The sequence below is a fragment of the Alsobacter metallidurans genome (assembly GCF_014636935.1).
Taxonomy (GTDB): domain Bacteria; phylum Pseudomonadota; class Alphaproteobacteria; order Rhizobiales; family Beijerinckiaceae; genus Alsobacter; species Alsobacter metallidurans.
Map to the genome: position 1 here is coordinate 787421 of NZ_BMES01000002.1, position 111780 is coordinate 899200.

The 111780-nt window shown below is 68.1% G+C and carries 103 protein-coding genes and 1 tRNA gene; 55 read left to right on the forward strand and 49 right to left on the reverse strand.

The window, feature by feature from the left end; translation table 11 throughout:
* The coding region (locus IEV99_RS23765) for a HAMP domain-containing protein (RefSeq protein WP_244643864.1) at window positions 1-2109 on the reverse strand (2109 nt) is incomplete at its 3' end.
* Window positions 2110-2479: 370 nt separating this feature from the next.
* Here IEV99_RS23765 and IEV99_RS13945 point away from each other — a divergent pair.
* Window positions 2480-3418 carry a glutaminase gene (locus IEV99_RS13945; protein WP_188518373.1) on the forward strand — a complete coding sequence of 313 codons (939 nt, stop codon included), beginning with the start codon at window positions 2480-2482 and terminating at the stop codon, window positions 3416-3418.
* 55 nt (window positions 3419-3473) lie between these two features.
* Here IEV99_RS13945 and IEV99_RS23975 read toward each other — a convergent pair whose 3' ends face one another.
* The gene (locus tag IEV99_RS23975) at window positions 3474-3671 is read right to left on the reverse strand and encodes a DUF2735 domain-containing protein (protein ID WP_371875792.1); all 198 of its coding nucleotides are present in this window, start codon (window positions 3669-3671) and stop codon (window positions 3474-3476) included.
* A gap of 309 nt (window positions 3672-3980) precedes the next feature.
* Between IEV99_RS23975 and IEV99_RS13955 the strand changes: the two genes are divergently transcribed.
* Window positions 3981-5012 carry a glutamine synthetase beta-grasp domain-containing protein gene (locus IEV99_RS13955; RefSeq protein WP_188518375.1) on the forward strand — a complete coding sequence of 344 codons (1032 nt, stop codon included), beginning with the start codon at window positions 3981-3983 and terminating at the stop codon, window positions 5010-5012.
* Window positions 5013-5085: 73 nt separating this feature from the next.
* Here IEV99_RS13955 and IEV99_RS13960 read toward each other — a convergent pair whose 3' ends face one another.
* Window positions 5086-5949 (reverse strand): IclR family transcriptional regulator, encoded by an 864-nt coding sequence (locus IEV99_RS13960; RefSeq protein WP_188518376.1) that lies wholly within the window; start codon window positions 5947-5949, stop codon window positions 5086-5088.
* A 163-nt stretch (window positions 5950-6112) separates the two neighbouring features.
* On the opposite strand from IEV99_RS13960, the gene gcl reads away from it, so the two are divergent.
* Genes gcl through IEV99_RS13975 form a run of 3 tightly spaced genes read left to right on the forward strand, consistent with a single transcriptional unit; the run spans window position 6113 to window position 9640 of the window.
* Window positions 6113-7858, forward strand: a complete 1746-nt coding sequence (gene gcl / locus IEV99_RS13965) for a glyoxylate carboligase (RefSeq protein WP_188518377.1) — start codon at window positions 6113-6115, stop codon at window positions 7856-7858.
* A 26-nt stretch (window positions 7859-7884) separates the two neighbouring features.
* On the forward strand, window positions 7885-8859 hold the full coding sequence (locus tag IEV99_RS13970; RefSeq protein WP_188518378.1) for a 2-dehydropantoate 2-reductase: 975 nt from the start codon (window positions 7885-7887) through the stop codon (window positions 8857-8859).
* A gap of 10 nt (window positions 8860-8869) precedes the next feature.
* Window positions 8870-9640, forward strand: coding sequence for a fumarylacetoacetate hydrolase family protein (locus IEV99_RS13975; protein WP_188518379.1), 771 nt, complete (start codon window positions 8870-8872; stop codon window positions 9638-9640).
* A 50-nt stretch (window positions 9641-9690) separates the two neighbouring features.
* On the opposite strand, the gene rpiB is transcribed toward IEV99_RS13975, so the two are convergent.
* The 8 genes from rpiB to IEV99_RS14015 form a co-directional block, all read right to left on the reverse strand.
* Window positions 9691-10137, reverse strand: coding sequence for a ribose 5-phosphate isomerase B (gene rpiB / locus IEV99_RS13980; protein WP_188518380.1), 447 nt, complete (start codon window positions 10135-10137; stop codon window positions 9691-9693).
* 68 nt (window positions 10138-10205) lie between these two features.
* Entirely contained in the window at window positions 10206-10997 is a 792-nt protein-coding gene (locus IEV99_RS13985; protein ID WP_188518381.1) for a transporter substrate-binding domain-containing protein, read from the reverse strand.
* A 34-nt stretch (window positions 10998-11031) separates the two neighbouring features.
* Window positions 11032-11787, reverse strand: coding sequence for an amino acid ABC transporter ATP-binding protein (locus IEV99_RS13990; RefSeq protein ID WP_188518382.1), 756 nt, complete (start codon window positions 11785-11787; stop codon window positions 11032-11034).
* On the reverse strand, window positions 11787-12455 hold the full coding sequence (locus tag IEV99_RS13995; RefSeq protein WP_188518383.1) for an amino acid ABC transporter permease: 669 nt from the start codon (window positions 12453-12455) through the stop codon (window positions 11787-11789). The genes IEV99_RS13990 and IEV99_RS13995 overlap by 1 nt, the downstream gene beginning before the upstream one ends.
* 10 nt (window positions 12456-12465) lie before the next feature.
* On the reverse strand, window positions 12466-13149 hold the full coding sequence (locus tag IEV99_RS14000) for an amino acid ABC transporter permease (RefSeq protein ID WP_188518384.1): 684 nt from the start codon (window positions 13147-13149) through the stop codon (window positions 12466-12468).
* Window positions 13146-14051, reverse strand: a complete 906-nt coding sequence (locus IEV99_RS14005) for an NAD(P)-dependent oxidoreductase (protein ID WP_244643865.1) — start codon at window positions 14049-14051, stop codon at window positions 13146-13148. Before IEV99_RS14005 ends, IEV99_RS14000 begins: the two co-directional genes overlap by 4 nt.
* Complete coding sequence (locus IEV99_RS14010; protein ID WP_188518385.1) at window positions 14051-14824, reverse strand: FadR/GntR family transcriptional regulator; 774 nt, start codon at window positions 14822-14824, stop codon at window positions 14051-14053. The genes IEV99_RS14005 and IEV99_RS14010 overlap by 1 nt, the downstream gene beginning before the upstream one ends.
* A gap of 102 nt (window positions 14825-14926) precedes the next feature.
* The gene (locus IEV99_RS14015; RefSeq protein WP_244643866.1) at window positions 14927-15667 is read right to left on the reverse strand and encodes a FadR/GntR family transcriptional regulator; all 741 of its coding nucleotides are present in this window, start codon (window positions 15665-15667) and stop codon (window positions 14927-14929) included.
* A gap of 136 nt (window positions 15668-15803) precedes the next feature.
* Between IEV99_RS14015 and IEV99_RS14020 the strand changes: the two genes are divergently transcribed.
* From IEV99_RS14020 to IEV99_RS14040, 5 genes are all read left to right on the forward strand, one after another.
* Entirely contained in the window at window positions 15804-16832 is a 1029-nt protein-coding gene (locus IEV99_RS14020; protein WP_188518387.1) for a TRAP transporter substrate-binding protein, read from the forward strand.
* Window positions 16833-16841: 9 nt separating this feature from the next.
* A complete protein-coding gene (locus tag IEV99_RS14025; protein ID WP_188518388.1) occupies window positions 16842-18692 on the forward strand; it encodes a TRAP transporter large permease in 1851 nt (616 codons plus the stop codon).
* A gap of 1 nt (window position 18693) precedes the next feature.
* Complete coding sequence (locus IEV99_RS14030) at window positions 18694-19674, forward strand: NAD(P)-dependent oxidoreductase (RefSeq protein WP_188518389.1); 981 nt, start codon at window positions 18694-18696, stop codon at window positions 19672-19674.
* 12 nt (window positions 19675-19686) lie between these two features.
* The gene (locus IEV99_RS14035) at window positions 19687-20514 is read left to right on the forward strand and encodes an amidohydrolase family protein (RefSeq protein ID WP_188518390.1); all 828 of its coding nucleotides are present in this window, start codon (window positions 19687-19689) and stop codon (window positions 20512-20514) included.
* Between the two features lie 95 nt (window positions 20515-20609).
* Complete coding sequence (locus tag IEV99_RS14040; RefSeq protein WP_188518391.1) at window positions 20610-22232, forward strand: ABC-F family ATP-binding cassette domain-containing protein; 1623 nt, start codon at window positions 20610-20612, stop codon at window positions 22230-22232.
* 18 nt (window positions 22233-22250) lie between these two features.
* Here IEV99_RS14040 and IEV99_RS14045 read toward each other — a convergent pair whose 3' ends face one another.
* From IEV99_RS14045 to kduI, 4 genes are all read right to left on the reverse strand, one after another.
* The gene (locus IEV99_RS14045; protein ID WP_188518392.1) at window positions 22251-23036 is read right to left on the reverse strand and encodes a class I SAM-dependent methyltransferase; all 786 of its coding nucleotides are present in this window, start codon (window positions 23034-23036) and stop codon (window positions 22251-22253) included.
* 137 nt (window positions 23037-23173) lie between these two features.
* Window positions 23174-23461: a DUF6356 family protein gene (locus IEV99_RS14050; protein WP_188518393.1), complete on the reverse strand. Its 288-nt coding sequence runs from the start codon at window positions 23459-23461 to the stop codon at window positions 23174-23176.
* Window positions 23462-23591: 130 nt separating this feature from the next.
* Window positions 23592-24350, reverse strand: coding sequence for a 2-dehydro-3-deoxy-D-gluconate 5-dehydrogenase KduD (gene kduD, locus IEV99_RS14055; RefSeq protein WP_188518394.1), 759 nt, complete (start codon window positions 24348-24350; stop codon window positions 23592-23594).
* A gap of 8 nt (window positions 24351-24358) precedes the next feature.
* Window positions 24359-25198, reverse strand: coding sequence for a 5-dehydro-4-deoxy-D-glucuronate isomerase (gene kduI, locus IEV99_RS14060; RefSeq protein ID WP_188518395.1), 840 nt, complete (start codon window positions 25196-25198; stop codon window positions 24359-24361).
* Between the two features lie 392 nt (window positions 25199-25590).
* Here kduI and IEV99_RS14065 point away from each other — a divergent pair, with 392 nt between their 5' ends.
* The 6 genes from IEV99_RS14065 (at window position 25591) to IEV99_RS14090 (ending at window position 31905) form a co-directional block, all read left to right on the forward strand.
* Window positions 25591-26475, forward strand: coding sequence for a polysaccharide deacetylase family protein (locus IEV99_RS14065; RefSeq protein WP_308469372.1), 885 nt, complete (start codon window positions 25591-25593; stop codon window positions 26473-26475).
* Window positions 26476-26689: 214 nt separating this feature from the next.
* The gene (locus IEV99_RS14070; protein ID WP_188518396.1) at window positions 26690-27748 is read left to right on the forward strand and encodes a TRAP transporter substrate-binding protein; all 1059 of its coding nucleotides are present in this window, start codon (window positions 26690-26692) and stop codon (window positions 27746-27748) included.
* Window positions 27749-27775: 27 nt separating this feature from the next.
* Window positions 27776-28378 carry a TRAP transporter small permease subunit gene (locus IEV99_RS14075; RefSeq protein ID WP_188518397.1) on the forward strand — a complete coding sequence of 201 codons (603 nt, stop codon included), beginning with the start codon at window positions 27776-27778 and terminating at the stop codon, window positions 28376-28378.
* Window positions 28371-29675, forward strand: coding sequence for a TRAP transporter large permease (locus IEV99_RS14080; protein ID WP_244643867.1), 1305 nt, complete (start codon window positions 28371-28373; stop codon window positions 29673-29675). The genes IEV99_RS14075 and IEV99_RS14080 overlap by 8 nt, the downstream gene beginning before the upstream one ends.
* Before the next feature lie 5 nt (window positions 29676-29680).
* Window positions 29681-30400: an aspartate/glutamate racemase family protein gene (locus IEV99_RS14085; protein ID WP_188518399.1), complete on the forward strand. Its 720-nt coding sequence runs from the start codon at window positions 29681-29683 to the stop codon at window positions 30398-30400.
* Complete coding sequence (locus IEV99_RS14090) at window positions 30400-31905, forward strand: amidohydrolase family protein (RefSeq protein WP_244643868.1); 1506 nt, start codon at window positions 30400-30402, stop codon at window positions 31903-31905. The genes IEV99_RS14085 and IEV99_RS14090 overlap by 1 nt, the downstream gene beginning before the upstream one ends.
* 17 nt (window positions 31906-31922) lie before the next feature.
* Here the strand turns inward: IEV99_RS14090 and IEV99_RS14095 are convergent, their stop codons facing one another.
* Both IEV99_RS14095 and IEV99_RS14100 read right to left on the reverse strand, forming a co-directional pair.
* Window positions 31923-32645, reverse strand: coding sequence for a maleate cis-trans isomerase family protein (locus IEV99_RS14095; protein ID WP_188518400.1), 723 nt, complete (start codon window positions 32643-32645; stop codon window positions 31923-31925).
* 26 nt (window positions 32646-32671) lie between these two features.
* Window positions 32672-33409, reverse strand: a complete 738-nt coding sequence (locus IEV99_RS14100; protein WP_188518401.1) for a maleate cis-trans isomerase family protein — start codon at window positions 33407-33409, stop codon at window positions 32672-32674.
* A 233-nt stretch (window positions 33410-33642) separates the two neighbouring features.
* Between IEV99_RS14100 and IEV99_RS14105 the strand changes: the two genes are divergently transcribed.
* From IEV99_RS14105 to IEV99_RS14125, 5 genes are all read left to right on the forward strand, one after another.
* Complete coding sequence (locus IEV99_RS14105) at window positions 33643-34692, forward strand: ABC transporter substrate-binding protein (RefSeq protein ID WP_188518402.1); 1050 nt, start codon at window positions 33643-33645, stop codon at window positions 34690-34692.
* A 26-nt stretch (window positions 34693-34718) separates the two neighbouring features.
* Entirely contained in the window at window positions 34719-35798 is a 1080-nt protein-coding gene (locus tag IEV99_RS14110; protein ID WP_244643869.1) for an ABC transporter ATP-binding protein, read from the forward strand.
* Entirely contained in the window at window positions 35795-36631 is an 837-nt protein-coding gene (locus IEV99_RS14115; protein WP_188518403.1) for an ABC transporter permease, read from the forward strand. The genes IEV99_RS14110 and IEV99_RS14115 overlap by 4 nt, the downstream gene beginning before the upstream one ends.
* Window positions 36628-37428, forward strand: coding sequence for an ABC transporter permease (locus IEV99_RS14120; protein ID WP_188518404.1), 801 nt, complete (start codon window positions 36628-36630; stop codon window positions 37426-37428). The genes IEV99_RS14115 and IEV99_RS14120 overlap by 4 nt, the downstream gene beginning before the upstream one ends.
* Window positions 37429-37614: 186 nt before the next feature.
* The gene (locus IEV99_RS14125) at window positions 37615-38748 is read left to right on the forward strand and encodes a hypothetical protein (RefSeq protein WP_244643870.1); all 1134 of its coding nucleotides are present in this window, start codon (window positions 37615-37617) and stop codon (window positions 38746-38748) included.
* A 236-nt stretch (window positions 38749-38984) separates the two neighbouring features.
* Here the strand turns inward: IEV99_RS14125 and IEV99_RS14130 are convergent.
* Both IEV99_RS14130 and IEV99_RS14135 read right to left on the reverse strand, forming a co-directional pair.
* Window positions 38985-39061 (reverse strand) — tRNA-Met (locus tag IEV99_RS14130).
* A 126-nt stretch (window positions 39062-39187) separates the two neighbouring features.
* On the reverse strand, window positions 39188-39766 hold the full coding sequence (locus IEV99_RS14135; RefSeq protein ID WP_188518405.1) for a metallophosphoesterase family protein: 579 nt from the start codon (window positions 39764-39766) through the stop codon (window positions 39188-39190).
* Window positions 39767-39861: 95 nt separating this feature from the next.
* Here IEV99_RS14135 and IEV99_RS14140 point away from each other — a divergent pair, with 95 nt between their 5' ends.
* Complete coding sequence (locus IEV99_RS14140) at window positions 39862-40077, forward strand: hypothetical protein (protein WP_188518406.1); 216 nt, start codon at window positions 39862-39864, stop codon at window positions 40075-40077.
* Window positions 40078-40079: 2 nt separating this feature from the next.
* Here IEV99_RS14140 and IEV99_RS14145 read toward each other — a convergent pair whose 3' ends face one another.
* Window positions 40080-40406: a hypothetical protein gene (locus IEV99_RS14145; protein ID WP_188518407.1), complete on the reverse strand. Its 327-nt coding sequence runs from the start codon at window positions 40404-40406 to the stop codon at window positions 40080-40082.
* 254 nt (window positions 40407-40660) lie between these two features.
* Between IEV99_RS14145 and trhA the strand changes: the two genes are divergently transcribed.
* Window positions 40661-41329, forward strand: a complete 669-nt coding sequence (gene trhA, locus IEV99_RS14150) for a PAQR family membrane homeostasis protein TrhA (protein ID WP_188518408.1) — start codon at window positions 40661-40663, stop codon at window positions 41327-41329.
* Window positions 41330-41333: 4 nt separating this feature from the next.
* Here trhA and IEV99_RS14155 read toward each other — a convergent pair whose 3' ends face one another.
* Both IEV99_RS14155 and glgA read right to left on the reverse strand, forming a co-directional pair.
* On the reverse strand, window positions 41334-41645 hold the full coding sequence (locus IEV99_RS14155; protein ID WP_188518409.1) for a transporter substrate-binding domain-containing protein: 312 nt from the start codon (window positions 41643-41645) through the stop codon (window positions 41334-41336).
* A gap of 697 nt (window positions 41646-42342) precedes the next feature.
* The gene (gene glgA, locus IEV99_RS14160; RefSeq protein WP_188518410.1) at window positions 42343-43782 is read right to left on the reverse strand and encodes a glycogen synthase GlgA; all 1440 of its coding nucleotides are present in this window, start codon (window positions 43780-43782) and stop codon (window positions 42343-42345) included.
* A gap of 282 nt (window positions 43783-44064) precedes the next feature.
* Between glgA and msrB the strand changes: the two genes are divergently transcribed.
* The 3 genes from msrB (at window position 44065) to IEV99_RS14175 (ending at window position 45419) form a co-directional block, all read left to right on the forward strand.
* Window positions 44065-44475, forward strand: coding sequence for a peptide-methionine (R)-S-oxide reductase MsrB (msrB, locus tag IEV99_RS14165; RefSeq protein WP_188518411.1), 411 nt, complete (start codon window positions 44065-44067; stop codon window positions 44473-44475).
* A gap of 37 nt (window positions 44476-44512) precedes the next feature.
* A complete protein-coding gene (locus IEV99_RS14170; RefSeq protein ID WP_210318663.1) occupies window positions 44513-45067 on the forward strand; it encodes a 2'-5' RNA ligase family protein in 555 nt (184 codons plus the stop codon).
* Between the two features lie 109 nt (window positions 45068-45176).
* Window positions 45177-45419: a hypothetical protein gene (locus tag IEV99_RS14175; RefSeq protein ID WP_188518413.1), complete on the forward strand. Its 243-nt coding sequence runs from the start codon at window positions 45177-45179 to the stop codon at window positions 45417-45419.
* Window positions 45420-45470: 51 nt separating this feature from the next.
* Here IEV99_RS14175 and IEV99_RS14180 read toward each other — a convergent pair whose 3' ends face one another.
* Window positions 45471-47357 (reverse strand): methyl-accepting chemotaxis protein, encoded by a 1887-nt coding sequence (locus IEV99_RS14180; protein WP_188518414.1) that lies wholly within the window; start codon window positions 47355-47357, stop codon window positions 45471-45473.
* Between the two features lie 1548 nt (window positions 47358-48905).
* On the opposite strand from IEV99_RS14180, the gene IEV99_RS23770 reads away from it, so the two are divergent.
* The 3 genes from IEV99_RS23770 to IEV99_RS14195 all read left to right on the forward strand — a co-directional run bounded on the left by IEV99_RS23770 (window position 48906) and on the right by IEV99_RS14195 (window position 50750).
* Window positions 48906-49880, forward strand: a complete 975-nt coding sequence (locus IEV99_RS23770) for an OmpA family protein (protein WP_244643967.1) — start codon at window positions 48906-48908, stop codon at window positions 49878-49880.
* Between the two features lie 129 nt (window positions 49881-50009).
* The gene (locus IEV99_RS14190) at window positions 50010-50207 is read left to right on the forward strand and encodes a hypothetical protein (protein WP_188518416.1); all 198 of its coding nucleotides are present in this window, start codon (window positions 50010-50012) and stop codon (window positions 50205-50207) included.
* A 93-nt stretch (window positions 50208-50300) separates the two neighbouring features.
* Entirely contained in the window at window positions 50301-50750 is a 450-nt protein-coding gene (locus tag IEV99_RS14195; RefSeq protein ID WP_188518417.1) for a deoxycytidylate deaminase, read from the forward strand.
* On the opposite strand, the gene acpS is transcribed toward IEV99_RS14195, so the two are convergent.
* From acpS to rpoZ, 5 genes are all read right to left on the reverse strand, one after another.
* Window positions 50751-51155: a holo-ACP synthase gene (gene acpS, locus IEV99_RS14200; RefSeq protein ID WP_188518418.1), complete on the reverse strand. Its 405-nt coding sequence runs from the start codon at window positions 51153-51155 to the stop codon at window positions 50751-50753.
* Window positions 51152-51904, reverse strand: a complete 753-nt coding sequence (locus tag IEV99_RS14205; protein ID WP_188518419.1) for a pyridoxine 5'-phosphate synthase — start codon at window positions 51902-51904, stop codon at window positions 51152-51154. Before IEV99_RS14205 ends, acpS begins: the two co-directional genes overlap by 4 nt.
* Before the next feature lie 4 nt (window positions 51905-51908).
* A complete protein-coding gene (gene pyrE / locus IEV99_RS14210) occupies window positions 51909-52493 on the reverse strand; it encodes an orotate phosphoribosyltransferase (protein WP_188519671.1) in 585 nt (194 codons plus the stop codon).
* Window positions 52494-52634: 141 nt separating this feature from the next.
* Window positions 52635-54842 carry a RelA/SpoT family protein gene (locus IEV99_RS14215; protein ID WP_188518420.1) on the reverse strand — a complete coding sequence of 736 codons (2208 nt, stop codon included), beginning with the start codon at window positions 54840-54842 and terminating at the stop codon, window positions 52635-52637.
* A gap of 183 nt (window positions 54843-55025) precedes the next feature.
* Window positions 55026-55421, reverse strand: a complete 396-nt coding sequence (rpoZ, locus tag IEV99_RS14220; RefSeq protein ID WP_188518421.1) for a DNA-directed RNA polymerase subunit omega — start codon at window positions 55419-55421, stop codon at window positions 55026-55028.
* Window positions 55422-55766: 345 nt separating this feature from the next.
* Between rpoZ and IEV99_RS14225 the strand changes: the two genes are divergently transcribed.
* On the forward strand, window positions 55767-56375 hold the full coding sequence (locus IEV99_RS14225) for a LabA-like NYN domain-containing protein (protein ID WP_188518422.1): 609 nt from the start codon (window positions 55767-55769) through the stop codon (window positions 56373-56375).
* Between the two features lie 10 nt (window positions 56376-56385).
* Entirely contained in the window at window positions 56386-57090 is a 705-nt protein-coding gene (locus tag IEV99_RS14230; protein ID WP_188518423.1) for a uracil-DNA glycosylase, read from the forward strand.
* Window positions 57091-57100: 10 nt separating this feature from the next.
* Here the strand turns inward: IEV99_RS14230 and IEV99_RS14235 are convergent, their stop codons facing one another.
* The 3 genes from IEV99_RS14235 to mdoH are packed head-to-tail and all read right to left on the reverse strand — an operon-like array spanning window position 57101 to window position 60683.
* Entirely contained in the window at window positions 57101-58090 is a 990-nt protein-coding gene (locus IEV99_RS14235) for a hypothetical protein (protein WP_244643871.1), read from the reverse strand.
* On the reverse strand, window positions 58087-58905 hold the full coding sequence (locus tag IEV99_RS14240) for an FkbM family methyltransferase (protein WP_188518424.1): 819 nt from the start codon (window positions 58903-58905) through the stop codon (window positions 58087-58089). The genes IEV99_RS14235 and IEV99_RS14240 overlap by 4 nt, the downstream gene beginning before the upstream one ends.
* On the reverse strand, window positions 58902-60683 hold the full coding sequence (gene mdoH / locus IEV99_RS14245; protein WP_188518425.1) for a glucans biosynthesis glucosyltransferase MdoH: 1782 nt from the start codon (window positions 60681-60683) through the stop codon (window positions 58902-58904). The genes IEV99_RS14240 and mdoH overlap by 4 nt, the downstream gene beginning before the upstream one ends.
* A gap of 297 nt (window positions 60684-60980) precedes the next feature.
* On the opposite strand from mdoH, the gene IEV99_RS14250 reads away from it, so the two are divergent.
* The 4 genes from IEV99_RS14250 to IEV99_RS14265 are packed head-to-tail and all read left to right on the forward strand — an operon-like array spanning window position 60981 to window position 64085.
* Window positions 60981-61772 (forward strand): zinc-dependent alcohol dehydrogenase, encoded by a 792-nt coding sequence (locus tag IEV99_RS14250; RefSeq protein WP_308469373.1) that lies wholly within the window; start codon window positions 60981-60983, stop codon window positions 61770-61772.
* A 15-nt stretch (window positions 61773-61787) separates the two neighbouring features.
* Window positions 61788-62195 carry a 6-pyruvoyl trahydropterin synthase family protein gene (locus tag IEV99_RS14255; RefSeq protein ID WP_188518426.1) on the forward strand — a complete coding sequence of 136 codons (408 nt, stop codon included), beginning with the start codon at window positions 61788-61790 and terminating at the stop codon, window positions 62193-62195.
* Entirely contained in the window at window positions 62185-63237 is a 1053-nt protein-coding gene (locus tag IEV99_RS14260; protein WP_244643872.1) for a glycosyltransferase family 4 protein, read from the forward strand. The genes IEV99_RS14255 and IEV99_RS14260 overlap by 11 nt, the downstream gene beginning before the upstream one ends.
* On the forward strand, window positions 63234-64085 hold the full coding sequence (locus tag IEV99_RS14265) for a class I SAM-dependent methyltransferase (RefSeq protein ID WP_188518427.1): 852 nt from the start codon (window positions 63234-63236) through the stop codon (window positions 64083-64085). The genes IEV99_RS14260 and IEV99_RS14265 overlap by 4 nt, the downstream gene beginning before the upstream one ends.
* Before the next feature lie 9 nt (window positions 64086-64094).
* On the opposite strand, the gene IEV99_RS14270 is transcribed toward IEV99_RS14265, so the two are convergent.
* A complete protein-coding gene (locus IEV99_RS14270; protein WP_188518428.1) occupies window positions 64095-64637 on the reverse strand; it encodes a cytochrome b in 543 nt (180 codons plus the stop codon).
* On the reverse strand, window positions 64597-65373 hold the full coding sequence (locus IEV99_RS14275) for a RibD family protein (RefSeq protein WP_188518429.1): 777 nt from the start codon (window positions 65371-65373) through the stop codon (window positions 64597-64599). Before IEV99_RS14275 ends, IEV99_RS14270 begins: the two co-directional genes overlap by 41 nt.
* 137 nt (window positions 65374-65510) lie before the next feature.
* Here IEV99_RS14275 and ribA point away from each other — a divergent pair, with 137 nt between their 5' ends.
* Together ribA and IEV99_RS14285 are read left to right on the forward strand one after the other, a co-directional pair.
* Entirely contained in the window at window positions 65511-66611 is a 1101-nt protein-coding gene (gene ribA, locus IEV99_RS14280) for a GTP cyclohydrolase II RibA (protein WP_244643873.1), read from the forward strand.
* The gene (locus IEV99_RS14285) at window positions 66608-68947 is read left to right on the forward strand and encodes a glycosyltransferase family protein (RefSeq protein WP_244643874.1); all 2340 of its coding nucleotides are present in this window, start codon (window positions 66608-66610) and stop codon (window positions 68945-68947) included. The genes ribA and IEV99_RS14285 overlap by 4 nt, the downstream gene beginning before the upstream one ends.
* Window positions 68948-69026: 79 nt before the next feature.
* Here IEV99_RS14285 and smpB read toward each other — a convergent pair whose 3' ends face one another.
* Both smpB and dapA read right to left on the reverse strand, forming a co-directional pair.
* Entirely contained in the window at window positions 69027-69503 is a 477-nt protein-coding gene (gene smpB / locus IEV99_RS14290; protein WP_188518431.1) for an SsrA-binding protein SmpB, read from the reverse strand.
* 12 nt (window positions 69504-69515) lie between these two features.
* Window positions 69516-70409 carry a 4-hydroxy-tetrahydrodipicolinate synthase gene (gene dapA / locus IEV99_RS14295; protein WP_244643875.1) on the reverse strand — a complete coding sequence of 298 codons (894 nt, stop codon included), beginning with the start codon at window positions 70407-70409 and terminating at the stop codon, window positions 69516-69518.
* Window positions 70410-70655: 246 nt separating this feature from the next.
* Between dapA and IEV99_RS14300 the strand changes: the two genes are divergently transcribed.
* Both IEV99_RS14300 and IEV99_RS14305 read left to right on the forward strand, forming a co-directional pair.
* Window positions 70656-72809, forward strand: a complete 2154-nt coding sequence (locus tag IEV99_RS14300) for a lytic transglycosylase domain-containing protein (protein WP_188518432.1) — start codon at window positions 70656-70658, stop codon at window positions 72807-72809.
* Between the two features lie 74 nt (window positions 72810-72883).
* Window positions 72884-73816, forward strand: a complete 933-nt coding sequence (locus tag IEV99_RS14305; RefSeq protein WP_188518433.1) for an alpha/beta fold hydrolase — start codon at window positions 72884-72886, stop codon at window positions 73814-73816.
* Between the two features lie 64 nt (window positions 73817-73880).
* Here IEV99_RS14305 and IEV99_RS14310 read toward each other — a convergent pair whose 3' ends face one another.
* From IEV99_RS14310 to IEV99_RS14330, 5 genes are all read right to left on the reverse strand, one after another.
* Entirely contained in the window at window positions 73881-75272 is a 1392-nt protein-coding gene (locus IEV99_RS14310; protein ID WP_188518434.1) for a porin, read from the reverse strand.
* 286 nt (window positions 75273-75558) lie between these two features.
* A complete protein-coding gene (locus tag IEV99_RS14315; RefSeq protein WP_188518435.1) occupies window positions 75559-76830 on the reverse strand; it encodes a porin in 1272 nt (423 codons plus the stop codon).
* Between the two features lie 206 nt (window positions 76831-77036).
* A complete protein-coding gene (locus IEV99_RS14320) occupies window positions 77037-78431 on the reverse strand; it encodes a porin (RefSeq protein ID WP_188518436.1) in 1395 nt (464 codons plus the stop codon).
* A gap of 237 nt (window positions 78432-78668) precedes the next feature.
* Window positions 78669-79868, reverse strand: coding sequence for a porin (locus IEV99_RS14325; RefSeq protein WP_188518437.1), 1200 nt, complete (start codon window positions 79866-79868; stop codon window positions 78669-78671).
* A gap of 107 nt (window positions 79869-79975) precedes the next feature.
* A complete protein-coding gene (locus IEV99_RS14330) occupies window positions 79976-80461 on the reverse strand; it encodes a hypothetical protein (protein WP_244643876.1) in 486 nt (161 codons plus the stop codon).
* Window positions 80462-80609: 148 nt separating this feature from the next.
* On the opposite strand from IEV99_RS14330, the gene IEV99_RS14335 reads away from it, so the two are divergent.
* Window positions 80610-81809 (forward strand): lytic murein transglycosylase, encoded by a 1200-nt coding sequence (locus IEV99_RS14335; RefSeq protein ID WP_188518439.1) that lies wholly within the window; start codon window positions 80610-80612, stop codon window positions 81807-81809.
* Window positions 81810-81862: 53 nt separating this feature from the next.
* Here the strand turns inward: IEV99_RS14335 and IEV99_RS14340 are convergent, their stop codons facing one another.
* Together IEV99_RS14340 and IEV99_RS14345 are read right to left on the reverse strand one after the other, a co-directional pair.
* Window positions 81863-82348, reverse strand: a complete 486-nt coding sequence (locus tag IEV99_RS14340; protein ID WP_188518440.1) for a hypothetical protein — start codon at window positions 82346-82348, stop codon at window positions 81863-81865.
* Window positions 82349-82411: 63 nt separating this feature from the next.
* A complete protein-coding gene (locus IEV99_RS14345; RefSeq protein ID WP_308469374.1) occupies window positions 82412-83440 on the reverse strand; it encodes a histone deacetylase family protein in 1029 nt (342 codons plus the stop codon).
* 26 nt (window positions 83441-83466) lie between these two features.
* Between IEV99_RS14345 and IEV99_RS14350 the strand changes: the two genes are divergently transcribed.
* Complete coding sequence (locus IEV99_RS14350; protein WP_244643877.1) at window positions 83467-84711, forward strand: multidrug effflux MFS transporter; 1245 nt, start codon at window positions 83467-83469, stop codon at window positions 84709-84711.
* 86 nt (window positions 84712-84797) lie between these two features.
* Here IEV99_RS14350 and IEV99_RS14355 read toward each other — a convergent pair whose 3' ends face one another.
* The 5 genes from IEV99_RS14355 to IEV99_RS14375 form a co-directional block, all read right to left on the reverse strand.
* Window positions 84798-85253 (reverse strand): Ros/MucR family transcriptional regulator, encoded by a 456-nt coding sequence (locus tag IEV99_RS14355; RefSeq protein WP_188518441.1) that lies wholly within the window; start codon window positions 85251-85253, stop codon window positions 84798-84800.
* A gap of 173 nt (window positions 85254-85426) precedes the next feature.
* The gene (locus IEV99_RS14360) at window positions 85427-86578 is read right to left on the reverse strand and encodes a helix-turn-helix domain-containing protein (protein WP_188518442.1); all 1152 of its coding nucleotides are present in this window, start codon (window positions 86576-86578) and stop codon (window positions 85427-85429) included.
* Window positions 86579-86798: 220 nt separating this feature from the next.
* Window positions 86799-89951 (reverse strand): efflux RND transporter permease subunit, encoded by a 3153-nt coding sequence (locus IEV99_RS14365; RefSeq protein WP_188518443.1) that lies wholly within the window; start codon window positions 89949-89951, stop codon window positions 86799-86801.
* Window positions 89948-91087, reverse strand: coding sequence for an efflux RND transporter periplasmic adaptor subunit (locus IEV99_RS14370; protein ID WP_244643878.1), 1140 nt, complete (start codon window positions 91085-91087; stop codon window positions 89948-89950). The genes IEV99_RS14365 and IEV99_RS14370 overlap by 4 nt, the downstream gene beginning before the upstream one ends.
* Before the next feature lie 100 nt (window positions 91088-91187).
* Window positions 91188-91619, reverse strand: a complete 432-nt coding sequence (locus IEV99_RS14375; RefSeq protein WP_188518444.1) for a hypothetical protein — start codon at window positions 91617-91619, stop codon at window positions 91188-91190.
* A 270-nt stretch (window positions 91620-91889) separates the two neighbouring features.
* On the opposite strand from IEV99_RS14375, the gene IEV99_RS14380 reads away from it, so the two are divergent.
* From IEV99_RS14380 to IEV99_RS14400, 5 genes are all read left to right on the forward strand, one after another.
* Window positions 91890-92075: a hypothetical protein gene (locus IEV99_RS14380; protein ID WP_188518445.1), complete on the forward strand. Its 186-nt coding sequence runs from the start codon at window positions 91890-91892 to the stop codon at window positions 92073-92075.
* A 94-nt stretch (window positions 92076-92169) separates the two neighbouring features.
* The gene (locus tag IEV99_RS14385; protein ID WP_188518446.1) at window positions 92170-93546 is read left to right on the forward strand and encodes an AmpG family muropeptide MFS transporter; all 1377 of its coding nucleotides are present in this window, start codon (window positions 92170-92172) and stop codon (window positions 93544-93546) included.
* Window positions 93547-93583: 37 nt separating this feature from the next.
* Window positions 93584-94768: an NAD(P)/FAD-dependent oxidoreductase gene (locus IEV99_RS14390; RefSeq protein WP_244643879.1), complete on the forward strand. Its 1185-nt coding sequence runs from the start codon at window positions 93584-93586 to the stop codon at window positions 94766-94768.
* 108 nt (window positions 94769-94876) lie between these two features.
* Window positions 94877-96106: an exonuclease SbcCD subunit D C-terminal domain-containing protein gene (locus tag IEV99_RS14395; protein WP_188518447.1), complete on the forward strand. Its 1230-nt coding sequence runs from the start codon at window positions 94877-94879 to the stop codon at window positions 96104-96106.
* Window positions 96107-96109: 3 nt separating this feature from the next.
* A complete protein-coding gene (locus IEV99_RS14400; RefSeq protein ID WP_188518448.1) occupies window positions 96110-99907 on the forward strand; it encodes an AAA family ATPase in 3798 nt (1265 codons plus the stop codon).
* 251 nt (window positions 99908-100158) lie between these two features.
* Here the strand turns inward: IEV99_RS14400 and IEV99_RS14405 are convergent, their stop codons facing one another.
* On the reverse strand, window positions 100159-100674 hold the full coding sequence (locus tag IEV99_RS14405) for a cupin domain-containing protein (RefSeq protein WP_188518449.1): 516 nt from the start codon (window positions 100672-100674) through the stop codon (window positions 100159-100161).
* Window positions 100675-100852: 178 nt separating this feature from the next.
* Between IEV99_RS14405 and IEV99_RS14410 the strand changes: the two genes are divergently transcribed.
* The 5 genes from IEV99_RS14410 (at window position 100853) to IEV99_RS14430 (ending at window position 105486) form a co-directional block, all read left to right on the forward strand.
* On the forward strand, window positions 100853-101836 hold the full coding sequence (locus IEV99_RS14410; RefSeq protein WP_188518450.1) for a sialic acid TRAP transporter substrate-binding protein SiaP: 984 nt from the start codon (window positions 100853-100855) through the stop codon (window positions 101834-101836).
* Between the two features lie 13 nt (window positions 101837-101849).
* Window positions 101850-102362, forward strand: coding sequence for a TRAP transporter small permease (locus tag IEV99_RS14415; RefSeq protein WP_188518451.1), 513 nt, complete (start codon window positions 101850-101852; stop codon window positions 102360-102362).
* The gene (locus tag IEV99_RS14420; RefSeq protein ID WP_188518452.1) at window positions 102359-103642 is read left to right on the forward strand and encodes a TRAP transporter large permease; all 1284 of its coding nucleotides are present in this window, start codon (window positions 102359-102361) and stop codon (window positions 103640-103642) included. Before IEV99_RS14415 ends, IEV99_RS14420 begins: the two co-directional genes overlap by 4 nt.
* A 214-nt stretch (window positions 103643-103856) precedes the next feature.
* On the forward strand, window positions 103857-104786 hold the full coding sequence (locus tag IEV99_RS14425; protein WP_188518453.1) for a ring-cleaving dioxygenase: 930 nt from the start codon (window positions 103857-103859) through the stop codon (window positions 104784-104786).
* A gap of 76 nt (window positions 104787-104862) precedes the next feature.
* Entirely contained in the window at window positions 104863-105486 is a 624-nt protein-coding gene (locus IEV99_RS14430) for an alpha/beta hydrolase (RefSeq protein ID WP_188518454.1), read from the forward strand.
* Window positions 105487-105617: 131 nt separating this feature from the next.
* Here IEV99_RS14430 and IEV99_RS14435 read toward each other — a convergent pair whose 3' ends face one another.
* Window positions 105618-106205 carry a TetR/AcrR family transcriptional regulator gene (locus tag IEV99_RS14435; RefSeq protein WP_188518455.1) on the reverse strand — a complete coding sequence of 196 codons (588 nt, stop codon included), beginning with the start codon at window positions 106203-106205 and terminating at the stop codon, window positions 105618-105620.
* Between the two features lie 205 nt (window positions 106206-106410).
* Between IEV99_RS14435 and IEV99_RS14440 the strand changes: the two genes are divergently transcribed.
* The 4 genes from IEV99_RS14440 (at window position 106411) to IEV99_RS14455 (ending at window position 111725) form a co-directional block, all read left to right on the forward strand.
* Window positions 106411-106710, forward strand: a complete 300-nt coding sequence (locus IEV99_RS14440) for a hypothetical protein (protein WP_188518456.1) — start codon at window positions 106411-106413, stop codon at window positions 106708-106710.
* Window positions 106704-109862 (forward strand): efflux RND transporter permease subunit, encoded by a 3159-nt coding sequence (locus tag IEV99_RS14445; RefSeq protein WP_188518457.1) that lies wholly within the window; start codon window positions 106704-106706, stop codon window positions 109860-109862. The genes IEV99_RS14440 and IEV99_RS14445 overlap by 7 nt, the downstream gene beginning before the upstream one ends.
* Before the next feature lie 17 nt (window positions 109863-109879).
* Entirely contained in the window at window positions 109880-111034 is a 1155-nt protein-coding gene (locus tag IEV99_RS14450; RefSeq protein WP_188518458.1) for an efflux RND transporter periplasmic adaptor subunit, read from the forward strand.
* A gap of 319 nt (window positions 111035-111353) precedes the next feature.
* Window positions 111354-111725, forward strand: coding sequence for a hypothetical protein (locus tag IEV99_RS14455; RefSeq protein ID WP_188518459.1), 372 nt, complete (start codon window positions 111354-111356; stop codon window positions 111723-111725).
* The last annotated feature ends 55 nt before the right edge of the window (window positions 111726-111780 follow it).

The following is a 111780-nucleotide window of genomic DNA, read 5'->3' on the forward strand; positions in this document are numbered from 1 at the left end:
TTTCACGTCCACGGTGATCTTGCGGGAGAGATCACCGCGCGCGACGGCTGTCGTCACCTCCGCGATGTTGCGCACCTGGGTGGTGAGATTCGCGGCCAGCAGGTTGACGTTGTCGGTGAGGTCCTTCCACGTGCCGGCGACGCCCGGCACCACGGCCTGACCGCCGAGCCGCCCCTCGGTGCCGACCTCGCGCGCCACGCGCGTCACCTCGCCCGCGAAGGAGCGCAGCTGGTCCACCATCGTGTTGATGGTTTCCTTGAGCTGCATGATCTCGCCGCGCACGTCCACGGTGATCTTGCGCGACAGGTCGCCATTCGCGATTGCGGTCGCAACCTCGGCGATGTTGCGCACCTGGCCGGTGAGGTTGCCCGCCATGGAGTTCACCGAGTCGGTGAGATCCTTCCAGGTGCCGGCGACGCCGGGCACCTGCGCCTGGCCGCCGAGCTTGCCCTCGGTGCCCACCTCGCGCGCCACGCGCGTCACCTCGCCCGCAAAGGCGTTGAGCTGGTCCACCATCGTGTTGATGGTGTTCTTCAGCTCCAGGATCTCGCCCTTCACGTCCACGGTGATCTTGCGGCTGAGGTCGCCGCGCGCGACGGCTGTCGTCACCTCCGCGATGTTGCGCACCTGTCCGGTGAGGTTGGACGCCATCGAGTTGACGTTCTCGGTGAGGTCCTTCCAGGTTCCGGCGACTCCCGGGACCTGCGCCTGCCCGCCGAGCTTGCCTTCCGTGCCCACCTCACGGGCGACGCGCGTCACCTCCGAGGCGAAGCGGTTGAGCTGGTCCACCATGGTGTTCAGCGTTTCCTTCAGCTGAAGGATCTCGCCGCGCACGTCCACGGTGATCTTGCGGCTGAGGTCGCCATTGGCGATGGCGGTCGACACCTCCGCGATGTTGCGGACCTGCGCGGTGAGGTTGCCCGCCATGGAGTTCACCGAGTCGGTGAGGTCCTTCCAGGTGCCGGCGACGCCCGGCACCTGCGCCTGCCCGCCGAGGCGCCCTTCGGTGCCCACCTCGCGCGCCACGCGGGTGACTTCGCCCGCGAAGGCGTTGAGCTGGTCCACCATGGTGTTGATGGTGTTCTTGAGCTCCAGGATTTCGCCCGAGACCGGCACGGTGATCTTGCGCGACAGGTCGCCGCGCGCCACCGCGGTGGTGACCTCGGCGATGTTGCGGACCTGGGTGGTCAGGTTGGCGGCCAACAGGTTGACGTTGTCGGTGAGATCCTTCCAGGTCCCGGCCACGCCGGGCACGATCGCCTGGCCGCCGAGCTTGCCTTCGGTGCCGACCTCCTTGGCGACGCGCGTGACCTCGGACGCGAAGGAGCGCAGCTGATCCACCATCGTGTTGATGGCGTCCTTCAGCAGCAGGATCTCGCCGCGCACGTCCACGGTGATCTTCTTGGACAAGTCGCCATTCGCGACCGCGATCGTCACCTCGGCGATGTTGCGCACCTGCGCGGTGAGGTTCGACGCCATGGAGTTCACGGATTCGGTGAGGTCGCGCCAGACGCCCGTCACCTCTTTCACCTGCGCCTGCCCGCCGAGCTTGCCGTCGGTGCCCACTTCACGCGCCACGCGCGTCACCTCGGAGGTGAACACGCTGAGCTGCTTGATCATGGCGTTGACGATGTTGGCCGATCGCAGGAACTCGCCCTTCAGCGGCCGGCCGTCCACGTCGAGCGGCATGGGCTGCAGCAGGTCGCCTTTCGCCACCGCCGTGATCGTGCGGGTCACCTCGGTGGTCGGCCACAGCAGGTCGTCGATCAGCGTGTTGACCGAGGTCTCCATGTCGACCCAGGAGCCGGTCGACAGCCCGAACTTGACGCGCGTCCGGATGCGGCCCTCGCGGCCGACGCTCTGCCCGACCTTTTCGAGCTGCGACGCCATGCGTTCGTTCGCCGAAACGATTTCGTTGAACGTGTCCGCGATCTTGCCGGTCAGCCCGGTGCGATTGGCAGGCAGGCGAACCGAGAAGTCGCCCGTGCGCATGGATTGCAGGGCTTCCAGCAACTCCCGCAGCACCTGCGATTCGTCGCCCTCTCCGGCTGAACGCGTTGCATCGGCGATTTCTTCAGCCCGCACGACCGCGCTCGATCCCGCTGTCATTGGCGACCTCCACGTCCTGGATTATTGTTGATTCAGATTTCAGGGAAGAACGTATCCCGCCGAGTTATAAATGCCGAGCTTTAGCCGTTCGTTCCGCTTAAGCCAGAACAATATTCGCGCTCACATCTGGCAATAGCAACTAGCTGCGTATCGTCAATGCGCGGATACGAACGTTCTGATTATTTCTTGATTGTTGTCGAAAGCGAGATGACGGACTTACGTCGCCAATTACGAAAGCCACGATCTTGATGTCACGTGCGCGAAAGCCGTGCCGCGTCCGCTGAGGGCATTGCCGCCAACCACGGCTTTGTGCTCTCAGCCGGATGGCCCGCGGCCTGCATCCCCGCCGATGGACCCTGTCGAGGTTTTCATGACCAGCACCGCCGCCGTTCTTCATGATGTCGTCGCCGACATTGCGGCGCAGATGAAAGCGCGCCCCGATCGCGGCGAGGTCGCGACCTACATCCCGGAACTCGCCCGGGTGGACCCTGCCGGCTTCGGCATCTGCGTCGTGGGCGCGGATGGCGCAGTTGCGAGCGCGGGCGACAGCGATGCGCCGTTCTCGATCCAGAGCGTGTCCAAGGTCTTCACGCTGACGTTGGCGCTTGGCATGGCGGGCGACCGACTCTGGCGTCGGGTCGGACGCGAGCCGTCCGGCAGTCCGTTCAACTCCGTGGTGCAGCTTGAATACGAACGCGGCGTCCCGCGAAACCCGTTCATCAACGCCGGCGCGATCGCGGTGACGGACGTGATCCTGTCGGGTCACCAACCCAAGGAGGCGCTGGGCGAGATCCTGCGCTTCATCCGCTTCATCTCGGACGACGACGGGATCACGATCGACAAAGCCGTTGCCGCATCGGAGCAGCGCACCGGCTTTCGCAATGTCGCGCTCGCCAATTACATGAAATCGTTCGGCGTGCTGGAAAACCCCGTCGACTACACGCTCGGAGTTTACTTCCACCACTGCGCGATCGCGATGTCGTGCAGGCAACTCGCGATGGCGGGCCGCTTCCTCGCCCATGGCGGGCGCAATCCGTCCACCGGCTTGTCAGTCGTCAGCCAGGAGCGCGCGAGACGCATTAACGCCCTGATGCTGACCTGCGGGCACTATGATGGATCGGGAGAGTTCGCCTACCGGGTAGGCCTGCCGGGCAAAAGCGGCGTCGGCGGCGGCATCCTGGCGATCGTCCCCGGCGTCGCCTCCATCGCGGTGTGGTCGCCCGGGCTCGACGCCTCCGGCAACTCGCATCTGGGGCGCATCGCGCTGGAGCAGTTGTCCAAGCGGATGGGCTGGTCGATTTTTGGCTAGTCGGCGCACAAAAGCTGCGCAAACTGCCTAACAAGAAGGCACGCAAGGATTCTGCTCAGCCCTTGCGGTCGGGGTCCGCTTCCCGAATGGCCGCGTCATGGTACCAGCCGGCGCCAAACGTCATGGCAGGCGCCGCCGGTGACGCGGGCGCGCGTTCGGCGTGCTTTCGCCCGTCCAGGCGACCGAGCCGAGCACGGCCCGTAAAAGGAAGGATCGTCGCCGTCTGGCGCGTACGATTGGCGCTCATGTGCATCCCCCTGCGTTCACTGCGTCGGGACTAACGGGCCGCATTGCCCAGCGTTCCATCGATTGCCCAATACTAGGGCTCAAGCTCGTTAATTAATAGGCGCCACGCACAACTTCAGATCGGCAGAGGCCCGAGCCTCAACGCCAGGGCTGCCATGTGGTTGCTTCGATCAGCTTCGGACGGGGATGGCGGCCGCGCCAAGCCGGGGCTGGCACGCTTAATGCTTTTTAGGAAACAGCCACCGGCTACCACGCGGTCTACCCGCGGACTTGGCTTGTCACCTTGTTCGCGAAACTCGTTTGAGTGGGAAACATCATGACGAAGTACAAGCTGGAATACGTCTGGCTCGACGGCTACACGCCGACGCCGAACCTCCGCGGCAAGACGCAGATCAAGGAATTCGACAGCTTCCCGACGCTCGAGCAGCTTCCGCTGTGGGGCTTCGACGGCAGCTCGACCCAGCAGGCCGAGGGCCACAGCTCCGACTGCGTGCTGAAGCCCGTCCGCGTCGTACCCGACATCACGCGCACCAACGGCGCCGTGGTGCTCTGCGAAGTTCTGATGCCGGACCTCACCCCGCATCCGTCCAATAAGCGAGCCACCATCCTGGACGACGAGGGCGCCTGGTTCGGCTTCGAGCAGGAATACTTCTTCTACAAGGACGGGCGCCCGCTCGGCTTCCCGGCCTCCGGCTACCCGGCTCCGCAGGGCCCCTACTACACGGGCGTCGGTTACAAGAACGTCGGCGACGTGGCCCGCAAGATCGTCGAGGAGCATCTCGACATCTGCCTCGCGGCCGGCCTCAACCATGAGGGCATCAACGCCGAAGTGGCCAAGGGCCAGTGGGAATTCCAGATCTTCGGCAAGGGCTCCAAGCGCGCCGCCGACGAGATGTGGCTCGCCCGCTACTTCCTCGAGCGTCTGACCGAGTCCTACGGCATCGACATCGAGTACCACTGCAAGCCGCTCGGCGACACCGACTGGAACGGCTCGGGCATGCACTGCAACTTCTCCACCTCCTTCATGCGTGAAGTGGGCGGCAAGGAGTACTTCGAGCAGCTCATGGCGGCTTTCGCGGACGCCCGCGCCGACCACATCGCGGTCTACGGCCCAGACAACCACATGCGCCTTACGGGCAAGCACGAGACGGCTTCGATCCACACCTTCAGCTACGGCGTGGCCGATCGCGGTTGCTCGATCCGCGTGCCTCACAGCTTCGTCAACAACGGCTACAAGGGCTATCTCGAGGATCGCCGCCCGAACTCCATGGGCGACCCCTACCAGATCGCCTCGCAGGTGCTGAAGACGATCTCGACCGTGCCGACCGCCAAGAAGGCGGCCGCCTGATCCAGGCCCAACGGCGCGGCCTCCAGGCCTGCGCCGCCCTTTCCGGAAAGCCGGCCCTCGTGGCCGGCTTCTCCTATTTCTGGAGGCGTGGCAGGGCGGCCGGCGCCCGGCCCCGGCCGGAGTAGCGACGAGTGAGCAGCCGCGCGGTTTCGACCGCGTGCTCGCCCAGTTCCGGCAGGATCTCCAGCGGCATTCGCACGGATGGCGCCGAGATCGAGACGGCGCCGACGGGCTCGTCGTTCTCGTCGCGAATGGCTGCGGACACGCAGCGCATCCCCACCGTGTGCTCCTCGTCATCGATCCCGTAGCCGCGCTCGCGGGTCCGCGTCACCTCCGCCTCGAGAGCCGCGCGATCGATGATCGTGTTGAACGTAAAGCCTTCGAGCGTCAGGCCGTCGAGCCGACGCACGCGTTGCGCCTCGTCCAGCGCCGCGAGGATCGCCTTGCCAGCCGCCGACGCATGGATCGGCAGCCGTCGGCCGAGGCGAAAGAAGGCCCTCACGGGCGCGTGGCTCTCGGCCTGCGCCACGCAGACCAGCTCGTCGCCGTCCAGCATCGAGAGATTCACGGTTTCCTTCACCCTGCCCTGCAGTTCGCGGATCACCGGCCGGCCGATGTCGGGCAATTTGCGGATCCGCAGATAGGCCGAACCAACCCGGAAGAGGCCGACGCCGACAGTCCAGAGCCCTGTCTCGGCGTCGTGCGCCACGAGCTCGCGCCGTTGCAGCGTCATCAGCATGCGGTGGGCGGTCGAGGTCGGCAGCTCGGCAAAGCGCGCCACGTCGCTGAGCGAAAGGCCATCCACGGAGGACAGCACCTCCAGGATGCCGATCGCGCGATCGAGCGACTGGATCTCGCCGCCCGCTTCCGCCTGGACACTGGGCGGCCGCCCGCGTTTGCGCGGCGGGGTGGCGTTGGGCGTGGTGAGGTCGACCATGCAGGCTCCTTTCCGACCTCCCTAGCATGCCGGATTGGCGCTGTAACGATTTTCCGCAGCGCAAGAACGATTTCCAATTGCGCCCCGAAATCTGGCATGCCAGTCTTCTCGCATCGTGAGAATGATTTTCGGCCGAAAGCAATCCGGTGACAGGGAGGCCACAATGGCGCGTATGACCGCAATGCAGGCCGCGATGCGGGTGCTTGAAAGCGAAGGCGTGGACACCGTTTTCGGGGTTCCGGGAGCCGCGATCCTGCCCTTCTACGAGGCCATGAAGGACAGCTCTGTCCGCCACATCTTGGTGCGCCACGAGGAAGGCGGCACACACGCCGCCGAGGGCTACACCCGCGCCCGCTCGGGCAAGATCGGCGTCTGCGTCGGCACGTCAGGCCCCGCGGGCACCAACATGGTCACGGGACTCTACTCGGCCATCGCGGACTCGGTCCCGATCCTGTGCATCACCGGCCAGGCGCCCCGAGCCAAGCTCCACAAGGAGGATTTCCAGGCCGTCGACATCGCCGCGATCACGCGGCCTGTCACCAAATGGTCCGTCACCGTGATGGAAGGCGCGCAGGTCCCCTGGGCGTTCCGTGAAGCGTTCCGGATCATGCGGTCGGGCCGCCCCGGCCCGGTTCACATCGACCTGCCCATCGACGTGCAGAAGGAGATCATCGAGTACGATCCGGCCTATGACGCGCCGCTGCCGGTCACCCGTCCCGCCCCGAACCCGAAGGCGATCGCCCGGGCGGTCGACATGCTGCTGGGCGCCGAGCGGCCGCTGATCATCGCGGGTGGCGGGGTCATCAACGCGGACGCGTCCGACCTCCTGGTGGAACTCGCCGAGCTCACCGACACGCCCGTCGTGCCGACCCTGATGGGCTGGGGCTCCATCCCGGACGACCACCCGCTCAACGCCGGCATGGTGGGCCTGCAGACGCAGCACCGCTACGGCAACGCCACCTTCCTGCAAAGCGACGTGGTGCTGGGCGTGGGCAACCGCTGGGCCAACCGCCACACGGGCGGCGCGGATGTCTACTGCCAGGGGCGCCAGTTCATCCACATCGACATCGAGCCGACCCAGATCGGCCGCGTCTTCTGCCCCGACCTCGGCATCGTCGCCGACGCGCGGCTTGCGCTCGTGGCGCTCGTCGCCGAGGCCCGCAGCCGGAAGAGGCCGCAGCGGTCATGGCCGGCGGAGTGCCGCGCCCGCAAGCAGACCATGCTGCGGCGCACGGACTTCCCCGACAAGCCGATCAAGCCGCAGCGGGTGTTCCATGAGATCAATCAGGCTTTCGACAGAAACACCCAGTTCGTCACCGCGATCGGCCTCTACCAGATCGCGTCCGGGCAGTTTCAGCGCATCTTCAATCCGCGCGACTACATCATCTGCGGACAGGCCGGCCCGCTCGGCTGGGAGATCTCGGCCTGCACGGGCGCCAAGCTCGCCAACCCGGACAAGGAGGTCGTCGGGATCGTCGGCGACTACTCTTTCCAGTTCCTGATCGAGGAGCTGGCCGTCGCCGCGCAATACCGCATCCCGTTCGTGATGGTGGTGCTGAACAACGCCTATCTGGGCCTCATCCGCCAGGCCGAGCGCGGATACAAGATGGACTACGAGGTCCAGCTCGCCTTCGAGAACATCAACGCGCCCGAGATCGGCGACTATGGCGTCGACCACGTGAAAGCCGTCGAGGCTTTCGGCTGCATCGCGGCGCGCGTTTTCGACCCTGCCGACCTCGGCCAGACGCTCCAATGGGCCCGCGAGGAAGCGCGCACGCAACGCGTGCCGGTGGTGGTCGAGGTGATCACCGAGCGCGTCACCAACATCGCAATGGGGCCGGAGATCAACCAGGTCACCGAGTTCGAGGAGGTCCTCGACCTTGCGCCTGCGTCCCAAGGGGCGTCCTGACCATGTCCGCACGGAGGAAAAACGCCATGAAAATCACTGTCTACGGCGCCGGCGCGATCGGCGGCTACATGGGTGCGCTGCTCTCGCAGGCCGGCGCGGAGGTGAGTTTCGTCGCCCGCGGCGCGCATCTCGACGCCATGCGGCGAAAGGGCGTGCGGGTCATCCGCGAGAACGACGAGATCGTCGCCCATCCGTTCTGTACGGACGATCCTGCCGAGCTCGGCCCGCAGGACTACGTGATCCTGGCCCTCAAGGCCCATTCGGTGCCGGGCGTGGTGGACGCCATGCAGCCGCTTCTCGGCAACGAGACCGGCATCGTCACCGCGGTGAACGGCATTCCGTACTGGTACTTTCACCGCCACGGCGGCGCGCTGGAAGGCACGACCCTCGAGAGCGTCGACCCGGGCGGAGCCCAGTGGCGCAAGCTTGGGCCCGAGCGCGCCATCGGCTGCGTGGTTTATCCGGCGACCGAGGTGGTGGAGCCGGGCGTCATCCAGCACGTCTATGGCGACAAATTCCCCATCGGCGAACCCACCGGCGAGCACACCGAACGCGTGGAGAGGTTCTCGGCCATGATGGGCTACGCCGGCCTGCGAGCGCCGGTGCTGGACAATATCCGGGACGAGATCTGGCTCAAGCTCTGGGGCAACCTGTGCTTCAACCCCATCAGCGCCCTCACGCACGCCACCCTGGACGTGATCTGCGACGACCCCGGCACGCGGGCGGTCGCAAAGGCGATGATGCTGGAGGCGAAAGCGATCGGCGACGCCGTCGGCGTGAACTTCCGCGTCGACGTTGAGCGCCGCATCAACGGGGCCGGCGCGGTCGGGGCGCACAAGACCTCGATGCTTCAGGACCTCGAGCGCGGGCGGCCCATGGAGATCGATCCGCTCGTGTCCGTGGTGCAGGAAATGGGACGTCTGGTCGGCGTGCCGACACCCACCCTCGACGTCGTTCTCGCGCTCGTCCGGCAGCGCGCTCAGACGGCCGTCAGGCATTGAGGACGGGGCCATGACCCACTGGATCCGCTACGCCCATGAGGGGCGCACAGCCTACGGAACGCTGGAGGGCGACGTCGTCCAGCCCCACCGGGGCGACCCTTTCACCGCCGCAGAGCCCGTCGGGGCGCCGATGCCGCTGGCCCGCGTCGACGTGCTGGCCCCGTCGCAGCCGACCAAGATCATTGCGCTGTGGAACAACTATCGCGCCCTCGCGGCAAAGCTCGGGCAGCCCGCGCCGCAAGAGCCGCTCTATCTGCTGAAGGCTCCCACCACCGTGGCGCGCCCGGGCGCCGAGATCCGGCGGCCGCGCTTCTACGAGGGCCGCATCGTGTTCGAGGGCGAACTCGGCATCGTGATCGGCCGGGCGTGCAAGGACGCCGACGAGGACGAGGCCGGCCGCGCCATCCTGGGCTACACCTGCGTGAACGACATCACGGCCGCGGACTTGCTGAACAAGGACCCAAGCTTTCCGCAATGGGCGCGGGCCAAGAGCTTTGACGGGTTCTGCCCGTTCGGACCCGCGATCGCGACGGATCTCGACCTCGACCAGGTCGTTATCCGGACAAGGCTGGACGGCGAGGAGCGGCAGAACTACCCGCTCGCCGACGCCGTGTTCCAGCCGGCCCGCCTCGTCAGCCTGCTGTCGCGCGACATGACGCTGCTGCCGGGCGACCTGATCTGCATGGGCACGTCGCTGGGGGTCGGCGCGATGAAAGGGCCAGTGAACCGCGTCGAAGTCTCGATCGACGGGATCGGGACGCTCAGCAACGTCCTCGCCTGAGCGGCCAGGAGAGCGATGCCGAGGAGGCGGCGCGCGGCCGCCGCCGCCCGTCAGCCCTCGGCGTCCATGGCGTGCAGCATCTCGACCCGCCGCCGGCAATCCTCGTCCGTGGAGAACTCGGCCTGCAGGTAGGAGGCGACGAGATCCTTCGCGAGCCACGGCCCGATGATCTGCGCGCCGATGCACATCACGTTGACGTCGTCATGCTCCACGGACTGGTGGGCCGAGTGGACGTCATGGCAGACCGCCGCCCGGATGCCCTTCACCTTGTTGGCCGCGATGGACGCGCCGACGCCTGTGCCGCACACCATGATGCCGCGCTCGGCTTCGCCCGCCTTGAGCTTGCCGGTGAGTTCGCGCGCGATCACCGGGAAGTCCACCGGCTTGTCGTCGTGCGAACCCACGTCCGTGACCTCGTGGCCGAGCGCGCGAACCTGCTCCATGACGGTCTGCTTGAGGATCCAGCCCGCGTGATCCGAACCGATGACGACTCGCATAGTGGTGTCCTGCCTTACAATTGGGGGAATGGGCCGGCGCACCGCTGCGCGCCGGCCCGCTTGTCGCGTCAGCCGCGCATCTCGGGCGGCAGCTCGCTGCCGTGGAATTTCTTGTAGATCTCGTTGAGCTTGCCGTTCTTCAGGTTCGCGGCGATCCACTCGTTCAGCTTCTCGATCATCTTGGGCTCGCCCTGGCGCACCCCGATCGCGAGGTCAAAATTGCGGATCGGCACCTTGGGCTCGAACACCCGGCCGGGGTTCTTGACGCCGATCTGGTTCACGATCGTGGCCGATGACGCGACGCAGTCGGCCTGGCCCGACACGGCGGCCGTCACCATGGTGGCGTCGTCGTCGAAGCGCGCGAGCTTCAGGTTGCGGTCCTTCATGTTGCTGAGTTCGGTGTCCTGCGTGGTGCCGCGCGACACCGCGATGGTCTTGTCCTTCAGGTCCGCCCAGTCCTTCACGGTGGCGGTCTTCAGGCAGCCCACCACCGATTGGAGCGCCGCGTATGGCTTGGTGAAGTCGATGACCTTGGCGCGCTCGGGCGTGACCGACAGGGTCGAGACGATGATGTCGGCCTTGTTGGTCTGCACATTCGGGATGCGGGTGGCGCCGGTGGTCTGGATCCACTCGATCTCGAGGCCCCAGTCCTTGGCCAGCAACTGCGCGGTCTCCACGTCGGAGCCGGTCGGCTTCATGGCGGAGTCCATCATGCCGGACGGCGGGATCGCCATGTCGGTCGCAATGCGGATCTTCTTGGCCTTCATGACGTCGTCGAGCAGGTCGGCCCGGGCCGCGCCCGAGGCGATCACAGTCATGCAGGCGGCCGCAACGGCGGCCATCAGGGTTGTCTTGAGCATTGTTTCTCTCCCTCTCGTGGTTCTTGTCAGGCCGTCACAGGCCCGTTCCGAGGAACTGGGCCAGCTCCGGAGTCGTGGGGGTCGTCAGCACCGCGGCGGTCCCGTGTTCGTGGACCTTGCCGCGATGCATGAAGACGACCCGGTCGGCGATGCTGCGGGCGAAGCCCATCTCGTGGGTCACCATCACCATCGTCATGCCGTCGGCCGCGAGGCCTTCGATCACCTTCAGCACTTCGCCGGTGAGTTCCGGGTCGAGCGCGGACGTCACCTCGTCGAACAGCATCACCTTCGGGCGCATGGCGAGCGACCGCGCGATGGCGGCGCGCTGTTGCTGGCCGCCGGACAACTGCTCGGGGTAGTGCTGGATTTTGTCCGAGAGCCCCACCTGCGCGAGCGCGGCGCGGGCCTGCTCGCGCGCCTCGGCCTTCGAGGTTCCCTTCACGCAGGTCGGCGCCAGCGTGATGTTTTCCTCGATGGTGAGGTGCGGGAACAAATTGTAGCTCTGGAACACGATCCCGACGTCCTGCCGCAGCGCGCGGAGGTCCAGGGCCGGGTCGTGGACCTTGCGGCCGCACACCACGATCTCGCCGCTGTCGATCGTCTCGAACCGGTCGATGCAGCGCAGCGCCGTGCTCTTGCCCGACCCGCTTCGGCCGATGATGCACAGCACGTCGCCCCGGGCGACGTCGAAGGTGACGCCGTCGAGCACCTTCAACGGCCCGAAGCTCTTGTGCACGTTCGTGAGCGCGACCACGGTGGCGCCCGTTGCGACGTTTGCGATGTCTGACATCAGGCGGTCTCGACGGAAAGGCGGGGCCGGCCCTGGCTGGCCTCGAGCCGTCGGCTGAGCCGCGACACGGGATAGCAGAGCGCGAAGTAGACCACCGCGATGATGAGGTAGATCAGGAAGGGCTCGAACAGGGCGTTGTTGATGATCTGCCCTGCCCTCGCGAGCTCGACGAATCCGACCACCGACGCCAGCGACGTGTTCTTGATGATCTGCACCATGAACCCGACGGTGGGCGGCGTCGCGATGCGCACCGCCTGGGGCAGGATCACCCGCATCATGCGCTGCGTGCGCGACAGGGCCAGGCCCTCGGCCGCCTCCCACTGCTGCTTCGGCACGGATTCGATGCAGCCACGCCAGATCTCGCCCAGATAGGCCCCGACATAGACGGTGAGCGACACGGAGGCCGCCGTCAGCGGCGACACCGTGATCCCCAGCGGCGGCAGGCCGAAATAGGTCAGGAACATAATGACCAGCAGCGGCGTGCCCTGGATCAGCTGCACATAGCCGGCCGCCAGGATGCGCACCGCCCGCAAGGGCGAGATGCGCGCCAGCGCGACCACGAAACCTGCGAGCCCGCCGCCGACCAGCGCGATCAGCGAGAGGCCAATCGTCCACAGCGCTCCGTTGGCCAGGAAGGCCAGGTGATTGACGTTCAGGGAACCGCCCATGCCGCTCCCCTCACAACGGTGTGCCGAGGCGGCGGCGCCGCGGGAACATCACGAGGCCCAGCCCATAGAAGCCGGCCCGCATCACCAGCGACAGCGCCACATACGCGATCGCGACAAGGATGTAGGTTTCGAAGGCCCGGTAGGTGTCGGACTGGATGTAGTTGGCGACGGCCGTCAGCTCCTCGGCCGAGATCTGCGACGTGACCGAGGAGGCCAGCATGAGCAGCACGAACTGGCTCGTCAGCGCTGGGTAGACCTTCTCGATCGCGGGCAGCATGACGACGTGCCAGTAGATTTGCGGCTTGGAGAGGGCCAGCCCTTCGGCCGCCTCGATCTGCGCCTTCGGGATGGCGTCGAAGCCGGCGCGGATGATCTCCGTCGTGTAGGCGCCGACATTGATGGTCAGCGCCGCCGCCGCCACCGTGAAGGCCGGGAACTTCACTCCAAGGCTCGCCAGCCCGAAATAAACGAGAAAGATCTGCACCAGCAGCGGCGTGTTGCGGATGCTCTCGACATAGAACGCCGCCACTCGGGTCGCCACCGGGTGGCCGCTGCGCCGCGCGATGGCGCCGAGCACCCCGATCGCAGTGCCCAGCACGGTTGCGATCACGGCCAGCTCCAGCGTCATGATCGCGCCCGAGACGAAGCTCGGCCAACGTTCCAGAATCGCGCCGAAGTCGAGATTGATCTTCATGCGCCAGGCGTCCGGTTGCTCATCCGGTCATAGACCCGAAACAGCGCCTGGTTGCCGTTCGCGCCTTCGCCATGCGCCTTCGCCTCCACATACTGGCTCGTCACCAGAGCGGTCCCTGGCAGCGGCACGGCGAGGGCCTGCGCCTGCTCCTGCACGAGGCGCAGGTCCTTGAGCATCAGGTCGATGCGGAAGCCCGCCGAGGCGTCGCCCGCGATCATGGCTGGGCCCAGCCGATCCAGCATCCAGGACGACGCCGAACCGCCGAGCAAAACGGTGCGCAACTGGTCGAGGTCGACGCCCGATGCGCGCCCAAGCGCCAGCGCCTCGCAGATGGCCTGCAGGTTAATCGCGCAGACGAGCTGGTTGCAGAGCTTCACGGCTTGCCCGGCTCCGGAAGCGCCCACATGCGTGATGGTGGTCCCCATCGCGCGAAAGAACGGCTCGGCCCGCGCGAAAGCCTCCGCGTCGCCGCCCGCCATGATGGACAAAGCCGCGTTCTTGGCCCCCACGGGACCGCCCGACACAGGCGCGTCGATCAGCGCGACGCCGTTCTTTGCGAGATCGGCGTGCATGCGCCGCACCGCGACCGGCGAGATGGTGCTCATGTCGACCACGAGGCGGCCATCCGGCGGCGAGCCGAGGAGCCCGTTCTCGCCATACACCACCGCCTCCACGTGCGGCGTGTCCGGCAACATCGTGATCGCGATGTCGGCGTCGCGGGCCGCCTCGGCCGGGCTGGCGCACGCGACGACGCCCCGCTCCGCGAGGCTCGCGACCGCAGCCGCGTCGACGTCGTAGCCGCGCACCGAGAAGCCGCCGGCGAGGAGGTTGATCGCCATCTCGCGGCCCATCGTGCCGAGGCCGATAAAGGCCACGCAGCCGTTCTGCACACCGTCGCTCATCAGGCTTTCCGCTCTCTCATGGGTTGTCCGGCCGCGTCGTCGCGCTCGCCCAGCGCGGCGCGGCGGCGATAGTCGTCGCCGATCGCGAAATGCTCGCGCAGCACCCGCTCGGCCGCGTCTGCGTCGCGCGCCGCGACGGCGTCGAAGATTCGCCCGTGATCCTCGATCAGGTAGGTCTTCATGGAGGCGAAGCTGCGCAAAAGGTCGCGGCGCTTGCGGTGCGAGATCATCAGGATCCCGGATAGCGAGTTGTGCAGAACAACCAGCGTCTCGGACTTCCCGGCGTCCACCAGCGTCCGGTGGAACTCGTAATCGGCCAGGCCGCCCAGGTCGGGATCGTCGATTGTCTCGATGATGCGGCCGAGCGCGGTGCGCAGCCGCTCCAGATCCAGCACGGTGGCGCGCTGTGTCGCCAGGCGCACGGCCTGGCACTCGATCGCGATGCGCGCCTGCATGACGTCGTCGATGAGCTCGGCGCGCTGCGCGAACGCAAAGGTGAAGAAGTCGTTCAGCACCGACAGGTCCGGCCGGCGCACGACCGTGCCGACCCGGTCGCGGATCTCCACCACGCCCAGCACCGTCAGGGCGCGCAGCGCTTCGCGCAGAATCGGACGGCTCACGTCCAATTGAGCAGCGAGTTCGCGCTCGGGGATCAGGCGGTCGCCCGGACGGAGTGACCCGTCCAGCAGGCGCTCGCGCAGAAACGCGAACACCTTTTCGAACCCCTTGCCGTTGGCCTCCCCGAGCCGCGTGATTTCGAGATCAGCAGCCATGTGTTTTTACCGTGGTCAGACCAATTAACGAAACCGCGGGCCGGACGTCAAGCCGCAACCTGAGGTGGCGCCCTTCCGGTTGAAGGCTTTGGGCTGACGTTGCTAGGCCGGCGTTCGCGCAGTTGTCCGCGCCGGCGCGGGCGCGCGCAGCTTTTCCAGATCGCCGGCGGAGCTGTCGAGCAGCACCAAGGCCGCGGCCCGCGCCGCCTCGGGCTGCCGCGCCTCGATGGCCGTGAACACGGCCCGGTGTTCCGCCAGCGCGCGCTTGCGGTGGTCGCCCTCCGCCGCGATCGTGAAGCTCTGGCGAGACGAAATCTCGAGCATCTGCGCGATGGGCCAGAACAGCTCGTTGCGGGTGGCGAGATAGATCGCCTTGTGGAACGCGATGTCGGCCTCCACGAAGGCGGCGTTGTCGGCGGCGTTGTCCATGCCGGCCAGCGCGGCGCCGATGGCGGCGCAATCCTCCGCCGTGGCCGCCTCGGCTGCGATGGCGGCGGCGGCCGGCTCGACCGCATAACGCAGCGCGAACAGTTTTTGCAGGTAGGTGTCGACGTCCGTGGACGCGAGCCGCCAGCGCAGCACGTCGGGGTCGAGATGGCTCCACGCTTCCGGCGGGCGCACCCGCGTCCCGCTCTTGGCGCGCGATTCGATCAGCCCCTTGCCGGCCAGCACGCGGATCGCCTCGCGCACCACCGGCCGGCTCACCTCCAGCATTTCACAGATGCGCATCTCGGACGGCAGCACCTCGCCGGGCGCGATCTCGCCCCGGATGATGCTCATGCCGATGCGGTCGGCGATCTGGGAATGGACGTTTCGGACGAGGCCCGTTGAGGTCTTGAACATGGTCCCGCATTGCGTGTGTGGTCGCCACAACCAGGGTTGCGGCGCTCTGAAATCTAGTCTTACATTAAGCGCAGATGAAGTCGAAACGGACTCATCGTCGAGAGCGGGCGCGAGACCCGCCTCCGGAGGAAATATCATGACCGGACATCTCACGCGCCGCTCGCTGCTGCGCGCCTCGGCGCCCGTCGCCGCCAGCCTCGTCTTCGCCCCCGCCCTGATCGGCCGCGCGTCGGCGGCCACGATGAAGATGAAGCTCTCGTCCTCGCAGGCCAACGACCCGAAATACGCCAACGGCCGCGTGTTCTACGAGAACCTCATCAAGCACGTGAAGGGCAACGGCCTCGGCGAGCAGCTCGAGATCGCGTTCTTTCCGGACAACCAGCTCGGCCAGGAAATCGACGTCATCAACTCGGTGAAGCTCGGCGTCATCGACATGATGGTGTCGGGATCCTCGATCTCTGCCAACCTCGTCCCGCTCGTCGGCACCTTCGACCTCGGCTACCTCTTCTCCAGCTTCGAGCAGCAGACCAAGGCGTTCGACGCCGGCGCGGCCAAGCCGATCGAGGCGGCGCTGCTGAAGGGCGCCAACCTGCGCGTCATCGCGTGGGCCTATAATTTCGGCGCGCGCAGCGTCCTGGCCAAGAAGGCCGTGAAGACGCCCGAGGACCTTGCCGGCCTGAAGATCCGCACCTTGCCGAACCCGGTGATCACCGAGTGCCTGCGCCTGATGGGCGCGGCCGCCACGCCGCTCGCCTTCGGCGAGATCTACACCGGCCTGCAGGCCGGCGTCCTGGACGGCCTGGAGCATGATCCGCCGACCATCGTGGCGAGCAAGTTCTTCGAGACCGCCAAGTTCTACAGCCTGACCCAGCACAACTTCTCGCCGCTGGCGGTCTATTTCAGCGAGGCCACCTACGGCCGCATGGAGCCCAAGCTTCGCGACGGCTTCCTGGACGCGGCTCAAAAGGCCGCCGCCGACACCCGCACGCACGGCCTCGCGGTCGAGAAGGAAGCCCTCAAGGTGCTGGCCGACAAGGGCGTGACGGTGATCGACTGCGACCGCGAAGCCTTCCGCAAGCGCGTGGCGCCGCAGACCGAGAACTTCGTCAAGGCGCGGCCCGAGGCCAAGCCCATCGTGGACGCGATCAAGTCCACCCAGAGCTAAGGACCCACCATGGAAGCCGCCATCGCGGGCCGCGTTGCGCGGCCCGGCGCGCGCAGCCTGCTGATGGCCACCGACGCGCTCGCGGCGGCCCTGCTGGCCGCCGACCTCATCGTCGTCATCGGCTCCGTTCTGGCCCGGTCGTTGTTCAACGCGCCGGTGGAATGGGCCGACGACGTGGCCCGCGGGCTCATGGTGGGATCCAGCTTCTTCGGCGCCGCGAGCGCCGTGGCGCGCGGCGAGAACCCGGGCGTCGCGTTCTTTGTGGACAAGCTCCCCGAGGCGGCGCGGCGCGTGGCGGACTCGGCCGGCGCCATCCTGGTCACGATCATCGCCGCCTATGCGGCCTGGAACGCCCTGCGGCTCGGCTGGCTCACCACGGGCCAGACCACCGGCTCGGGCCTGCCGCTGGAATGGACCTTCTATCCCATGGGCGCCGGCGCGGCCTGCATGGCCGTATTCGCCGCCGAGATCGCGCTGCGGCGACCGGCCAAGCACATCGCGGCCGGGCTGATCGTGATCCTGGCGACCGCCTGCGCGTATCTTGCGTGGGATGCGCTGTCGCCCGCCACCGTCCCGGAGCCGCGCACCTTCATGCTGCTCGGCTTCGTGCTCACCCTCATGGGCGGCCTGCCGATCGGCTTCGCGCTGGCGCTCGCGGCGCTGATCTACATCTGGGTGGAAGGCGCGCTGCCGGGCGTCATCTTCGCCCAGCAGATGGCGCGCGGCATCGACAACTTCGTGCTGCTGGCCATCCCGTTCTTCATCCTGGTCGGCTACCTCATGGAGGCGAACGGCATGTCCGTGCGCCTCATCGAGCTGCTGCAGCGTCTCGTCGGGCGCATGCGCGGCGGCCTCAATGTCGTGATGGTCGCCTCGATGGTGCTGTTTTCCGGCATCTCGGGCTCCAAGATGGCGGATGTCGCAGCCGTCGGCTCGGTGTTGATCCCGGCCGCCCGCAAGTCGCGCCAGAACCCCGGACAGGCCGTGGCGCTGCTGGCCGCCTCGGCCGTGATGGCGGAGACCATCCCGCCCTGCATAAATCTCATCATTCTGGGCTTCGTGGCCAACCTCTCCATCGGCGGGCTGTTCATGGCCGGCCTCCTGCCTGCGGGCCTCATGGCGGCGGCGCTGATCGCGGTCTCGATCCTGTTCGGGACCAAGGCGGCGGACGCGGCCGAGATCCTGCCCAAGGGCGACGCCCGGCGCATGTGGCTCGGCGCGATCGTGTCTTTCGGGCTGATCGCGATGATCTTCGTAGGCTTCAAGACAGGCTTCGCCACCGCCACCGAGATCTCGGCCTTCGCAGCGCTCTACGCAATCGTGGTGGGGGCGGCGGTGTTCCGCGAACTCTCCTTCGCGCAGGCGGCGCGCTGCTTCGTCTATGCGGCGAACCGCTCAGGCCTCGTGCTGTTCATAGTGGCCGCCGCCCAGTCGCTCGCCTTCGTGCTGACGCTGCAGCAGGTGCCCCACATGGTGGCCGAGGCCATGGTGACGCTGTCGCACTCCACCGGCGTGTGGCTGTTCATGCTGCTCTCCATCGGCATCCTGATCGTCATGGGGTCGGTGCTGGAAGGCGCGGCCGCGCTGATCATCTTCGGGCCCCTGCTGATGCCGGTCGCCACGCAACTCGGCATCGCGCCGCTGCATTTCGGCGTTGTGCTGGTGATCGCGATGGGCATCGGTCTCTTCGCGCCGCCGCTCGGGCTGGGGCTCTATGGCGCGTGCCTCATCGGCAACGTGCCCATCGAGCAGACCATCAAGCCGATCATGGGCTATCTGGCGTTGCTGTTCGTCTGCCTGCTGCTGATCGCCTTCATCCCGGGGATCAGCCTGTGGCTCCCCCACGCGTTCGGGTACTGACATGCGCATCCTGCTCACGCACACGCCGCAGGCCCGCGCGCAGTATTATGGCGACCGCGCCCTGGCGGCGCTGCGCGCCCAGGCCGACGTGACGCTGCACGAGGGGGACGAGCCGCTGGATTCGGACGGGTTGATCCGCGCCGCCCGGGATGTTGACCTCATCGTCGCCGACCGCATGACCGAGGGCCGCGGCGAAATCTTCGCCGCCCTGCCCCGGCTCCGCGCCATGCTCCGAGTCGCGGTGGACATCCGCAACATCGACGTGGCGGCCGCCACCGCCGCCGGCGTGCTGGTCACGCGCGCCAAGCCCGGCTTCATGGCGGCCGTGTCCGAAATGGCGCTGGGCTACTTGGTGGATTGCGCCCGCGGGGTGTCGCGGACGACGGCGGACTTCCACGCCGGACGCACGCCCGAGATCCGCATGGGACGGCAACTCAGCGGCGCGACGGCCGGCATTGTCGGCTATGGCGCGATCTCGCGCCACCTCGCCCCCATCCTGGCCACCATCGGCATGACCGTGCTGGTGCACGACCCCTACGCGGCCGTCGACGACGCCCGCTTTGCGCAGGTGAGCCGCGAGGAGCAGCTCAGCCGCTCCGACTTCGTGATCTGCCTCGCGGTCGCGACGCCCGAGACCGAGAACCTCTTCGACGCCGCCGCCTTCGCGGCCATGCGTCGGGACGCGTTCTTCATCAACCTGTCGCGCGGCAATCTCGTCGACGAAGCCGCGCTCGCGCACGCGTTGCGGACGGGCGTCATCGCGGGCGCGGCCATGGACGTGGGCCGTGCGCCGGACCAGATGCCCTCGCCCGAGCTCGCGCGCCTGCCCAACGTGATCGCGACGCCCCACACAGGCGGCCTCGTCCCGCAAGCCATCGAGTCGCAGGCCTTCGACACGGTCCGGCAGGTGGAGGCCATTCTGGCCGGGGCCATCCCGGAGGGCGCCGTCAACGCCGACGCCTGGACCCGCAAGCCCGCCTGAACTGGACGCCCGATGACCCATGCTCCGAAGCTCCTGGCGCCCGCCGGGGCCTGCGACTGCCACCTCCATATCTACGACGCCGCTTATCCGACGGCGCCCACGGCCGTGTCGCCCGGCCCGGCATGGGCGAACGCGGCGGCCTACAAAGCCCTCCAGCAGCGCCTCGGCCTCGAACGCAGCGTCGTGGTGCAGCCCACCGCCTACGGCTTCGACAACAGCTGCACGGTGGACGCCATCGCGGCGCTCGGCCTGGAGCGGACGCGAGGAGTCGCGGTAATCGGGGCCGATATCGAAGAGGCCGAGCTGCGCCGGCTCACCCAGGCGGGCATCCGCGGCGCGCGGTTCCAGATGCTGCCCGGCGGCGTAGTCCCGTGGGACGACCTCGAGCCCGTCGCGGCCAAGATCGCCTCCCATGGCTGGCACATCCAGCTGCAAATGGACGGTCGCCTCCTGCCCGACCGCGAGGCCATGCTGCGCGGGCTGCCCTGCCCGCTGGTGATCGACCATGTCGGCAAGTTCCTGGAGCCGCCCGGGCTCGACCATCCTGGGGTCGCGGCCTTGCTCCGGCTGCTGGACGCGGGCCGCACTTGGTTGAAGCTCAGCGGACCCTACGAGGTGTCGCGCGTCGGCGCGCCCGGATACGACGACGTCGCAGCCATCGCCAAAGCCTGCGTCCGAGCCGCGCCCGAGCGCATGCTTTGGGCGAGCAACTGGCCGCACGTCTCGGTGCAGCAGGGGCCGGACGACGCCGCGATGCTCGACCTGCTGCTCGATTGGGCGACGCCCGAGCAGCGCGAACTGATCCTGGTGCGAAATCCGGCGGCCGTTTACGGCTTCTGAGCGCGCGAAACGCAGCGATGTTGCACTGCGGCCCTGCCGCCGCCGCTTTTCCTGTGGCATAGGACGCGCGACCTTATCGGAACCCGCGCCCGCCCATGATCCGCCTCGAGAACATCAGCAAGCAGAACGGCCACCAGATCCTCTTCATCGAGGCCTCGGCGGCGCTCCAGAAGGGCGAGAAGATCGGCCTCGTCGGTCCCAACGGCGCGGGCAAGACCACTCTGTTTCGCATGATCAACGGCCAGGAGCGCCCGGACGAGGGCCAGGTGGCGGTGGATAAGGGCGTCACCATCGGCTACTTCAGCCAGGACGTCGGCGAGATGGCGGGCCGCAGCGCGGTCGCCGAGGTGATGGACGGCGCCGGCCCGGTGAGCGAGGTCGCGGCCGAGCTGCGCGCGCTGGAGGTCGCCATGGGCGACCCCGACCAGGCCGACCAGCTCGACGACATCATCGCCCGCTATGGCGACGCGCAGGCCCGCTTCGAGGAGCTCGACGGCTACGCGCTGGACGGCCGCGCCCGCGAGGTGCTGGCGGGCCTCAGCTTCACCGAGCAGATGATGGACGGCGACGTCGGCGCCCTGTCGGGCGGCTGGAAGATGCGCGTTGCGCTCGCCCGGATCCTGCTGATGCGCCCCGATGTGATGCTGCTCGACGAGCCGAGCAACCATCTCGACCTCGAAAGCCTGATCTGGCTCGAAACCTTCCTGAAGGGCTTCGACGGCGCGCTGCTGATGACCTCGCACGATCGCGAGTTCATGAACCGGATCGTCAACAAGATCGTTGAGATCGACGGCGGCTCGCTCACCAGCTTTTCGGGCGACTACGCGTTCTACGAGCAGCAGCGCGCGCTGAATGAAAAGCAGCAGCAGGCGCAGTTCGAGCGCCAGCAGGCGATGCTGGCCAAGGAGATCAAGTTCATCGAGCGCTTCAAGGCCCGCGCCTCGCACGCCGCGCAGGTGCAGAGCCGCGTCAAGAAGCTGGACAAGATCGAGCGCGTCGAGCCGCCGCGCCGGCGCCAGACCATCTCGTTCGACTTCCCGCCCGCGCCCCGCTCGGGCGAGGACGTGGTCAGCCTCAAGAAGGTCGCCAAGCGCTACGGCGACCGCAGCATCTATGACAGCCTCGATTTCCAGATCCGCCGGCGCGAGCGGTGGTGCGTGATGGGCGTGAACGGCGCCGGCAAGTCGACGCTGCTGAAGCTCATCACCGGCAGCACCGAGCCGGACGACGGCGCGGTGACGATCGGCGGCGCGGTGAAGCTCGGCTACTTCGCCCAGCACGCCATGGAGGTGCTGGACGGCGAACGCACCGTGTTCCAGACGCTGGAAGACGCCTTCCCGCAGGCGGGCCAGGGCTCTCTTCGCGCGCTCGCGGGCTGTTTCGGCTTCTCGGGCGACGATGTCGAGAAGCGCTGTCGCGTGCTTTCGGGCGGCGAGAAGGCTCGGCTCGTGATGGCCAAGATGCTTTACGACCCGCCGAACTTCCTGGTTCTGGACGAGCCCACCAACCATCTCGACATCGCCACCAAGGAGATGCTGATCACGGCTCTCTCCGAGTACGAAGGCACCATGCTGTTCGTGTCGCATGACCGCCATTTCCTGGCGGCGCTCTCCAACCGCGTGCTGGAGCTGACGCCGGAAGGCATCCACCAGTATGGCGGCGGCTACACCGAATACGTCGCCCGCACCGGCCAGGAAGCGCCGGGGCTGCGCAGCTAGCGACGCCCCGGGTTTGCGTCACGCGGGCTTGGACGCCTTGATCGCGTTGGCCCGGGCCGTGCGCATCACAGGCCCGGCCGGCTCGCCCGGGAAATGCGCGCGGACGCGCTCCTTCACGGCGCTCATGACTTCGGGGCCGACCTGTTCGGCCACGATGGTCAGGCTGGAGCCGAGCAGGCTCGTCGCGAACCAGTCGTCGAAACTGTCGAAGCGACGCTGCGCGGTGATCTCCGTGGTTTCGATCCCGCTCAGCCCGGCGTCGGCGAACAGCTGGCGCAGCGGCTCCATCGCCGAGATGGGCGCGCTTGGCGGCAGCGGCGGGGCGATGCCGCTGGCGCGCAACTCCTGCCCGATAGCGGCGTGCGGCAGCCCTCCCCCCGGAATGTCCCACAAATAGGCGCAAACGAGCCCGCCCGGCTTGGTGACGCGCACCATCTCGGCCAAGCCTTTCGCTGGATCAGGAATAAAGAACAGCACCAGCGCCGCCACTGCGGCGTCGAACGCGTCGTCTGGAAAGGGGAGCGCCATCGCGTCGCCGGAATGGAATGTGGCCCCGGCCGCGCCCGGGCGGTCCCGCGCATAAGCGAGCTGCTCGGGCGACGGATCGACGCCATGCACCTGCGCGGGCGCGCAGCGCCGCATCAGGAGTTCCGTAGACGCGCCGTTGCCGCAGCCGACGTCTGCCCACCGCAGCCCGGGCTGCGGCTTAACCCAATCGATGAACTGCTCGCCGACGATGCGGCTCCAGGTCCCCATCATGCGCTCATAGGCGGCGCCATCGTCAAAGCGGATCTGGCTGGACATGAAGCCCTCCCGGGCGGCTCGGCCGGGCGCTGCGCGATGGCGCAACCCCGGCCTTTGGCAAGCATCCGCCTTTGCGGTTCGGCTGTCCACTTGGGCGGATCGCCCATGCGGAACAGCCGAATGAACGGGCGCGACCGCTAGATCGCGGGGTCCCAGCCGAGCATCGCAGAACGCTCAAACAGTTCGGGATGGTGCAGGCGTCCTGCCGGGCAAGCCACGCAGCGGCGGGTCATGCGCTCGTGCAGGCTCTTCACGGTTCGGCTGGCCGTCGTGACAAACAGCCAGGGCAGAAAGGCGTGCACGAAGGCTGCTCCCGCCGCGATCGCGAGCGGACGCGCGAAGCTCAGCGCCGTCCGCATATGCTGGCCATAGGTTTCGCCGACAGCGGCGGGATGATCTGCGAAGCATTTCGGAAGCATGGGCATGGCGGCTCCTTGAGGCGATACAATGCGCCTTCAGCCCGCGTGACGGCGTGCGGTCGCGCACTCCGCGCAGACCTGCACCTGCCGAACGGGCGCGCTCTTGACCAGCGCGCCCAGCCCTTCACGGAGCCGCCTAGCGGGCCAGCCAGCCGCCGTCCACCGGCAGCACGACGCCATGGACGTAAGCCGCAGCCCTGGACGCCAGGAATACCGCGGCCCCGCCGATGTCGGAAGGCTCGCCCCAGCGCCCGGCCGGGATGCGGGCGAGGATCTGCTCGCTGCGAACAGGATCCTCGCGCAGCGCTTCGGTGTTGTTGGTTACAAAGTAGCCCGGCGCGATCGCGTTCACGTTGACGCCCTTGCCGGCCCACTCGCAGGCCAGCAGGCGCGTGAGGCCCGCCAGCCCGCTCTTGGACGCCGTATAGGACGGGATGCGGATGCCGCCCTGGAAGGACAACAGCGATGCGATGTTGATGATCCGCCCTCCGCCCGCGCGGCCCAGCATGTGCCGGGCGACCGCCTGGGACAAAAAGAAGCCAGACTTCAGGTTGACGTTCATGACGTCGTCCCAGTCCTGCTCGGTGAAGTCGAGCGAGTCCGCGCGCCGGATGATGCCGGCGTTGTTGACCAGCACGTCGATGCGCCCGCGCCAGGCGAGCGTCTCGGCGACAATGCGGGCCACCGGCTCCGTGGAGCCGAGATCGGCGGTGATCTCCAGAAACGGCGCGCCCGCCGCCTCCACCATGGCCTGCGTCTGCGCCATCGACGAGCGGCCGACCGCCGCGATAGCCGCGCCGGCTTGAGCGAGCGCCACCGCAATTCCTTGGCCGATGCCCGTGTTGGCCCCGGTCACGATGGCGGTCTGGCCCGAAAGGTCGAACAGGTCCTGCATGGCGCCGCTCACCGCAGCTCGGACATGGGCACCATGTCCATGTCGGTGAAGTCCTGGTTGTCTCCCGCCATCGCCCAGATGAAGCCATAGCTCGCGGTGCCGACGCCCGCATGGATCGACCAGCCCGGCGACAGGATCGCCTGCTCGTTCGCGACCACGATGTGGCGCGTCTCGGTGGGCTCGCCCATCATGTGGAACACGCGCTGGTCCTCAGGCACGTCGAAGTAGAGATACACCTCCGAGCGCCGGTCATGCGTGTGACACGGCATGGTGTTCCAGACGCTCCCGGGCGTGAACAGGGTCATTCCGGCGACAAGCTGGCAGGTGGGCAGCACGTCCGGGTGGATGATCTGGTGGATCACCCGCTTGTTCGCCGATGTCTCGGCGCCCAGCGGCACCATGCGGGCCTCCGACAGCGCGACCTTGCGGGTTGGATAGGTGGCGTGCGCGGGAGCGCTCAGCAGATAGAACTTGGCGGGAGCCGCCGCATCGGCGCTCTCGAAGCGCACGTCGTCGGCTCCCATGCCGACATAGAGGCTGTCGCGCGGGCCAATCTCGTACACGGTCCCGTCCACGGTGATGCGCCCGGCGCCGCCGATGTTGATCGCCGCCAGCTCGCGCTTGGCCAGAAACGTCTTCTGGCCGATGGGCTTGGACGTCTCGAGCTTCAGCGCCCCGGTGGTCGGCATCGCGCCACCCAGCACGAAGCGATCGATGTGGCTGTAGGTCAGCGCGATCTCGCCCGGAACGAACACCCTCTCGATTAGGAAATGGTGGCGGAGTTCGTCGGTGTCGAAGTAGCGAACCGCCTCGGGGTGGCAGACCTGGCGCACGTCGATTTCGGTCATGGAGCAGCTTTCTCTGAGGGGGCGAACCGGTTTAGGCGCGGCGTAAACCGGTCCGTCGTCGTTACACGCGACCGCTTTATCATGGGGGCGGCGGGCTGCGCGAGGCAATCGGCGGGAGAAACGCCGGGGCGTCGTGAGCCCGCACAGCCGCGCGGGGCGGCGCGTCCCGATCGGGCACGGCTTCGTTAATGCGCGGCCCGTCGGGAGGCCGACTTGGGGCCGAGCGGGAAGCTCGGACCTGAGGCTGGGCGGTGCGGCTCAGTGATTCGTGCGTCCTTCGTTCCTCCTCCAGCCCAATCCTTAACAGCGAACCGGCCCGGCGAGGCACGCGCGCGGCGCGCCGTCTGGCCCTGATCCTGCAACGCGGCGGAGCCCCCTGGAGGAGATCCCGCGTGAAGATCCTGCGCAGCCATGACCGCTACCCATTCTGGCCCGTCACGGAGGCGCCGCCCTTTCGCTGGCCGCGCGGCGAGGGGCTCGCGTTTTACGCGGCCCTCAACCTCGAGCATTACGCGTGGGGCGAAGGCATGCTCGACGAGCTGGTGCCGCAAAGCCCGGCGCCGGACGTCCTTAACCACTCCTGGCTGGAATGGGGAAACCGCGTGGGCGCCTGGCGGCTCCTGGAAATGTTCCGGGAGCTCGGGCTGCCGCTGACCGTGCTGGTGAACGCCGCCGTCTACCAGGGGGCGCCCGGCCTCGTGGAGGCGTTCCGCGCCGCCGGTTGCGAGATCGCCGCGCATGGCCGCACCAATGCCGAGCGTCAGGCCGATCTCGGGCCGGCCGGCGAAGCCGCCCTGATTGCCGAGGCCACGGCCGAGATCGCCCAACAGGAAGGCGCCCCGCCCCGCGGCTGGCTGGGTCCGTGGATCTCGGAAAGCGAGCACACGCCCGACCTGCTCAAGGAAGTCGGCTACCGCTACGTGCTGGACTGGTGCGCGGACGACCGCCCGATCCCGCTCGCCACCAGGGCCGGCCCGCTGCTCGCGGTCCCCTACCCTCAGGAAGCCAACGACGCCAACGCGATCGTGGTGCGCCGCATGACCGCGGACGCCTTCGCGGATGTGATCGTCGACCAGTTCGACGAGATGCTCAGGCAAGCGCCCGGCAACGCGCTGGTCTGCCCCGTCTCGCTGCACCCCCACGTCACAGGCCAGGCCCACAGGCTAAAGCATCTGCGGCGCGCGCTGTCGCATGTCGCCGCACAGCGCGATCGGATCTGGGCGACGCGCGCCGGCGACATCGCCGAGGTCGCGATCGCGGGCTACGGCATCGGCTGATCGTGGGCGCTTTTCTTCACCAGTCGCCCCAATGAGGGCGCCCTGCATACGATTAGAGCAGAAATCGCACACAATGGGCCGCCGCGATCGTATCCGGGGGCGTTCCGGCCAAGCGCCCGCAGCCAACCGCAACCGGTTCGGGCCGGGCTGAACCTTGGCACGAACCGTGCGTAGCCCCGGCCATAACCCGTCGCGCCAAGCCGGAGCCCAGCCCATGACCCCTGCCCGCTTCATCCGCCCCGCGGCGCTCGCCGCACTCCTGCTGGCGGGCAGCCTGTCCGCGGCCTCCGCCCAGGCGCCGACGACGATGCGGATCGCCGGCAACTTCTCGTCCAGCGTGGCGCATTCGGAAGGCATCGAGCGGCCGTTCTTCGCCGGCCTGCCCGCCGCGACCGGCCTGCCGCTGACCATCAACTTCAACCCCATGGACGTTGTGAATGTGAAGGCTGACGACGCCTTGCGCCTGCTGCGCTCGGGGGCCTTCGACGTGATGTCGGTGCAGATCGGCCAGGCCTCGCGCGACGACCCCTTCTTCGAGGGCATCGACCTCGCGGGCGTGTCCACCAACTTTCCGGACTTGCGCAAGGCGATCGACGCCTACCGCCAGGTCTTCGACGAGCGGCTGCAGAAGAAGTTCAACGCCAAGGTGCTGACGCTCTGGCCGTTCGGCCCGCAGGTCTTCTATTGCCGCAAGCCCGTCGCCTCGGTGGCCGACTTCAACGGCCTGAAGATCCGCAGCTTTACGCCCACCATGTCGGCCATGCTGCAGAAGCTCGGCGCGACGCCGGTGACGCTGTCCTTCAGCGAGGTCTACACCTCGCTCGGCAGCGGCGTGGTGGATTGCGGCGTCACCTCGCCGAACTCCGGCAACACCGGCAAATGGCCGGAGGTGACCACCCACTACATCCCGCTCGCGGTGTCGGGCTCCGTCCAGGGCCACTTCATCAACCTGGCCTACTGGAACAAGTTCAGCCCCGCCGAGCAAGCCAAGATCGAGGCGGCTTTCAAGACGCTCGAGCAGAAGATGTGGGACTACGCGGTCACCGGCACCGAGGATTCGCAGAGCTGCAACACCGGCGGCCCGTGCAAGAACGGCCAGCCCTTCAAGATGACGCTCGTGACGCCCACCGCCGATGACGCCGCCAAGATCGCGGCCGCCTCCGCGGCGAGCGCTCTCCCCCTCTGGCGCGACGCCTGCAACAAGATTGATCCGCAATGCTCGGCGACCTGGAACGCCACCGTCGGCGCCGCGCGCGGCCTGAAGATCGACTGACGCTCCAGACCCGAGCAGGAGCGAAACATGCCCCCCGCCAATCCCATCAGCCGCGTCGTCGAGCCGGTCGCACGCGTCGTCGCGATCGTGTTCGGCTACACGATCCTGCTCTATTCGGTGGCGCTCTCGGTGGAGATCGTCGGGCGCAAGCTGTTCAACACCTCGTTCAAGGGCATCGATGAGGTCGGCGGCTTCGTGCTGGCGATCTCGGCCGCCGTCGGCGCCTCCTACACGATGGCGATGCGCGGCCACACGCGCGTCGACGTCTTCCTGGTGCGCATGCCGAAAGCCGCGCAGCGCGTGCTGAACACGCTCGCGATGGTCAGCATGGCGGCGTTTGCGGCCTTTGCAGGCATCCGCAGCATCGCGGTGCTGCAGGAAACGCTGGAGTTCGGCTCCACGTCGTCGAACCTGCAACAGCCGCTGTGGATTCCGCAGGCTATGTGGGTGGTCGGCCTCGGCCTGTTCGGCGTGATCGCGACCGCCTACGCGGCCCATGCGGTCTGGCTGCTGGCGACGAGCGATCCCCGGTTGAACGCGTTCTACGGCCCGCTGACGGTAGATGACGAGCTTGAAAGCGAGCTCGCGTCGCTCGAAGCCCGCCAGGCCGAGGAGGTCGTCCGTGGCTGATCTGTGGGCCGCGGGCGTCGGCTTCCTTCTCCTGATCGTCCTGATGGGCCTTGGCCTGCACGTCGCGTTCGTGATGTTCGCGCTCAGCATCGCGGGCGCGGCCTTCTACCTCGGCGCGCCGATCGTGATGGAGTACGGCACCCAGAACTGGAGCTCGACCAACAACTTCGTGCTCGTCGCCGTGCCGCTTTTCGTGCTGCTCGGCGAGCTGCTGGTGCGGGGCGGCTTCACAGACCGGATGTACCGCTCCCTGTCGGACTGGCTGGCGCCGCTGCCGGGCGGGCTCCTGCACAGCAACATCGGCGCATCGGCGTTGTTCGCCGCCGTATCGGGATCGTCGGTCGCGACCGCCGCCACCATCGGCACGGTGGCGCTGCCGGCCTTCGACAAACGCGGCTACGACCAGCGCATGGTGCTCGGCTCGATCGCGGCCGGCGCCACGCTGGGCATCCTGATCCCGCCCTCCATCAACATGATCATCTATGGGGCTATGACCAATACGTCGGTCGGACGCCTGTATGCAGCCGGCGTGCTGCCTGGGCTGGTGCTCACGGCCCTGTTCATGGGCGTCATTGTGGTCGCATGCCGCCTGAAGCCGGCGCTCGCAGGCCCGCCCGAGCCCTCGGCGCCCCTCGCCGACAAGCTGCGCCGCTTGGTGGACCTCGCTCCGCCGCTGGTGGTGTTCGGCTTCGTGATGGGGTCGATCTACGCCGGCTGGGCGACGCCCACCGAGTCCGCCGCACTCGGCATCGTCGTGTCGCTGGCGCTGTGCGCCGGATACGGCAGGCTCAACCTGCGCATGCTGCACGAGAGCTTCCTGTCGACGCTGTCGATCACCGCGATGATCATGCTGATCGCCGCGGCGGCGTTCTACCTAAACTTTGTGATCGGCATCATGGGCATCCCCACGCTGCTGACGGCATTCGTGAGCAGCCTGCAGGCCTCGCCCGGGCAGATGATCCTCATCCTGCTGGTATTCTACCTGATCCTCGGCTGCTTCCTGGACGCGCTCGCGATGGTGGTGGGCACCATCCCGATCGTGTTTCCGCTGATCGTGGCGCTGAAGATCGACCCGGTCTGGTTCGGCATCTTTCTGGTGATCATGGCCGAGCTGGCGCTGATCACCCCGCCTGTGGGCATGAACCTCTATGTGGTGCAGGGCATCCGCAAGTCCGGCTCCATCACGGACGTGATCGTCGGCGTGCTGCCGTTCCTGTTCATGATGCTGCTGCTCGTGCTGCTGATCTGGATTTGGCCGGCGCTGGCGCTCTGGCTGCCGACGCGCGCGATGGGCTGACCCCCATGCGCCTGCTGCTGGTCAACGGCAACACCACCCAGGCGGTCACGGAGGCCGTGTGCGCGGAGGCCCGGAGCATTTGCGCGCCCGGCACCGCCATCGAGGGGGCGACCGCACGGTTCGGCGCCGAGATCGTCACGACCCATGCGGGCAACGCCATCGCGGCGCATGCGGTTCTAGATCTCCTGGCCGAACGGGCCGGGAGCTACGACGCCGCCATCTTGGCGATCTCGTTCGACAGCGGCCTAAAGGCGGCGCGCGAACTGTTTCGCGCGCCGATCATCGGCATGACGGAGGCCGCATTGCTCGCCGCCTGCGCGGCGGCGCCGCGGGTGCGGATGATCACCTTCGGCGAAACCGCGCTGCCGCTCTACGAGGACCTGCTGCGGCTCTACGACCTGCGCAACCGGGTGGCGGACGTGCGCTGCATCGACGTCAATCCGGCGACCTACCTGGGCGGGGCCGGCCGCGACGACGCCATCATGGCCGAGCTCGCCGCCATGCCCCCCGACGGCGCGCCCGTGGTGCTGTGCGGCGCTGCGCTCGCCGGCACGGCCGCGCGGCTGCAGCCGCGATCCGCCTTTCGCCTATTTGACGGGATCGTGTGCGCCGTGAAGGCGGCGGAGCAGCCTGGCGTGGCCGCGGCTCTCGCGCATCAACACACGCCCATCGCCACGATCGGACTTTCGCCGGCGCTGGCTGAAGCCTTCGGAGGCGGCGGGTGATGGACGTCGCACTGCCAGCGCTCATCCGCGGCGCCGAGGTCTTCCGGCTCGAAAACGGTGTGGTCGGGTCCCAGCGCGCCGACATTCTCGTGGAAGGCGGCCGCATCGCGGGCATCGGGCCCGATCTGCCCGCCCCGGACGGCGCTGCTATCGTGGAGGGACGCGGGCGCCTCGCCATGCCGGGGCTGATCAACGCCCATTTCCATTCGCCCGGAAACCTGATGCGCGGGGCCGTTGCGGGCCTGCCGCTCGAAGTATTCATGCTCTACGAGGTGCCGCCGCTCGCCGCCGTTGGCGACCAGAAGCGCCTCGCTTATCTGCGCACGATGCTGGGCGCGATCGAGATGGTGAAGACCGGTGTCACGGCCGTGATGGACGACGCCTTCCATGTCCCGATCGCCACCGCGGAAGGCGTGGACGCCATCTGCGAAGCCTATCGCGACATCGGCATGCGCGCGCGCGTCGCGATCGACCAGCCGAACGTGGTCGAATACGCCAAGTACCCCTTTCTGGAAGAAATCCTGCCCGCCGACATCAAGCGCCGCATGGACGAGGCCCCGCGCCAGAGCGACGCCGAGTTGCTGGATCTCTACGCGCACCTGATCGGCGCCTGCGACGGCGCCGCCGACGGGCGCATCGGCGCCGCGCTGTCCTGCTCGGCCCCACAGCGGGTCACGAAGCCCTATCTGCATGCCCTGGCGGGGCTCGCCGACAAGCACGCCCTGCCGTTCAACATGCACATTCTTGAAACCAAGCTGCAGCGCGTGTTCGGCGAGGAGAAGTACGGCCGTTCGCTCGTGCGCTACGCCGCCGACGAGGGCGCGCTTGGCCGCCACGCCGTGGTGATCCACGGCGTCTGGATCGACGACGCCGAAATGCGGCTGATCGCGGACGCCGGCGCGACCATCGCGCATAATCCGGTCTGCAATCTGCGCCTCGGCAGCGGCGTCGCGCCGTTCCGGGCCTGGCGCGACGCGGGCTGCCATGTCTGCATCGGCACCGACGAGATCATCGCGGACGACCGCGCCAATATCTGGGACGCCATCAAGGCCGCCGGCCTCGTCCATACGCTGGCGGACGCCGACTGGCACACCTGGCCGACGGCGCCCGAGGTGCTGGAGGTCGCGCTCGCCGGCGGCGCCCGCGCGCTGGGATGGAGCGAAATCGGCGCGCTGCGGGTGGGCGCCGCCGCCGACATCGTGCTGGTCGACATGGAGACCACCGCTTTCACGCCGCTCAACGATCTCGGCCGCCAGCTGGTATATGCGGAGAACGGCTCCTCGGTGCGCGACGTGATGGTGGCCGGATCATGGATCCTGCGCGACGGCCGGCTGACCACCGTGGACGAGCGCGCCCTGCTGGCCGAAATTCGCGACCTGTCCCGCGCCTTCGGCCCCCAGCGCGAAGCCGCTAACGCCGCGGCGCGCGAACTCGAGCCTTATTACCGCGAGATGGTTTTGCGCGCGCATGGCCGGGACGTCGGGATGCGGCGTCGGCTCGACTGAAATCCGTGCGCCCCGGTTCAGCCGCAAGGCTGATCGAAAAGCCATCCCCTGCCGCGCAGCCCCGCACGGTCCATCCCGCAGGCGTCGAGCGCGCCGACCAGGCTGAGCGCCACCGAATCGAGCACCGGAACGCGCAGCCGCGCCTCCCACCCGGCGACATGGGCCGCGCCCGCGAGATTGGTGCACAGCACCACGATAGCGTCCGGCCGCTCGGCCGCGACGGCGTCCACCATGCCGTCCAGAGCGGCGCGATCCACCAGGCCGAAGCTGAAATTGTCACGGATTCCGAGATGGCGTTCGGCCACGACCGTGACGCCCTCCCCGGCCAGCGTCGACCCGATACGGGCCTGCACGTCGGCCGTGTATGGCGTCACAAGGCCGATCCGCGTCATCCCGTGGCGGCGCAGCGTGTTCATCAACGTCAGCACGCAGGTAGTGGCCTTGATGGCGGTTCGCGCTTCGATGGCCAGCACCAGCGCCCGGTCGCCGTCGAGCCCGGTCCAGCTCGCGCTCGTGCCGTTCCAGGTGATGCAATCAACCTTGGCGTGCGACAGCAACTCCGCCGCCGCGAGCATGGGCTCCGGATCAAACTGCCCCAGAGCCGCCCGGTCGAGCGCGATCTCGGTCACCCGGAACCGGGCGAAATGCAGCGACACGCCCTGGACGCCCGCCAGCAACGCAGCGCTCACCGGCTCCAGCACCGTGTTGGACGACGGCGTCAGCATGCCAAGGCGGATCATTCCGGTCTCCAGATCGTCAGGTCGCGTCACAGCGCGAAAATGCGCCCAAACCGCGCGAGCGGCTCCGTCGAGACGCCGGCGGCGCGCAGCAAGGCCCAGGCTCCCGCCGCGGTCGAGTCGATCACCGGCAGGCCTGTCTCTTGCTCCAGCAGCGGGACTGCCTGCGCCCCGTGCAGGTTGGTGCAGAAAAACACGACGGCGTCGGCCCGGCTTCCCGCCAGCGCGCGTCGGGCGAGCGCCGCAATCTCGTCCGCCGCAAGCGCCCCGTAGGCGAGGTTGTCGGTGATCCCCGCGCAGGCTTCTCCGGCGATCGTGAAGCCTTTTCCGGCGAAGCCGGCCGCCGCCCTGGCGTGCACGGCGGGCACATAGGGCGTCACCAGCGCCAGCCGGGATGCGTCCAGGCGGCGCAGCAGGTCGAGCGTCGCGAGCGCGGAGGTCACGGCCGGTAGGCCCGTGCAGGCCGTGATGCGTGCGCAAAGTTCGTGGTCGACGTCAAAGCCGTAGTCGCCGCCCTTGGAGCCGTTCCAGCACAGGGCCGCGGGCGCGGCATGCGCGAGCAGGGTCGCGGCGGCCTCCATGGTGGGCCAGGAATATGGACCAGACGGCGAAGCCTCGGCGGCCGTTGCGCCGTGCACCGGGATGCGCGTGAACAGCGGCACGACGCCGTCGAGCGAGGCGCAGAGTCCCTGCAGAACCTTCTCGACCGTGCGGTTGCCCGACGGCGTGATGGTGCCGACGGCGATCTCTCTCGTGCTCTGGGCCATGGCGCGGAACCTGACGCGCGCAGCAGCGCAGTTCAAGCCTGTTGTTCGGGCAGGCTGGGCAATCCGCAGGCAGCCGCGCGGGCCGAAAGGCTGAACGGCGCCATAACGGGCCGGCATTGAAGGCCTCGGCTGCCGCACCGCCATGGCACGTGAGTTGCAAAGTCGCATGGGCGTGGGTCCCGGTCGCCGGTGTCTCCCGCAGCGCCGCCACCTCGTCACGACCGGAGACCCTCATGGCCGACCTGCTCTTGCCGCACATGAACCGCCGCGCCTTTCTCGCCGGTTCGGCCGCTCTTTCGGCCGGCCTCGCGGCGCCGGCGATCTTGCGGGCGCAAACCAAGGAATTGGTCGTCGGCGCGGCCTCGAGCCAGAAGACCTGGTCCGAGGAGATCATGATTCCGGCCTTCGAAAAGAAGCACGGCGTGAAGGTGATCTTCGAGGGCACCCGCTCGCTGGTGAATCTCGAGAAGATGCAGAAGAACAAGGGCAGCCAGTATCTGTCCGTCGTCCAGATGGACGACCCCGTGATGATCATTGCGGTGGCCGAAGGCCTCCTGGATCCGATCACGGCGGCTCGCGTGCCCAGTTCGGCCTCGCTCAAGCCCGGCGTGACCCACATGGACGGCATGTGGGTGAACTACCTCCAGCCCTGGGTCGGCATTGCCTACAACAAGGAGAAGGTGCCTACGGCGCCCACCAGCTGGACCGAGATCTTCGATCCCAAATACAAGGGCCGGATCATCCTGCCGTCGCTGCAGAACACCGAGGGCGTGCTGAACCTTTTCACGGCCGCCCATCTGAAAACCGGCAAGCCGATGGCGGACGCGCAGCTCGACCTCGACGCGGGCTTCGCCAAGATGGCCGAGCTCAAGCCGAACGTGCTGATGTCTTACACGCAGGAGGGCCAGGCCTACAACCTGCTCGAGCAGGGCGAGGCCTACATGGTGATGGGCGCTATCTCGTCCGTCGCGCTGGCGCGCAAATCGAAGGGCGCGCCCATCGAGCTCGCAGCGCCCCGCGAGGGCACCTTCTCGATGCCATCCGGCATCGCGCTCGTGAAGGGCGGCCCGCAGCCGGAGCTGGCCGCCGCCTATATCGACATGCTGCTGAGCCCGGAAATCCAGCAGAAAGTCGCGCAGGCCACCTTCTCGCTGCCGACAAACGGAACTGTAGCAGCGCCCGCCGGCCTGGCCGACCTCAAGATCCACCCGGTGAACTGGGCGGAAGTCTCCAAAAACCGCGCCGCCTGGGTATCCCGCTGGGATCGCGAACTGTCGCTTTGAAGGCATCCGGCGGGAGGGCTCCGACCGTGAGCAAACAGATGCTGCTCGACGTGCGCGGCGCCGAGAAGGCGTTCGGGGGACAAGCGGTGCTGGACGGCGTCGACCTCGCCGTGCGCAAGGGCGAGTTCGTTTCGCTGCTGGGACCCTCCGGCTGCGGCAAGACCACCCTCCTGCGCATCGTTGCGGGCCTTCTGGGGGCCGACCGTGGCCAGGTCTTGCTCGACGGGGCCGACATCACCGGAATGCCCACGCACAAGCGCGGCGTCGGAGTGGTGTTCCAGAGCTATGCTCTGTTTCCGCACCTTTCGGTGAGCGACAACGTGGCGTTTGGCCTGCGCGCGCAGGGCCAACCGGCCGGCAGCATCCGCCAGACGGTGGCGCGGTTCCTCGATCTTGTTCACCTCGGCGGCATGGCGTCCCGGTCCGTGCGTGGATTGTCGGGCGGGCAGCAGCAGCGTGTCGCCGTCGCGCGCGCGCTGGCAGTCGCCCCGAAGCTGCTGCTTCTCGACGAGCCGTTCTCGGCCCTGGATCGCAAGCTGCGCGAGACTATGCAGATTGAGTTGAAGCACCTTCTGCGCGAGATCGGCATCACCACCATCCTGGTGACGCACGACCAGGAAGAAGCGCTCGTGATGTCCGACCGCATCGCGGTGATGAACAAGGGCGCAATCGAGCAGTTCGCCGCGCCCGACGACATCTATCATCGGCCCCGGACCCCCTTCGCGCTCGGTTTCGTCGGCCATTCCACCCGCCTCGACGGCTCCGCGCGCGACACCGACCAGGGCGTGCTGGCCGTCGACACCGCGGCCGGGCCGGTGCGCGCGCCGGGCAGCTTCGTGCCGGGCTCGCCGGTGCTGCTGGCCGTACGTCCGGAGCGGATTTCAATCGGCGCCGGGCTGGCGAACCCCGCCGTCAACAGCATCCGGGCGACGCTGTCGGACATCGTCTTCCAGGGATCCAAGGTCCACCTTCATCTGGCCGCCCGGGGCGGCGGGCCCGTTCTGGTGGAAACGAACCGCGTTCCCGACGGCCTCGCGATCGGCGACGAAACGGCGCTGAACTGGCCCGTCGCCGACACGCTGCTCTTCCCGCGGGAAACCGCATGAAGGCGCGCCGCGCCTTCGACCCCGTGCTGCTGCTGGCCGCGCCCGCGCTCGCCTACATGGCGCTCGTCTTCGCCCTGCCGGTGCTCATCCTCATCATCGGCAGCTTCAAGGGCCCGGGCGGCCCGACGACGGCCGCCTACACGGCGTTCCTGTCCGACGCGTTCAACTGGCGCGTCATCGGCAACACCCTGCGTGTCGCCGCCCTCACCTCCCTTGTCTGCCTCGTGCTCGGCTACCCCACCGCGGTCGCGCTGGCGCGTTCAAGAGGCGCCGTGCAGGCCGGGCTGCTGATCGCCATCATCCTGCCGCTCTCGGTCGGCGTCATCGTCAAGGCCTTCGCGTGGCAGATCGTCCTGCGGCGCGACGGGATCGTCTCAGCCGTGCTGGTCGCCACGGGCGTGTGGGATGCGCCGCAGCTCATGCTCTTCACCGAGCCCGGCCTCGTGATCGGCGCCGCGAACGTCTTCCTGCCCTTCATGATCCTGCCGATCTATTCGGTGCTGAAGCTGATCGACCCGAACCTCCAGGCGTCGGCGGCGACGCTGGGCGCGCCGCCGCTCTACCGCTTCTTCAAGCTCGCCCTGCCCATGGCGATGCCGGGGATCATCTCGGGCGCGGCGATCGTGTTCTCGCTCTCGGCCGCCATGTACGTCATCCCGACGCTGTTGATCGGCGATCGCTTCCAGACGCTCGCGACCCTCACGGCCCGGGCCTTTCTGTTGATGCGCAACGAACAGCTCGGCTCCACCACGGCCACCATCCTGCTGGTGCTGGCCGTCAGCATCGTCATGCTCAGCGCCCGCCTGGTGCGCGCTGCCGGAGACAGCCGATGACCGCGACGGAGAGGCTGGCCAACATCCTCGTCTGGCTGATCGCCGGCGCGACCGCGATCTTCCTGCTCACCCCCCTGGTCGTGACCGTGCTGGTGTCCTTCGGCTCCAGCGCGATCTTCACGCTGCCTCCGCCGAGCTGGTCCCTGCGCTGGTACCAGCGGCTTCTCGTGATCCGCGACCTCTTGCCGGCGCTCCTCACCTCGGTGCAGATCGCCGCGATCTCGACCGCCACGTCCCTGACGCTCGGCGGGCTCGCAGCCATCGCCCTGGCGCGAACGCGTTTTCCGGGGCGGGATGGCGTCGTCGCCTACCTCACCTCCCCGCTCATGCTGCCAGGCCTCGTGATCGGCATCGCGCTGCTGCAGGGCTTCCGGGCCATCGGGCTGAAGGACGTGTGGGGCAGCCTGGTGCTGGCCCATATCGTCGTCACCATGCCGTATGCGGTGCGCACGCTTTATTCGGCCCTCGGCCTGTTCGATTTCACGCTGATCGACGCGGCCCGCACGCTCGGCTGCTCGCCCGTCACCGCGATCCTCCGCGTACTCCTCCCAAACCTCGCGCCGGCTTTCATTACCTCCGCGATCTTCGCGTTTCTGGCGTCCATGGATAACTACGCGGTGTCGATCTTCTTCACCAACGCTTGGACCAAGACGCTCCCGATCCAGATGTTGAACCTCGCCGAAGAGCAGCCCGATCCCACCATCGCGGCGATCTCGACCCTTCTGATCGCGCTCGTTCTGGCGTTGCTGGTGTTCCTCGAGCGCATCATCGGCCTGCGCCGCATCACCGAAATCTGAGACGCACGGACACGCCGCCGCCAGGGTCCGTAAGGACACGGACTGCCTTATCTACGGATGCCGTCTGGGAAATAAGGGCCTAGTCCTTGGTCGCCGGGCGATCGTGGCGTCCCTTCATCCACTCCATTCGCTCCGGTCCTGCCAATCCCCCCAATTGCGCCGGCAGGGCGCAGCATGGAGGCCGAAATGGCCAAGACCGTAGGCCGCGCCATCGCGGCCGCAACGGCGATGTTCGCCGCACCCGCAATCGCCGAAGCTCACGTCAAGTGGTTCGCGCCCTACATCGTCGGGGCTGCGCCGCGCCCGGTGTCGGCGACCCTGCAGGATGTCTGGTTCTGGACCGCAATCGTTCTCGTCACCGTGTTCTTCGCCGCCACCCGCGCGATTGAACGCACGCAATTCGGCGCCGCCATCCTGGCTGGCCTCGACCGGGTGTTCGACCCGCTCTGGGCGCGCGCCGACGACTTCATGCGCGTAACCACGGGAGCATTTTTCGTAGCGATCTTCGCGGTTGGCGGCGTTTACCTCACGCCGGACCTCAAGACGCCCGCCGAATGGGTGTCGTGGGCGCAACTCCTGATCGCCGCCGGCATCTTCTCCCGCAAGACCATGCCGATCTCGGCCGCCGGCATTGTTGGCCTTTGGGCATTGGCGCTGCGGGACTACGATCTGTTTCACCTGCTGGACTACCTGGCGCTGGGCCTTGCCGTCGCGGCCTACCTTGTGCTGAACGCTTCGGACCGCGAAGAGTGGCGCAAGCATCGCTTCGAGGTGCTGCGCTGGGGCGTCGCCATCGCGCTGATGTGGTCGAGCCTCGAGAAGTTCGCCTACCCGGAGTGGTTCTACCCCCTTGTGGCCGAGAAGCCGTTCCTCACTTTCGGCATCCCGCGCGACGCCTTCATCCCCATGGCGGGCGTCGCCGAGTTCACGCTGGGCTTCGCGTTTCTCTGGACGCCGCTGGTGCGCCGGCTATCGGCCATCTCGCTGTTCGTGATCTTCAACGCGGCCGTCTACCCCTTCGGCCGCATCGATATGGTCGGCCACGCGCTCATCATGGCGATCATCGTCCTGATCGCCGCCGACCATACCAAGGAGGTGCATTTCGCACCCGCGTTGAAACGCCGTGTCGCCGCCATCCCGGCGACGCTGGCGGCCGCCCTCGTGCTGTTCGTGGCCGGCTATTGGGGCTTCCACATCGCTCTGTATGGATCCGCCGGTCGGACCGGGACCCCCGCGATGACGACGACGCACACGCATGATCCCGAGCGTCCCCATATGGGGCCCGGAGCCCTGATGGAGAGCGGCGTGAAGCTGCAATAAGCGCCGCGCGCGAAGGGCGGCGGCTCAGGCCCCGCCCGGCAGCCGCCTTGCATCGTCGCGCATCATCGCCAAGCTATTCACGGCGATCATCATGGCGGGCGAATTGGTGTCGCCCGACGTGATGCCCGGCGCCTTTCAGGCACAGGTCCACACAAGCCTAAAGCAACGCTGACGAATGAAATGCTAAAAGGGCCGGAGCGCCTGACGATCGGCGAAAAGCCAAGAGGCAAATGGGATGGTAGCGGAGGAGGGACTCGAACCCCCGACACAAGGATTATGATTCCTCTGCTCTAACCAGCTGAGCTACTCCGCCCCGGCGCCGTTTGGCGTGCGGGGTTCGGTCGATTCGCCCCCGCAAGGCGAGGCGGGTAATAGGATGCGGGGGCGGGGGTGTCAAGCGCTTGCGGGCGGTGTTGGGCCGTATTGAGCGCGTAGTCGCTCAAGGCGAATCGGCGTTTGTCGGCAAGCGCTTCCGCCGCGCTGCCTTGGCGCCTGCGGGGGCAGCCGCGCGCCCTCCCCGGCTGCGGCGCGACGCTTTGATTTCGGCCAGCGTGACGGGCCGGAAATCCTGGGGATCGACGCCCACGTCGTACTGGCGCGGCATCGGGGTCAGCTTGCCATGGCTGTGGCCGTGCAGGTCCACAACGCCCCGGCCCATGTGGTTCCACGTGCGGAACGGATAGTGGCAGAGCACGAGCTCGACGCCGTCGACGGTCATCTCGGCGTAGTGCTGGACGCTCGCCCACCCGGTCGCCCGCACGGTGTCTGGGCCGTCATTGTTGCCGATGATGAGGTGCTTCTCGCCGGCGAGACGCGCCAGCATGGCTTGCGCCCGGCCCGGCGGCTTGGCGAAGGCGAAGTCGCCGAGATGCCAGATCGTGTCCCCTGGTCCCACCACGGCGTTCCATCGTGCGACGAGCGCCTCGTCATGCTCGTCGACCGATCCGTATGGCCGGCGGTCGATCCGAAGCACGCGTGGGTCGCCGAAATGCGTGTCGCTGGTGAAGAAGATGGTCATAACCCGGGAAGCCGCGCGATGAGCTTTCGTTCCGCCAGCGCAACCCGTCGCGCCGCATTGCATTACCTGTGCGCGGCGGCGAGGCGGACCAACCCATGTCACTCTATCTTTTCACGAACCAGGAATTTTCCTTGGCGGTGTGCCGGGACCCACGCGCGGCCACGCTGCCGGCGGGCGAATGGCGTCTCGTGAAAGAGGTGCAGGAAACCGAGATCGACCCTGCCATCGTGGCCCGGATCGAGACGGAGGGGCACTGGTTCTATCGTCCTGGGCGCGCCAGCCAGGCCAGGCCGGCCGAGAGCGAGATTTGAGCTCAGGCTGCGGGCGCGGCGGCCTTGCGGCGGGGCGCACGCTTGAGCAGGCTTAGGCGGAAGACCTGCTCGAGCCCGGCCGAACTCTTCTTTTCCAGCAGACTGACCTTCGGAAACCGCAAGCTGCCATCGTTGGCGCGGTGCATCATCTTGAGCCGGAGATGGCGCTGCGCCGCCTCCGTCATGCAACGTTCCGCGTCCCAGGCGTCCAGAGGCGCGACGTAGCACAGGACGTCACCGTTGATTTCCACCGCCACCGAGTCGTCCGGCCGCAACTCCGCAGCCTCGTAGACTTCGACCCGCTTGGTCCCGATCAGATACGCTCGCACTTTCGATCCTGTTGTTTTTCTGTGAATTGAAGCGCGCTTCACTGCCGGGAGTATAGACTTTCTGAAAAGCCTGAGTCGAATCGGCTCTGAGCGCCAGCGCTCAGCGGCGTCAGCCTTCAGTCGTATAAGCTTTCTGCTTTGTGACTGCGCTCGATCCCATTTGATCATCTCGAATGCGCGTCATGCTGGATCCACAATCTCGTCCGAGCGTTGGATCATCGTTCAACTGCGAACGACTTCGCGAAGGGGGCGGCATGGACGGCAGACCTGCGCATATGACGCGCGTGTACGACTCCGCCGAACTGGTGGCGGACGGGTGCGTGCACGTCCTGGGCGTCGCGGCGGGGGTTATCGCGGCCGTGTTCCTGGTGGTTCTCGCCATTGGGCCGGCAGAGCCGCTGGAGATCACCTCCGTGGCGGTCTACGCGACCGCCCTCGTCGCCATGTTGGCCTGTTCGGCCGCCTACAACATGACGCCGCCATCCCGCCTGAAATGGCTGTTGAGGCGCGCCGACCATTCCACGATCTACCTGATGATCGCCGGCACCTACACGCCTTTCATGGCGGCCCTCAAGGCGAGCCCTTGGGCGGCGGCGCTCTCGGCGATCGTCTGGACCGGCGCGCTCGGCGGCGCCGCCCTGAAGGTGTTTTATCCCGGGCGTTTCGACCGCCTGTCGATCTTGCTGTACCTGGCGCTAGGCTGGAGCATCGTGCTCGCATTCGAGCCGCTCGCCATGGCGCTCCCGAGCACGAGCCTCTGGCTGCTCAGCGCAGGCGGGCTGCTCTACACGTTCGGGGTGATTTTCCACGTTTGGGAAAGCCTGCGGTTCCAGAACGCGATCTGGCACGCCTTCGTGCTGGCCGCCGCGGCCTGTCATTATGGCGCGGTGCTGGACTGCATGGTGCTGTCCCGCGCGGCGTGAGCCGCTACAGCCCGGGCGCAAAGATCGGGATCATCCGATACCGCTCCACCGGCAGGTCGCTGAGGCCGTCCGGCGGCCGGTCGATATCGACCACCACGGCTTCCAGGTCGCCGCCGATCAGCCGCTTCATCGCGTCGGCATCGCTCACAGGCTGGGTCATGCCTTCCAGGTGCGCGCTGCGCAGGGCCGCATCGGCATGCTGGGCGGCCCGATCGCCCAGCGGCGTCACCCCGATGCGACGGCCCTGCAGCTGCGCCAACCCGGCCACATCGGACCGCACCAGAACGTAGGCCGCCAGCGGACCGCCCGCTTCCACGCCGGTCTCAGCGGGCGTGACTTTGGGATGGGTGGATGAAGTGATCGTGGGCGGAGCTGGAACAGCGGCCGGGGCGCGCGGCGGTTCTGGCGGACGCGGGGGCTCGGCCACACGCCGCGGCGCGGGGGCTTTCGGCGGCGCTGGCTGGAGGCGCGGGCGCGATGGCGCGAGAGGCTGAGCGGGAATCCGCGGCTCTTGGGCGATGGGAGCGGCATCCTCGAAGACCGGGTCTGGCGCAACCTGCTCGGCCGCTTTCGAAGGATCGATCGGGCGAGACTGTCGCGGACGCGCCTCGCGGGCGGCCACCGGTTTGCGGCGGGGAGCCGGCTTTTGCTTCGTGCCGGTCGGCGTGGGAGGCGGGGGCGCGACGCCCAATCCGCCGGACCCGTCGGGATCCGGCGCGGCCGCAGGGTCGAGACCGAGCCCTGCGCGGCAGGCAGCATCGCAGACGCCGCCCTGAGGCGGAGGAAAAACGGTCTGGGCGAAGGTTGGGTATGAGGCCAGGGCAAGCGCCGCGGTCGCGCACAGAAAGATGGCGTTTGCTTTCATTCGCTTCCCTGGAACGGCGGCTGGCGCCCGCTCCCGCCCTTCTCCACCCGGTCTTTTTGTTGGCGCACGATCTTCGCGGACGCCCTCGCGATCAAGGGCGCATACGGGTTAACCCTCCGGGCCTAGGCCCGCGACATGCGCGGCGCCTTCAGGCGGCGGCTTCCTTGGAGAGGTTGAGCGCCTGCCCGAACAGCCGGGCGTACCCCTGGGCGGGGTTCGCCCAGCTCCGGTCGCACGCCATGGCGGCGCGGCGCATCTCCGCCAGCCTTGCGCGAGACCGGTACGCGTCGAAGGCGCGGTAGACAGCGCCCAGGAAGCTGCCCAGGCTCGATGTCTCGAACAGGAATCCGGTCTCGCCATCCTCGATCGTTTCGGCCAGACCACCCGTCGCCCGCGCGACCGGCAGCGAGCCGAACCGCTGGGCGTACATTTGGCTCAAGCCGCACGGCTCGAAGCGCGATGGCATCAGCAGGAAGTCGCTTCCCGCATAGATGCGCCGGGCCAGCTTCTCCTCGAAACCGATGGAGATCCCGACATGGCCGGGATGCCGGGCGGACAAGGCCGTCAACGCTTTTTCGAAATGCGCTTCGCCCCGGCCCGTTACGACGATCTGACCGCCATGACGAACGATGGACTCCGCGGCCTCGATGGTGAGGTCGACGCCTTTCTGCGGCACAAGCCGGGACACCACGGCAAACAGCGGACCGCGCGACACCGCGAGGCCGAACGCCTTGCGGACGCTGTCGGCGTTCTTGGCTTTGCCGCGCCAGCGCCCGGCCGCGAACGGAGCTGCAAGATGCGGATCCGTGTAGGGGTCCCAGCTCTCGTCGATGCCGTTCAGGATGCCGGTGAGGCGTCCCTCGCGCGAGCGGTCGCGGAGCAGCCCTTCCAGTCCGCAGCCATGCTCGCGCGTCGTGATCTCGTGCGCGTATGTCTCGCTGACCGTGGTGATGTGGTTGGCGTAATACAAGCCGGCCTTCAGGAACGAGACCTTGCCGTGAAACTCGACGCCGTCGATCGAATAGGCCTGGGACGGAATCCCGAGCCGATCCATGCGCTCGGCCGGGAACAATCCCTGATGCGCGAGATTGTGAACCGTGAGGATGCACGGCGTCGCGCTCTTGTTCCACGCGAGGTAGGCGGGCGCCAGCGCGGCCGGCCAGTCGTGAACGTGAAGAAGATCGGGCCGCCAACCCTCCACCGGATAGGCGCCGGCAATCTCGGCGGCTGCAAGGCTGAGCCGGGCGAAGCGGATATCGTTGTCGACCCAGTCGACGCCGTGCTGGTCGCCATAGGGCGAGCCCGCGCGGTCGTAAAGTTCGGGGCAAAGAAGGACGTAGACTGGCAGCCCATCGGCCGTCTGGGTCTTCCCGATCGAACAGGCCGGGATCGCGCCCCGGGACGGCAAGTGGCTCACGACGGCCATGGGCCCCGCGGCTTCGACGAGCTCGCGATAGCCCGGGATCAGAATACGCACGTCCACGTGGCGTCGTAGCGCGCGCGGCAAGGCAGCCGAAATCTCGCCCAGTCCGCCAGCCTTGGCAAACCCAGCGAACTCCGGCGTGACGAACAATATACGTTCACGCATTCTTCACATCTGGAATGGGCGAGCCCAAATTGCGGCGCGCGGACTGAGATGATGGCACAACTCGCAGTAAGACACGTTTGTTCCACCTTGCCGATATCTTTTTTCGCAAGTGCGAAAAGGTTCTTTCTACGCTGCACAGACGCTAGGCGGGATGCCTTTGTTGTCATCTCACTGCTGAAAAACAGCGCTAGTCTTAGCGGCTTAGCTTGAGCTTGGACCCCCTGTCGGTCGCCTGTTCAGCGCCTATATTCGTCCTCAACCAGTTCAAACAAGGAGGCATCTATGGCTGCTGCCACGACGCACGCCTATCCGATCACCAAAACGGACGAAGAGTGGCGGCGCATCCTGAGCCCGGAGCAGTACGCGGTGTTACGCGGGCACGGGACCGAACGGCCCGGCAGCTGCGCGCTACTCACTGAAAAGCGCCGCGGCACGTTCTCCTGCGCGGGATGCGGAACCCCGCTGTTCAAAAACGACACCAAGTTCGAGAGCGGCACCGGCTGGCCGAGCTTCAACACGCCCTTGCCAGGCGCCGTCGAGACCACGGAAGATCGCAGCTACGGAATGTTGCGCACCGAAGTGCATTGCAGCCAGTGCGGCGGACATCTCGGCCATGTCTTTCCTGACGGCCCGCCGCCGAGCGGCCTGCGGTATTGCATGAACGGCGTCGCGCTGGATTTTCAGCCGGATTAAGGGCTACCCTTCGGGAGCAGATCTGCGATCAGCCAACATGCAGGAGCAGACCACCAGCACGGAGGCGGCCCGGAAAGGCCCGCCTCCCTTGATCCTGACGGCGCGGATGTCGGGCGGTGCGCAGCAATGGTTCGAAGCGCGCCGGCGGGCCTACTTCCCGCCTGACCGGAACCAGGTGCCGGCCCACCTCACGTTGTTTCATCATCTGCCGGGCGACCAGGTCGCCGACATTGAGGATGAGCTTGCAGAAGAGAGTTGGCGCCTCGACCCGATGCCGGCGAGCGCCACGCATCTGCGTTTCACCGGCCAAGGCGTTCAGGTCGCCATCGTGACGCCGGCTTTGTCGGACTTGCGCGAGCGCCTTGCCGCGCGATGGCGCACCGTGCTGACGCCGCAGGACATGCGCGCCCATCGCCCGCACGTCACGTTGCAAAACAAGGCCCAGGCCGAGAAGGCCCGCAAAACCTTTGACGCCCTGTGCGCGACCTTCCAGCCCTTCGAGTTCGAAATTGAAGGACTACAACTCTGGCGGTATCTCGGAGGGCCATGGGAGTCCGTGGGCGACTACGGATTCGGAATGGCGCCGGCTTGATCGCCGTCCTGCGGCAAATTCTCACACTACGGCTGAGTCATGTAAAAGACCGGAACTGCCCCTCATCCGGCGCATTGAAGCGCGTTGAAGTCGTTTGAGGGAGATACTCGTGATCAAAGCAGCGCTTCTCGCCGTCGGCATGCTCGCCGCTCTTCCCGCACTGGCGCAGGCCCAGTCCGCTACATCGTCGACCCCCGGCCAGCCGGGCTCACGCAGCATGATGCAAGGCAGCGCCGGCGCCATGAATCATACCGGCATGAACATGCAGACCGGCGCGCGCCGGCCGATGATGAATTCGCGCAGCAAGATGAAGCACAAGAGAATGCACCGGAAGATGCATCGCTCGATGTGATGAGACACGCCCGACGCACGAACCCGCGTCGGGCGGTTCTTGGATCAACCCTTACCCTTGGCTTTGTTGCCTCTGTGCTCTGAGAAGCCCCATCGAAACGGTTTCGCTCTGCGCCGTCAGCGTGCTGGCGTGCAACCGCAGTGAGCTCGCCAATTCCACCACGTCGGCGACCACGGCTTCGGCTTCGGCGGTCGCGCCGTTCAGCCGCTCGGCCGCGAGCGCCAGCCCTTCGTTCTCGCCCTGCACCTTCGCGATCGACCGTTCGATTGCGGCCGAGTATTTGGCCTGCTCGCCCGTGGCCGATGCGACCGTGCGGCTGATGGCGGCGACATCGTGGATGCTCTGCGCGATGTCGCGCACCACATGCGCGGTGCGCCCGCCGGCTTCCTTGATGGCCTGGGTCTGAACGGCGATTTTCTGCGCCGCCTGACCGGTCTGCTCCGCGAGCGCCTTCACTTCGCTGGCCACCACCGCAAACCCGCGGCCGCGTTCGCCGGCCCGCGCCGCCTCGATGGTGGCGTTCAGCGCGAGCAGGTTCGTCTGCCGCGCCACGCCGGCGATGAAGCTCGCCACGAAATCGATCTCGGCCGCCGCCGCATCCAGCGCCTGAACGACGGTGTCGGTTTCCCGCGCTCCTTCCACCGAGCGATCCGCGAGCCCCGACGTTGCGGCGGCGCTGTCGTTGATCCGCTCGCTCAGGGCGACGAGTTCGCTCGCCATCTCCACCACCTGCTCGGTGCGCGACAACGCCCGTTCGGCGACGCCGAGCACGTCAGCCGCATGCTGCCGCGTTTCGCCAGCGCGGTTCGAAAGGGCCGCAGAGGCGCCGCCAAGTTGATCGATGGACGCTGAAATCTGCATGGCGGTGATGTGCACTGTGTTCTCGAAAGCTTCCAGGCCGCGGGCGAGGTCGAGCTCGCGCCGGAGGCGGCTTTCTTCGATTTGAAGTGCGCTGAGCTCGGCGTCCTTGGCCTGGTTGGAGGCGGACGCCTGTTCGAGCAGCGCTTGGTTGCGATCCAGACGCCTTCGGCTGCGCGCGAAGGCGGCCCCCAGACCAATCACGATCGCGCCGCTCGCCAACGCGCCGACCACGCCGAGGCCGGCCTGACGTTCTGCGGCGCCGAACGCGCGCTCATGCGAGAGGCCAACAGCGAGCATGAGCCCCGACGTACCCAGCGCCCGATAGGCTGTAAGCCGCCGCTTGCCGTCGATTTCATCAACTCCGTCGAGCAGGCCGAGCGGTTTCGAGCGCGCGAGCGCGAGCAGATGCGAGCCGGCCATGGACTTGCCGATGGTATCCTTGGTCAGCCCACGCCGCGACACCACCGCGCCGTACTCGGAGATCATCGTCAGAGCGCCATCTTCGCCGATGTCGATTTCGTCGAACGCCTTGGCGAAGTAATAGGGATCCAGCGTCGCCACGATCACGCCGCCGAAGCTGCCGTCCGGGTTGGTGATCCGGCGGCTCACCGGGATGAACCACGCCCCGTTCCAGACGTCCCGACGGCCCGCAACCGGCGAGCCGACAAACAGCACGTCGTCGGAGAGGTTGGCGTGGAACTGGAAATATGAGCGATCGCTCAGGTCCGTCGGGCTTTTCACGGCCGACATGGACGAAAACACCAGCATGCCGCTGCGGTCGAGAACGGCGATCTGGATCGTGTGGCGCTCAGGATGGACGTATCGCGAGAACTTATACGCAAAGGCGTCGAGGTCGCGGATTTCGGTGAGGATATTCCGGGTGACCTTGATGTTGCTGTCGACGTTGCTGAAAATCTGCTCGATGCCGGCCGAGGCCGCCGTCGCCACGTTGGTCGCATAAGCCTCGGCGTCGCTGACAGCCAGACGCGAGAACTCGAATACGTGCGCGGCGATCGACGCACAGATCAGGACCAGGAGGCCCAGGCAAGTCAGCCAGATGTGATGAGGACGCGACATTGCCAACCCGGGAGGCAGGCCCGACGCCTAAGCCTCCGGTTCACGCTAGCGATGATCCCTTAATGCAACCTTCGCGAGTATCGTGGGAGAGCCCTAGTCCTGTGTCTCTCTGGAGAATTCGTCGTTCCGGGCTACGACCGTTGCGCTGCACTAGTCATCGCGGACGAGTGTGACGGCGCGCACGCGGATTTCGCCCGAAGCGGACTATCATCAAAATGGGTAGGGGGATCGGTCACTGCAAAGCCCAGGAGGCTCGCATGACGGAACTTACCGCGATGCGCCTGCGTAGACTCGTGAGGCGTACGATCGAAGTCTCCATTCTGATGTACCTCGCCAGCGGAGTGGCTGCGGCCATGCTCACCGTCGGCGTCTGAAGAACAGGCTGGCCCGTCGCCTCATCGAAGCCGCAGAGCGGCCACACGCGCGTCTCGCTGTTTGAAAAGACTGCGGGCCCGCCAACGAAAAATCGAGAGCATGACAAAGACAAGAGACCTTCTGCTCGCCGGCGTCATGGCGCCCGCCCTTCTCGCCGGCCAGCCTGTCCTCGTCCACGCTCAAACAGAGCCGCGGATGGTCGTAGCCCAAGCCGAGCCGGCGACGCCGGACCCGCGCAAGCCCCCACCCGGAAGGCCGCCCGGCCGTTCCGAGGAGGCGCCCGGGCGTCCTTCGGCGCCCCCGCCGTCTCCGCCGCGCGCGGCTCCTTCCCCGGCAGCGCCCCGTCCGCCGGCCGCCGAAGCGCCCCGCGCTGCTCCACCTCCGGCCGCCCCGCGGCCTCCCGCCGTGGAAGCGCCGCGTCCGGTTGCGCCCCGCTCCGAACCGCAACGCGCGCCCGAGCCGTCCGCGCCCCGCGCCGCTCCTCGGCCGGAGCCCGGGCGCGCAGCGCCGGAACGCGTTCCGAACGTTCGTCCGGCTGCGCCCGCGGAAGCGCCGCGCGCGGCCCCGCCTGTGCCCCGCGCCGAACCGCAGCCGCCGCGGCCGGAACCGACGGCTCCCAAGGCCGAGCCGCCGCGCCCGGGCGCGATCCCGCCGGCCCCCACGGCCCAACCGCGCACGCCGCCCCCGCCCGCTCCTGGCGCCATCCCGCAGGGTCAGCGCCCGACGCCGGGTGCCGACGCGCCCGCGCCCGGCGTGCGCCCGGCGACCCCTCCCCCGCCGCCCGCATCGGCGACGCCCGGAACGCCGCCCGCGCCGCGGCAGGCCGAACCGCCTCGCCAGCCCGGCGTACCGCCGCTCCCGCCGGGGCTGCGACAGCCGGCTCCTCCCGCAGGCCAACCTGTACCGCCCACGGGCCAAGCCACGCCGCCGGCCGGACAGGTCGCGCCTCCGGCCGCGCAGCCGGGCGTTCCTCCGGCTCCGCAGGGCTTGCGCCCCACGGCTCCGGGCGCCGCGCCCGCCACGGCTGTTCCGCCTACGCCTCAACCCGGCGCGCCGCGTGCGCCCGGCGCGCAGGCCCCAGCAGGGCAGCCGCCGCAGCCGCTTGCCGCGCCCGGCGCTCCACCCGCGCCCCAGCCCGGACAGGCGGCCGCCCCGCAGCGGGAGCGCCGCGGCATGAGCCCCGCGGCAGCGGCCGCGGTCGGCGCAGCCGCGGGCTTCGCGGGCGGCTACATGGCCTCCGAAGGAGCGCGCTCCTTCGAGGACGTTCGCCAGCGCCGTCGCGAAACCGTGCAGGACGGCGTCACCGTCATCCAGGAGCCCGGTCGGCAGATCATCCGCGACGAGGACAACCGCGTCTTCCTGCGGCATGACGAAACCGAGCGCTTCCGCGAGCTTGGCGGGCGCGACGTCCGCACCGAACGACGCGGCGGCGAGCAGGTGACCATCTACGAGCGCGACGGCGAGCAGATCGTCACCGTCACGGATGACAGCGGTCGCCTGATCCGGCGCAGCCGCCGGGACCGGGGCGGCCGTGAGGTGGTGATCATCGACAACGGCTGGCGCGCCGCGCCGCGCTCCTTCGAGGAGGACGTTGTCGTGCTGCCTCCGCCGCCACTGCGCATCCCGCGCGAGCGCTACATCGTGGACGCCGACAACGCCGACGAGAGCCTCATCTACGAGACGATCGCGGCCCCGCCGGTCGCCCCCATCCCGCGTCGCTACACGCTGGACGAGGTGCGCTACAGCCCGGACCTGCGGGCCCGCATGCGCAGCGTGGACGTCAACACGATCAACTTCGAGACGGGCTCATGGGAGGTCCCGCCGGACCAGACCGGGCGTCTCCGCGCATTGGCGCAGGCCGTGAAGCAGGCCATCCAGCAGAACCCCGCCGAGGTGTTCCTGCTCGAAGGCCACACGGACGCGGTCGGGTCGGACGTCGACAACCTCTCGCTGTCGGATCGCCGCGCCCAGTCGATCGCCGCGATCCTGACGCGGGACTTCGCGGTGCCGCCCGAGAACCTGACCACGCAGGGTTATGGCGAGCAGTACCTGAAGGTGCAGACCGAAGCGCCTTCGCGCGAGAACCGGCGCGTGACGCTGCGGCGCATCACGCCGCTGCTGAACGGGCAGAACGCGCCAGCGCAATGACCAGTGCGCAATGATCGCCAGAGGCGCCCCGCATCGTGGGGCGCCTCTGGAACCTCAACCGCGACAGCGGGATTGAGAGGGCGAACGTCGGTCTTGCGAGACCGTCATCCCTCGAAGGAGCCTTTGGCGATGCGTACGCTGATTGGAATGATCTTCGGTTTTATGCTCGCCGTCGGCGTGGCCTATGTGCACGACAACGGCGCCCAGCCCGGCCAGAACATGGTGAACTGGGACGTCGCCCATCGCAGCTTCCAGTCCGCCACCGCACAGGTCCAGGATGGCTGGCGCCGCCTCACCTCGAAAGTCGAGGAGAAGTCCACAATCTGAGCCGCCCACCTGGCTCGGATGAGCTCCGAACCCTGAGCGCTTCCGCGTCACGCCCGGCCTGCTAATCTGGCCGGGCGCATTTTGGGAGGCGACATGCAGGTCGGAGCGAACTGGGCTAAGGCGATCGCGGCCGCGGCGGGAAGTCCCAATCGCGTCCGCAAGGTCGGCGCGATCGTGGTGGCCGCGGACGGCACGGAAATCGCCGGCTGCAACGACTTTCCGCCCGGCGTGCGCGACCTCCCCGAGCGCCACGATGGAGACGGCCGCTTTGTCTGGATGGAGCATGCGGAGCGCAGCGCCATTCTGGAAGCCGCCCGCCGGGGCGTCGCCCTGCAGGGCGCTCACATCACCTCGACGTTCTTTCCCTGCATCGATTGCGCCCGCGCGATCGTGATGTCCGGTTTCCGCTGCCTGGACACGCTGGCTCCCGCCTACGACGATCCCGTGTGGGGCGTCGCCTTCGAGCGCTCGCGCGTCATCCTGGAGGAAGGCGGCGTCGAGCTGCGCTTTCTGGATCCCGCCGTATTCCCGGGCGGCGGCTGACTAGACCCGAAGAGGCCGGGCCTCGATCACCACGAAAGCCTGCGCCATCGGATGCTCATCCGTCATCGTGAGATGGACGACCGCCTCGTGCCCGGCCGGCGTAATGGCTTTCAGCCGCTCGGCCGCCCCGCCCGTGAGATGCAGGGTCGGCGCGCCTGAGGGCAGGTTCACGACGCCCATGTCGCGCATGAAAACCCCGCGGTTGAAGCCCGTCCCCAGCGCCTTGGAGCAGGCCTCCTTGGCGGCGAAGCGCTTGGCGTAGGTGCCCGCCCTGTCGGCGCGCCGGTCGGCCTTGCGCTGCTCGATAGGCGTGAAGCATCGCTGGACGAAGCGGTCCTTGAAGCGCTCGAGCGACTGCTCGATCCGCCGGATGTCGCAGAGGTCCGAGCCGATGCCTATGATCATGCCCGCGCGCGTCCCGCCGCCATGGCGCTCCGCATTCGCGCGATCGCGGCGTCGAGACCAACGAACACGGCTTCGCCGATCAGGAAGTGGCCGATGTTGAATTCGAAGAACTCAGGCACCGAAGCGAGCCGCTCGGCAGTGTCGAAGTCGAGCCCGTGGCCGGCATGCATCTCCAACCCCAACGACGCGCCAAGGGCGGCGCCCCGCGCCAGGCGCTCGAACTCGCCTTCGGCCCGGTCCAGTTCGCCATGCTCGATTGCGTCGCACCACGAGCCTGTGTGCAACTCGACCACAGGCGCGCCAAGCCGGACGGCCGTGCGGATCGCCGCCTCGTCGGCCTCGATGAACAGGCTGACCCTGCAGCCCGCTTCGCCAAGCCGGCGCACGATGGGAGCAAGCTCGTTGTAGCCTTTGACGATGTCGAGGCCGCCCTCGGTGGTGCGCTCGGTCCGCTTTTCGGGCACGAGGCAGACGGCATGCGGCTTCACGGCCAGCGCGATTGAAACCATCTCGTCCGTAGCCGCCATTTCGAAGTTGAGCGGCTTCGAGATCTCGGCGCGCAACCGGCGGATATCCTCGTCGCGGATGTGGCGCCGATCTTCGCGCAGATGCGCCGTGATGCCATCCGCACCCGCTGCAATGGCTTGCAGAGCCGCCCGCACCGGGTCCGGCCGAAGTCCCCCCCGGGCGTTGCGGAGCGTCGCCACATGGTCAATGTTGACGCCCAGGCGGAGCGGAGGAAGCGCCATGGCGTCAGGCTCCCAGGCCGCGGCTGCCGGGCTTCACCGGCGGCAGGGCGGCGAGTTCCGGCGGGAGCGCGTCGGCCGGATAAGCCGGGATGTCGAGCTGCGCCAGGCTCACCAGCGTCGTGCCGATCTCGGCCTTGCCGTTGGAACGATCGATCAGGCAGGCCGCACCCACCAGTGTGCCGGGATGTTGCCGGATGGCGTCGATGCATTCGCGCGACGACAGCCCTGTGGTGACGATGTCCTCCACCATCAGCACACGCGCGCCCTCAGGGATCTGGAACCCGCGGCGGAGCTGGAACCGGCCGTCCTCTCGCTCCACGAATATCGCCTTGGCGCCGAGCTGCCGCGCGGTCTCGTAGCCCGGCACGATGCCGCCCACGGCCGGGGAAACCACCACGTCGATCTTGCCGAACGCGGCAGTCGCCTTCTCGGCGAGCGCCTTGCAGAGCCGTGCGGTCCGCACGGGATCCTGGAAGATGAACATCTTTTGCAGGAACACGGGGCTGCGCAGGCCGGACGACAGAATGAAATGCCCTTCCAGCAACGCGCCGGCGTCTCGGAACTCGGCCAGGACCTCGTCTTTGGTCATCGTCATGCACCCCGTCATCGGTCCCGACGCATCGCAGATGGGCGGGGTAGACGCAAGAGGAAGGCGTGCGACGGCGCCGAAGCCGCAACCGGCCCCCTCACCCTGAAACGGGGAGCGGGCTGGCGAGGAGCAGCGCCGCCTTCAGCCGTTCACCCGCCGGACCTCGCTCACCACCGGCTTGGCCTTGAGCTGGTTCATGATGGCGTTGAGATGCTTCAGGTTCCAGACCTCGAGGTCGATCACGACGTCGCGGAAGTCGGATGCGCCCTTGCCGCTCACCGAAATGGAGTCGATGTTGCCATCGTTGTCGCCAATGATCTGCGCGATCTGGGCTAGCGTGCCCGGCTCGTTGATGGCCGTGATCTCGATCTGCGCCGGGAAGCGCTGCGGATCGGTCTCGTCGATGTCCCAGCGCACGTCAAGCCAGCGGTCGGGCTGGTCGTCGAAGGCCGTCAGCGCGGGCGACTGGATCGGGTAAATCGTGATCCCCTCCCCGGGCGCCAGGATGCCGACAATGCGGTCTCCCGGCACGGCGCCGCCATTGGGCGCGAAGCGCACCGGCAGGTCGCCGTTAAGCCCCCGGATCGGAATGGAGCGCTTGGCCGAGCTTTCGACGCCCGGCACCTTGAACACGAGGCCCTCGGCTTTCTTCAGGCCAAACCAGCCGCCCTCGGTGCGGTCGGCCTCCGGCCCGGCTACGCGCTCTTCCTTGTAGTCGGGGTGCACCGCCTTGACGACGTCGCCCGAGAAAATCTCCCCGCGTCCCACGGCCGCCAGCACGTCCTCCAGCGAGGTGCGAGCCAGCCGAGGCAGCGCGGCCTTCAGCTTCTCCTCCGAGAACGGCTTTTTGCCGCGCTCGAAGGCGCGCTCGACGATCTGCCGGCCGAGCCCCGCATATTGCTTGCGCACCGCGGCCCGCGTCGCGCGCCGGATGGCGGCGCGCGCCTTGCCGGTGACCACGATGCTTTCCCAGGCGGCCGGCGGCGCCTGTCCGGGCGCGCGCGCGATCTCGACTTCGTCGCCGTTGTGCAGCTCAGACAGGAGCGGGACGATGCGGCCGTTCACCTTGCAGCCCACCGCCGTATTGCCCACGTCGGTATGCACCGCATACGCGAAGTCGATCGGCGTGGCGCCGCGCGGCAACGCGATTAAGCGGCCCTTCGGGGTGAAGCAGAACACCTGGTCGTGAAACAGCTCGAGCTTGGTGTGCTCGAGGAATTCCTCCGGGCTGTCGCCCTCGGCCAGCGTCTCGACCGTACGCCGCAGCCACGCATAAGCGCGGCTTTCGCGGGCGAGCGCCGCCTGGTCGCCGCCGCGTCCGTCCTTGTAGAGCGAGTGCGCGGCGATGCCGAGCTCGGCCACCCGGTCCATCTGCTCCGTGCGGATCTGCAGCTCAACGCGCTGGCGCCCCGGGCCCACCACGGTGGTGTGCAGCGAGCGATAGTCGTTCTGCTTGGGCGTCGAGATATAATCCTTGAAGCGCCCAGGCACGCCCGGCCAGGTCGTGTGGACGATGCCGAGCGCCGCGTAGCAGGCCGCCACGTCCGCCACGATGATGCGGAAGCCGAAGATGTCGGAGAGCTGCTCGAACGAGACGGACTTGCGCTCCATCTTCTTCCAGATCGAGTAGGCGCGCTTGCGCCGGCCCTTCACGACCGCCTTGGCCCCGAAGGCGCCAAGCTTGCCGGTGAGCTCCCGCTCGATCTCCTCGATCACCGCGCCGCTCTTCTGGGACAGCTCCTCCAGGCGCGCCGCAATCATGTCGTGCGCGTCGGGCGAGAAATGCCGGAAGGAGAGGTCCTCCAGCTCCTCGCGCATCTCCTGCATGCCCATGCGCCCGGCGAGCGGCGCATAGATGTCGAGCGTCTCCTCGGCGATCCGCGTGCGCTTCTCGGGCGGCACGAAGTGGAGCGTCCGCATGTTGTGCAGGCGGTCCGCGAGCTTCACCAGCAGCACCCGCACGTCGTCCGCGATGGCGAGCAGGAGCTTGCGGAAGTTTTCGGCCTGGGCGGCTTTCTTGGAGACGAGGTCGAGCTTCTTGATCTTGGTGAGCCCGTCCACCAGCGCGCCGATCTCATGGCCGAACAGCTGGTCGATCTCTTCGCGCGTCGCCTCCGTGTCCTCGATCGTGTCGTGCAGCACGGCGGCCACGATGGTGGCGTCGTCCAGCCGCAGCTCGGTCAGGATGGCGGCGACCTCGAGCGGATGCGACATGTAGGGGTCGCCGGAGGCGCGCTTCTGCGTGCCGTGCGCCTTCATGGCGTACACATAGGCGCGGTTCAGCAACGCCTCGTCGGCGTTGGGGTTGTAGCGCTTGACCCGCTCGACGAGCTCGTATTGCCGCATCATGGGCGGCTGGCCTTCCTCGAATCCGCGTTTTTCCGCATCGCCAAGCGAGTATCGGGCTCAGGCCCGGCCTGCGCAACACGAAGTTCGGTAAGCCCTTGAAAACGTGACACAAGGCCGCGAGCGCAACGAAAAAAAGCCCGGCCTTTCGGCCGAGCTTTTTGAAATCGCCAAAACGGGAGAGGCTTACTCGCCTTCGTCGTCGGTCTCGGCCGGCGGAACGAGGCCTTCGAGACCGCGCAGCAGGTCTTCCTCGGTCATGCGGTCGAATTCGACCGCCTTGTCGTCGCCGCCGCCGGTCGCTTCCGAAGACGCGCCGATCATCGGCACGGACTCGGGCTCCGGCTCGTCGACGTCGACGTGCTTCTGCAGCGAGTGGATGAGGTCCTCCTTGAGGTCCTCGGGGATGATCGTCGTGTCTGCGATCTCACGCAGCGCCACCACCGGATTTTTATCGCGGTCGCGGTCGATGGTCAGCTGCGAGCCCTGCGAGATCATACGGGCGCGATGGCTGGCCAACAGCACGAGTTCGAAACGGTTGTCGACCTTGTCGATGCAATCTTCGACGGTGACGCGAGCCATGAATGCTCCGTTGTGCCCAGAAGTGAAACAGCGCTTGAAGCGGAGCGACGGCTGATACACTCTTGCGGCGACTCGTGCAAGCGGTCGCCATACACGCTTAACGTCTGAAACGAAAATCCGCACGCAAACCGTGTGTTTGCCATATCCATAAGGTATATGCCTCCATCGCTTGACATCTAAAGCGTGTAGCTCATAACAATACGCAACTTTTGGTTGAATGCACCGCCAGCCGATTTTTTTGCGCATTGCAATGACGCGGACGTCGCCGACCTGATAAAGCGACGGGGTTGATCCCGCTCCGCATTGGGTCGCGCGAGGCGATGGCGGCAGAGATTGGGAAAAGCCATGCAAACTGAGCGAACCGCCCTCTTCATTGACGGGGCTAATCTCTACGCCACCGCCAAGGCTCTCGGGTTCGACATCGACTACAAGCGATTGCTGAAAGAATTCCAGACGCGCGGATATCTGGTCAGGGCGTTTTACTATACGGCGTTGATCGAGGATCAGGAATACTCCTCCATCCGTCCGCTGATCGACTGGCTCGACTACAACGGCTACCGCGTCGTCACCAAGCCCACCAAGGAGTTCGTCGATTCCACGGGACGCCGCAAGGTGAAGGGCAACATGGACATCGAGCTCGCGATCGATGCGCTGGAGCTCGCCCCCCATATCAACCACATGGTGCTGTTTTCGGGCGACGGCGACTTCCGGTCGCTGGTTGAGGCCATGCAGCGGCGCGGCGTGCGGGTGTCGGTCGTGTCGACCATCACGTCCCAGCCCCCGATGGTGGCGGACGAGTTGCGACGCCAGGCCGACGAGTTCATCGACATCGTCAGCCTCGTTCCCAAGATCGGTCGAGATCCGTCCGAGCGGGCGGAGCGCCCGGCGCGGACCTTCGAGCGACGCCCGATGCACCGCGACGCGCCCCTCGACGAGGGTGGCCACGACGTGTAATCAGCCCGGCATGGCTGCAGCTTTCCACCCCCCCGGGCCCTGCGGCGCCGGGGGGTCTTCGTTTCACCGGCATGATCCCGACCGCGACTGCCCCATCTGCCCCCGGCTGGTGGATTTCAGGCTTGCGGCGCGACAGCGCGAGCCCTCGTGGCACAACGCGCCCGTGCCGAGCTTCGGAGACCCGCAGGCGCGCCTGCTGATCGTGGGCCTGGCGCCCGGCCTCCGCGGGGCCAACCGCACCGGCCGCCCCTTCACGGGCGATTTCGCTGGCGACCTGCTCTACGGCACGCTCAGCGACTTCGGCTTCTCACGCGGGACCTTCGCAGCGCGCCCGGACGACGGGCTTGTTCTGGTGGATTGCTGCCTCACCAACGCTGTGCGCTGCGTCCCGCCCGAAAACAAGCCGACCGGCCCCGAGATCAACGCCTGCCGGCCGTTCCTGAGCGGCGTCATCAACGCTCTGCCCCGACTTCGCGCGGTCGTGGCGCTGGGCCGCATCGCGCATGAATCGACCCTGCGCGCACTCGGACGGCGGCTGGACGACCACAAATTCGCCCACGCGGCGCGCCACGCCATCGAGCGGGCCGACGGCCCACCGCTGGCGCTGTTCGATAGCTACCACTGCTCGCGCTACAACACGTCCACCCGCCGCCTCACGCCGGAGATGTTTCGGAACGTGTTTCAAGCGGTCCGGGCGGAACTGGACCTCGGCTGAACGAGGCCGTTCAGGGTTTCGCCGCGACCGGCGGCCCCTTCGAGAAATGACTGAACACCATGTCGGGCGCGCTGGTGTTGTGCCGTGACGCGACGAGGCGCCCGGCCCAGAGCTCCGTCGCGTCGGCGCCCTTCCAGTCCAGGATCGGGCTCTCGCCCCAGCCTTTCGCGCCCGGCGCTCGCCAGGCCGTGCGGGCCACGTCGCAATTGTATTCGGTGGCGTACATCGAGCGCAGCGCCGCGAACGGCGCCTGCCCGGGCATGGACCGGTCGAAGCCGACGTCCAGGATCTGCCGGTCCGGGTCGATGGCTGTCAGGCGCAGCGTCGCCGAGCCGCCGCCCGCGAATGCAATCGTGAAGGTCCGCGAAGCGGGGTCGAAGCTGATCTCCCGCAAAGCCACGATTGGGCGCTCCTGCACCTCCACGGGGCCGACCAGGAAGGAACTCCCATAAGCGCTCCACCGCATGTGGGCAGGCGGCAGCGGGCGCGCGCGCCAGTAGCCGTCGGGCGGGTAGATCACGAGGATTTCCTCGGCGCGCTCCTGGTGCAGCATCCAGAGCTGCACCACGTGCAACCCGTGCTCGACGCGGTCGCCGACCCGGAAGGGAACATCCGCGGGCCGCCAGAACGACGGATAGGCGTAGCCGGTCAGCCAGAATTCGGTGCTCTCGAAGAACGTCACTCGGCGCGCCTTGGCGGTGAAGGACGGATCGTTCGACATGTCGCAGCTGGTGAAATCAGGCGCCCATCGGTCCGCCACGATGGAGCCGATAAATGCGGGGTGCACGGCCTGAATGCGACAGCTCCGCACGTCGGGCGAGGCGAAGCGCAAGTCGATATTGTCTTTTTCGGCGCACAACACCGGTTCGCTCAGGTTGGTGACCCGCACGGCGAGATCGTCAGACGCAGCCGCCGCAACGGCCGGGGATCGGTGTAACGCCGCACCGGCGACGCCGCCGAGCGCTCCGGCCAGGCAGGCTCGGCGGGACAGGAGGGTCATGCAGGGGTCCTTTCCGCCGGATGCGCCGCGGCGCCATCCAGGAATGCGTAGACGTCGCCGGAATTGGCGGAGACGGGCAACCCGTCCAGATAGCGCCGCACCTCGGCGAGCCCAACCGGTGCGCCAAACACCATGCGCTGGGTTTCACCGAGCGCAACGTCAAAACGATAGTCGCCCAGCGCCGCGAGCCGGTCCAGAGCCGCGTGGGCGACATCCCGCTGAATGGTGGTGAACTCAAACGACAAGGCCCGGATCGGCCGCGACAGGCCGGCCAGAACCTCATTCTCGAAACCCTCGACGTCGATCTTCACAAAGGCGGGCTCCCCGAAGCGGCTGACCAATGCGTCGAGCGTCGTCAGTTGCGCGGAGACGACGTGGTCCCAAACCTGCCCCTCCCAGCCCGGCGCGCCGTCTGCCGCAGCCACGAAGGCGCCCGAAGCGGTCGAGATTGTAGGGTTGCGGCTGTTGACGCGCAGCGCGACCACGCCCTCGGCGGCGCCGCAGGCCGCCTGCACAAGCGTCGTACGCCGATCCAGCGCCGTGAGGATGCGCACCACTGCGGCGGGCCCGGGCTGGGGCTCAAGCGCAACCACGCTCGCGCCAAGGCGTCGAAAGCTCAGCACGCGGTCGCCCACATGCGCGCCGATATCGAAAACGAGGTCGCCGGGACGGATGAAGCCGCCATAAAGCGCGTCCATGGCCCGGCGATGCGCGAGGTCGAGATGGTAGACCCGAACGGAGCGCGCGAGACCGCTCAACGTCGCCCAGCGTCGCGCCAGACCGGGCCCCAGGCCGGTTTCGCCGGTCAGGGTCATGCGGCTTCCAGAACGGCCGGCTCGGCCGGCCGAGACCCGAGCGCGCGGATCTCCGGCGGGGTTTCCACCTCTTCCGGAATGGCCCCGAGCCCGCGCGAAGTGAGCCAATCCTCGAAGCGTGGATCAGCCGTCAGGACCGCGAACGGAATGGCCAGCGGATATCCGATCAGAAGCGGCAACCCGAGCAGCGCCGCCATCGGGGCTTTCACCAGCAGCAGCATCAGCGCTGCCGTGCCGAAAGCCGTGGGGACCCAGAGGCCGGCGGCGGCCGTGCGCCACGACAGCGCATGCGCGTCCCGCTCCTGACCGCTCCATGTCACGGACCGCCCGAACGGCAGGCCGAGCATGAACTGCGTCACCCGGAACGTCGTGATCGCGCCCAGCAGAAACGAGAACAGGATCTCCGCACCGGCGCTGGCCAGGAACCGCAGCGCGCCGCCGTACCGCCTTGCGCCGCCGCGGGTCAGCAGCACGTCCACGACGCCCGCGAGCTTGGGCGTAAGCGACATCAGCAGAAACGCGCCGTACACCACCATCGCGGGCTTGGCCGGGTAGCCTGCCGCAAGGTCGGCGGCTTCAAATGGCTTGAGCGCCGCGAGCCCAAACATCAGCGTCCAGGCCGGCACGCCCAAAAACATCAGGATCGCCCAGGCGAGCTGAAACCGGCTCATGAATTTCAGGTCAGGCAGGCCCACCAGCCGCCAATACTGCATGTTGCCCTGGCACCACCGCAGATCCCGCCGAATGAAGTCGAGCACGGTCGGCGGATTTTCCTCCCAGCTTCCACCCTCGACGGGGAGCACCCGCACCTCGTAGTGGGCGCGCCGCATCAGCGCCGCCTCGACCTGATCGTGCGACAGGATTGGCCCGCCGAGCGGAGGCTTTCCGGGCAGGATGGGAAGGTCGCAATGCTGGATGAAGGGCCGGATGCGCACCAGCGCGTTGTGCCCCCAGAACGGCCCGCAATCGGCGCCCCACCAGGCGCTGCCCATCGTGTAGGGGCGCATGCCTTGGCGCATGCCGAACTGGAACAGGCGCGCGAAGCCGCTCGCCGCCGGCAGTCCGACGACGAGGCTTTGCAGAATGCCGAGCCGCGGTGAAGCCTGCATGATGCGCACGAGCTTCACGACGCTCTCGCCGCTCATCAGGCTGTCGGCGTCGAGCGGCAGCATGAAGTCGTAGTCCGCGCCCCAGCGATGGCAGAAGTCCCGCAGGTTGCCTGCCTTGAACCCCTCGTTCACGGCGCGGTGGCGATAGAAAAGCCGGTGCGGCGTGTCGTCGTTCTCGCGCCAGACGTCGAAATTCGCCTGCTCTGCCGCGATCACTGCCGGATCGCTGCTGTCGCTCAGCACGAAATAGGAGAAATGAGCCCCCTCGCCCGTGGCGGCGATGCTGGCCTTCACGATGGCGAGCCGTCGGAAGGCCCGGGCCGGATCCTCGTTGCGCAGCGTCAGGAGAACCGCCACGCGGGCCCGCACCGGATCGTCGCCGTCGCCCGTGGCCGCGAAAGGCGCCACGGCGTGCAGTCCGTAGCGGCGTCCGTGCAGCAGCCAGAGGCCTAGCATGGCGTTCCAGAAGCCGAGGACGCTCCACGGCGCGGCGAGCACGAAGCACGCCATCATAAGCATGTCGATCACGGTCCAGCCGCCCGACCCGAGCACGGCCGCGAAGGTGAGGCCGAGCGCCAGGAAGGTGAAAAGGTTCAGGCCGAGAACGACGCGGCGGCGCACCGCGAGTTCTTGGGTTGACTGGAACCCGGCCGGAGTGATCGATGCCATGGAGCCTTGGATGTCGGAGGCGTGCGGGGGCGAAGCGTGGATCGGCAGGAAACGGGAAAGACGCCTTCGGGACAAGCGATTTTCGGCGACGCCGCAGGCGAGTCCCCAAGCGACGCTCCCCGGTCCGGCGCCCACGCGCTGTGGTACGTCGCGCCCGGGCGCGCAGATCTTCGTCCGGCGACGTTGCCGGCCATCGCCTCCGGGGAGGTGCGTATCCGGACGCTGTGGTCCGGCGTAAGCCGCGGCACCGAGCGCCTCGTGGCGGCGGGGCGCGTGCCCGAAGGTGAATGGGAGCGCATGCGTGCGCCCCTTCAGGTCGGCGATTTTCCATTCCCGGTGAAATACGGCTACTGCGCGGTGGGCGTGGTGGACGAGGGTCCTGACCATCTCTTGGGGCAGACCGTCTTCGCCCTGCATCCGCATCAGAACATGTTCACCGCGCCGGTCGACCTCGTGGCGCCCGTTCCCTCCGGCGTGCCGGCGCGCCGCGCGATCCTGGCCGCCAATATGGAGACTGCGCTCAACGCGCTCTGGGACTCGGCCGTGGGTCCCTCCGACCGCGTGATCGTAGTGGGAGGCGGACTCGTCGGCATGCTGGTCGCCTCGTTGGCGGCCCGCATTCCCGGCGCAGACGTCACCGTGGTCGACATCGACCCCGCCAGGGCGCCGGTCGCCCAGGCGCTGGGATGCGGTTTCGCGCTTCCGGACGAGGCGCCCGGCGAAGCTGACGTGGTGTTCCACGTCAGCGCGAACGCGGCGGGCCTCGCGTGTGCGCTGGCATGCGCCGGCCAGGAGGCCACCGTCGTCGAGATGAGCTGGTACGGCGACCAGGATGTCGCCGCCCCTCTCGGCGGCGCGTTTCACAGCCGGCGGCTGCGCCTCCTCTCGTCGCAGGTTGGGGCCGTATCCCCCGGCCGCAGGCCGCGCTGGACCCACGCCCGGCGGCTCGGAGCCGCCCTCAAGCTGCTCAGCGACCCAAGATTGGATGCCTTGATTACCGAAGAGGTCGCATTTCGGGATCTGCCGGCCGCATTGCCGCGTATCCTCGCCGCGGGCGCGCCAGGCCTGGCCACCGCCGTTCGTTACTGAGATTCGGAGAAGCGCATGTACGCCGTCGAAGTTCGCGACCACATCATGATCGCGCACAGCTTCAAGGGGGAGCTGTTCGGGCCCGCCCAGCGGCTGCATGGCGCGACCTTCGTGGTCGACGTCGCGTTCTTTCGCGAGACGCTCACGTCCGACAACGTCGTGGTGGACATCGGCCGCGCGCACGACGCCCTGAAGGCCACCCTCGCGCCGCTGAACTACAGCAATCTCGACGAGGTCGAGGCCTTCAAGGGCCAGCAGACCACCACAGAGTTCCTGTCGCGCCACATCTTCGACGCCATGGCGCAGGCCGCCCGCAAGGGCGAACTCGGGCCGGGGTCGGACGGCATCGTGACAATCCGCGTGAGGCTTCACGAATCCCACGTGGCCCGGGCCTGGTTCGAGGGGCCGGTCGGTGGCGCCTGACGTTTTCTTCGCGATCCCGGGCGACATCGACACGCCGACCGGCGGCTACGCGTATGATCGACGCGTGCTGGCGATGCTGCCGAAGCATGGCGTCCCGGCGCGCCATCTCGCCTTGCCGGGCTCTTTCCCGTGGGCTTCGGTCAGCGATCTCGCCGAAACGCAGAGCGCCCTGCAGGGAACGCCGGACGGAGCAGTGCTGCTGATCGACGGGCTGGCGCTCGGCGCCATGACGGACCTGGTTCTGGCCAGCGTTTTCAGGCCCATCGTGGCGCTGGTTCATCATCCGCTTGCGATGGAGACGGGGCTGTCGGACCGCCAGCGCCGGGCGTTGGCGTCGAGCGAGCGCGCAGCCCTGGCCCGCGCACGCCATGTGATCGCAACGAGCCCCGAAACGGGGCGGCTGCTGGTCTCCGACTTCGGCGTTCCCCCCGCCCATCTCACGGTGGCGCTGCCCGGCTGTGATCCGGCCCGGCGCGCCACGGGCTCGAGCGAAGCCGCGCCGGTGCTGCTTGCGGTGGGCGCGGTGAGCCCTCGCAAAGGCTATGACGTCCTGATCGACGCGCTGGCGAGCCTGAGGGACCGGCCCTGGCGCCTGCGCATCCTCGGCGCGACGGATCGCGATGAGGCGGAAATGACGCGGCTCGCCAATCTGCTGGAAACGCATAACCTGACCGACCGGGTGCGCTTCGAGGGCTCCCTGTCGGGTCAGGCGCTCGACGACGCCTACGCGAACGCTGACGTGTTCGTGCATTCCGCGCATTACGAGGGCTACGGCATGGTGCTCGCCGAGGCGATGGCGCGCGGGCTGCCGATGGTGGTCTCCACCGGCGGAGCGGCCGGCGAGACCGTGCCGGACGGCGCGGCTCTCAAGATTCCGCCCGGAGACGCGGAGGCGCTCGCGGCGGCGATGTCGGCGCTGCTGGACGGCCCCGAACGGAGGCAGGCCCTTGGCGACGCGGCCTGGAAAGCCGGCCGGTCCCTGCCCGGCTGGGACGACACGGCCGCCACAATCGCGGGCGTGCTGAAAAGGATCGGCGCATGAGCGGCTTCGACCCGACCTGGCTCGCCTTGCGCGAGCCCGCCGATCATGGCTCCCGCAACGCCGACCTGCAGGACCGGGTCGCGGCCCGCTTCGGCAAGCGCCGGGACCTGCTCGTGCTCGATCTGGGATGCGGAACAGGATCCAACCTGCGCGCGCTGGCCCCGCTTCTGCCGGAGCACCAGTTCTGGCGGCTGGTCGATCACGACCCTGCCCTGCTGGAGGCCGCGCGCGAGCGTCTGCAGGCCTGGGCCGACGAGGCCGAGGATGGGCCGGGCGGCGAACTCATCCTCACCAAGGGCCCGCGCACGATCCGGGTCCGGCTCGAACAGGCGGACCTGCGGGCGGGCGTCGCCCCCCTGCTGAGCCCGGCGCCCGGCCTGGTCACGGCCTCGGCCTTGTTCGACCTCGTCTCGCCCGGCTGGATGGCCAATTTTGCCCGGGATGTCGCCGCCAGCAAGGCTACTTTCTACACCGTGCTGACCTATGACGGCGAGGCCGCCTGGGACGATCCGCCCCACCCTGCCGATGCGGCCGTGCTGGAGGCGTTCCACACGCACCAGCGCGGCGACAAGGGCTTCGGCGCGGCGGCGGGGCCGGACGCCGACACGGCGCTCCGACAGGCCTTCGAGGCGGCTGGCTACGTTTGTGAGGAGGCCGACAGCGCCTGGGTGCTCGGCCCGGCTGAGCACGCCCTCATCGGTCAACTCGTGAGCGGCATCGCGCAAGCCGCCGCCGAGGCCGGGCCGATCCCGGCCGAGGAGGCGCAGGCCTGGGCGGCGGCAAGGTCCACCTCGCGCCGCGTCGTGATCGGCCACAAGGATTTGTTGGCCATCCCGCGCAAGCGCTGAGCCGGCCGCTCAGCCGCCCGGCAGCATGCGCCGCAACACGCCGTCGCGGCTGATGAACACATGCTTCAGCACGCCTGCGAGATGCAGCGCCACCAAGCCGGTGAGGATGAAGCCAAGGACCTTGTGAATTCCAAGGATTCGGCCGGTGGTCTCTTCCGACCCCGTGAACGTGATCGGGATCGGGATGGTCCAGAACAGGTTCACGGGCGCGCAGCACATGGACGTGCCGATGAAGCCGAGGATCGGCATGGCGAACACGATCACATACATGGCCCGGTGCACCCATGTGGAGAGCGTGCGCTCGAAGGGCGACAGCCCGTCCTCGGGCGGAGGCGCGCCGCGGGTGAGCCGCACCACCACACGCACGGCGACGATCAGAAACGCGATGATCCCGACCGACTTGTGCACCTCGTAGAGCGCGTTGGTGAGCGCCCCTTCCCCGAGCCGCACCATCGTGAACGCGACGGGCACGAGGATGAACACGCAGGCCGCCGTGAGCCAGTGCAGCCACTTAGCGGCTGGCGAATAGCCGTCCGGTTTCGTTGTCGACATCGCTCGCCCTTCCTTGTCTCAGGTCGCAGTCGAACAGCACGTCGCCGTCCGCAAAGACATGCACGCGTGTCGCCGGCCGGCGCGCGCGCGCCAGCACGGGCTCGGGCGCCAGATCCAGCGCCAGGCGCCCGGCCCCGATGATCAGCGGCGCGACCAGCACATGGAGGCGGTCCACCGCGTCCGCGTCCATGAAGTGCGAGATGGTCCTGGCGCCGCCCTCTATCAGGATGCGGCGCATCCCCCGGCGAAACAGCGCCTCGACCACCGCGCCGGGCGGGATCACGCCCTCGCCTTCCACCACGATCTCCTCCACCCCCTCCGGCGCCCGGCCCCGCTTGCGGGTGACCAGCAGGCGGCGCGCCCCGTCTGCGGCGAAACAGCGCGCACCAGCCGGAACGCGCCCATTCGGGTCCAGAACGACCCTGGCGGGGCTTTGCCCCGCGCAGCGGCGAACGGTGAGCTGCGGATCGTCGGCCAGAACCGTCCCGACGCCCACCAGCACGGCGTCCACATGCGCCCGGATCCCATGAAGATGATCCAGCGCGGCCGAGCCGTTGATGTAGCGGGATTCTCCCGTCACGGTTGCGATCCGCCCGTCCAGCGATTGCCCCAATTGGGCGATCACATAGGCCCGGTGGCAAGCAGCCAGCCGCAACGGCGCGAACACATCCGCGTCATCGCCCAGCGTGCGCCGCTTGATTTCTGCGTCGGTCGCGTGTGAATCCTGCTCAGGCATTGTTGCTCCCGCGGCGCCGCTCGCGATTGACGGAGGCGTTTAGCTTGAAAGCCGGCGTCGCCAGCCTAACCTATGGCGGGAGCGCTGCGCTGGCGAGACGGGTCGGAAAAGGTTCGCGTCGACACATGGAACACCCTTTGCCTCTCGCCCACGCCTTCGGGGATCCCGCGCACGCCGCCGTGGAGCGCGCCATTGCGGAATTGCGGTCCGGCCGCCCGGTCACCATCGTGGATGGCGAGCAGTCCTTGGTCGCCATCGGGGTCGAGGCCCTCGACGAGACGGTCGCGCGCGCCTTGGATGACCTTGGCGCGGCCCACTTGGTGCTCCCGTCCGCCCGTCTGCGGCGCCTTGGCGTCGAACGGCATGGGCCCGGCATCCTGGCCTTGCCGCAAATAGACCTCGCCCGCATCGAGATGCTCGCGCTGAAGATCGAAGCCCGCGTCGACGCCCCGGTCGGGCCCGCGGGCCCGCTCGATGGCGTGGCGCTGGAGCTCGCCTCGCTCACCCTGATCCTGCCCGCCATGGTGGCGGTTCCGATCAAGCCGGAGCTCGCACCGCTCGATCTCCTGCGCGTGCCGGCCGAAGCCGTGCGCTGCTATCGGCGGGGCCTGGCCCGCACCATCCGCGCCGTCAGCCGCGCGCCCGTACCGCTGGAAGGCGCGCCCGAAACCGAGTTCGTCGTGTTCCGCGGCGGCGAAGGCCTGCGCGACCAGGTCGCGATCCTGATCGGGCGGCCCGACCTGGCGAAGCCGGTCCCGGTCCGGCTTCATTCCGCCTGCCTGACGGGCGATCTCTTCGGCAGCCTGAAATGCGACTGCGGCGACCAGTTGCGCGGCACCGTGAAGTTCATGTCCGAGAACGGCGGCGGCGTGCTGCTCTATCTCGACCAGGAAGGCCGGGGCAACGGCATCGCCAACAAGATGCGCGCCTACAAGCTGCAGAGCCAGGGCTGGGACACCTACGACGCCGACGAGTTGCTCGGCTTCGGCCTCGACCAGCGCCGCTTCGATTTCGCGGCCGAGATGCTGAAGCAGCTCGGCGTTTCGCAGGTCGCCGTCTACACCAACAACCCGCTCAAGATCGCCGCCCTGCGCAGCGCCGGTCTCGAGGTGGTGGAAGATCGCCGCGCCTATGGCCGGCAGACCACCGAGAACGTGCTCTACCTCGCCTCCAAGCGCGACCGCGCGGGCCATTTCATCGATCTCGACGACCTGGCGGCGCATCGGCCGGCGGAGTGAGATCGGCGTCGACGATCGCCTCGACCGCTCCGGCGCTCGGCCCCGAGCGCTGGCCGCTCCTGCGTGCGGCGGCGTTCGTCGCCTTGGGTTGGCTCGCTCTATCCTGGCCCTGGCTCTCCGGCCGCGCCACCGTGCCGTGGGACGCCAAGGCGCACTTTCAGGCGCAACTGCAGTTCCTGGCCGACAGCCTCCATCGCGGCGAAGCGCCGTTCTGGAACCCCTTCGTGTTCGCCGGCCAGCCCCAGATCGCCGACCCGCAGTCGCTGATCTTCTCCCCGCCGCATCTCCTGCTGGCGCTGCTTGATTCTTCGCCAAGCCTGCAGGCGACGGACGGCGTCGCGCTCGGAATGCTGCTGCTGGGCGGATTCGCCATCCTGCTTCTGTTCCGCGACCGTGGCTGGCACTGGGGCGGAGCCGTGGTTGCGGCACTCAGCTTCGCTTTCGGCTGCTCTGCCGCCTGGCGGATCCAGCACACCGGGCAGGTGCTCAGCCTCGCTTATCTGCCGCTCGCCTGGTGGGCGCTGGAGCGCGCGCTTGACCGGCGCTCCCTCGCCTATGGGCTGCTTGCAGGCGTGGTCGCGGGCTTCATGGTGCTGGGACGCGATCAGGTCGCGCTGATTGGCGTGTACCTCCTGGCCGGCGTCGTGCTCCACCGCTGGACCTCGGCCGCGAGGCCGCTGGCCTCTGCCCGGGCCAGCATCGCCCCGCTGGCGGCAGGAACGGTCGGGGGCATTCTCGTGGTCGGGCTGCCGCTGGTCATGACGGCCCTGCTGGCCGGCGACAGCAACCGCCCGGAGATCGACTACGAAGGCGCGGCGCGCGGCTCGCTCCATCCCGCCTCGCTTCTCACTGCCTTCGCGGCGAACCTGTTCGGGACAGACGGCCCCTTGGTGGACTTCTGGGGCCCACCGAGCCCGGCTTGGGGCCCTGTGGACCTGTTCCTCGCCCGCAACATGGGCGACGTTTACTTCGGCGCTATCCCGCTGATCGCCATCCTGGCAATGGGCGTCGCAGGCCGCGCTTTCGCGGCGCGGGAGATCCGTTTCACGCTCGCGGCGACGGCCTTGCTCCTGCTCTATGCGCTGGGACGGTATACGCCGGCCTTCGCGCTTCTGTTTCACCTGCCCGGCGCAAACCTCTACCGTCGCCCGGCGGACGCGACTTTCGTGATCGGCGCTCTCGCCGCCATCCTCGCGGGCTATGCCGTGCACCGCCTCCTGTCCGGATCGCTCGCAAAGCTTTCGCCGAGCAAAGTCGCGACCGGCGCCGCTCTGATAGCCGGCGGCCTCGCCGCCTGCGTTGCGACGGCCTGGGCGAAGGACCGCCTCGGCGCCGCCGCGTCGCCTCTCGCGATCGCGGTTGCGTCATTGGCGGGTGCCGCCGTCCTCCTGTGGGGAGCCGCACGTACCGTCCCGCGACGCCCTACCTTGGCGGTGGCGTTGCTGACGCTCGGGCTCGTCGCCGATCTTGCGATCAGCAATGGCCCCAACGAATCCACGGCGCTGCCCTCCGCTGTCTATGACGTGCTGCGCGCCGATAGCCGCAACCCGACCATCGCGCTCTTAAAACAGCGGCTCGCCGCCACCGCCGCGCCGGACCGGCGCGACCGTGTCGAGCTCGCGGGCGTCGATTTCCATTGGCCGAACGCCAGCATGGTGCATCGGCTGGACAATACGCTGGGCTACAACCCCGTCCGCCTCGACCTGTACAGCCGGGCCACCGGCGCCCAGGATCACGTCGCGCTGCCGAGCCAGCGCACCTTCTCGCCGCTGATGCCGGGCTATCGCTCGCGTCTCGCCGACCTGCTCGGCCTGCGCTTGATCGTGACCCGCGGCGACGTCGCCGAGATCGACCCGGCACTGCAGCCCGGCGACCTCAACGAGATCGCCCGCACGGTGGATGGGCGCATCTACGAGAACCCGCGCGCCCTGCCCCGCGTGCTCTTCGCCGCCGAGGCCCGCAAGGCCGACTTCGAGGCGCTGCTCGCGAACGGTCGATGGCCGGATTTCGACCCGACCCGCACCGTCCTGCTGCAGGACGCCCCCATCGCGAAGCCGCTGGCTCTTGGACCGGCCGGCAAGGTCGAGATCAGGCGCTACGCCAACACGCAAGTCGTCGTGAGCGCGGCCTCAGCGACGGGCGGATACGTGGTGCTCAACGACGTGTGGCACCCCTGGTGGTTCGCGGAGGTCGACGGACAACCGGCGCCCCTGCTGCGCGCCAATGTCATCTTCCGGGCCGTGCTCGTGCCGCCGGGCGAACACGAGGTGCGTTTCGTGTTCCGGCCGCTCGACGGGGCCTGGGACGAGCTGAACAGTCGGATCCAGGGACACTGAAACGCCGTGCGCGTCCCCTCTCCCCACGCCAGGGGAGCGGACAGGGTGAGGGCCGGCTAGGCCTGGTGAGCCCTCGCCCTCAGCCCTTCTCGCGCATAAGGCGGGATTTCTCGCGGTCCCAATCCCGCTTCTTTTCGGTCTCGCGCTTGTCGGCGACGTTCTTGCCCTTGGCGAGCGCGATCTCGACCTTCGCGCGGCCCTTTTCGTTGAAGTAGATCTTCAACGGCACCAGCGTCATGCCCTCGCGCTGGATCGCAGCCGTGAGCCGGTCGACCTGTCGCCGATGCAGCAGCAGTTTGCGCGGCCGCTTGGGGACGTGGTTGAACTTGTTGGCCTCGAGATATTCAGGAATGTAGGCATTGACGAGAAAGATCTCGCCGTTCTTCTCGCCGGCGTAGCTCTCCCCGATCGTGGCCTTGCCGCCGCGCAGCGACTTTACCTCCGTGCCGGTCAGCATGATGCCGGCCTCGAAGGTCTCGCCGATATGGTAGTTGAACCGCGCCTTGCGGTTGTCGGCCGCGATGGTGTTGTTCGGGTCGTCCTTGCCCTTCGACATCGTGTCCTGTTCTCAGCCGTTCAGCAGCCCGGCATGGGTCAGCGCAGAACGAATGATCGCCTTGGTTGGTTCGCTCACCGGCACCATCGGCAGGCGGACGTCCTCGAACATACGGCCCAGCGCCGACAAGGCGTATTTCGGGCCCGCCGGGTTCGGTTCGATGAACAGCGCCGCATGCAGCGGCATCAGCCGGTCCTGGATCGTCAGCGCCGTGGCGAAATCGCCCGCCAGGCAGGCGTTCTGGAATTCCGCGCAGAGCTTGGGAGCGACATTCGACGTCACCGAAATGCAGCCATGGCCGCCATGCGCCATGTGGCCCAGCGCGGTGGCGTCCTCGCCGGTCAGTTGGATGAAGTCCGGCCCCATAGCATGGCGCTGCAGGCTGGCTCGGTCGAGCTTGGCGGTGGCGTCCTTGACGCCCGCGATGTTGGGCAGCTCCCACAGCCGCTTCATGGTCTCGACCGACATGTCGATCACCGAGCGCGGCGGGATGTTGTAGATGATGATCGGGATGCCGATCGCGTCGTTGATCGCCTTGTAGTGCTGGTAGAGCCCTTCCTGGTTCGGCTTGTTGTAGTAGGGCGTCACCACCAGCACGGCGTCCGCGCCGGTCTTCTCGGCGTAGCGGGCGAGGTCCACCGCCTCGGCGGTGTTGTTGGAGCCCGCGCCGGCGATCACGGGCACGCGGCCGCGCGCCTGAGACACGCACCACTGCACCACCTGCCGGTGCTCCTCGTGCGACAGCGTCGGGCTCTCGCCGGTGGTGCCCACCGGGACGAGGCCATGCGTGCCGTTTTCGATCTGCCAGTCGACATGGGCCCGGAAGGCGGCCTCATCGAGCTTGCCGTCCCGGAAGGGGGTCACCAGAGCCGTGAAAGACCCCTTGAACATACGGCTCGTCTTCATTCCGGCGGTTCCCTTCCCTGCCCGGCCTTTGCTGGCCGAACCTTCGCGCTGGCGTACACATAAACGCTTGCGGCGCGCCAGAAAAGGGAAAGCCCGCGCGCTTTCGTCCGGCATCCTGCCCTCGCCGCCTTCCCGCCACGGTCGTCGGTCATTGCAAGCAGGAATTAGACACGGTGAAGTTGTTGGTTCACCATTCGTAAACGAGACCGGCCCAGTGTGGTCGGGGGCAACCACTCAGGTGACGCAATGGCCCGATCTCGAACTGCGCGGCTGACCGCCGTCCTGTTCGCCTGTGCGGCGCTACCAGCATCGAGCGTGGTGACGCGGTCGGCGGACGACTCCATCCTCGCCTATGCGCGTCTGGACACGGACGCGACCGGGCTTGTCGCGAGCATCATCCCGGTTGCGGCCACGACGGGGGCTCTCGCCGACCCGGCGCCCGCGCCTGTCGACGCTCCCGCGCCAGTTGCGCCGAGCGCGCCGGTTCTGGCCTCGCCGCCCAAGCCGACGGTCGACATGGCGGCGCTGAAGGGCGCTGTCGATCTCTATCGCAAGGGCGACAAGGCCGCCGGCGACGCCGCCGCAGCCGCCATCGCCGACCCGACCGCGCGCAAGCTGCTGGAATGGGTCGCAATCCGCTTTGTGTCGCGTGATCTCGGCTTTGCTCGCATCGACGACTTCATTCGCTCCAACCCGGACTGGCCGACGCAAAAGCTCCTGCGCCGCCGGGCCGAGGAGGCGCTGGTGGCGGCGCGCCTCGACACAAAGACGGTGCGCGCGTTCTTCAAGGCGCATCCTCCCCTCACCGCGGGCGGCAAGATTGCCCAGGCGCGCGCCCTGATCGAGGACAACAAGCCCACCGAGGCCGCCGCCCTGGTTCGCGCCGCCTGGCGCGCCGACGAGTTCGGCCCCGACATGGAGAGCCGCTTCCTCGAGGCGTTCCCCGAGTTGATCGACGCCGCGGACCACCGCGCCCGCATGGAGATGCTGCTCTTCAACGAGGACTGGACCGCCGCGCTGCGGGCCGCCAACAAGGCCGGCCCGGATGCCGTGAAGCTCGCCAAGGCGCGGGTCGCGGTCGGCCGCAGCGACGCCAAGGCCGCCCAGGCGCTCGAGGAAGTCCCGAAGGAACTCCGCAAGGATCCCGCCTACCTGTTTGCCAAGGCTCAGCTTTTACGCCGGCAGGACAAGATCGTCGACGCCGGCAAGGCGCTGGCGGCCATCCCCAAAGACGCCGTTCGCCCGGGCGACGCCGACGCTTGGTGGGCGGAGCGCCGCCTGGTCGCCCGCAAGCTGCTGGACGCCGGCGAACAGAAGCTCGCCTATGATGTCGCGAGCGGCATGCCGGCGGATTGCCCGGCCGAAGTCCGCGCCGACGCCGAATTCCACGCTGGCTGGATCGCGCTGCGCTTCCTGCATCAGACGGCTGCGGCCGAGAAGCATTTCGCCGAGATCGCCAAGGCGGCCTCCACGCCAATGACGATCGCGCGCGCCGCCTATTGGCAGGGCCGCGCCGCCGAGGCGGCCGGGAAACCCGGCGAGGAGTTCTTCCGCAAGGCCGCCCAGCACGGGATCGCGTATTACGGGCAGCTCGCCCGCATGAAACTCGACATCGCCGAGCTGCCCGTCCGTCGCGTGCTGCCGAGCGAGCTGACCCTGCCGAGCCAGGTCGCGGCGCTGCGGGCCGTGCGCCTCCTGTACGACGCCGATGCGCGCGACGTCGCGCAGCCGCTGCTGGCGGATCTTGCCAAAACCCTCGAGGATTCCGCCGAGCTTGACGCCCTGGCGCGCATTCCGGCCGAAAGAGGCGACGCCCGCGCACTGCTGATCGTCGGCAAGGCTGCGACGCAGCGCGGCTTCCCGCTCGACGACCGGGCCTTCCCCACCATCGGGGTGCCGGACATCGAACTGGGCGCAAATGCGGTCGAAAAGCCGCTCGTTTTCGCCATCGCCCGGCAGGAGAGCGCCTTCGACCCCAAGGTCGTGTCCTCCGCCGGCGCGCGCGGACTGATGCAGCTGATGCCCGCCACCGCCAGGCAAACCGCCCAGCGCACCGGCGTGGGCTACGACGCCGACAAGCTGACGGCCGATCCGGCCTACAACGCCAAGCTCGGCGCGGCTCATCTCGGCGACCTCGTCGGCGACTGGAAGGGCTCGTACATTCTCACCATCGCGTCCTACAACGCGGGCGGCGGCAATGTCCGCAAGTGGATCGAGGCCTATGGCGACCCGCGGTCGTCCGGCATCGACCCGGTGGACTGGGTTGAACGCATCCCCTTTACGGAAACGCGCAACTACGTCCAACGCGTGATGGAGAACCTGCAGGTGTACCGCACGCGGCTGACCGAGCGCTCCGCCCTGCTGATCGGCGAGGACTTGAAACGCGGAGTGAACCGTTGAGGCTGCCCGCCCTCTAGCCCTCGACAACCGCGCCGCCGCTCCCCACGATGCGCCCGCATCAGGAGCGACGGCGCATGACGGACGACGGTTACCGCAGCATCTTCACCACCGCGCAGGATGGCCTCTCGCTCCATGCGCGGGACTACGGCGCTCGCAGTTCCGAGCGCCTGCCCGTCGTTTGCCTCGCGGGATTGACCCGCAACAGCGTCGATTTCCACGACCTCGCGTTGGCCTTGGCCAACCACCGCCACCGACCGCGCCGCGTGGTGGCGCTGGATTATCGCGGCCGCGGCCAATCCGCCTGGGATCCCGAGTGGAAGAACTACGACGTTCGGATCGAGGTCGGCGACGTCATGGCCCAGCTGGCCGCGCTGGGCGTTGAGCAAGCCGTGTTCGTCGGCACGTCGCGGGGCGGCCTGGTCACCATGGGACTTGCGGCCGCGCGCCCGGCGCTGATTCGCGCCGCCGTGCTCAACGACATCGGCCCCGTGATCGAGGCCAAGGGCCTGATCCGCATACGCTCTTACGTGGGCAAGCTGCCCGCCCCCCGCACCCTGGCCGAAGCGGCGGACTATTTCCGCCACATCTCGGACGCGCGCTTTCCGGCGCTGGCTGCCGAAGATTGGGAGGTGCTCGCCCGCGGCTCGTTCGTGGAGCGCGACGGCAAGCTCGCGCCGAGCTACGACCCCGCCTTGATGAAGCCGCTCGCGAGCCTCGATCTCGAGGCTGCGTTGCCGACCCTTTGGCCCCTTTTCGCCGGCCTGTCGGCCGTTCCCTTGCTGGCGATCCGGGGCGAACATTCCGACCTGCTGACGCCCGAGACGCTGGACGCGATGGCGAAGGCCCATCCCGCCCTGCAGCGCTGGATCGTGCCCGGGCAGGGACACGCGCCCCTGCTGCGCGACGCCCCGACCGTGAACCGGATCGCCGCCTTCGTGGCCGCAGTCGAGGACGGGCTCACGGTTCCGCGGTTGGATGCTGTCGGCGCGGCGGCTCCCACGGCCTGAACGCAAACAAAAACCCCGGCTCTGGCGAGCCGGGGTTCGGGAACTCGAACGCAACTCTGATGGATCAGAAGTCGCGCTGGATCTTCAGGCGGCCGACCACGGCGGAGTCCTTGCTGAACACGCGAGTGACCGGATCCGTCGCGATCGCGGTGAACACCGGGCCGTTGCTGGTCTTGAGGTAGATGTAGTCCACCTCGGCGCCGATATCGAAGTCCTTCACCGGCGACCAGGTCACGTTTGTACCCACGGTCCAGTAGGAGAAGTCGCGGAGCGCATTGCCGGGCACGCCCGCGCCGGCCGCGATGAACGCGCCACCGGGCTGGTCCACCTTGATGTAGGAGCCGAACAGCGCCTGGCGGATGGTGGGGGTCCAGTAGTGCAGGCCGGCGGCCGTCAGGCCCCAGGCGGTGGTGAGGCCGAGCTTACCCACGCCGGCGCCCACGTCGTAGAACGTCGCGTCCGGGAATGCGAGGTTGCCGAGCGCGCCGACGCCCGACCCGAAGGTGGTGCCAATGCCGAAGGGGTTGGAGGCGATGTAGGTCGCCGCGCCCTTGGTGTAGGTGCCCTGGAAGGTCAGGGTGTCACCCGCCGCGAAGGGCAGGTTGAAGGTCACGCCGGCGTTGAGCGCGAAGCCGTACTTGGCGTCGGGCGAGGCGCCGTTCGGCGTGATGCCGCCGATCGCCGCATAGTTGCCGATGCGAACCTGGTGGATCGCGCCCGACAGCTGGGCGGAGCCCCAGCCCTGCTCGACCCGCACGTTACCGACCACGTCCGGCACGCCGTCGCCGGTGTAGCGGTACGCGCCCGTCGGATAGATGTCGGCAATCGACTGGCGGCGATCCACATGGTCTTCGATCGACAGCGTCGCCGAGAAGCCGGCGCCGAACGTGGCCGTGTAGGCCAGCAGGTTGTTGTTGAGCGCCGATCCGGCCGTGGTGCCGATATATTCGAGATCGCCGGCGTAGAAGTCGAAGAAGGACTCGGTGCGGCCAGCCGTCAGGCCGCCGAACTGGATAAAGGCGCGGTCGAGGTTGACCTCCGTCTGAGCCTGGCCGGCGTAGTCGACGCCCGTGCCCGTGAAGGCGACGCCCTGGCGCAGCGAAGAGCCCGAGAAGATCTGGCCCGTGCGGCGCGAGATGTCGTAGCGGACATAGGCGCGGAGCAGGCCGTATTCGGTGGCCGTGCGGGTGTCCACATAGATGCGGCCCGTGGTGCGCGAACCCGTGGTGGCGTCGTTGCGGGCGAAGGGCTCGCCATACTGGTACTCGTAACGAGCGCGGCCACCGATCTTGATGCAGGTGTCGGTGCCCGGGATGTAGAAGTAGCCCTCGCCCATGGTCGAGCAGACGCGCACGTACTCGACCGGGGCGGCCTTGCGGGACGGCAGGTCCGCCGCAAAGGCGGCGGTGGTGGTGATGGCCGCCGCGGAAGCGAGCAACATGGTGGAAACGCGCATCGGTCAGTCCCCTGTAGGCGCCTGGAAACGCCCTTGAATCTCGATGGGACCGACAATGTCCTTCGCACCCGCAGCATACAACCTGAGATTGTGTCTTCGCCTCGCCAAAGCCTTCGTTCGGTCAGGCCTGTGACGAAGCTGCAACAACTCGAACGACGACTTTCGGCAATATTGCCCGCACTTTAGTCGACTGCTGAATTGTTGAGCGGCAGTAGGCTTAACGATGCGCTAAGACGAAAAAGCCCCGGCGTCGCCGCCGGGGCTCTGGTGGTCAGCCGGAAGCCAATCAGAAGTCGCGCTGGACGCGCAGACGGGAGATGATCGTGTCGTCGGACTTCTTGCCCGTGTAGGCCCCCGAACCCTCGACCTTCAGGTAGTCGACTTCGCCAGCGATCACGAAGTCCTTGACGGGCGACCAAGCGACGTTCGTGCCCACGGTCCAGTAGGTGAAGTCGCGATAGGCGCTGCCATTGGACAGGGTCGTTACTCCGGGCACGTCAACCTTGGCGTAGCTGCCGAACAGCGACTGGCTTACCGTGGGGGTCCAGTTGTGCAGCAGGGCGGCGGTGAGCGCCCAGGCGGACGTCAGCTCGACCTTGCCGGTAGACCCGTTCGAGACCACGGCGCCGTCAACCAGCGAAGTGAACGAAGCGAGGCCAGCGCCGGACGAAATGCCGTTACCCGTCAGACGGGTCACGTTGCCCTTGACGTACGTGCCCTGCAACCAGAGCTGGTCGCCAGCGCTGAAAGGCAGGTTGAACTGCAAGCCGCCATTGACCGCGAACCCGTAGTCGGAGCTCGGAGCCGCGCCGAAAGTCGGGGTCGGGCCGGCCAGACGAACCTGATGCACGGCGCCAGAGAGCTGAGCCGCGCCCCAAGCCTGCTCCATGCGGACATTGGCGACCACGTCCGGAGCGCTGTTGCCGCCGGTGGTCAGAGCCGGACCGGAGATGGCGACAATGCCGCCACGGTTCTCGATGCCGTCTTCAATCGCGAGCGTAGCCGAGAAACCCGAGCCGAACGAGGCCGTGTAGGCGAGCATGTTGTGCGGGCTGCCGTCGCCGGCAGTGGTGCCGATCACTTCGAGGTCGCCAGCGTAGAAGTCGAAGAACGACTGGGTGCGACCGGCCGTAAGGCCGCCAAACTGAATGAAGGCGCGATCGAGGCGCACATTCGTGCCGTAGGCTGCGCCGGCGGGCACAATGTCGCCGGACCTGAGCACGCCGGTGCCGCGAGCGAGCTCGAAGCGCACGACGGCGCGCAGCAGGCCGTACTGAGTCGCGTTGCGCGCATCGGCGTAAATGCGGCCAACGGCGGCGGAGCCGGTCACGTTGTCGCTCCGGCTAAACGGAGTCGCATAACCGAAGTCGTAGCGAGCGCGGCCGCCAATCTTAATGCAGGTGTCGGTGCCCGGGATGTAGAAGAAACCGGCGCCGAACGTCGAGCAAACGCGGACGTATTCAACCGGGGCGGACTTCTTGGAAGGCAGGTCGGCTGCAAAAGCCGAGCCGCCGACTAGGGCGGCCGCCGAACCAAGCAGCAAAGTGGAAATGCGCATTGTTGAGTTCCCTGAATTTGCGAAACGTCGCATTCGAGAACTTCACAGTGACCGGTGGTCACGATTCAAACAAATAAATTCTTGATATTTGATAATGATGTGAATGCTTATTTTTGTGCCCGTTGCAAATTCGCAACGGCTTGGCAACGCACAAACACGAAGGCCCCGGCGCAAGCGCCGGGGCCCAATTTTGACGGACCCGAAGATCAGAAGTCGCGCTGGATGCGCACGCGGGTGACGATCTGGCTGTCCGAGCTGACCAGCTTACCGACCGGATCGCTCTTCAGCACGCTCAGGGACGAGCTGCCGCTCGCCTTGATGTACTGAACTTCGAGACCGATATCGAGATCCTTGATCGGCGACCAGGTCACGTTGGAGCCAACAGCCCAGTAGTTCCAATCGCGGAAGTAGTTGCCCGTCACGTTGGCCGCAGTCGTGCTGTACTTCGCGCCAGCCGCAGAAGCGGCGTTGCTGAAGTCGGTCTTGACGTACGAACCGTAGACGGCCTGACGAACGGTCGGGGTCCAGTAATGCAGCAGGGCTGCGGTGAGGCCCCACTGCGTCGTGAGTTCAAGCGAACCGCTTCCGCCGTTGGCGACCACAACCGCGTCCGGACCATTGCCGCGGAACGCGCCAACTCCGAAGGTGGCCTTGGCGAAGCCGAAGCCGTTCGACGTCGTGTAGGTCGAGGCGCCCTTCGAGTACGTTCCCTGCAGATACAGAGCGTCGCCTGCCGCCAGCATGGGAAGATTGATCTTCACGCCAGCGTTGAGGGCAAAGCCGTATTCAGTGCTGGGAGCATAACCGGCGCTCGCCGCGAGACCGGCCATCCGAACCTGATGGAGAGCGCCCGAAAACTGAGCCGAACCCCAAGCCTGATCGAGGCGGATGTTGGCGACCACGTCCGGAGCGCTGTTGCCGCCGTAACCGGTGTAGCCCGTTCCGCCGCCGATGAGGTTCGGATCCGAGATCGCCTGACGACGCTCCACGCCATCCTCGATCGCGATCGTGCCGGAGAAACCGCCGCCGAACGTCGCCGTGTAGGCCAACAGGTTCGTCGGTCCGAGCGCCGAGCCGGCGGTGACGCCGTTGAACTCGAGATCACCAGCGTAGAATTCGAAGAACGACTGCGTGCGACCAGCCGTCAGGCCGCCGAACTGCACGAACGCGCGGTCGAGATACACGCCGGTCTGAGCCACGGTGTAATCGCCGGTGCCGACGAAAGCCTGGCCAATACGGCTGCCCGTGCCCGACGCGAGCGTGCCGTTACGACGGTGGAGCTCGTAACGCACATAGGCGCGGAGCAGGCCGTACTCGGTCGCGTTGCGAGCATCGAGATAGATGCGGCCGACCGAACGCGTTCCAGTCACATCGTTGCTGCGCTCGAACGGCTGGTTGTACTGGTACTCAAAGCGGGCGCGGCCGCCGATGCGGATGCAGGTGTCGGTGCCCGGGATGTAGAAGAAGCCGGCGCCGTAGGTCGAGCAGACGCGGACGTACTCGACCGGGGCGGACTTCTTGGACGGCAGATCGGCGGCCTGGGCCGCGACGCCCGTCGCCAGCAGCGTAGCTGACGAAAGCAGGACGGAAGAAAGCTTCATTCTATGCTCCTGAAAATTGCCCCGGCGGGAAGCCCCCAACGGCACGGATCTCACGTGCGCACCTTGCGGGAACGTCTCAGCGCTATCAAGAAAGGCAACTCATGAATTAGCATGTCTCAAATTTATGCAGCTCTGACTGTGCCCTTCAGGATACATTTCTGCGTACCGTTGGTTGCAGAACCAATTGAAATTGAACTTGAAATTGTATCGCCAACGGTTCCGGCTATCTTTTGAAGCTCAAAAATCCTGCTGCAGACGGAATCGCCCCGACCATGCCTGCCTACGGCCCACCGGGGCCGGGTAGTCGGGATCGAGCCGCAGGATGCGGGCACGCTCGAATGCGACTTCCGCGCCGGCCTCCATGCCCGGGACGGGCGACCAGACCGCGTTCGCGCCGATCGTGGTGATCTGCGCCAGAGTTCCGTAAGGCCAGGTCGCCTGCACGCCCTGTTGGGTGAAAAGCGCGAGCCGCACGGCCGGCGACCAGCGGTGAATCAGCGCCAGCGAGGACGCGCCCGTCCAGGTCAGGCGGGGTCCCTGCCCGCCCAGCCAGAGATCGGCCGTGCGCGGCGTCTGTCCGCCGACCGACGCCCAGCCCCAGCCGGTGTAGTCGCTCGCCCCATAGGCGGCTGCGCTCTGAACGCGCAGCACGGTGGTCGGGAGATAGGGCAGAGAAAATTCGGCTGACGACTGGATCGCATAGCCCAGCCGCGCGCCGACGCCATTGCGCGCCGGGCGGGTCTCGTGCAGCGCCAGCGCGACGTGGTGGCGCCCCCATCGCGTCTCGCCCGCGGCCGTGAGCACGAGGTCGGGCCAGCGCGCGCCATGCTGGTAGGCTCCGACCACGCTGACGCGGCGCTCCATCGGGTCCTCCAGCGAGGCCGTCGCCGCCCAGGAGCCGAACAGCGGCATGCGGTATCCCAGCAGGTTCACGGCCCCGCGATCAGAGCCCCGGCCATTCGCGCCGCCGCCCATCAGGGTTACGCCCCCCGTCGGGAAGGCTCGATCTAAATAGGAGGTCGCGCGGCCGGCCGTCGCGCCGTTCCAATCCAGCGCCGCATACTCGAGCTCGGGCCATCCGCCGTCCGGGCCGCGCGCGCGGTTGCTTTCGACGGTCATCCGCATGGTCAGGAGAAGCGGGCCCACGTCGGTAGGCGTGCTCGCCTCGACGCCCAGGGTGGCGCGGGTCGCCATTCCGACAACGTCGTCCAACCGGCTGAAGCGTTGCCCCGTGCCGATGTCGAAACGCAGCCGGCCCGAAAGCCGCAGGCACAGATCGGCGTCCGGAACCGCGAACGACGCCCAGGCGCCATCGCGACAGCGGGTGAGACCAATGTCGGGAGCCGCCGGCGCCTGAGGCTCCGCAGAGGCCGTTCGCCAGGCGACAAGCGGCGAACAGCTCAAGGTGACAAGAAACGCAATACGCAGCCGTCGCACGGGCGGCCTCAAAGGTCGGTCGACATGAACACCGTCCGAAACGGACAAGCGTCAGCCTAGCAGCGGCGTCCCACTGCGCCACCGACCGACCACAACCGGCGCGGTTGTCAGACCACCTGGACGTCGATCCTTCCTGTGCGGGGATCGTCACGGTAGACGATCGACTTGCCGGGCACGTTGACGGCGCCGAGGTCAACCTCGCGGTCGGGCAGGATCGCGATCGCCCGGTCGCGGATGAAGACGATCACCTGGCCCCGGCGAGCGGCCTGCGCGGCCGCCATGCGCTTGAGCAGGGCGAAAATGTCCGGCCGGCGCCAGGCTGCGGGCTGGTCCGCGTCCACATAGGCGCCGACGCGGCCGCCCCCGAACTCCACCGCGAACACGACCTTGGACCGTTCGGGCTTCAACTCGGCCGGGAACTGCTCGTCGGCCAGCCACAGGCAACCGAAGGTGCGGCACTCGCCCGGGCGGGTTTCGTAGATCCCGCAGCCCACGCCCTTGCGACAGCTGGGGCACCAGGTTCCAGCCGGCTTGTTCAGTTCCTCGACCCGCAGCACCTTGCAGCACAGCGTGCACGAGCCACATTCGCGCATGGAAGTCCCTCCCCTCGGCCGGCCCCTGCATGCCATCCCGGCGCGCGCGACGCCAGCAAAACGAGGCGGCTGCGCTTGCGAACGGGTGTGGATGCTGCGAGCAAGGGGCTTCGGGCGGCCAGTGCGCCAATCACTGCAGGGAGGCCTCATGGCTTGGAATCGTCGCCAGTTGCTCTCAGCAACGCTGGCCTTCGCGGCCGCGCCCGCCTTGGCGCAGAACGGCGGCGCGCAGCCGGATTTCGAGGCGCATCTCGCGCGCCTGGCCGCCAAGGCCCAATCCGCCGGCGTGCCGCGGGAAGTCGCCGAAGCCGCGCTGCGGGGAATCGCTCCCGATGCGTCGCTGATGGGGCGCAGCACGCGCCAGCCCGAGTTCTCCCGCCCGCTGCAGGACTATGTAGCTGAAGCCGCTTCGGCCGGCCGGGCCCGGAGGGGGCGCGAACTTGCATCGCGATGGAGCGCGCCTCTTGCGGCGGCGGAAGCAGCTAGCGGAGCGCCGGGTTCGGTGATCCTGGCGCTTTGGGCGCTGGAAACCGATTTCGGTCGGGAAATGGGCTCGCGCGACGTCTTGCGGTCCTTGTGCACGCTGGCCTATGCGCGCCCGGAGAACGGCGCCTTCGCGGACGAGGTCGTGGCCGCGCTCATCATGGTTCGCAACGGCGTGCCGCGGGAGAAGCTGCGCGGCTCGTGGGCAGGCGCGATGGGCAACCCGCAGTTTCTGCCGTCGGCCTACCTGAAATACGCGACCTCGCCGGAGGGGCGACCCAACCCTGACATCTGGAGCTCCGTGCCGGACAGCGTCGCGTCCATCGGCGCGTTTCTGAAGGGCTCTGGCTGGCGGGCCGGCGTGCCGGCCGCCGTCGAGGTGCGCATGCCGGCGGGCTACGACATCGCGGCTCTCCGGCAGGATTCGCGGGCATGGACGGTGGCGGGCTTTCAGGCCTTGGACGGAACAGAGCTGCCAGCCAGCGGCGAGGCCATGCTGTTTTTGCCGTCCGGCGCGCGAGGGCCGGCTTTTCTTCTCTACGCCAACTTCTGGGTGCTGAAGGTCTACAATTTCTCAGACAGCTACGCGATGGCGGCCTCCATCCTGGCCGATCGCATCGCGGGCGGTCCCGGCGTGCGGCAGCCCTGGCCGAAGAACGAGATGCTACTGGGCCAGGCGGACCGGGAGCGGCTGCAGCGGGCGCTGCTCGCCCTCGGTCACTATCGCGGCGCCGTCGACGGCCGTTTCGGCCCGGTCACCCGCGAGGCGATCCACGCCTTTCAGCGCCAGATCGGGTACCGGCCGTCGGATGGCTACCCGTCGGCCGAGATCCTCGCCCGCGCGGCCGCGGCGAGCGGAACATAGCCGCCGGAAACTGCCGGCCACTCCGCCCCGCCCCGGCGCAGGTCAGCGACGGGTCACCGCCGCCCGAACACGAAGCCGATCATGAACGCGATGCCGATGGCGTGCAGAGGTTTGTCACGGACATAGCCCATCACCTCGTCGTAGCTCGGCACGTGCACGTCGGCCGAGGCTCCGGCCGGCCGCCTGGCCCCACCGCTCCGGCCGCCGCCATTCGAGGCGAAGAAGCTTCCGCCCGAGCGCACGGCGTTGCGCGCATCCATGCTCACCGTGGCGTCGTCGTCGAGAATCGCAGAGACGCGCTCATAGTCGGCGCTTGTCGCGTCCACGCGCACGATGAAGCCGTGGCTGGCGCCGCCGCCTTCCCCGCGCTCGGCGTCCGACTGCGCCAGACCGCCTTCCGCCGAGGCGCTGGCCTCCAGCGTCACCCGGTCCGGGCCATAGCCGATGGCCGAGAGATCCCGCACCGCCTTCTCGGCGGCCGCACGGGTTACAAAGAAGGCGGTGGTCCGCCTCGTCTCGCCAAACTGGTTATGGTCCATCGCGCATACTCCCTGATCAGGCACGAACAACCCGCAGAGCGACGCGGTCGTTCCGGCTGGCGTTCAAACGGGACGGCGACGTCCAATGAAGCCGGAAGCCGTGCGATGCAGGATCGCGTGCCGGCGCGCCACGCGTTCCACATCGCGGTCGTAGCCGCCGCCGATCACGCCCGCTACGGGCCGGCCCTTGCCCAGGCACGTGCGCAGGACGAAGGCGTCCCGCGCCCCCAGGCCCTCGTCCGAAAGCGCCAGCCTGCCGAGCCTGTCCTCGCGGTGCGGGTCCACCCCCGCATTGTAAAACACGAGATCGGGCCGCACCCGGTCGACCAGCCCGGGGAGCACATCCGCAAGCCGCGCCAGATAGGCGTCGTCCTCCATGCCGTCAGGCAGGTCGATGTCGAGGTCGCTGGTCGCCCGGCGCAGCGGGTAGTTCTTCTCGCCATGCATCGAGAAGGTGAACACGCGCGGCTCGTCGGCGAAAATGAAAGCGGTCCCGTCGCCTTGGTGGACATCCAAATCCACCACAAGGATTCGGCTCACGCTGTCGTCGTCCAGCAGCGCCCGCGCGGCGACCGCAACGTCGTTGTAGGTGCAGAACCCCGCCCCATGCAGCGGGCCGGCATGATGGCTCCCCCCGGCCGTGTTGCACGCGAGCCCGCGCTCCAGCGCCAATCTGGCGGTCAGCACCGTGCCGCCCGCCGCAGCCCGTGCGCGCGCCACCACGGAGGCCGTCATCGGCAGGCCGATCTCGCGCTCGATGGCGCGAGGGATCGCCAGGTCGAAGGTCTGGCGCACATATTCGGCCGCGTGGACGCGGCTGAGCTGCTCGAAGCTCGCCGGCTCGGGCCGGAGAAGATCGCCCGCCGCCACCACGCCTTCCTCCACGAGGATCTCGGCGAGCCGCCGGTACTTTCCCATTGGAAAGCGGTGCTCGGTTGGGATTTCGGCGCTGTAGGCGGGATGATACACGATAGGCAGCATGAGCCGAGGAACTAGGGCGGCGCCGGCGCGAAGCGAGAGCCGCGCCGACGCGGAGCGGCCAAGCGTGCCGACGGGTTCGCAGCCGGCCCCGATCGGTCTACAAGGAGCCATCCCCCCTCCCGACCATCGAGCGTGACGTGAAACCAGAGCAAGGCTCTCCCGGCAGCCCTCATCCGGGCATGGGCTTCAAGGAATTCGTGGCGCTCGTGGCCGCCATGATGGCCACCAACGCGCTCGCCGTGGACGCGATGTTGCCCGCGCTGCCGGCGATCGGCGAGAGCCTCGCGATCGAGACCGCCAACCAGCGCCAGTGGATCATCACCGCCTATCTGCTCGGCTTCGGCGTCGCGCAGCTCCTGTACGGCACCTTCGGCGATCGCTACGGCCGCAAGCCCGTGCTGATGGTCGGCTTCGTGATCTATGTGCTCGCAAGCGCAGCCTGCGCATTCGCGCCCAGCTTCGGCGTGATCCTGGCCGCCCGCGCGATTCAGGGGGTGGGCGCGGCGGCCACCCGCGTGCTGGCCGTTTCGGTGGTGCGGGACTGCTACTCGGGGCGCCAGATGGCGAGGGTGATGTCGCTCGCCTTCATCGTCTTTCTGGGCGTGCCCATCATCGCCCCTACGGTCGGGCAGGCGATCATCTGGTTCGCGCCCTGGCGCTGGATCTTCGGCGTGCTCGGCATCTTCGGCGTAACGGTCGGCGCCTGGATGTTTTGGCGCCTTCCCGAAACGCTGCACCCGAAGGACCGCCGCGCCATCTCGGTCGCCGGCGTCACGGGCGCGCTGAAGGTGATCGTCACCAACCGGGTGTCGATGGGCTATTTCGCCGCCATGACGTTCATCCTCGCGGGGCTGTTCGGCTTCATCAACTCGGCCCAGCAGATCTTCGCCGACGCCTTCCACGCGCCGCACCTGTTCACGACCGTGTTCGCCCTCGTGGCTGTTTTCATCGCAGTCGCGTCGCTGGTGAACGCCCGCATCGTCGGGCGGCTCGGCAGCCGGCGCGTGTCACACATCGCACTGATCGGTTACATTGCGTTCACGACGCTGCACGCGGCCGTGGCGATCGCCGGCTATGAGACGATCTGGACCTTCGCGGTCCTGCAGTCGGCCACGATGTTCTGCTTCGGGTTGATCGGCCCGAACTTCGGCGCGATCGCAATGGAGCCGCTCGGCCATGTGGCCGGCACCGGTTCCTCCATGCAGGGCTTCTTCACCACCATCGGCGGCGCGCTGATCGGCTTCTATATCGGCCAGCACTTCGACGGTACGGTCACGCCGATCACGATCGGCTTTTCGGCCTGCGGATGCGCGGCGCTGGCCTGCGCCTACTGGGCCGACCGCGGCCGGCTCTTCGGCGCCGCTCCCAGGAAAGAGGCCTGATTCAAACGAAAAAGCGGGGGCCCAGGCGGCCCCCGCGTCGTGATGCTCGGTCGTCTCGGCGAGCCCTCCCCGCCTCCGAGACGTGGTCAGGCGTCGGCCTTGGCCTTGCGCGGCTTGCGGACAGCCTTCTCGGGCTCGGACTTCCGGCGGTCGAGTCCGAGGCCCATGTTCCGGGCCAGGGCCGAGCGGGCGGCCGCGTAGTTCGGGGCCACCATCGGGTAGTCCTTCGGCAGGCCCCACTTCGCGCGATATTCCGCCGGCGTCATCCCGTACTTCGTCATCAGGTGACGCTTCAGGGATTTGAAAGCCTTGCCGTCCTCGAGGCAGATGATCGCGTCGGGGGTGATGGACTTCTTCACAGGCACGGCCGGCTTCAACTCCACCGGAGCCTCTTCGACCTTTCCGGTCGCCACGTTCTGAATGGCGGAATTCACGGAGCTGATCAGGCCTGCGATATCGCCGGCCGCGAGGGTGTTGTTCGACAAGTAGGCCGAAACGATGTCGGCGACCAAGTCGAGCCTGTTATTGGTGTCGTTGGACACTGCGCTCTCCTGATGTTGAGAGCGCCTGTATAGTCTTTGTGAAAGTAGAAGGATAGAGGCTTTGTGCAAGTTTAGCGCGACGTGAACGTTTCGTAACGCTTCCCCTTACCCCCTGCTCACCGCTCTGAAGCGCGAATCAGCTTTCGGATGACGGCTTGCGCATCACGAAGACGCTAGCTTGGTTGCCGTGGGCGAAAGCCCGATGCGAGCCGAGCCGCGGCCGGAGGGGTAATCTCGCGATCAATCCCCGGACTTCCGCCCCGCAGCGGCGAACCCACCAAACGCTCGTACTCGGCCTCGGCCGGCCCATAGGCCGCTCCCGCGACCGCTTCGAGCCGCTCGCGATCCCGCACCGTGATCCGGCCGCGCCGGGCCCGAATGGCGCCATCGCCTTCCAGCACGTGCAGAGCCTGCGTCACGCCCGCGCGCCGCACATGAAGAATGGTCGACATCACGTCATGGATCACCGCGATCTCGTCCCCGACCCGATCCGCGAACATCAGGATGAGGCGGGCCACGCGCTGCTCGATGCTCCCCGCGCCAGCGCCCAGCAGCGAGAACCCCGTCTGCAGATGCAGGTAGTGCTGGTAGCGCAGCAGCATCGTCCAGGTGCGCGGCGCCGCCCGCAGGCGCGCCAGGAACTGGTCCGACGCAATCGCGAGCGCCTCGCCCTCGACCTGCACCACGCAGCGCATCGGAAGCCTGGTCACGCCCATCAGCAGGGAGCCGCCGATCATGCCTTCGCACCCGATCATCGCGGCCTCAATGCCCACCGAGTCGTCGCCGATGTTGAGCGAGCACACGCCGCTGAGCGGAAAGAGGATCTGCTCGAGCTTCTCGTTGGGTTGCACGATGGTCGCGCCCTTGCGCAGTTCGACGCAGAACACGTGCGGCCGGAGTCGATCGATCTCTTCGTCCGGAGCGCGCGACAACAACGTGTTGGCGTTCAGGTTGACCTCAGGGGCCCCGCTCAGCTTTTCGAGCACCGAGCGCGCGAGATCAAAGGAGCGAACCGGCTTTTCGAAGCAGGGCACGCCGCGGAATTCCGGCGGAATCACCGTGTCCCCGTAGCCGGTCGCGAAAATGAAGTGGATGCCGCGCGTCTTCAACTCGGACGCCAACGGATACACCGTCTCGCCGCCGAGCCGGATGTCGAGCACCGCAGCGCTCACCGTCTGGCTGTCCAGGAGTTTCGTCGCCGCGGTTTGGTCAGCGACCGGGCCGACGACCTCCGCGCCCATGCCATGCAGTGCAGACGCAATATCCGCTGCGAGAAAATAGTCGTCTTCGACGACGAGAACGCGCTTTTTGACTGTCTGAAGCACAATGACAATCCTTTTGAGCAGGCGGCAAAGCCGCTGCCGAGCGAGGAGCCATCATCCGGTCCCTTGTTTCTCGGCGTGAGGGTAATGGTTAGGTCGGGACAAAAGTTCGAAACGGGCTTTCAGCCCGATGCAATGAACACATCCATCTTTTGCAATTTGACGATCTTGATCGGAGAAAGATGCGGAAACGCGCCAAAACTGCCCAACTTTCTGCGCCAACCTACGGTTGCTCGGCAGAATGCCCGTGAATGGATCGCTTGTTGAGCCTCGAATTCGTCTTTTCGCGCATTGTCTGAAAGAGTACATAAAGCGGCGGAATAAACAGGATGCCGATGAATATGGCGGCCAGCATGCCGCCCCACACGGTCGCGCCGATGGCCCTTCGGCTGCCCGCGCCCGCCCCCGTGGCGAATACCAGCGGGACCACGCCGAGGATGAACGCGAAAGCCGTCATCAGCACGGGCCTGAACCGCTGCTCCGCCCCGGCGATCGCCGAATCGACGATGCCGTGTCCGGCCTCCCGCTGTTCCTTGGCGAATTCCACGATGAGGATCGCATTCTTGGCCGCCAGCCCGACCAGCAGCACGAGCCCGATCTGCGCGTAGATGTTGTAGTCGATCTTGGCGATCCACAGCGCCGCGACCGCGCCGACGGCCGCGAAGATCACGGACACGATCACGGAGATCGGCGTGGTCCAGCTCTCGTACTGGGCCACGAGGAACAGGTACGCGAACAGCAGAGACAGCGAGTAGATGATCCAGGTCTGCCCGCTCGCCTGGCGTTCCTGCAGCGACAACCCGGACCATTCGTAGCCATAGCCGGCTGGAAGTTGTGTGCGTGCGATCTCGTCCAGCGCCGCGAGCGCCTCGCCCGAGCTGCGCCCCGGCTTGGCCGCGCCGTTCACGGTCACGGCCGGGAACAGGTTGAAGCGCGACACCGTCTGGGGCCCCAGCACGGTCGATGTCGTCACCAGGCTCCGCAGCGGCACCATCGCGCCTGCCGAGGAGCGGACATAGAGGCGGTCGATCTGGTCGACCCGGTCGCGAAACTCGGCGGCGTCCTGCACCTTCACCTGGAAGACGCGGCTGAACAGGTTGAAGTCGTTGACGTATTGCGAGCCGAGATGAGCCTGCATGGTGCGGAAGATGTCGCCCACCGACACGTTCAGGAGCTCGGCCTTGGTGCGGTCCACGTCCACGAACACTTGCGGCACGCCGGCCGTGTAGGTCGTGTAGGCGCGCCCGATCGGGTCCGCCTGGTTGGCGCGCAGGATGAGCCCGCCCGCCGCCGCCGCGAGTTCCTGCGGCGACTGCCCGCCCAACGCCTGCACGCGCATGTCGAAGCCGCCGCTGGCGCCCAGGCCCGAGATCGCCGGAGGATTGAACGCGATCACGGTCGCGGACGGAATGGCCGAGAGCTGGCCCGTGAGCTTGCCGATAATGGCCTGCGCGGTCTGCCCCGCGCCGGAGCGCTCGCCCCAGGGCTTCAGCACCGCGATCGCCAATGCGGCGTTCGGCGCCTGTCCGCCCAGAAGGCTGTAGCCCGCCACCGTGATCACGTTGGCGACGCCTTCCGTCTGCGCCAGTTGCTCGCGCACGGTGTTCACCACCGCCTGGGTGCGATTCAGCGAGGCAGCGTCGGGCAATTGCACGTTGAGGAAGAAGTAGCCCTGGTCCTCGTCCGGCAGGAAGCCGGTCGGCAAGACGCGCAACGTCCCGTAGGTCGCCGCTCCCGCCACAAGCACGCAGCCCACCGTCACCACAAGCCGCCGCGACAGCCAGCCGACCCCGCGCCCATAGCCGCCGCGGGTGCGGTCCAGCGTACGGTTGAACAGGCCGAGCAGCCCCTTGCGGGAGTGCTCGGGCTTTTTCAGCAGGATCGCGCACAACGCCGGGCTCAGCGTCAGCGCGTTCACGCCCGACAGCAGCACGGAGGCCACGATCGTGACCGCGAACTGGCGATAGAGCTGGCCGGTGATGCCGGGAAGGAACGCGACAGGCGCGAACACGGCCGCCAGCACCAGCGTAGTGGCGATCACCGGTCCGGTGATCTGCTCCATCGCGCGGCTGGTCGCCTCCGGCGCGTCCATCTCGGGATGCTCCTCGAGATTGCGCTGCACGTTTTCGACAACGACGATGGAATCATCCACCACCAGCGTGATCGCCAGCACCAGGGCGAACAGCGAGATCGTATTGGCGGAGTAGCCCATCGCGAGCAGCACCGCGAACACGCCGATCAGCGACACCGGAATGGTGAGCATCGGCACCAGCGTGGCCCGCCAGTCCTGCAGGAACACGAATACGACGACGACCACCAGGATGAAGGTGATCGCCAGCGTGTGGATGATCTCGTCAATGGTGGCCGACACGAAGGCGGTGGTGTCGAACGTATTGGCGTAGGCGAGGTCCTCCGGAAAGCGCTGCGACAGCCGCTCCAGCTCCGCCCGCACGCCCTTGGCGACGTTCAGCGCGTTCGCGCCCGGCGCCTGGTAGATCACCACGAAGGCCGAGGGCGCGCCGTTGAGCTGCGCCTGCGAGTCGTAGGTCTGTGCGCCGAGCTCCACCTTGGCGATGTCGCGCACCCGCACCACCGCGCCAAGCGCATTGGTGCGGATGATGATGTTCTCGAATTCCTTCACGTCCGTGAGCCGCCCCCGCGCCAGCACGGTGAGCTGTTGCTGCTGGTCCGGCCCGATCGGAGCCGAGCCGATCTGGCCCGCCGACGCCTGCAGGTTCTGCTGCTGGATCGCCTGGGTGACGTCGCTGGCCGTAATGCCGAGCGCGTTCATGCGGTCCGGGTTCATCCAGATCCGCATGCTGTAGTCGAGCCCGCCCAGCACCTGCGCGTCGCCGACGCCCGGCACGCGCGCCAGCGCGTCGCGGATGTTGATGGCCGCGTAGTTGCTGATGAAGATCGCGTCGTGCGTACCCTTGGGCGAGTACACATTGACGCCCAGCAGCATGTTGGACGAACGCTTGCGCACGGTGACGCCCTGCGCGATCACGGCCGCGGGTAGGCGCGACGTCGCCAGCGACACGCGGTTCTGCACGTTCACGGCCGCGATGTCGGAATTCGTTCCCACCGCGAACGTGACGGTGAGCGAGTACGAGCCCGTATTGGCGCTCGTGCTCTCCATGTAGAGCATGTTCTCGACGCCGTTGACCTGCGCCTCGATGGGCGCCGCCACCGTGTTGGCGAGGTCCTCCGCGCTGGCGCCCGGATAGCTCGCCGAGACCTGCACCTGCGGCGGCGTGATCTCGGGGAACTGCGCCACCGGAATGGCCAGCATGGCCAGGAGACCCGCCAGCGTGATCACGATCGAGATCACGATGGCGAATTTCGGCCGCGAGATGAAGAATTGGGGGAAACTCACGGCTTCGGCCTCGGCTGCGCCCGCACGGGGTTCACCACCGCGCCGGGCCGCACCTTTTGTAGGCCGTCCACGATGATGGTGTCGCCGGCCTGGACGCCGCTCTCTACCGCCCAGTTCTGCCCCACCTGCGTGGTCGCCTGGATGCGACGTTCCTCGACCTTGTTGTCGGCCGTCACCACCAGCACCTGCTTGCCCTGACGCGTCTCCTGCACGGCCGCGACCGGCACCACCGGCATGATCCGCGGCTCGGCCGGCCGCACGCTCACGAACACAGTGCCGCCCGGCAGCAGGATGGCCTTGGGATTGTCGAACACGGCCCGAATCGGCACCGTGCCGGTGGAAGGGTCCACCTCGTTGCCGACGAACTCGATGCGCCCGGTCTGGTCGAAGGTCCCGCCCGTCGCCAGCCGCAGCGTCGGCACGAAGGACGCCTGCAGATCCTTCTGGCTCGCTGCGCCCGCGTTTTTCTGCACCTCGATGACGTCGCGCTCGCTCACCGAGAACACGACGCGGATCGGGTCCAGCTGCACCACCCGGGCGAGCGCTCCGGAGTCCGGCCCCACAAGGTTGCCGACGGTAATGTTGGCCTTGCCGATGCGCCCCGCAATCGGCGTCGCGATGCTGGTGTAGCTGAGATTGAGCTGCGCGGTCCGCAGCTGCGCCTGCGCGGCGGCCAGCGCCGCCTTGGCGGTGTCCCGGTTCGCGACGGCCGTGTCGAGATCGGCCTGGCTGCCGGCGTTGCGCTCGCGCAACTCCTGGCGCCGATCGAGGCTGATCTGCGCATTGCGCAGCGTCGCATCGGCGCTGTCCACCTGCGACTGGGCCTGCGCGACGGCGGCCTGGTAGAGATCCGGCTCGATGGCGAACAGCGGCGCGCCGGCTTTGACGTCCTGCCCTTCCTGGAATTCCACCTTGCGCAGGAAGCCCTGCACGCGCGCCCGGATGTCCACCGCCTCGATGGCTTCGAGGCGTCCGATGAACTCCGTGCGCGGCGCCACGTCCTCGTTACGGACGGAGTCGACTGTCACGGCGGGAGGGGGCGCGTTGGCCCCGGCCGGCGTCTGAGCGAGCGCGCCCCAGGCCGGAATCCCGGCCGCTGCGGCGAAAATCAAGGCGGCGTTTCGCAGACGCGTCACAACGAGCCTCCCTTGCGGATGCGAGGATCAACAAAGGATAACACCGTTCGTTCCGTAGACCATCCGCGGTTGTGCGCCGCAGCTTCCGCATCCTCAAATGTCAGGCCTCGGGCGGCGTCGGCCGTCCCGTGAGCCACCAACGCGGCTTGCCGCCCCAACGCACGCTGATGAAATCGGGTGACTGCGACAGGCTGGACGAGATTGAGTTCTCCGACGTCGGCGCCCCGAGCGCCTTGAGGCCGTCCGCGAGTTCGCCAGTGCTCAGCGGGGTTTCCCGCTCGCTGAGCAGTTGGCGCGCCAGAACGCGCAGGCTGCGGCTGCGATGCGGCCGGTCGATGCTTGACGGAGCGCCCTCGATCGCCTGGATCGCCTCTTCGAGCGCCAGGTAAACCCGGAACTCGGATACGTTCCGCAAAAGCTTGTCGCGCAAGTCATCCCGCAAGGCTTTCATGACGTCGAGCGGCCCCTTGTCGTGGGGCGGCCCTCCCTGCGGGCCGGGCCGAGCCGCCTGCTGGTCCTCGTCTGAATTCATCAGGCCTTTCCGCACTCGGGATCAAACTCCGACTCTGTTGTACATTTTCAATCCTTATCGTCCAACTCGGTTTTCCTTTATACACGGTATTGATGTCTTAATATTAATGAGACCGTTTTTATTTAAATTTGTAACGCAGTGTCATGTCCTTTGAAGACTACACCTTATGAGCCATGCGTATAGGGCCCGGGCACACCTCTTGCTCACCTTGTGGAGAACGCAACCGTGCGTTTCATTTCTGGACAGGGAGCAAGCGACGTGGAGGGGCCAATGCCTGAAATGGGAAATCTCAGCGACGAAGCGCTGATGACCTGGATCGTCAACGCGCTGATGGAAGCCCAGCGGCGGGGCCTCACCACCGTGATGCTCGCCGAACCGGCTCCTCTGGGCGCCGACGACGACAATATGTCCTACCCCGACGAAGACGACGCGCCGGCGGGCTCCATTCTCCATTGAAGCCCCGATTCGCTGCGCGAGGGTGACGCCTGGGCCCGCAGCCGTGTATCAGGCAGGGCCTGCCCTCCGGCGAGCGAATCGGCGAGCGCACCCCATGAGCCAAGATAGCCTGCGGCCCGCGACCCTGCAGGACCACACCCAGCCAGACTCCCCGGCGCGCCGCGCCGGCTTCGGGGAGGCGCTCAGGGTATACCTGCACCCGCGCGTGCTGGTCGTCATCCTGCTCGGCTTCTCGTCCGGCCTGCCGTTGGCGCTCACCGGCACGACGCTGTCGGTGTGGATGACGGAAGCCGGAGTCAACCTGGGGACGATCGGGCTCTTTTCGCTGGTCGGCCTTCCCTACACGCTCAAATTCATCTGGGCGCCCCTCGTGGACGCGCTGAACGTCCCCGTTCTGTCCCGTGTGCTCGGCCGTCGGCGCGGTTGGCTTATCGCCACCCAGGCCGCGCTCGCGCTTGCGATCCTGCTTCTCGGCGCCCAAAACCCCGTCGTGTCGCCCTGGTCGGTCGCAGCCGGCGCGTTGCTGGTCGCCTTTTTATCGGCCACGCAGGACATCGTCGTCGACGCCTTCAGGGTCGAGCGGCTCGATCCCACCGAACAGGCCGCCGGCATGGCGGGCTACGTGGCGGCGTACCGCATCGGTATGCTGGTGTCGGGAGCCGGCGTCATCGCCTTCGTGAGCTGGCTGGAAACGCTCGGCCTCCCGCGCGGCCAGCTCTGGATGTTGGGCTACGTGTTCGGCGCGGCCTGCATGCTGGTCGGCATGGCGGCCACTTTGCTGGCGCGCGAGCCTGAGGCCGACGGCGCGCAGGACCGCCAGAAGCCCGCCCTCGCGCGCGTGGCGGCCACAGCGGTCGGCGCCTTCTCGGAGTTCCTTTCGCGGCCGCAAGCCTGGGCGGTCCTCTCCTTCGTGCTGCTCTACAAATTCTGCGACGCCTTCGCGGGCGTCCTCACGGCTCCCTTCATTATCGCGATCGGCTTCGACAAGCTCACTTATGCCGCCATCGTGAAGGGCGTCGGCCTCGCGGCCGCCCTCGCGGGCGGATTCGCCGGCGGCATGCTGGCCCGGGCCTACTCGCTCCAAGCCTGCCTGTGGATCGGCGGCGTGCTCCAGATGATTTCCAACCTCGCCTTCACCGGCCAGGCGCTGGTGGGCGTCAACGTCCCGTTCCTGACCGGAACAATCATCGTCGAAAACTTCACCGGCGCGATCGGCACGGTGATCTTCGTCGCCTACCTCTCGGCGCTGTGCGGCGCGCGCGCCCACACGGCGACCCAATACGCGCTGCTCACCGCCCTGACGGCCGTCGGCCGCACGTTCCTCGCTTCGGGAGGAGGCTTCATCGTCGAGCGCACTGGCTGGGCGTGGTTCTTCGTGATCACGGTTTTCGCCGCCCTGCCCGGGCTCGCGCTGCTGCTCTATCTACAGGCCCGCGGTCATTTCGCCGAGTTGGCGCGACGCGAGCGCTGAGCCGCCGAGCAAGCCGGCGGTGTCCATGGAGAGCGAGATGTCGCAGCCGATCGTGCAGCCGGTCGTGATCGTCGGGGCCGGCCAGAGCGCCGCGCAGGCGGTCGTCAGCCTGCGCCAGCTCGGCGAAACCGCCCCGATCCTGATGTTTGGCGACGAGCCTCACCCGCCCTACCAGCGCCCGCCGCTCTCCAAGGCCTTCCTGGGCGGCGAAACAACCGCCGAACGGCTGGCCTTAAAGGCTGCCGCCTTCTACGCCGAGCAAGGCGCCGCGCTTCATCTCGACCGTCGCATCGCGGCCATCCACCCGACCGACCACGCAGTCGAGACCGTGGACGGCGAGCGTTTCGCCTATGGCCGCCTCCTGCTCGCCACCGGCATGCGCCCACGCCCCCTTCCCATCCCGGGAACCGACCTTCCCGGCGTCCATCACGTGCGCGCCATCCGGGACGTCGACGCCTTTCGGGCGGAGCTCCTGCCCGGCGCCCGGCTCGTCGTGGTCGGCGGCGGCTATATCGGGCTGGAAACGGCCGCCAAGGCGCGGACGCTGGGCCTCGACGTCGTCGTGCTTGAAGGCGCATCGCGGCTCTTGCAGCGCGTCGTGTCGCCGGTGATCTCCGCCTTTTTCGAGGAGCGGCATCGACGCGAGGGCGTCCGTTTCATGCTCGACGCGCGCATCGACGCCATCGAGGGCGCCGCCCGCGCCACGGGCGTCCGGCTCGCGAGCGGCAAGGTCGTCCCCGCCGATGTCGTCCTGGTCGCGATTGGAGGCCTCCCCAACGTCGAACTCGCCGCGCAAGCCGGGCTGGCGGTCAACAACGGCGTGGTCGTGGACGAGGCGACCCGCACGAGCGCCCCCGACATCTTCGCGGCCGGCGACGTGGCCAGTTTCCCCAGCCGACTCTATGGCCGGCGCATCCGCCTCGAATCCGTCCAGAACGCCATCGACCAGGCCAAGGCTGCCGCGGCCGCGATGGCTGGCGCCCCCGTCAGCTACGACCCCGTGCCATGGTTTTGGTCCGATCAGTACGACGTGAAGCTCCAGATCGCCGGCCTTTCGGAAGGCTACGACGCAACGGTTCTCGACGGCGACCCGAACTCTGGCGCCTTCAGCGTCGAATATCGCCGAGGCGGCAAGCTCCTCGCCGTGGATTCGGTGAACGCGCCCCGCGCCCACATGCTCGCCCGCCGCGCCATTCCGGCGAGCCTCGCCGGGTCGCCCTGACGCTGCGGCGACACGCCCCGCGTTGCGGTTCTGTTCTTCGCGAGGAATCAGATACACCGGGGTGCGCGCAGCTGCCCCTCCGGCTGCGGCCTCGGGAGCCACCACCGGATGCGCATTCTCCACACGGCGGACTGGCACATCGGCCAGACCCTGAATGGCTGGACGCGAGACACCGAGCACGAAGCCTTCCTGCGGCGCCTTCCCGACCTCGTGGACGCGCACCGGGCCGACGCCCTGGTGGTGGCGGGCGATGTGTTCGACGGCGTCAACCCGTCTGCCGAGTCCATGCGGATGCTCTACGAGGCATTGGCCGCCCTGCGCGCCCGGCATCCCAGGCTCATCACCGTCATGGTGGCCGGCAATCACGATCCTGCCGGCAGGCTGGAAGCGCCCGCCGCGCTGTTTCGCGCCATCGGGGTGCATGTGGTCGGGGTCGTCCACCGCCGCGCCGGCGCGCTTGATCTGGATCGCCACCTCGTTCCACTTCCCGGCCCGACCGGCGCGATCGAGGCTTACTGCCTCGCCGTCCCGTTTTTGCGCGCCGCCGATCTGCCCGGGCTTGGGCAGGCCGTCGATGGCGACGGCTCGCCGGTGGTCGCCGCGACCAGGCGTGTCTACGCCGAGGCCGTCGCGAGCGCGCTCGACCGCGTCGGGCGCCTGCCGCTGATCGCCACCGGCCACCTGCACTGCACGGGCGCGCTGGAATCCGTAGGCGCCGAGCGCCGCATCCTGATCGGCGGCGAGCACGCGGTGCCGCACGACATCTTCCCGGACGCGCTCGCCTACGTGGCGCTTGGCCATTTGCACAAGCCCCAGCAGGTCGGCCGCGCCCATGTGCGGTATGCGGGAGCGCCCTTCCCGCTGTCGGCGACCGAGCTCGGCTATGACCATGGCGTCACGCTGGTCGACGTCGCGGCCGTGTCGGCCCGGACCGAGCACATCCCCGTGTCGCGCTCGGTGCCCTGTCTTCGCCTGCCCGAGGCGGGGTCGGTCACGCCCGCCCAGCTCGCCGATGCGGTGGCCGCCCTGGCGCTCGATCCCGAATGCCCGCGCGACACCCAGCCGCTGGTGCATGTCGTGATCCGGCCTGACGGTCCCGCCGCCGGCCTCGCCGGCGAGGTGCAGCGCCTGCTCGAGGCGCATCCGCTGCGCTGCGCCGGCGTGAAGATCGAGCGCCCGGCCGCTGCCGCCGGCGAAGCCGTCCCGGCGCCGGCCATCAGCCTCGCCGAGTGCGACCCCGCCGACCTGTTCGCGCAAGCCTTCGAGGCTGCGCACGCCACGCCGCCCGGACCGGAGCATCGCTCCGCCTTCGAGGACATCCGGACGGAGGCGGCCTGATCCATGCGCATCCTCGCCATCCGGGGCCGCAACCTCGCCAGCCTGGCCGACGCCTTCGAGGTGAACCTGGAGGCCGAGCCCCTGCGCTCGGCCGGCCTCTTCGCCATCACGGGCGAGACCGGCGCGGGCAAGTCGACGCTCCTCGATGCGCTGTGCCTCGCCCTCTACGGCTCCTGCCCGCGCCTCGCCGCCGAAGGCTCGCGCGAGACCGTTCCGGATGCAGGCGGGGACATCCAAGCCACGGATCCGCGGTCCTGCCTGCGCCGCGGCGCGGCCGAGGGCTTCGCTGAGGTCGATTATGTCGGCGCGGACGGAATTCGCTATCGCGCCTCGTGGACGGCGCGCCGGGCGCGCAACAAGCCCGAGGGCGCGCTCCAGACCGTCGCGCGCGCGCTGAAGCGGATCGACGACGAGACCGTCGTGGAGGCCTCGGTGACCGGCGTAAAAGCCGCCGTGGAACGCACCGCCGGGCTCACCTATGACGAGTTCCGTCGCACAGTGCTTCTCGCCCAGGGCGAGTTCGACGCTCTGCTGCGCGCCGACGCCAACGCGCGGGCCGATCTGCTGGAAAAGATCACCGGCACGGCCATCTACCGCGACATATCACGCCGCTGCTTTGAGCGCTGCGCCGGGGCCGAACGCGAGGTCGCGGCGCTGGAAACGCGGCGCGACGAGCACCAGGTGCTGAGCCCCGAAGCCCGCGCCGCTTTGGGCGATGAGCGCGACGCGCTCACTGCCGAACTCGCCCTGGCCCAGGCGGAACGCGGGCGGCTCGACGCGCTCGCCGCCCGCCACCGCGTCATTGCGGCGGCCGAAGCCGCGTCGGCGGCCGCCCAGGCCGCGCTGGACAACGCCCGGCAGGCTGCCGGAAGCCTGGGGGCCGATCGCGACCGCCTCGCCGAGTTGGCGCGAGCAGAGCAGCTGCGCGAGCCTCTTTCCCGCGCGGCCGAGAAAGCCGCCGCGCGCGCGGAACGCCTCGCCACGGTCGAGGCCGAGCGGGGACGTTTCGGCCAGGCCGAGGAACGCCGCAGCCTGCTTGCCGAAGCCGCGGAGGCCGCCGCCGCGGATCTGCGGCGCACCGATGCCCAGCAATTGGCGTTCGAGCCCGAATGGACCCGCGCCGCCCGACTCGACGCGGCCGTGGCGTCCGCGTCTGAGGAATCGCAAAACGCGGAGCGGCGGCTCGCCGCCGCAAAAGCGGCTCACGCCGAAGCCGCCCGGGCGCTTGCGAGCGTCTCCGCCGAGGCCGACGCCGCCAACGCCGCCTATGGGCGGGCCGAAGCCCAGCTCGCCGGCATGGCCGCCTGGTCGCCGCTCGCGGCCCGCTGGGACGAGGCCAAGCTCCAGATCGCCAAGCGCGGCTCCTTCGCGACCGAGCGCAACGCGCTGCAGGAGGCTCTGGCGCGGCACGACGACGAGATCGTCCGGCAGGACGCGATCCTGTCCGGCATGGCGGCCGACGACGCCGCCTCAGCCGGCCGGCGCGCGACCCTCGCGACTCAGATCGGCGAGCGCGGAGCCGCGCTGGAGGCCCTGGACGAACCCGCCGCAGAGACCCGCGCCCTCCGCCTCGCCACGCTGGCGGACGCGTTGCGCTCTATGCGCGAGAGCGCGCAAAACCACGCGCAGGCCGCCGCCGACCACGCTGCCGCGCAGACGCAGCGCGCCGCCGCCGAAGCCGCCTGTGCGGCCGCCACCACGGACGCCAAGGCGGCCGAAGCCGACCGGCGCGCCGCCGCGGCTCAGATCGAGGTGCTGCAAGGGCCGCTCGCCCGCGCCGAGGACGCCGCATCGGAGGCGGCGCTCCAACTGCGCCGGCGCCTTTCGCCGGGCGAGCCCTGCCCGGTCTGCGGCTCCGCCGACCACCCGGTCCATGCCGACGAGGCCCTCGCCCGGGTGGCCGAGGACCTGCGCGCCACCGCCAACGCGGCCCGCGCCCGGCTCGACGCGGCCGGAAACGCGTTGGTCGCCGCCACCGGCCGGCAGGCCAGCGCCGCCGCGCAGAGGGAGGACGCCGCCACCCGCATAGCGCGCGCCGCCACTGCCATCGCAACCGCAGATACAGGTTTCGCGGCAGCCGCCGCGGAGGCGCGGCCCCACTGGGACCTGCTCGGCCAGGATGCGCCGCCCTTCCCGGCCGCGCCGGACGCTCTCGACCCGGCCGCCGCGTCGCTCTGGGCCGCCGCCCGCACGACCTGCGCCGAGGTGCTCGACCGCGCCCGCGCGCTGCGCGCCGACATCGCCCGCCTGACGCGCCTTCGCGACGGCGAAGCCGACGCCGCCGAAGGCCGCGCCCGCGCCCGCCGCGACGCCGAGGCCGCGCTCGGGGCCGCCCGGGGAGACGCCCGCGACGCACGGACTCGCCTCGACAACACGCTGGAGCGCATCGCCTCCTCGGACCGCGAGCTCGCCGGACTCCTCTCGCCGGTCGGCGTCGGCTCCGCCGATCTCGAACGCGACCTCTCCAACCTCCAGCACCGGCTCGACAGCCGCGTGCGCGCCTTCTGGGAGGCCGAGCGCGCCCTTGCGGCGGCTGATGCCGAGTGCCGGTCATGGCAGCCGCAGGTTGCCGAGCATCGCCTGCGCGAGGATGCGGCGCGCCTGGCCGCTGAAGCCGCCGCGCGCGACCTTGCCGAGCGCGCCGCCGTGCTCGACGCCCGCCGCGCCGAGCGCGCGCCCCTGCTGGGCGGCGAGCCCACCGCTTCCCATCGCACCCGCATCGTCGCCGTCCGCGCCGCCGCCCAGGACGCGCACGACTTCGCCCTGCGCTCAAAGGCGACCGGCGAGGCCGAACGCGCGGCCGCCGGCGCCGCCCTGGAGGCCGCCGAAGCCGCTCTCGCGCAAGCCTCGGCCGACGCCGACGCGGCCGAAGCCGCCGCCGTGGATGCGCTAGCCCGGGCAGGCCTCCCGCGCGCCGAAGCCGAAGCGCTGCTGGCGGTCCCGGTCGCGGACGTCGCGGCCCTGCGCGAGCGCCTGCAAGCCGCCGACCGCCGCGTCGCCGACGCCGAGACCGCGCTGCAGCTGCGCCGGACGGATCGCGACGCCGCGCTGGCCGCCGGCGCACCCGAGACGCCCCTCCCGGAGCTGACCGCCCAGCTGGAGGCGCTGGAGCTCGCACAGCGCGAGCGCCATGGCCGCATCGCGGCCGTCGAGGCGTCGCTCGCCCATGACGCCACGCAGCGCCTGCGCGTCGCCGGGCTGGAGGCAGACATCGCGGCGGCCGCCGCGAAGGCGAAGATCTGGAAGGAGGTCAACGCCGCCATCGGCTCGCAGAAGGGCGACAAGTTCGCGCGCTTCGCCCAGAGCGTCACGCTCGACATGCTGGTGGAGCTCGCCAACACCCACCTCGCGGCCCTGAAGCCGCGCTACCGACTGCTGCGCGCCGGGCAGGACCTCGGGCTGCACATCATCGACCGCCATATGGGTGACGAGGCCCGGTCCACCCGCAGCCTGTCGGGCGGCGAGCGCTTCCTGGTGTCGCTGGCGCTGGCGCTGGCGCTGTCGGGCCTCGGCGGGCGGCAGTTCTTCGCCGACACGTTGTTTATCGACGAGGGCTTCGGCTCGCTCGACGCCGAAAGCCTCGACCTCGCCATCGACGCGCTGGAAACGCTGCAGAGCCAGGGCCGCACCGTCGGCGTCATCAGCCACGTCGAGGCCATGAAGGAGCGCATCCCCATCCAGGTGCAGGTCGTCCGCCAGGGCGCCGGCCGCAGCATCGTCCGCACCGCCCAGCCGGACGCCTGGGCGTCCTTGCCGGCATCGGAGGACGCGCCGCCAGCGGCGTTGAAGCCGGCGGCGTGAGGCGGGTGGCGTGAGGCGGGTGGCGTGGGACAGGAAATTGGGCGGTTGATCTCCCTAGAACGCCCCTCATCCTGAGGAGCAGGCCCCCTCGGGCCTGCGTCTCGAAGGACGAGGGGATCCAGTGAGCTGAACGGTAGAGCCTGCTGGAATCCCTCGTCCTTCGAGACGCATCGCCAAGGGGCGATGCTCCTCAGGATGAGGGGATTGTGGATTATAGCCCGGTCATTCGGGAGTGCCGCTACACCCCGCCCCTACCCGCCCCGCCGCTCCCGCACCGCTTTCGGCAGCCCGTCATGCGGCCCGAATGCCCGCTCGGGCGCGTCGTCCCACAGGTCCTCGCGGTAGTTCTTCCGCTCCGGGTTCAACGGATACCGCACCTTGTTGTCAGCCTTCGCCACATCGCCCACCACCAGCAGCCGCACCACCGAGTCGGTGTCATTGATGAAGGTGTGGCAAAGCCCCGTCCCGGCCGGAAACCCCACGCCGTCGCCCGGCTGCAGCCGGTGGAGCACGCCGTCGAGCCACACGTCCGGCGCGCCTTCCACCACATAGACGAACTCCTCCTCGGCGCTCTCGGCGTGCGGGTATGACGTGCGCCGCCCCGGCAGGAGCCGCACATGGTGGATGCCGATGCGCTTCAGCCCGAAATGTTGGCCGAAGGGCGCGCCGAGCCCCATCAACTCGTCGTCGCCCGGATAGTGGGAATCGTCCGGCCCTTCGATCTCGCTCCAATGCGCGATGCAGTCCGGCCGCTTTGTGTCGTCCATGCTGATCTCCCTCGACTGGTCCCGCAGGCTAGCAACGCCCCGCGCCGACGCCCACCTCTGTGCGCCTCCGCCAAACGCACACCCGTCAAACAACGGGGCCATAGCGCCCGGTTTCGATTTCCGTCACACTGTGAGGCTCAAGCACGGCCCACAGAGGCCGGATCCAGGGAGAACGCGCATGACGATCCTTTCACGCCGCGCCGTCGTGGCCGGCCTTGCCGCCGGCGTCTTCATGCCGTCGATCGCCCGCGCGCAGGCGACCGTGGTGCGCTGGGGCGAGTCGCTCGCCGCCACCCATCCGCAGCTCCTGATGGCGGACCGCATCTCCAAGGAAGTGAAGGAGAAGAGCGGCGGGCGCATCGACATCCAGGTGTTCCCCAACGGCCAGCTCGGCACCGGCAAGGAGATGATGGAGAACGTCTCGGCCGGCGTGCTCCAGCTCACCACCGAGGGCGCGGGCGCCCTTTCGGTGTTCCTGCCAGCTCTGTCCGTGGTCGAGGCCCCCTACCTGTGGCGCGACGCCGCCCACCTCGCCAAGGTCGCGACCTCGCCGCTGTTCCTGAAGATGAACGACGACCTCGCGGCCAAGCGCGGCATGCGGGTGCTCAGCGTCACCTATTATGGCAAGCGCCACCTCACCACCGGCTCCAAACCCGTTAGGTCCCCCGCCGACATGGCCGGCCTCAAGATCCGCGTCCCGCCCGTTGACGTGTTCCGAGCCATGATCGAGGCCTGGGGCGGCCAGGCGACGCCGATCGCCTTCCCGGAGCTCTATCTCGCGCTCAGCCAGGGGGCGGTGGACGGGCAGGAAAACCCGCTGCCCACCATCCAGAGCGGCAAGTTCAACGAGGTGCAGAAATTCCTCGTGCTCACCGAGCACGTCATCACGCCGCGCATGCCGATCGTCAACGAGGCGTTCTGGAAGGGCCTGCCGGCCGCCGACCGCGACATGATCAAGTCGGCCATCGACACGCACTCGGCCTGGCAGGACAAGGAGCTGCTCGGCCAGGAGGCGACGCTGGTCGGCACACTAAAGACTGGCGGCATGACGGTGGTCGAGCCGGACGTGGAGCAGTGGCGCAAGCCCGTTCTCGCCACCGTCCCAAAGAAGTTCGAGGAGCGCTGGGGCAAGGGGACCTTCGACGCCCTCGCGGCGCTGTGACGCCGCAACCCCCGTGCGGTTGATCCTCCAAGTCTTCGACCGCGCCATCGCGTGGCTCGCCGCGATCCTGCTCGCGGCGTTGCTCGGCGTGGTGACGCTCGGCATCGTCACCCGCGCCATCAGCCGGCCGTTCAGCTGGACCGACGAGATGAGCGGCTACCTGATGGTCTGGCTGTCCTGTCTCGGCTGGATGCTGGCGACGCGCAACAACGCCCATATCCGCATCCGCTTCTTTCAGGACAAGCTGCCCGACGCCGGCTGGCGCGGAACCGAGGCGCTGATCCAGATCGCGATCGCGGTCGTGGGCCTCGTGATCGGGGTGCAGAGCGTCCACCTCGTCATGAAGAACTACGACATCGAGGCCGTCAGCATCCCGGTCTCAACCGCCTGGGTCTATGCCCCGATGATCCCGGCCGGGTTCGTCACCGCCGGGCAGGCCATCGCCGACCTCGTGTCCCGCGTGTCGAAACGGCGGCCGCCCCCGGCCTTGCCCGCCCCCACGGCGGCTCCGGAACTCGCCCCATGATCGGCCTGATGACCAAGATCTCGGCCGGCTGGCTGGTCGCGATCATCGCCGGCATGCCGCTCTACGCCTCCATGGCGGCGGCCGCGCTGGTGTTCCTGTATGCGGGCGGCATCCCGCTGGGCCAGTTGCCGCAAAAGATGGCCGGGGCGATGAACTCGTTCCCGATCGTCGCCGCGCCCCTGTTCATCCTCATGGGCAACATCCTCGCCAAGGCGCAGATCACCGACCGGATCGTCGCCTTCGCGAGCGCCATCATCGGCTGGGTGCGGGGCGGCTACGCGCATGCGAGCATCCTCACCAGCATGATCTTCGCCGGCATGGTCGGCTCGGCCGTGGCGGACGCCGCCGGCTCGGGCGCGATCGAGATCCGCGCCATGACCAAGGCGGGCTACAAGCCCGAGACCGCCGCCGCCATCACGGCCGCGGCCGCCACCATCGGGCCGATCATCCCGCCCTCGCTCCCCATGGTGATATATGGCGTGTCGGCGGACGCCTCCATCGGCCGTCTGTTCGTCGGCGGGCTCATCCCGGGCGTGCTGATGGGCCTCTCCCTGATGGTGATGGTCAGCCTCGTCGCCCGCCGCGAGGGCATGGGCCGCAAGCCCTTCCAGGGCTGGCGCGTGGTGGGCCGCACCTTCCTGTCCAGCTCCTTCGCGCTGATGACGCCGGTGCTGATCCTGGGCGGCATGTTCTCGGGCATTTTCACGCCCACCGAGGCGGCCGCCGCGGCCTGCCTTTGGGCCCTGTTCCTCGGCTTCGTGGTCTACCGCACGCTGGAGGTGAAGGACCTCGGCCCCATCCTGGTCGACACGGTGGAGACCACCGGCCTCGTCACCGTGCTGGTGATGGCCGCCGGCGCGCTCGGCTGGTGCATGTCGATCTCGCGCCTGCCGCAGACGCTCGCGCCCATGATCACGCACACGATCACCAATCCGATCGTGTTCCTGCTCCTGTGCAACCTGCTGCTGCTGGTGGTCGGCTGCTTCATGGAAGCGCTGGCCGCGATGCTGATCCTGATCCCGATCCTGGTTCCGGCGGCGCTGAGCTACGGCATCGACCCGACGCAGTTCGGCGTGATGGTGATCCTGAACCTGATCCTCGGCACCATCCACCCGCCCATCGGCGTGGTGCTTTTCGTGGTGACGCGCATCGCCAACGTCTCGTTTGAGACCATGTCGCGCGCCATCCTGCCCTGGCTCATCCCGCTGCTGGTGGTGCTGACCGCCATCACGCTGTTTCCGCCGCTCACCACCTGGTTGCCCAAGCTGGTTTTCGGCTAAGGCTGTATCGCCAACTCTCTCCCGCACGGCGGGGAAGATGTCGGCCAAGCCAACGGAGGGGCGGTGAAGCGCCTGTCATTCCGTCGTTTGCACCCGTGAGCGGATCACTGACCAGCGCCTTCGGCCGTTTGCACGGCTGCAATGGCGTCGCGCGGCCGGAGGATTATCTCTGTGAGCAACGAAGGGGCTCCCCGCCCCTCTCACGGAGGCAGCCATGACGCACAACGGCATCCACCACGTCACCGCCATCTCGGGCCCGGCCCGCCGCAACGTCGATTTCTACACCCGCGTGCTCGGCCTGCGGCTGGTGAAGAAGACCGTGAACTTCGACGACCCGGGCACCTACCACCTCTATTTCGGCGACGAGGCCGGCGCGCCCGGCACGATCATCACGTTCTTTCCCTGGGAGCACGCCGCGCCCGGCCGGCTCGGCGTCGGCGAGACGCAGCAGACGTCGTTCCGGATCCCCGAAAGCGCCGTCGGCTTCTGGACGCAGCGCCTGATTGCGGCCGGCGTCGACCACGAGGCGCCCCGCAAGGCGTTCGGCGAAACCGTGCTGGCCTTCAAGGACCCGGACGACATGCGCCTCGCCTTGGTGGCGGTTCCGGGCATCGAGAGCGAGCCCGGCTACGCGGCCGGGGACGTTCCCGCTGAAGCCGCCATCCGGGGCTTCCACGGCGTGTCGCTGCTGCTCAACAAGACGGCCGCGACCGGCGCGATCCTCACCGACGTGTTCGGCTTCGCCGAAGCTGGCCGCGACGGCCCGGTGACGCGCTACCGCTCGAACGCCGCGATGGGCTCGGTGGTGGACCTGCACGAGGCCGGTGGCTTCCTGCGGGGCCGGCCGGGCGCGGGCTCGGTGCACCATGTCGCCTTCCGGGCCGAGAACGACGCCGCGCAGGCCGCCATGGCGGAGAAGCTCGCCACGGCGCACGGCATGCACGTCACCGAGCAGAAGGACCGCAACTACTTCCGGTCCGTCTACTTCCGCGAGCCCGGGGGCGTGCTGTTCGAGATCGCGACCGACGAGCCCGGCTTCGCCGTGGACGAGCCGGCCGAGAGCCTCGGCCAGGCGCTGAAGCTGCCGGCCCAGTACGAGAGCTCCCGCGCGCGGATCGAAGCCGTGCTGCCCGCCCTCGGCTAAGGCGCATCCCGGCCGGTCAGACGGCCGGCCGGGATCGCGTCCTCTCCCGCAGGGTCCCTCCCCCGGAGATCGCCCCATGACCACCGCGACCGAACTCACCTTTCTGCACCGCTACGAGCCCGCCACGACGCCGGGCCGCCCGCCACTCCTGCTGCTGCACGGCACGGGCGGCGATGAAAACGACCTGGTCCCGCTCGGCGAGGCGCTTTCGCCCGGCGCGGCGCTGCTGTCGCCCCGCGGCAAGGTGCTGGAGCGCGGCATGCCGCGCTTCTTCCGCCGCCTCGCCGAGGGCGTGTTCGACGAGGAGGACGTGCGCCGCCGCGCCGGCGAGTTGGCGACCTTCATCAGGGAGGCGCGCGCCGCGTACGGGCTGGCCCAACCCATCGCGGTGGGGTTCTCCAACGGCGCCAACATCGCCGCGGCCGTGCTGGAGCTTCATCCGGACGCGCTGGCCGGAGCGGTGCTGCTGCGCGCCATGACGCCGCTGGCGGCGCCGCCGACGGTGGACCTCGCCGGCAAGCCGATCCTGATCGTCTCGGGCGCGGCCGACCCCATCATCCCGGCCGCCGACGTCGGCGCGCTGGCGGCGCGGCTGCGCAAGGCCGGCGCGGACGTGCAGCACGAGACGCTGCCAGCCGGCCACGGCCTGACGCAATCCGACCTTGCTTTGGCGAAAAACTGGCTGGAGCGGCGGACTTAAACCAGGAAAGGGCGGCGCGATGACCCGCGAGGTAATCGCGCCGCTTCCCGATTGCGAAGACGATGGCCCCTGACTTGCAGGAGCCTCGTCATGAAGGCATCACGAACACCGACAGACGACGCCCAAACCGCTCACGCGGTCTCCCGCGCACCCACGGCGTTGTCGATGGCGGCCTCGGCCACGCGGCTGAAGCGCTGGCACGGACCTTCCGGCCCGACGCTCTGGCGGCTCACGCGGGCGCCCTCCACCAGCAGCGACAGCGTGTCGGCCAGCACCTCCGGGTCGCGGGCGCCGGCGCGGGCGCAGAGATCCGCGAGGCGGTCGCGCTGGGCGCGCTTGAAGTCCTCCACCACCTTGCGGGCCGGGTGCCCCTCGTCGGGTAGCTCGATGGCCGCGTTGGCGAGATCGCAGCCGCGGCTGTCGCACGACGCCATGGCGCTCGCCTTGACCCAGGCCTTCAAGAGGTCCAGCGGGTCGGGGTTGTCGGCCTCCATCTTGGCCCACAGGTCCGCGACGACGCGCGTCTGGTCGCGCAGGCACTCGGCGATCAGCTCGTCCTTGGAGCCGAAATGCCGGTACAGCGTCATCTTGTTGGTGCCGGCCGCCTCCGCGATCGCGTCGACGCCGCAGCCCTTGATCCCGAACTTCCTGAACATGTCACGAGCGGCGTCCAGGATGCGATCCCGGGGCCGGGCGCCAGACGGGCAAATCAGGCCCATGACCCATTCCTCACGACCAAGCTCATCACGCGGTCCTCACAAATTTGGTTCCGGGGGGTTGACGCGGGTGTTACCGATCAGTAACTTCCGGAACGTTACTTACCGGTAACACCCTTCCAAAGAGGCGTCAACCAAATCGCAATCCGGGTTTTGCCGGACGCGAAGCGGGTCGTTTTTTGAAGAGTGCGGCCGCCGGAGATATGCCATGAAGCCTTATTCCCCCGATCTCTCCCTTGATGAACTCCTGTCCGATCCGCTGGTTCGCGCCTTGATGCAGGCCGACCGCGTCGATCCGGCAAAACTGCGCCGCGACCTTGCCGCGGTCACCCCCCGCCCCTTTCAGCGCGCAGGCCGACAGCCCCAAGCCCTGCCCAACGGCTCCCTCCCCCGCTGGCCCACCGCCTGGGATGAACTGCGGCATCTGGTGATCGGCTGCGTGGAATCCAACCCGGCGTCGTCTTCGCCCCCCGGGCGGCGCCTCCAGAAGGTCGACCAGCCATGGTGAATTTCTTTATCCAGCGGCCGATCTTCGCCTCCGCCATCGCCATCATCATGGTGATGGCGGGGGCCATCTGCTACCTCACCCTCCCGGTCGCGCAATTCCCCGACATCACCCCGCCGCAGGTGGTGGTGAGCGCCCGTTATCCGGGCGCCAGCGCCCAGGTGGTGGCCGATACGGTCACGACCCCGCTGGAGCAGCAGATCAACGGCGTCGAGGGCATGACCTACATGGCCTCGTCGAGCTCCAACGACGGCAGCGCCACCATCACGGTGACGTTCGACGTCGGCTACCCGCTCAGCACCGCCGCTGTGGACGTGCAGAACCGCGTTTCGCAGGCCGCCTCGTCCCTGCCCGCGATCGTCAACCAGTCCGGCGTGACGATCAAAAAGCAGAACCCCAACTTCGTGCTGATCGTGAACCTCACCTCGCCGGACAAGTCCGTCGATCCGGTGGCGCTCAGCAACTACGCCTACCTGCAGATCGTCGACCCGCTGAAGCGCCTCCAGGGCGTCGGCGACGTCCAGATCTTCGGCGAGCGGCGCTATTCCATGCGCGTCTGGCTCGATCCCGACAAGCTCGCCAAGTTGGGCGTCACCGCCACCGACGTTCAGGCCGCCATCGCGGAGCAGAACGTCCAGGTCGCCGCCGGCAAGATCGGCCAGTCCCCGGCCCCGGCAGGCACCGCCTTCGAGCTCCAGGTCAACGCCGTCGGCCGCCTCGCCGACCCGTCCCAGTTCGGCGAGATCGTGGTGCGGGCGGATCCCGCCAGCGGCGCAGTTCTGCATCTGCGCGACGTCGCCCGGATCGAGCTCGGCGCGCTGCAATACGCCTCCTCGGCCTTTTTCGGCGAGGACCCCACCGTCGTGCTCGCCGTGTACCAGATGCCCGGCTCCAACGCCCTCGACCTGCAGCAGCGGGTCAAGGACAAGATGCAGGAGCTCTCGGGCCGCTTCCCGGCCGGCATCGCCTACGCGATGCACTACGACACCACTCGCTTCGTCTCCGCCTCCATGCACGACGTGCTGGTGACGCTGGCCGAGGCGCTGGTTCTCGTGGTCGCGGTCGTGTTCGTCTTTCTGCAGAACTGGCGCACCACCGTCATCCCCACCATCGCGATCCCGGTGTCGCTGATCGCCACGCTCGTGGTGATGAAGCTGCTCGGCTTCTCGCTCAACATGCTGAGCCTGCTTGGCATGGTTCTGGCCATCGGCCTCGTGGTCGACGACGCCATTGTGGTGGTCGAGAACGTCGAGCGCCAGCTCGAGGCGGGCCTGAAGCCGCTCGCCGCCACCCGCAAGGCCATGCAGGAGGTGACGGGTCCCATCGTCGCCACCACGGCGGTGCTGATGGCCGTGTTCGTTCCCGTCGCCTTCATCCCGGGCGTCGCCGGCCGGCTCTACAACCAGTTCGCCCTCACGGTGGCGATCTCGGTCGGCATCTCGGCCTTCAACTCGCTGACCCTGAGCCCCGCGCTCAGCGCCGCCTTCCTGCGCCACCGCCCGGCGACGAACTTCGCGCCCTTCCGCTGGTTCAACACGGGCTTCGACCGGCTGTCGCACTCCTACGCGAACGGCGTGCGCCACCTCATCCGCTTCCGCTGGGCCATGCTGGCGCTGTTCGTCGCCGGCCTCGGGGCCACCTACGCGGTGTGGATGCGCATTCCCTCCACCTTCCTGCCCGTGGAGGACCAGGGCTACTTCTTCGTGGTCGTGCAGGCGCCCGACGGCGCCTCGCTGGAACGCACCGACGCTGTCGCCCGCAAGGTGCGCGAGGAGTTGATGCGCACGGAAGGCGTCGACATCGTCGGCTCCATCAGCGGGCTCAACTTCCTTACCGGGGCGGCGCAGTCCAACTCGGCCGTGGAGTTCGCCATCCTGAAGCCCTGGGACGAGCGCGGCGCCGGCATGAGTGCGTCCGAGATCGTCGCTCGGGTGCGGCCCAAGCTGCTCGGCATCCCTGACGCGATCGCGCTGAGCTTCGATCCGCCCTCCATCCCGGGCCTCGGCGCCACGGGCGGCTTCGAGTTCCAGGTGCAGGACCTCACCGGCCGCGGCAGCGCCGCGCTCAACGAGGTCACGCAGGCGCTCATCGCCGAGGCCAGGAAGCAGCCGGAGCTCAACGCCCAGCAGCTCTTCACCAGCTTCAGCACGTCGACGCCGCAATACAATTACGACCTCGACCGCAGCAAGGCGAAGATGCTCGGCCTCAACCTGCCGGACGTGTTCAACACGCTGCAGATCTATCTCGGCTCGCTCTACGTGAACGACTTCAACCTGTTCGGGCGCACCTTCCGGGTCACCCTGCAGGCTGACCAGGCGGCGCGCGGCGCAGCGACCGACATCTCGCGGCTCTATGTCCGCAACTCCACCGGCGGCATGGTGCCGCTCAGCACGCTGGGCTCGTTGAAGCCCACCGTAGGGCCCGAGACTGTGCCGCACTACAACAACAACCCCTCGGCGCTGATCAACGGCGGCGCGGCTCCGGGCTACAGCTCGGGCCAGGCCGTGGAGGCCATGCAGCGGGTCGCCGCCAGCGTGCTGCCGCGCGACTTCGGCTACGAGTGGACGGGCATCACCTTCCAGGAGCTCAAGGCGGGATCGGTGGCGACCCTCGTGTTCGGGCTCGCGATCGTGTTCGTGTTCCTGATCCTGGCCGCCCAGTACGAGAGCTGGTCCATGCCCTTCATGGTGCTGCTCTCGGTGCCGCTGGCGCTCTTCGGCGCGCTCGCGGGGCTCTGGGTGCGCGGCATGCAGATCGACGTGTACTCGCAGATCGGCTTCGTGATGCTGATCGGCCTCGCGGCCAAGAACGCGATCCTGATCGTCGAATTCGCCAAGCGTCGCCGCGAGGAAGGCGTCGAAATCGTGGAGGCCGCCATGGAGGCGGCGCGGCTGCGGCTGCGTCCCATTCTCATGACCGCCTTCGCGTTCATCCTCGGCGTCGTGCCGTTGATGCTCGCCACCGGGGCCGGCGCGGCCAGCCGTCGCTCCATCGGCACTACGGTGTTTGGCGGCATGGTCGCCGCCACGGTGCTGACGCTGCTCTTCACCCCTGTCTTCTACGCCGTGATCGAGACGTGGCGGGAACGCCGCGACCGTCCCGATCCGGCCGCCCATCATCCTGAGCCGGCCACGTTCAAGCAGGCCGCCGAGTAAGGTTCCGGAGATCCCCCATGCGCAAGCTCACCCTCACGCTCGGCGTCGGCGTCGCCCTGGCGGCCCTCGCCTGGTACACGCCACCGATACGCGAACGCCTCGGCCTGGCGCCGGCGCAGCCCACCACGCCAGCCGCGGCCGCGCCGCCCCCCTTCGCGATGCCGGCTCCGGTGGCCGAGCTGGTCACCCGGACGCTGCCGATCAACCTCGACTACCCGGCCCGCACGGAAGCTTTCCGTACGGTCGCCTTGCAGGCGAAGGTTTCCGGCTACGTCGTGGAGCAGCGCGCCCATGACGGCGCGGATGTGAAGGCTGGCGACCTGCTCTATCGCATCGACCCGCGCGACTACGAAGCCGCGCTCGACCAGGCCAAGGCGCAGATGCAGCAGGCCTCGGCCTCGCTCGAATACCTGAAGTCCAGCCTCGACCGCGGCGAGGAGCTCGCCCGCCGCGGCTTCCTGGCCAAGGACAACTACGACCAGCGCAACAGCTCCGTGCGGCAGGCCGAGGCCGGGCTGGCGGTGAACCGGGCCGCCATCCGCACCGCTGAGCTCAACCTGGAGCGCGCCACGATCCGCGCTCCATTCGACGGCCGGCTCGGCCGCGACCAGGCCCCTGTCGGCACGCTGATCAGCGCTGGCGGCGGCCCGCTGAACACGCTGGTGCAGCTGGATCCGATCTACGTGACGTTCACCCCGAGCGAGACCGACCTCGTCGCCATCCAGAAGGCGCAGGCCGGCGGCGCCGACGTGCAGGCGGACGTGGTGGTGCCCGGGCAGGACCGGCCCCCTCATCGCGGCAAGCTGACCTTCCTGGACAACGTCGTCGACCGCACCACGGGCGCGATCACCGCCCGCGCGACCATCCAGAACGACGACTTCGCGCTGCTGCCAGGCCAGTATGTCCGTATCAGGCTGCGGGTCGGCGAGCAGCCCGACGCGCTTCTGGCCCCGCAGGCGGCAGTTGGATCGAGCCAGCTCGGCAAGCATCTCTTCGTGGTCGGCGATGACAACCGCGTGCAACTGCGCCCCGTGGTGCTCGGCCAGACGGACGGCGAGCTCGTCTCGATCGTAAAGGGCGTCGCCAAGGGTGATCGCGTGATCACCGGCAATCTGCAGAAGCTCGGCCCCGGCTCGCTGGTGCAGCCCCTGCCCGCCGCCGCCAAGCCCTGACCGGCGGGCGCAAGCGCCTCGCCGATGGTTAACCAAAAGGCGGTCGTCTCACGCATGAGACGGCCGCCTTTTCGCGTCCGGCCTCCCGCAGCGTGCCCGTCCCTGCACCCAAAGGGGGATGCGCGTCCGCCGGGTTCAGCAGAATTCGGCAAGGCGCCGCGCCTGTTCATCCGTGATTCACCGGGTACCTTCACGTTCAGGCTCCGCCTAGACTCGGCGTTGCTGGAGAGGGCACATGATGATTCACGACGAAAGCAGGCTCGTACGCGCGCAAAGACGCGTGGAGCTTGCCCAGACATTCGCCGAAGACGCTCGTCGGATGGTCGGCGTGCTCGACGCGCAATCGAAGATCATGACCGCCGCGCTCGAGAAGCTGCGCCGCGGCAACGCCTCCCCGCGCGAGATCGCCGCCCAGGCCGCCTGCATGGCCTCCTTCGCGGCGATGATGAACCAGGCCGCCGCGAACTTGCGCAAGAGCCACGCCGGCGCCCGCGAGGACCTTGCCGAACTGGAAGACCTCCGCCGCCTCGACCCCGACCTCGCCGCAACGCTCCGCGCCGCCGTCACCACGCTGGGCGACAGCTGCCGCGCCGTCACCCGGTGCAGCGAATCCCTGGAGCGCTGCCTCGAAAACGGCGCCCGCCGCGCCAACCGCTTCTGGCAGGACGCCGCAGGAGCCATGCCGCACTGAGGGGTGGTGCGGGAGCCCATGACGAGAAGCGTGCGTGCGTTCCCTCTCCCGCAGT

Bases quoted from the DNA above. Each gene is read 5' to 3' on its own strand.
- IEV99_RS14225 (WP_188518422.1), top strand. From the start codon at position 55,767: ATGCAAACTGAGCGAACCGCCCTCTTCATTGACGGGGCTAATCTCTAC.
- IEV99_RS14430 (WP_188518454.1), top strand. From the start codon at position 104,863: ATGACCACCGCGACCGAACTCACCTTTCTGCACCGCTACGAGCCCGCC.
- IEV99_RS14090 (WP_244643868.1), top strand. From the start codon at position 30,400: ATGGACGTCGCACTGCCAGCGCTCATCCGCGGCGCCGAGGTCTTCCGG.
- IEV99_RS14450 (WP_188518458.1), top strand. From the start codon at position 109,880: ATGCGCAAGCTCACCCTCACGCTCGGCGTCGGCGTCGCCCTGGCGGCC.
- IEV99_RS14315 (WP_188518435.1), bottom strand. From the start codon at position 76,830: ATGCGCATTTCCACTTTGCTGCTTGGTTCGGCGGCCGCCCTAGTCGGC.
- IEV99_RS14140 (WP_188518406.1), top strand. From the start codon at position 39,862: ATGTCACTCTATCTTTTCACGAACCAGGAATTTTCCTTGGCGGTGTGC.
- IEV99_RS14425 (WP_188518453.1), top strand. From the start codon at position 103,857: ATGACGCACAACGGCATCCACCACGTCACCGCCATCTCGGGCCCGGCC.
- IEV99_RS14435 (WP_188518455.1), bottom strand. From the start codon at position 106,205: ATGGGCCTGATTTGCCCGTCTGGCGCCCGGCCCCGGGATCGCATCCTG.
- IEV99_RS14305 (WP_188518433.1), top strand. From the start codon at position 72,884: ATGACGGACGACGGTTACCGCAGCATCTTCACCACCGCGCAGGATGGC.
- IEV99_RS14190 (WP_188518416.1), top strand. From the start codon at position 50,010: ATGCGTACGCTGATTGGAATGATCTTCGGTTTTATGCTCGCCGTCGGC.
- kduI (WP_188518395.1), bottom strand. From the start codon at position 25,198: ATGACCGAAATCGACGTGCGCCAGGTCTGCCACCCCGAGGCGGTTCGC.
- IEV99_RS14095 (WP_188518400.1), bottom strand. From the start codon at position 32,645: ATGATCCGCCTTGGCATGCTGACGCCGTCGTCCAACACGGTGCTGGAG.
- IEV99_RS14255 (WP_188518426.1), top strand. From the start codon at position 61,788: ATGTACGCCGTCGAAGTTCGCGACCACATCATGATCGCGCACAGCTTC.
- glgA (WP_188518410.1), bottom strand. From the start codon at position 43,782: ATGCGTGAACGTATATTGTTCGTCACGCCGGAGTTCGCTGGGTTTGCC.
- IEV99_RS14205 (WP_188518419.1), bottom strand. From the start codon at position 51,904: ATGGCGCTTCCTCCGCTCCGCCTGGGCGTCAACATTGACCATGTGGCG.
- IEV99_RS14410 (WP_188518450.1), top strand. From the start codon at position 100,853: ATGACGATCCTTTCACGCCGCGCCGTCGTGGCCGGCCTTGCCGCCGGC.
- gcl (WP_188518377.1), top strand. From the start codon at position 6,113: ATGGCGCGTATGACCGCAATGCAGGCCGCGATGCGGGTGCTTGAAAGC.
- IEV99_RS14340 (WP_188518440.1), bottom strand. From the start codon at position 82,348: ATGGACCATAACCAGTTTGGCGAGACGAGGCGGACCACCGCCTTCTTT.
- IEV99_RS13945 (WP_188518373.1), top strand. From the start codon at position 2,480: ATGACCAGCACCGCCGCCGTTCTTCATGATGTCGTCGCCGACATTGCG.
- IEV99_RS14235 (WP_244643871.1), bottom strand. From the start codon at position 58,090: ATGACCCTCCTGTCCCGCCGAGCCTGCCTGGCCGGAGCGCTCGGCGGC.
- IEV99_RS14085 (WP_188518399.1), top strand. From the start codon at position 29,681: ATGCGCCTGCTGCTGGTCAACGGCAACACCACCCAGGCGGTCACGGAG.
- IEV99_RS14125 (WP_244643870.1), top strand. From the start codon at position 37,615: ATGGCCAAGACCGTAGGCCGCGCCATCGCGGCCGCAACGGCGATGTTC.
- IEV99_RS14005 (WP_244643865.1), bottom strand. From the start codon at position 14,051: ATGAGCGACGGTGTGCAGAACGGCTGCGTGGCCTTTATCGGCCTCGGC.
- IEV99_RS13985 (WP_188518381.1), bottom strand. From the start codon at position 10,997: ATGCTCAAGACAACCCTGATGGCCGCCGTTGCGGCCGCCTGCATGACT.
- IEV99_RS14445 (WP_188518457.1), top strand. From the start codon at position 106,704: ATGGTGAATTTCTTTATCCAGCGGCCGATCTTCGCCTCCGCCATCGCC.
- IEV99_RS14025 (WP_188518388.1), top strand. From the start codon at position 16,842: ATGGAAGCCGCCATCGCGGGCCGCGTTGCGCGGCCCGGCGCGCGCAGC.
- IEV99_RS13995 (WP_188518383.1), bottom strand. From the start codon at position 12,455: ATGGGCGGTTCCCTGAACGTCAATCACCTGGCCTTCCTGGCCAACGGA.
- IEV99_RS14215 (WP_188518420.1), bottom strand. From the start codon at position 54,842: ATGATGCGGCAATACGAGCTCGTCGAGCGGGTCAAGCGCTACAACCCC.
- IEV99_RS14050 (WP_188518393.1), bottom strand. From the start codon at position 23,461: ATGCCCATGCTTCCGAAATGCTTCGCAGATCATCCCGCCGCTGTCGGC.
- IEV99_RS14100 (WP_188518401.1), bottom strand. From the start codon at position 33,409: ATGGCCCAGAGCACGAGAGAGATCGCCGTCGGCACCATCACGCCGTCG.
- IEV99_RS14040 (WP_188518391.1), top strand. From the start codon at position 20,610: ATGATCCGCCTCGAGAACATCAGCAAGCAGAACGGCCACCAGATCCTC.
- IEV99_RS14320 (WP_188518436.1), bottom strand. From the start codon at position 78,431: ATGAAGCTTTCTTCCGTCCTGCTTTCGTCAGCTACGCTGCTGGCGACG.
- IEV99_RS14045 (WP_188518392.1), bottom strand. From the start codon at position 23,036: ATGTCCAGCCAGATCCGCTTTGACGATGGCGCCGCCTATGAGCGCATG.
- IEV99_RS23975 (WP_371875792.1), bottom strand. From the start codon at position 3,671: ATGCACATGAGCGCCAATCGTACGCGCCAGACGGCGACGATCCTTCCT.
- acpS (WP_188518418.1), bottom strand. From the start codon at position 51,155: ATGATCATAGGCATCGGCTCGGACCTCTGCGACATCCGGCGGATCGAG.
- pyrE (WP_188519671.1), bottom strand. From the start codon at position 52,493: ATGACCAAAGACGAGGTCCTGGCCGAGTTCCGAGACGCCGGCGCGTTG.
- IEV99_RS13955 (WP_188518375.1), top strand. From the start codon at position 3,981: ATGACGAAGTACAAGCTGGAATACGTCTGGCTCGACGGCTACACGCCG.
- IEV99_RS14115 (WP_188518403.1), top strand. From the start codon at position 35,795: ATGAAGGCGCGCCGCGCCTTCGACCCCGTGCTGCTGCTGGCCGCGCCC.
- IEV99_RS14015 (WP_244643866.1), bottom strand. From the start codon at position 15,667: ATGTTCAAGACCTCAACGGGCCTCGTCCGAAACGTCCATTCCCAGATC.
- smpB (WP_188518431.1), bottom strand. From the start codon at position 69,503: ATGTCGAAGGGCAAGGACGACCCGAACAACACCATCGCGGCCGACAAC.
- IEV99_RS14345 (WP_308469374.1), bottom strand. From the start codon at position 83,440: ATGGCTCCTTGTAGACCGATCGGGGCCGGCTGCGAACCCGTCGGCACG.
- IEV99_RS14000 (WP_188518384.1), bottom strand. From the start codon at position 13,149: ATGAAGATCAATCTCGACTTCGGCGCGATTCTGGAACGTTGGCCGAGC.
- IEV99_RS14240 (WP_188518424.1), bottom strand. From the start codon at position 58,905: ATGACCCTGACCGGCGAAACCGGCCTGGGGCCCGGTCTGGCGCGACGC.
- IEV99_RS14170 (WP_210318663.1), top strand. From the start codon at position 44,513: ATGCAGGAGCAGACCACCAGCACGGAGGCGGCCCGGAAAGGCCCGCCT.
- IEV99_RS14330 (WP_244643876.1), bottom strand. From the start codon at position 80,461: ATGCGCGAATGTGGCTCGTGCACGCTGTGCTGCAAGGTGCTGCGGGTC.
- IEV99_RS14265 (WP_188518427.1), top strand. From the start codon at position 63,234: ATGAGCGGCTTCGACCCGACCTGGCTCGCCTTGCGCGAGCCCGCCGAT.
- IEV99_RS14195 (WP_188518417.1), top strand. From the start codon at position 50,301: ATGCAGGTCGGAGCGAACTGGGCTAAGGCGATCGCGGCCGCGGCGGGA.
- IEV99_RS14275 (WP_188518429.1), bottom strand. From the start codon at position 65,373: ATGCCTGAGCAGGATTCACACGCGACCGACGCAGAAATCAAGCGGCGC.
- IEV99_RS14035 (WP_188518390.1), top strand. From the start codon at position 19,687: ATGACCCATGCTCCGAAGCTCCTGGCGCCCGCCGGGGCCTGCGACTGC.
- mdoH (WP_188518425.1), bottom strand. From the start codon at position 60,683: ATGGCATCGATCACTCCGGCCGGGTTCCAGTCAACCCAAGAACTCGCG.
- IEV99_RS14440 (WP_188518456.1), top strand. From the start codon at position 106,411: ATGAAGCCTTATTCCCCCGATCTCTCCCTTGATGAACTCCTGTCCGAT.
- IEV99_RS14300 (WP_188518432.1), top strand. From the start codon at position 70,656: ATGGCCCGATCTCGAACTGCGCGGCTGACCGCCGTCCTGTTCGCCTGT.
- IEV99_RS14180 (WP_188518414.1), bottom strand. From the start codon at position 47,357: ATGTCGCGTCCTCATCACATCTGGCTGACTTGCCTGGGCCTCCTGGTC.
- IEV99_RS13975 (WP_188518379.1), top strand. From the start codon at position 8,870: ATGACCCACTGGATCCGCTACGCCCATGAGGGGCGCACAGCCTACGGA.
- msrB (WP_188518411.1), top strand. From the start codon at position 44,065: ATGGCTGCTGCCACGACGCACGCCTATCCGATCACCAAAACGGACGAA.
- IEV99_RS14230 (WP_188518423.1), top strand. From the start codon at position 56,386: ATGGCTGCAGCTTTCCACCCCCCCGGGCCCTGCGGCGCCGGGGGGTCT.
- IEV99_RS14010 (WP_188518385.1), bottom strand. From the start codon at position 14,824: ATGGCTGCTGATCTCGAAATCACGCGGCTCGGGGAGGCCAACGGCAAG.
- IEV99_RS14385 (WP_188518446.1), top strand. From the start codon at position 92,170: ATGAGCCAAGATAGCCTGCGGCCCGCGACCCTGCAGGACCACACCCAG.
- IEV99_RS14250 (WP_308469373.1), top strand. From the start codon at position 60,981: ATGCGTGCGCCCCTTCAGGTCGGCGATTTTCCATTCCCGGTGAAATAC.
- IEV99_RS14380 (WP_188518445.1), top strand. From the start codon at position 91,890: ATGCCTGAAATGGGAAATCTCAGCGACGAAGCGCTGATGACCTGGATC.
- kduD (WP_188518394.1), bottom strand. From the start codon at position 24,350: ATGCAGGACCTGTTCGACCTTTCGGGCCAGACCGCCATCGTGACCGGG.
- IEV99_RS14310 (WP_188518434.1), bottom strand. From the start codon at position 75,272: ATGCGCGTTTCCACCATGTTGCTCGCTTCCGCGGCGGCCATCACCACC.
- IEV99_RS14375 (WP_188518444.1), bottom strand. From the start codon at position 91,619: ATGAATTCAGACGAGGACCAGCAGGCGGCTCGGCCCGGCCCGCAGGGA.
- IEV99_RS14105 (WP_188518402.1), top strand. From the start codon at position 33,643: ATGGCCGACCTGCTCTTGCCGCACATGAACCGCCGCGCCTTTCTCGCC.
- IEV99_RS14020 (WP_188518387.1), top strand. From the start codon at position 15,804: ATGACCGGACATCTCACGCGCCGCTCGCTGCTGCGCGCCTCGGCGCCC.
- IEV99_RS14405 (WP_188518449.1), bottom strand. From the start codon at position 100,674: ATGGACGACACAAAGCGGCCGGACTGCATCGCGCATTGGAGCGAGATC.
- IEV99_RS14420 (WP_188518452.1), top strand. From the start codon at position 102,359: ATGATCGGCCTGATGACCAAGATCTCGGCCGGCTGGCTGGTCGCGATC.
- IEV99_RS14455 (WP_188518459.1), top strand. From the start codon at position 111,354: ATGGTCGGCGTGCTCGACGCGCAATCGAAGATCATGACCGCCGCGCTC.
- IEV99_RS14075 (WP_188518397.1), top strand. From the start codon at position 27,776: ATGCCCCCCGCCAATCCCATCAGCCGCGTCGTCGAGCCGGTCGCACGC.
- IEV99_RS14335 (WP_188518439.1), top strand. From the start codon at position 80,610: ATGGCTTGGAATCGTCGCCAGTTGCTCTCAGCAACGCTGGCCTTCGCG.
- trhA (WP_188518408.1), top strand. From the start codon at position 40,661: ATGGACGGCAGACCTGCGCATATGACGCGCGTGTACGACTCCGCCGAA.
- rpoZ (WP_188518421.1), bottom strand. From the start codon at position 55,421: ATGGCTCGCGTCACCGTCGAAGATTGCATCGACAAGGTCGACAACCGT.
- dapA (WP_244643875.1), bottom strand. From the start codon at position 70,409: ATGAAGACGAGCCGTATGTTCAAGGGGTCTTTCACGGCTCTGGTGACC.
- IEV99_RS13970 (WP_188518378.1), top strand. From the start codon at position 7,885: ATGAAAATCACTGTCTACGGCGCCGGCGCGATCGGCGGCTACATGGGT.
- IEV99_RS14120 (WP_188518404.1), top strand. From the start codon at position 36,628: ATGACCGCGACGGAGAGGCTGGCCAACATCCTCGTCTGGCTGATCGCC.
- IEV99_RS14400 (WP_188518448.1), top strand. From the start codon at position 96,110: ATGCGCATCCTCGCCATCCGGGGCCGCAACCTCGCCAGCCTGGCCGAC.
- IEV99_RS14390 (WP_244643879.1), top strand. From the start codon at position 93,584: ATGTCGCAGCCGATCGTGCAGCCGGTCGTGATCGTCGGGGCCGGCCAG.
- IEV99_RS14030 (WP_188518389.1), top strand. From the start codon at position 18,694: ATGCGCATCCTGCTCACGCACACGCCGCAGGCCCGCGCGCAGTATTAT.
- IEV99_RS14135 (WP_188518405.1), bottom strand. From the start codon at position 39,766: ATGACCATCTTCTTCACCAGCGACACGCATTTCGGCGACCCACGCGTG.
- IEV99_RS13960 (WP_188518376.1), bottom strand. From the start codon at position 5,949: ATGGTCGACCTCACCACGCCCAACGCCACCCCGCCGCGCAAACGCGGG.
- IEV99_RS13990 (WP_188518382.1), bottom strand. From the start codon at position 11,787: ATGTCAGACATCGCAAACGTCGCAACGGGCGCCACCGTGGTCGCGCTC.
- IEV99_RS14070 (WP_188518396.1), top strand. From the start codon at position 26,690: ATGACCCCTGCCCGCTTCATCCGCCCCGCGGCGCTCGCCGCACTCCTG.
- IEV99_RS23770 (WP_244643967.1), top strand. From the start codon at position 48,906: ATGAGCCCCGCGGCAGCGGCCGCGGTCGGCGCAGCCGCGGGCTTCGCG.
- rpiB (WP_188518380.1), bottom strand. From the start codon at position 10,137: ATGCGAGTCGTCATCGGTTCGGATCACGCGGGCTGGATCCTCAAGCAG.
- IEV99_RS14270 (WP_188518428.1), bottom strand. From the start codon at position 64,637: ATGTCGACAACGAAACCGGACGGCTATTCGCCAGCCGCTAAGTGGCTG.
- IEV99_RS14395 (WP_188518447.1), top strand. From the start codon at position 94,877: ATGCGCATTCTCCACACGGCGGACTGGCACATCGGCCAGACCCTGAAT.